The sequence below is a fragment of the Caulobacter zeae genome (genome assembly GCF_002858925.1).
In the GTDB taxonomy this organism is placed as follows: Bacteria; Pseudomonadota; Alphaproteobacteria; order Caulobacterales; family Caulobacteraceae; genus Caulobacter; species Caulobacter zeae.
Window position 1 is genome coordinate 1 of record NZ_PJRS01000038.1, and the last position, 115,343, is coordinate 115,343.

Here is a 115,343-nt window from a genome sequence, read left to right on the forward strand (position 1 = left end):
GGGCCTTTCCGCCCAGCGCGGAACCATCGCCCCCGGCATGGCCGCCGACCTCGTCCTGCTGGACGACCAGCGCAACGTCATCCGGACCTGGATCGACGGGCAGGGCTAGGTAGGCGCGGGACGCGGCGCCCGCGCGTCGCTATTGGCGCTGTTGATCAGGAAGATCGCCAGCACGGTCGCGGCCTGGGCCAGGTCGGCCGGCGACAGCCGCTCCAGCGTGTCGAGGCTCGTGTGGTGCGCCCGACTGTCATAGTCGAGCGGATCCTGCAGGAACGAGATCCCCGGCAGGCCGATCTCGGTGAAGGTCGACTGGTCGGCGGGCCAGTGCGGCCCGTCATAGACCGCCAGCACGCCCAGATCCTTCAGCGGCGCGATCCAGGCGCGGTAGAGCTCGGCCAGCGCAGGGTCGCCGCCGGTGAACACGCCCCGGATGCGGCCCGAACCGCCATCCAGGTTGAAGGCGACGCTGAAGTCCTCGTACTCCGCCCCCTTGCGCAGCGGCTCCACCTTGGTCCGCCGCCCCTCGACCGCCAGGGCCATCTGCTCGGGCGCGGTGGAGCGCGGGATCCAGCCCAGGCGCTGTTTCGCATAGGCTTCGGAGCCGTAGAGCCCCTGCTCCTCGCCGCCGTAGAGCACGACGCGGATGGTGCGGCGAGGCTTAGCCCCGACCGCGCGCAGGATGCGGATCGCCTCCAGGGTCGCGGCCACGCCCGCGCCGTTGTCGGCGGCGCCCGCGCCCGCCGCCCAGCTGTCGAGATGCGCGCCCGCCAGCACCACCTGGGCCTTCAGGGCCGGATCCTGCCCCGGCAGCTCGGCCACGACGTTGTAGCCGGGCTCGGCGGGATCGCCCTCCTCGGTGGCGATCTCCAGTTCCAGGCGCGGCGCCGCGCCGGCCTGCACCAGACGCCAGCAGCGGGCATAGGACGCGCCATCGACATAGAGCGCGGGAAAGGACGGTCGCTCGGCCGCCAGCCACGGACGGCCGCCAAGTTCGGAGCCGTCGACGACCATGGCGCCCGGCTCGGCGCCGCCGCCGTCGATCAGCACCGCCCGCACGCCCTGCGCCGCCAGGAAGGCGTTGCGGCGAGCCTTGAAAAGCCCTTCCCGCCCCTGACGCGCCCGTCGCTCGGCGACGGTGCGATAGTAGGCGCGGACGGCCTGCGCAGCTTCGCCCTTCACGACCTGCTCGTCGCTGTAGCGGACGACGGCCGGCGCTTCGGCGGCGACGCTCCTCGGCGGCCCCAGCAGCACGATCCGGCCGGCGAGCCTTCCCTTCGCGCGTTCGAGGTCTTCGTCGCTGTCCAGACGCACGGCGACCGCCTGACCGGCGACCGCGCCCCTGGTCGCCACCGACCAGGGGCTGGCCACGGCGGCGAACTGGACGACGTCGGGCGCGGTCATGCGCGCCCAGGCCAGGGTCTGGCGCCAGGAGAGACCGAACGGGCCGATCGGCTCGAGCCGGGGGTCGTTAAGTCCCAGCGCCCGCATCCGCGCCAGCGCCCAGTCATAGGCCCGGCGCATGTTGGGCGACCCCATCAGCCGGGCGCCGACCTCGTCGGCCAGGCTCGTGGCGAAGGTCATGGCCTGGCCGCGCCCGAGGCCCTCGTCGCGGATCGCCTGGTAGAGGGCGAGATCCGGAACCGGGACCTCGCGCGCCAGGGCTTTCGGCCCCAACGCCAGCGCGCCCAGACCAGCCAGGGCCTGCCGTCGCGCCAGCCTCACCTCAGCGCTCCGCCGGCAGGCGGATCACGCCGACGTCGCCCTCGATCTCGATACGGGTGCCGAACTGGACCGAAGCCGCCTGTATCCGCTTGAGGATCCTCTGGGCGTCCTCGTGCGACGGCGATTTGGGCGTGCCTTGCAGGCGCTCGTCCTCGAGGTTCTGGATGAAGGGGTGGATGCGGATCACGGCGACACAGCCGTTGCGATACTCGCTGACCGCCACGGCGCCGTCGTACCATTCGGCCGGCAGGGTGAAGCCCCGGAACTGGCGGTTCTTGTCGCCGACCTGGAACATCAGGCTGCCCATGCCGTAGAAGATCGGCCGCCCCTTGTAGATCTCGACGCCCAGCAGGGCGTGCGGGCCGTGGCGCACCACCGCGTCGGCGCCGGCGTCGATCAGCTCATGGAACAGCGGCGCCATGTAGTCGGCCGGCCGGATGTCCTCCGGATCGGACGAGGCCGTCTCATGAGCGTGGATCGAGAACAGCACCAGGTCGGCCTTGCCCCGCGCCTCCCTGACGCTGGCCAGGGCGGCGGCCCGGTCGCCAGCGTCAAGGTCGTAGCTGAGGCCCGGACGCTCGTCGACGCGGAAGGTCGTGCGGCCGATGGTCAGTTCGTCGCCGCTCTTGGCGGCGGTGAACACCTCGGGGTTCTTGGTCGCGTCGGGCGTCGCTGAGCGGGCGGCGATCTCGCGCAGGGTCCGCATCTGCTCGGGCGTGACGCGCTGCAACTCGCGCGAGCGCAGCGGGGCCAGGCCCGGACGGGCGCGGAAGCCGCGGGCCGGATTGGCGTCGGCGGCCAGGGAGATATCGGTGTAGCTGCCGGCGAACGACACCAGCGCCACCGTGCCGCGCGGGGTCTTGGCGTAGGCGGGCTTGCGGGCCGCGCTCAGGCTGTCGCCCGTGCCGGCATGGACGACGCCGGCCGCGTCGAGCGCGTTCTGGGTCAGAGCCATGCCCTCCACACCGAAGTCCGTGGCGTGGTTGTTGGCCATCGACATGAGCTTGAAACCCATGGCCTTCAGGTCGAAGGCCACCGCCGCGTCGTTGACCGGCGTGCCGCCGCCGTTCTGCGCCGCCGGCCAGCCGGGGAACTTGTCGAAGTCGAAGATCGCGCCTTCCTGGTTGCCGAAGGCTGCATCGGCGCCGGCCAGAAGCTTCTGGATCCGCAGCGTGCCGGGATCGCCAAGACCGGTGATCGGATGCTCGGGCCCGATCAGGTCGCCGGTCACCGCCAGCGAGAAACCGTCCTTGACGGTGGCCGGCGCCTGGGCGGAGGCCGAGCCGGCGACAGAAGCGGCCAGCAGCGCGGTCATCAGTAGGCGCATTTCATCCCCTCGGTCCCGGGCTTGCGGGCCCATTGATAGACCTCCGCCTGATCGCCGCGCGGCAGGTAGGTCAGCGGGAAGGTCTTGCCGTCGCGCGTGACCTTCAAGGTCAGGGTCGCAGCCGGATCGCCCTGCACGCCGTCCAGGGCCACCGCATAGGTGACGACGTCGCCGTCCCGGAGCCCGGCCTTGGCCGCTTCCGAGCCAGGGATCAGCCCCCGGATCGTCTTGGTCGTACCCACCAGCGACTTAGGCTCGAAGCCCAGTTCGAACCGGCGCACCTTGGCCGTGGTGCGGGTGAAGCAGGGGCCGAAGTCGTCGTCCTGCGGCAGCATCAGCCCCCCGGCCAGCATGGTCTCGTGCAGCTTGCGGCCGCCCTCGCCCAGCTCGCCCGTCACCAGCGCGATCCAGGCGGCGTCATCGGCCTTCTCGCCGGCGGCGAAGCGACGGTTCATCTCCAGCACCAGGTCGTCGACCGAGCGCTTGCCGCCGCTGGCGCGACGGATCTTGCCGTCCAGCACCGCGAAATAGAGCCCGCCCCGATCATACGGCAGCACGCGGATGCGGCTGTCCTCCCAGAAGCGCGGCATGATCTCGTGATCGGGCGTGCCGTTCAGCGGATTGGCGTAGTAGCGCCGGGCGGTGTCGTTGAGGTCTTCCAGGAACTCATCGGCCGACAGCAGGCCGGCCCGGAACGGCAGCAGGCCCTGGTAATGGACGGCGATCCCCTCGCCGTACCATTGGCCGGCGTCGGAGTCGGTCCAGGTATGGACCATCTCGTGCGACAACGTGCCCTTGAGGCTGTCGCCCTTGGTGTCGGCGCCGTAGGTGGTCAGGAACGAGCGGGTCAGGGCCGTGCCGCCGCCTGCGTTGATCGGGTTGTAGCGCAGGAAGACGCGGTACGGCGGGACGGCCTTGTCGTGGAAGAAGCCGCTCATCCAGCCGTGCAGTCGGTTGGTCCAGGCCATCAGCGGCGCCGGATCGAACGGCGGCGTCCCCATCCAGGCGGCCGAGAAGCCGGTCTCGGACACGGCCGCCGGCTCGCGCTTCATCGGCCCGGCCATGAACACGGTCGAGGCCAGTTGGCCGGCGGGACCGTCCGGCAGGGCGACGTCGCCCTCGCCGAAGCTGGAGGTCGCAGTCGAGCCCTTGGGCAGAGCGCTGAGGTCCCAGCTGAGGCGGATGCGGCGCGCGACCTGGTCTTCCGGCAGCAGGATGAAAGTGTTGCCCACGCCCGAGACGCCGCCGCCTTCGGTGCGCAGGGCGTAGGGCGGACCCGAGCCGCGCGTGGGCGGGGTGTTATCGACGGGCGCGATGTAGCGGACCACGACGGGACCGCGCGTGGCGCGGCCGGCCAGCCAGTGTCGCGACCAGACCATGCCCTTGGCGGGATCGTCCCTGACCGTAAGGGAGACGTCACCGTCGGCGTCGGTCGCCGAAAGGCCGCTCAGGGTGTCGGCGACCGTCGCCGTATTGGCGATCACCAGCGGCAGGGTCAGCAGCGGCGCCCCTGCCTGGACCGAGAGATCGGAGAGCCTCAGCTCCACCGCCAGGCTGCCGGCGCCCTTGGCCTCGTCCATGCGGCTGGGCGTCAGCCGCACGTCGAGCGACGGCGCGGGCTGGGCCAGGCTCGCGCCGGCGGGCGCCAGGATGAGGGCGGCGGCCAGCCCGGCCAGCAGACGGGTTCTCAGGGTCATTTCACCTGCTCGTAGAGATAAGCCGCCGCCGCCAGATCCTGCACGGCGTGACCGATCGACTTGTACACGGTAATGTCCGACGGCGACCGCCGCCCCGCTGCCGGATCGGTGAAGACCTCGCCGATCTCGGCCTGGATGCAGTCCTCGGAGACGAGGCCGGCGGCGATGGCGCGCAGGAACTCCCCTGCCCCGTTTCGCGCCGAATCGCGGCTCTCGACGAAGTAGCGCCCGACCGACACCACGGCGGCTTCGGCCTCGGCGGCCGAGGCGACGCTGGCGCCGACCAGGTTCACGTGGGTCCCCGGCGTCAGCCATTCGGCCATCAGCACCGGCTCGACCGCGCCGGTGACGGTGCAGAGGATCTGGGCGTCGGCGACGGCCTCGCGAGCGTCCTCGACGGCGACCACGGACAGGCCCGTGACCTCCGACATCTGTTCGCAGAAGACCCGGGCGCGGTCGAGCGAGCGCCCCCACACCCGAACTTCCCGCAACCTCCGCACCCGGGCCAGGGCCTCGATATGGGCGCTGGCCTGGTGGCCATGGCCCATCAAAGTCAGGCGCTCGGCGTCAGGAACAGCCAGGGCGTCGGTCGCCGCCGCCGTGCCCGCCGCGGTGCGGATCTGGGTGATGGCGCCGGCGTCTGCGACGCAGACGGCCTGGCCGCTGTCCGCATCGAACAGCACCACCACGCCCTGGTGGGCGCTGCGCCCCGGACGGTCGGGCTCGGCGAACACGCTGATCAGCTTGGCGCCGAAATAGCCGCCGTTGAGCAGCGCGCCCGGCATCTGGCCGAACAGCCGCCCCGCCCCGATCGGAATGATCGAGCGGGGCAGTTGCCGGGTCTGGCCCGCCGACAGGGCCACCATCGCCTCGCGCACCGCCGTCCGACAGCCATCGAGATCGAGGCCCTGCAGGACGGCGGCTTCGTCGAAGAACCGCATGCCTAGAAGCTGCGGCTCAGCGAGACGCCCGCGGTGCGCGGCTGCAGGAAGATGGCTTGCGGCGCGCTGGTTCCGCCACGGGTGGTGGCCTCCACGACGCCACGCTCGTCGCCCAGGTTCTTGATGTAGGCGGTGAAGCGCCAGTCGGCGTTGTAGATCCCCCCGCGCACATCGAACGTGGTGTATGACGGCAGCTTGATGCGCGAGCCATAGGCGGTGTTGCCCGTCGTCGTCGGCAGGATGTTGGCGAAGTCGCCGTAGCGCTCGCCGACATAGGCCACGCTGGCGCCGACGGTGGCCGAGAAGCCGTGGCCGATCGACCAGTCATAGTCGCTCGACAGGCTGGCCGAGACCTTGGCCGAGCCCGGCAGGCGGTCGCCCTTATCGCCATAGATCGGCGAGGCGCCGGCCGGCGCCCTCAGGTTGTCCGACAGCTTGGCGTCCAGCAGGGTCAGGGCCCCGTCGAACGACAGGCCGCCGATCGGCGCCCAACGGCCCGACAGTTCCAGGCCCTGGCTGCGGGCGGTCGAGCCGTTGGTGTAGTAGGTGAACTGCGAGGCCACGTCGGTGGTCAGAAGCTGGATGTCGTCCCAGTCGACCCGGAACAGCGCCGCCTCGTAGGTGAAGCGCGCCGCCCGGATGACGCCCTTCAGGCCGGCTTCGTAGCTGACCACGCTGTCGGACTGGAACGACAGCGGAATGCCTGCAATGCCAGCGCCGTTGGGGCCGCCCGGGCGATAGCCGGTGGCGATGCGCAGATAGGCCATGGTGTCGGGCGAGATCTTGTAGCGCGGCGTCAGCAGCCAGGTGACCGCGTCGTCCGACGACTTGGCCTGCGGCTCCGACGAGGTCGGGCCGAAGAAGCGGACGGCCTGCGGGGCGATGGTCGTGGTCGAGGCGCTGCTCTGGTCGTTCGACGAGTATCGCACGCCGGCCTGCACGTCGAAGGCCGGGGTGAAGTGGTAGGTGATGTCGGCGAACGCCGCCTTCTCCTCGAACTTGGCCGGCCCCACCGAGGCGTAGGCGGTCGTGTCCGATCCCGTCGTCGGGCGGACGACCAGCGTCTGGTCCACGGAGATCTTCTCGTGGGTGTAGAAGCCGCCGACCAGCCATTCGAGCGGACCGTCCGACTTCGAGGCCAGGCGGATCTCCTGGCTGAATTTCTTGGTCTGGTCGGCGTTGATCAGCGAGACGCTGGACCCCGTCGGCGCCGAGAACGCCGAAAGCAGGAAGCCGAAGGTGTTGGTCTGGTCGAGGTCCGAGGCCGACTTGATGCGGTTGTACGCGCTGACCGAGGTCAGGTCGGCGAAGCCTACATCGTAGGTGGCGCGGCCTTGGTAGAGGGTCACGTCTACGTCGCGCTTGGTCGGCGCGATGTTCAGCGTCATGTCGCCGAAATAGGGCGTGAAGTCGACGCCGCCGGTGAAGGCGCCCGTGCCGCACGACGGGCAGATCCGGATCTGTGGGCTGCCGATGAACTTGGCTTCCTGGCGCAGCACCGACAGGTCGATGGTCAGGGCGTCGATCGGCTTGAACAGCAGCGCGGCGCGGCCGCCCTCGACGCGGTTGTCATTGATGTCCTCGCCCGCGGCCTTGGCGTTGATGTTGTCGAGATACGGCGGATCGTGGCGGGTGAAGCCGCTGACCCGCAGGGCCAGCTTCTCGCTGACGATCGGCAGGTTGACCGAACCGCGCACCGACCAGCCCTCGCCACCGCCGGAAACGGTGTTGGCACCGGCCTCGATGCGGCCGCTGAACCGTTCGGTGTCGGGGCTGACCGTCACGTATTTCACCAGGCCGCCCAGGCTGGAGGCGCCGTACAGCGTGCCCTGCGGACCGCGCAGGATCTCGACGCGTTGCAGGTCGGACGGATCGATGTCGATCAGCGGCGACTGGGCCGAGGCCGCGCCCGAGGTCAGCGGCACGTCGTCGAGGGCGAAGGCCACGGTGGCCGCCGTGCCGCCGCCGGTGGTGACGCCGCGGATGGCCACGCCGTTGGCGCGCTGCTCAGTGCCGCCGCCGCTCAGCGAGACGCCCGGCACGCGGTTGTAGAAGTCGCGGACCTGCACGAGGTTCTGCCGAGACAGACTATCGCCGGTGACCGCCGCCACCGAGACCGGCACGTCCAGCAGGCGCTCGGACTTCTTCTGCGCCGTCACCACGATCTCTCCGATCGTCGTGTCGTCGGCCGCGTCCTGGGCGTGGGCCAGGGTACCGGCCAGCAGGCACGCCCCGCCCGAACCCGCCAGCAAGAAAGCCTTCAAACCGTTGCGCATCGCAGTCCCCAATTCGCCGGGCGCGGCGTCCCCCGCCGACCCAAGACCCATGTTCGCCAACAGCTTTGCAACAGAACGAAGACACCTTCAACATTTTGTTGAAAACATCGACTACGTGTTGAGGCGTGCGAATTTTCGCATGCATTCCAGGCCATTGCTGATCAAACGGCAGGCGCCGGATCACGTATCGAAGCCGAACGGCGATCGTGTTGCGCACAGGACAAGGCCGGAATATCAACGCTCTGTTGAATGACGTCGCCTAGTTCCCGGTTCACCGGCCCGCATGAAAGACCAGACCGCCGTGCAAGACGAAAAGGCCCTGCTGGGCGTGCTCCAGGGCGTGGCCAAGGCGCTGGAATGCGCCGTGAACCAACACACCGAGGTGGTGGTCCATAACCTGCGCGAGCCGGAATCCTCGATCATCGAGATCGTCAACGGCCACGTCAGCGGCCGCAGCGTGGGTTCGGCGATCATCTCCGGGCCCGCCGAGGACAAGGCGTTCGACACCCTGGTCGCCAGCAAGGCCGCTGCCCACCCCAACGAGGTGCGCGTGGTCTCCAACTATACGTCCCGGACAGGTGATGGGCGCGCCCTGCGCTCGTCGTCGGTGGTGCTGTTCGACGAAGAGGGCGTTCCCGCCGCCGCCCTTTGCCTGAACGTCGACATGGGCGCGATCGAGCGCATCCAGCGCGAGGTGCAGGCCGCCCTTATTCCCAGCGTCCTGCCGCCCCTGCCCGCCCCCCGATCGGAAGGCAATATCGAGGACCTGATCGAGGAGATCATCGTCTCGGCGCTCGAAGCCGCCGGCGCGCCGGTCGACCGCATGTCGAAAACCGAGAAGAAGGCGGCCGTCGCGATCATGCACGAGCGCGGCCTGTTCGTGATCCGCGGCTCGGTCGAACGCGTCGCCGCGCGCCTGGGGGTCACCAAGTTCACGATCTACAACTATCTCGACGAGATCGGCGCCAAGCGCTCCTGAACGGGGCCGCCGCCGACGCTCCGACCGGCCGACTGTGAAGTATTCATAAAATTCCGGCGCGCCCGCCGATTGGCCGCGTCCCTTGAGCTTGGGAGCGTCTCTGCTCCGGTTCAGGGCCTGCGGTCGATGAAAACGCTATCGTTCAAAACCAAGCTTCTCGCGTCCTCGATGGCGCTCTCGCTGCTCGGCGCGGGCCAGGCCTTCGCGGAGGACGCGCCGGCCTCCGCCCCTGACTCCGCCGAAGTCGCCGCCGTGACGGTGGTCGCCACCCGCAACGACGCCATGCGCACCCAGATGGCCAGCGACAACGCCGTCAGCGTGATGTCGGCCGACGACCTTGAGCACACCGCCGTCCACAACGTCGCCGAAGCCCTGGCCCTGCTGCCCGGCATCAGCGTGCAGAACACCGGCAACTCGTTCTTCGGCGGCGTCGACGGCGCCTCACGCGGCGAAGGCATGTTCGTCGGCGTGCGCGGCATGAACTCGGAGTTCACCCTGGCTCTGATCAACGGCGTCAACGTCGCCCAGGGCATGCCATACTCGCGCCAGGTGCAGCTGTCGCTGCTGCCGCCGTCGGGCCTGAAGACCATCGTGGTCAACAAGAACTCGACCGCCGACATGGACGGCGACGCCATCGGCGGCACCATCGACTTCATCACCCCCTCGGCCTTCAGCTTCCGCGACGGCTACGCCTCGCTGTCGATCGCCGGCCGCGTCGAGAGCCGCGCGCGCACCTATGACGAGGACGGCCTGGGCGGCGGCGCCAGCGGCGAGATCGCCCGTCGCTTCGGCCGGAACGACCAGTTCGGGGTCTATGTCAGCGCCTTCTACGACAAGCGCACCTTCGCCAACTCGATGGTCGCGGCCCTGATGAACGCCCAGAACGACGGCGGCTGGGCCTATCTGCATTCGGCCACGGACTCAGGCGAGGGCGTCAATCCGGCCGGCATGGACAAGGAGGCCAACCTGGCCCTGACCGGCCTGAACGTCGGCGTCTCCACCGGCCACACCCGGCGCTACGGCGGCAACTTCTCGCTGGACTGGCGTCCGGACGACAGCCTGGACCTCTATCTGCGCGGCTCGTACGCCTTCGCCGAAACCGAGCAGAACTCGACCCTGAACCAGTTCGTCCAGAACCGCGCCCGGGTCTTCAACGCCGCGACCGGCCTCTACGACCTGAACCTGACCAACTCGTCGGTTCGCATGTGGTACACGACCAACCCCGAGGACGCGGACCTCAGCACCGTGACCCTGGGCGGCGTCAAGCGCCACGGCGCCTGGACCCTGTCGCCGTCGGTGTTCTACTCGGAAGGCGGCAACGACCGCCCCGACCACATCGAGGCCTCGGTCCGCAACAACCAGTCCGACCGCTTCAACACCGGCTTCCTGACGCCCTACAGCGGCCTGTTCATCGGCTACAACAAGGACGGCTATCCGATGCCGCTCCTGACCCAGGCCCAGCGCGACCTGATCAACAACTCGGGGACCGCGCTGCTGGCGCGCCGGGCGGGCCAGCTGACCGAGCAGTTCTCGAACCAGCAGAAGTTCGGCGGCCGCTTCGACGCGCAGCGCGACTTCGACGGCGGCGCTCTGTCCTACATCAAGACCGGCGTGAAGTACGTGCAGAGCCACCGCCGGGTCACCAGCCACGACTGGACCAACGACCACTTCGCCAACCTGCTGGGCAAGCCGGGCGTGACGTGGAACGAGCTTGGCCTGATCTCCGGCTACTTCGACTCCGTCTATCCGGGCCTCTACGACATCCGCGCGCCGAAGGTGAACCACGACCGCCTGGTCTCGCTGTTCCGCCAGTACTTCGACGCCACCGCAGCTGCGGCCGACCTCTGCTACCTGAACTGCAACACGCTGAAGGGCGACGAGAACGTCGCTGCCGCCTATGTCACCGGCAAGTGGGACATGGGCGCGCTCGAGGTCATCCCGGGCCTGCGCTACGAGCACACCAACATCGAGAACACCTACTGGAACAACGACCCCCAGGCGCGCCGCTTCGAGACCAACTCGACCAAGTACAACGAGTGGCTGCCCAGCCTGTTCGCCAACTACCGCCCGACCGACGACGCGGTCTACCGCGCCTCGATCACCCGCGCCTACATGCGACCGGCCCTAGTGCAGTTGGGCGGGTCGGAGACGACCACGCGCGGCGACAACTCGATTACCGTCACCCGCGGCAACCCGGGCCTGAAGACGCTGAAGTCCTGGAACTTCGACGCCTCGGGCGAGTGGCGCAACAGCGCCGGCGGATACGCCATGGTCGGCGTCTACTACAAGCGCCTGTCGGACTACATGTACGACAACGGCTCCACCACCGTGAACGGCGGCCAGTCGTCGGGCGGCACGCAGTACAACGGCGAGACCTTCGACCGCGTGACCATCGTCTCGCCGACCAACGGCGGCGAGGGCTACGTCAAGGGCGTCGAGATCCAGCTCTACCAGAAGTTCGACATGCTGCCGGGCTGGCTGTCGGGCTTCGGCGCCGGCGCCAACTACACCCGCCAGTGGACGCAGGTCGACATCGGCGGCGGCGAGAAAAAGCGCATGCAGAACGCGCCGGAAGAACTGGCCAACCTGAAGGTCAACTACGTGCTCGGGAACCTGACGGTCGACCTGAACTGGAACTACGCGGGCGAGACGGTCATGGCCTACAACCGCGTGGCCGGCCTCGACTACTGGACCCGTCCGACCCGCCGCACCGACCTGCACGCCGGCTATGACTTCGGCAACGGCGTGGTGCTCGACCTGTCGGTCTCCAACCTGTTCAAGAACTACAGCTACTGGGCCCATGTCGGCCAGAACAGCCTGGCCATCTCCGACGTGGTCAATTCCGGCCGCACCACCCTGCTGACGCTGAAGTACGACTTCTAAGCCTCGGCCTGGGCCCGGTTCGCCATCCCCTCGCGAACCGGGCCTAGAACACGCTGCGCAGGCTGACGACGACCCGCCGCCCGGAATCCACCACGTCCGAAAGCGCGGTGGTGTCGCGCCCCACGTGGGCCCAGTAGCTGTAGGCGCCCGTCAGGTTGGTCGCGATCAGATCCAGCCGCGTGCGCTCGTCGACCCGCCAGCGGAACCGTGCGTCCAGGCGCGTCACGGGCCGAACCCACTGGTTATCCCAGTCGCCCTGCGCGCCGAGGATGTCGTAGGCCGACAGATAGGCGCCCGTATAGTTCAGGCTCAGATAGAGCGAGGCCCGGCCCCGACTGTAGGCCAGTTCGGCGTTGCCCAGCCATTCAGGCGCGCTCAGCATCGGCTGGGCGCGACCCAGGCTCGGGCCGAGATCGACGCGGGTCCACTGGCGGCTGGCGTTCATGTCGAGGCTGGCCCGGCCGCCCAGCCCCAGCGGATCGCCCAGGGGCTGATACCACTCGACCTCCAGGCCTCGCGTGCGACCGCGCCCGCCGTTGCGCGGCATGACCACCCGGACAGCGCCGTCCTCGGGAACCGCCCCCAGGTCCAGGCTGGAGCCGCTTTCGAACAGGTAGTGGTCGATGCGCTTGGCGTAGGCCGAGACGCCCAGCACCCCGCCGCCCGACAGCCAGCGCTGGTGCGACAGGTCGAGGTTCCAGGCGTCGGCGCTCTTCAGGTCGGGATTGCCCCGCGTCACCGTCGTCACGCCATCGACGGTCGCGGTGCGCTGACCGCCCGCCAGCTGCATGAAGGCCGGGCGGCTGTAGGCTCGCCAGGCCGAGGCCCTCCAGATGCTGCGATCGTCGGGCCGATAGGACAGGTTCACGCTGGGCAGCAGCTTGTCGTAGCGGCTGCGGCTGCGCCCCCAGTCCCCCGCCGTCTCGCCACCGCTCGCATCCGGCGTCACCCAGAACCGGTTGCGGATCAGGGCATGCTCGTGACGCAGGCCGAACTGGGCCTCCCAGGCGCCCGACGCGTAGGTCGCCATGGCGTAGAGCGCGCCCACCGTCTCGCTGCCCGACTGGCTGTTGCAGTTGAGGTTGTTGACGTAGAGCGCCCCGCAGCTGTCGAAGCTTTCGGCCGTGCGCTTGGCCTGGAAATAGGCCGCAAGCCGATCGTGATCGATCCGCGGGATCGACCAGTCGTAGAGCCCGGGAAAGACCTGTGCGTAGGTCCCGTTGGCGATGCCCAGCGCCTCCCAGGTCAGCCCCGCCTGCCGGTAGATGTCGGCGAAGAAGGCGTTGGTCCAGTTGCGGTCGGTGAGGCTTCGATCGCTGCGGCTGATCTTGGCCCCCGCGCGGAAGCTGCGCCACGCACCGGCCGACGGCGTGAAGGTCAGGCCAAGGCCGGCACCATACCGCGTCTGGTCGCTGAACTGCTCGGTCCGCTGGCCGGCGCGCCGGGCCAGCAGAACGCGCCCGGCGCCGTTTAGGTCGTCGAGAACGCTCCGTGGCCACTGCGGAACCGGCAGGCCGTCACGATAGGTCACCGTCACCCCGCCGAAGGCGCGCGGCAGCTGGCCGGTGTTGTAGCCGTCGTTCTGGTTGATCCAGGCCGAGGCCTCCAGGTGATCCGGCCGCGCGCTCTCGCCGTGGCTGGCGAAAAGGTAGGGCGACAGCCGCCAGCGACCGGAGACGAGGTCGGCGGCCAGACTCGCCGTCGACAGGGACACGCTGTCGGGATTGGTCTCGTACCAGACGCGCGTCGACAGGTCCTGAACCGACAACCGGAAGACCCCGGTCCCGTCGTCGAGCCAGGCCTGGGCGCCGCTGACCACCTGGCTGAAGGTCGAGTTCTGCTCGGTATCGGCGCGCGCATGGGTGGCGTTCAGCCGCACGTCCAGGCCCGGACGCATGCTCCAGTCCATCGCCAGCACGTAGTTCTGCAGGCGGCTGCCGCCGCTGGACACCCCGACATTGAGGCTGGTCTGCACCAGGTTGTCCTGCGGCCGGCTGGGATCGACCGGACCGCCCGCCGCCGAGCCGGAAACGCCGTAAGCCCAGCCCCGGTCATTCTGCGCCGCCATCACCCCGGCCAGTTCGGAGTTCAGGAAACCGCGATCCTCGTAGGCGGCGGCGACATAGAGCCCTACCTGCCCTTCGGCGCCGAAACGGCGGCTGTGTTCCACCTGCACCTGCCCGCCCAGGCCCCTGGCGCCGTAGTCTCGGGCCCGCGTCTCGACCCGTCCGCCCAGGGTGGCGACCGTCTGCGGCGAGCGCGAGCGGTCGCCCGGTCCGGGGGTCTGGAAGTCGAGCGCCGCGCCGATGAAGTCGCCGTCCAGGTCCGCCCGCCCGGTCTTGTGCGCCACCACCGCCTGGAAGGCGTCCGGCGGCAGCAGGTTCAGTTGCACGCCGCGCGAGTACGGCAGGCCCTGGGCCACGGAGACGCCGTTGATCATGGTGAGATTGTATTCGGCGTTGAGGCCGCGGTAGCCCGCGTAGAGCCCCTCGCCTCGCGAAGCCGAGTCGATGCCGCCGATAAAGGACCGGCCGGTGTTGATGACCGTCATGCCCGGCAGGTCGCCGAGGGCTTCGGACAGGTTCTGGGCCGCGCCGCGCTCCATGTCGTCCCGGGTGAGGCGACGCAGCGGAGCAGCCTCGGCCAGATCCGTCGCCAGGCGACGGGCCACGACGTCGCCGGCCGAACGCGCGCTCAGCACCAGCAGCGGCTCGAGCTCAGTGGCCGAGACCTGAGGCGCCAGCGCCAGGGCCGCGCGGGGCGGCGGCGCCTGGGCGGCGACGACGAAGGTGCGGGCGTCGATGCGGCGCGCCTCGAAGCCTGCGTCGGCCAGGACCATGTCGAACGCGCGCCAGACCTCTACGCGTCCGGCGACGGGGCGACTACGCCGTCCCTCCATGTCCCTGGCCGAAAACAGGACCTGCACCCTGCCCTGGCGCGCCAGCTCGCGCAGGGCCGACGACAGCGGCTGGGCGGGCACGTTGAAGGCAGGGGTGCGATCGCCAGCCCAGGCCCCGGTCGGCGCGATCGCGACGAACAGAGCCGCGCCTCCCATGGACCGAAGAAAAGCGTGACGACCGTCACCGCCCATGTGGGACGATCCGTGAATGAACCCCGCGACTGGGCGGCTTCTATGGGCGCCCTGCGATGAATTGATGACATCCGCGCATCGCATTTGGCGGCATGTCGACAGCGCCGCGTCTCTTGAAGTAGAGGCGTGACCGAGTGCGAATGTTTGACGGCGTCGATCCACCGATGAGAGCCCCCGAACCAGCCGCACCGACCAACGCGATCATGGTCGACCTGGTGCAGCGGTTCGACGCGCGGCTGCGCAGGTACCTGGGCCGCTTTCTGGCGCCCACCGACGTCGAGGACGCATTGCAGGACATCTACCTGCGTCTGACGCGGCTGGCGGCGGGCGTTCCGCCGCCTGACTTCAACGCCACCTACGTGTTCAAGACCGCCGACAGCGTCGCGCGCGACCTGCGCCGGCGACGGCTGGGCCGGGGCGGCGACCGGCATGTCGAACTGCCCGAGGACCTGGCGCACGAAGGCCCCTCGCCGTTCGACGAGGTGCGCTGGCAGCAGAACGCCGACCTGCTGCGCCGCGCCATCGCCGCCCTGCCCCGCGATCAGCGCCTGGTGCTGATGATGCACCGCGTCGAGGGGCTGACCCTGGTTGAAATCGCCGCCCGCACGCGCACGCCGCTGCGGACGACCCAGCGCCTGATGGCCGACGCGCTCGCCCGCTGCCGGCACAGGCTGAAGGATTGTGGATGGTTCGAGCTGTAATCCCGTTTCGCCGCCCGCCGCGCGACGACGAGGCCGACGCCTTCGTCGCCGATCGCCTGCGCGATGAGCAGGGCCAGCCCATTTCACCACGCGCCGGACAAGATGAGGTCGGCGAGGTCTGGGATGCGCTGGGCCAGCTCGACGCTGCCGACTTCGATCTGGACGACCGCAGGAGCAGCAGCGGCCTGCTGAGCCGCCGCGGCCTGATCGCCGGCGGCGCGATCGCCGCAGGCTTCGCCATTGGCGGCGTCCTGCTCTGGAACCAGCGCCCGGTCGCCTACCAGACCGCCGTCGGCGAACGGCGGACGGTCGCCCTGCCCGACGGTTCGCGGGTCACGCTCAACACCGCCACGCGCCTGGTTGCGCGGTTCGGCGGCGACCGGCGGGAAGTCGTCCTGGAGGCGGGGGAAGCCCTGTTCGCCGTGGCTCACCGGGACGGCGCCCCGTTCGACGTACTGAGCCAGGGCGGACGCATCCGCGTCACCGGCACCCGCTTTAACGTCTATCGCCAGGCCGGTTTCACCCAGGTCGATCTGCTTGAGGGCGGCGTGACGGCCGGGTCGGCCGAAGACGGTTCCAAGACTGCGGTCCGGCTAGCCCCCGGCCAGGCTGTTCGCCTGTCGCCGTCGGGACGGCCGGGTCCGATCTTCGTCGCCCAGGCCGCACGGATCGACGACTGGAACAACGGCCGTATCAGCTTCGTCGGCGCCTCGCTGACCGAGGCCGTCGCCGAGATGAACCGCTACAGCCGCACGCCCATGCGCATCGCAACGCCATCGCTGGGTCGCCTTCAGGTCGACGGCGTGTTCGAGGCCGGCGACACGGCCGCCTTCGCAAGGGCGGTCGGTCGCCTGCACAAGGTGTCCGTCAGGACTGACGGACGGAGCTGGACGCTGTCCTAGTTGGCCGTGTCCGGCTTCCAGTCCCAGGCGTCCATCATGATCTGGAACAGGTGGGTGTTGGGGAAATAGCCGCGCACGCGCTCAGCGCCCGCGCCGGTCGCCAGGGCCACGACCTCTTCGCCGGTGTGGCTGCGGTTGACCATGACGTTCTTGAGACGGACGATCTCCTCGTCCTTCCCGGCCGCCTTCCAGGCGTCGTAGCCTTCCAGCACCGGCTCGCCCCGGCGGCCGCCGTCCACCTGCAGGCCGAACGAGTGGTCGGCGGTGAACAGCAGCAGGGTGTCCTTCAGGTCGACCCGGCCCTCGATCTCGGCGATCAGCTTATCCAGGTCGACGATGTTCTGCAGGCCCTTGCGGGGATCGTCGGTGTGGGCGTCCCACTCGATCACCAGCAGGTAGCCCTTGGGCGAGGCTTGCAGCAGGTCGAGCGCGCGCAGGGCGGCCGCGCGGACGTCGATCTGGTCGGCGACGACCACGGGCCGGGTGTTGGCGGCGGCCGCATCCTCCAGCCGTGCATAGATCGGCCGATCGTGCGCCTTGGCCAGTTGGTCGAAGCCGGTCCCGCGCGCGGCGAGTTGCTCGCCGATCTTGCGGCGGCCGGCGCCGAACATGACGTCGACCCCGTCGCCGAAGCGCGGCGAGAAGGCCTGCGGGAAGATCTCGCCCCACTTCTCGCGGTCGTTCGAGTGGGCGTAGGTCGCCCCCGGCGTGGCGTCGGTGATCGGCTCGGAGGTCACGACGCCGGTCCGCAGGCCCCGCTCCTCGGCGTATTCCAGCAAGGTCTTGGTCGGCGCGCCGTCGACCTTGCCGCGCACCGCAGCGGGCGACTGGCTGATCACGCCGTTGCGGGTCTTCACCCCGGTCATGATCGAGGACATGCCGTTGGCCGAGTCCGAAACGAACTGGTCGACCGGCGAGGTCTCGCTGAGGCCCAGGTTCGGCCACTTCTGGATATGCAGCTTCAGGGGCTCGCCATAGCCGAGCAGGCTGGCGGCGTTGACCGACGGCACGCCGCCAGCGTCGGCGAGGAAGACGATGACGTTCCTGGCCTTGCGCGGCGCCTCAACTTTCGGCGCGGCGGACGGCGGCGGCGCGCCTTGCGCCAGGGCCGTGGACGACATCACCAGCGACAGCGAAGCGGCGGCGAAAAGGTGTTTAAGCATCTGCATCCTCAAGCGAACTTCGCTCCGACGGATGCGCCTTCTAGCGGCTGCGCCGCGAGATTCGTGTGAAATGACTGTTACAGCGATCCGAGCACCGCCCGCGCCGGACGCCAAGGTCAACGCCGTCCGGGGCGTCGCCTATACCGCTTTGCTTCGGGACGTTCGGACCGCGACCTTACCCATCACGACGCTTCGGCTTTGCTGACCGGTGTTATCTTGCACGGTTTTGCATCATAGTAATGTTTAGGTTGAGGGCGATCTCGCGCTCGCAGGCCGGAGGGTTGGGGGCTTGAAAGTTTTGTTCCGTATGCGGCGCGCCCTCGTCGGCGCGGGCGCAGCCATGTGCGTAGGCGCGCCTCTGCTGGCCGCCGCTCCCGCGTTCGCCCAGGTCGCCCTGCCCTCACGCCAGGAGCTCGACCCGGCTAACGCCGCCCCCATCGCCGCCGCCCCGCGCGGCGATCTGTTCAAGGGTGTCGAGGCCGGCCCCTGCGCCTTCCGAGACAGCCCCATCAAGGTCACGCTGAGGAGCGTGGACTTCCAGGGCGGAACCTCCGGCGCCCTGGCCGTGCCGGACCAGGCCCTGGCCTCGACCTATGCCGAGTTCCTGGACCGTGAAGCGCCGCTCAGCGCAGTCTGCGACATCCGCGACCGGGTCGCGGCGCTGTATCTGCGGCGCGGCGTGCTGGCCAATGTCGTCATTCCCGAGCAGCGCATCGCCGACGGCCGCCTGACCCTGAGGGTCATCGAGGCCCGGATCGGCGCGGTGAACTATCACGGCGACGCGGGCCCGGCGCAGAAGCAGGTCGTGCGGTTCCTCAACCAGCTGCGCGGCATGGCGCCGTTCGACCTCGACGTCGCCCAGCGCTACCTGCTGCTGGCCTCCGACGTGCCGGGCGTGCGCATCCAGTCCGCGCTGAAGCCCTCGGCGGCCGGCGACGGCGCCCTGGACCTCGAGATCGCCATCGCCCGCGACGCCGTCGACGGCTCGGTGGTCGCCCAGAACTACGGATCCAAGACCGTCGGCCGCGACCTGACCCTGGCGCGCCTGGACCTCAACGGCTTCACGCCCCTGGGCGAACGCACCTCGATCCTCGGCTACGGCACGCTGTCCAGCGACGAGCAGCGGGTGATCCAGGTGGCCGAGCGCTTCTATATCGGCGCCGACGGCCTGACCGCGGACCTGTCGGGCGCCTGGGGCTGGACCAAGCCGGGCGACGTTCTCAAGCCGCTGGACCTCGAAGGCGACTCCTTCGCCGGCAGCGTGCGCCTGACCTATCCGCTGACCCGCCATCGCAACCGCAACCTCAACATCGGCGTCGGCCTCGACTGGATCGACCAGAAGGTCGAGTTCGGCGGCGGCCTGGCCATCCTGACCGAGGATCACCTGCGGGTGTTCTTCCTGCGGCTGGACGGCCACTACGCTCCCGCCAGCCTGGCGGCCCATTCGGTGGCCATGACCGGCGTGTTCGAAGTGCGCCAGGGCAGCAACGGCCTGGGCGCCAGCCGCTATGGCGACCTTTCGGCCTCGCGCTTCCTGGGCAAGCCCAAGGCCACCGTGATGCGGACCGAGGGCGAGATCGGCGGCCGCCTGGCCGGGCCGGTGATCGGCAAGCTGAACGTCGTCTGGCAGCACACCGACGACCCGCTGCTGTCGTACGAGGAGTACGGGATCGGCAACCTGACGATCGGACGCGGCTACGATCCGTCGTCGGCGTCGGGCGATCGCGCCCTGTCGGCTTCGCTGGAGTTCAGCACCGTTCCCCTGCCCTTCAACGGCGGTCGAGCGGCTTGGCGCCCCTATGCCTTCTACGACCTGGCCGAACTGACCAACCTGGGCGTCGGCGCGGGCAAGCTGGACCTGACATCGGCTGGCGTCGGCGTGCGCGCCCAATTGACCTCACGGGTGGCGCTCGACCTGACCTGGGCCAAGCCCTTCGACAGCCCGTTCGGCTTCGGCAACGCACCGTCCTCGCGCGTGCTGGTCTCGCTGTCCGCCGCCCTCTTCTAGCCTGCTGAAGTCTCCGGAGCGTTCTCCATGACCCAGTCCCCGATCCTTTCCCGCAACGCCTCGCGCTCGCAGCGCCGGAAGAAACTGCTGGCGGCCTCGGCCCTGTGCGGCGTCGCCGCCATGCTTGCCGAGCCAGGTCTGGCCGGGACCCTTCCGGGGATCCCAGGGGCCGGCAACATCACCGTCTCCTCCGGCGGCTCGCAACCGCTGATAACCTTTCCCGACGCCATCACCCTTCAGATTCAGTTGAACGCGTCCCGGACGGTGATCAACTGGTCCAGCCTGCACGTCAGCAGCGGCGACACGATGGACTTCCTGTTCAACGCCGCCAGCGACATCGTGCTGAACAAGACCACCAGCCAGATCGCCATCGACAACGGCGCGGTGATCACCGGCAAGGTCGGCGCGGCCACCGGCGGCAACATCTGGTTCTATTCGCCGCAGGGCGTGATCGTCTCGCCGGGCGCGACAATGAGCGCCGGCGGGTTCGTATTCGCCGGCGGCACGGGCCTGATCGACGCTAACTTCGTCAACGCCGCCGATCCGACCGCGGTACTGCGCGCCGCGTCGAACGCCATGATCCGAATGAGCACGGTGAGCTCGGCGACCAGCGCCTCGATCGACGCGGCCGGCAACGTGCTGCTCAGCGCGACCAGCGGCGCCCTAAGCGCCCAGACGGTGTACGGCGCGACGGCCCTGGTGAGCACGACCAGCGGCTCGATCACCGCCTCCGAAATCACCGCCACAAGCGGTGCGGCCACGGTAACGGCCGGCGGCCCAGGCGCGACCGTGACCCAGATCACCGGCGCCACCGGCGTCACGGTCTCGTCGAGCGTCAACAGCTCGGTCGGCGCGGCCACCACCACGGCCTCGGGCGACATCCTGATCACCAGCAACGGGTCGGCGTCGCTGACCCTCGGCAATTCGGCGCGCGATCTTACGCTGAGCGCGCCGCAGGTGTTCATGAGCACCGTTGACGCCGTGCGCAGCGTCTACGTCACCGGCACGACCCAGGCCTATGTGACCAACCGGATCTTCGCCGGCGACGACGTCGAGATCACCGCCGACGGCAATGTCACGGCCGGCGGGGCCAACATCAAGACGAGCGGCACGGGCGCCGACGACAGCCATATCCTGATCCGCTCGACCAACGGCTCGGCTTCGGGCGGCACGCTGCTGACGCAAGGCACTGGCGCCAAGGCCGGCGACATCACGGTCAGCGGCGCCACCTCGGCGACACTGACCACCGGCGTATCCAGCCGCAACCTGACGATGAGCGGCACGAGCATCAGCGTGAACAACGCGACCGCCGCGCGCGACATCACCCTCACGGCCTCCAACGGCTCGGCCACGATCACCACCTCGGCCACGGCCGGCGACGACGTGGAAGTCGTCGCCACCGGCGGCGACCTCCTGGCCAGCGGCGCGACCCTGAAGTCGACCGGCGTGGGCGCCGCCGACGACGGCCATGTCACGGCTCGCTCCACGACCGGCGCGGTCAATGTCGGCTCGGCCATCACCGAAGGCAGCGGCGTGGCGGCGGGCGACGTCTGGATCTCGGGGAGCACCGGCTCGACACTGGGGTCGGCTTCCTCGACCAGGCACCTGATATGGACCGGCGGCGACAGCCTGGCCCTGACCGGAAACTACAGCGCCGCTGGGCAAGTCACCCTGGTGTCGAGCGGCGGCGCGCTGAGCCAGACGGCCGGCGTGGTCACCGCCGACTCTCTCTCCGCGTCGGGCGCCACGGGCGTGGACCTGAGCGGCGCGAACCAGATCGACCGGGCGATCAGCGTGCAGGCCACGGCCAACGACGTGGTGCTGAACAATGCCAAGGCGCTGGTGATCACCGGCAATGTCGGCGGGCGCGACGTCACCGTCACCACGACGGCCGGAGACCTGACGGCGAACTCGGCGACCCAGATCGTCGCGACGCGCAACCTGGCCCTGACCGGCGCGACGGGCGTCTCCGCCAACACCGGGATCGGCGGCCTGTTCTCGGGCGCGACCAGCCTCACGGTGACCGCCACCACGGGCGAGGCCTCGGTGGCCGCGGCCTCGTCCAACGGAACGATCCTGGTGCAGGCTCTGGATGGCTCGGCGGCCCTGCGCAAGGCCACGATCATGGGCACGGGCTCCCTGTCGGTCGTCGCCACGGGCGCGGCCACGCTCGGCGCCGACAGCCTGGCGGGGATAGGATCGGGCAACACCGTCAGCCGCACGGGCGGCGTCGGCGTCACGGACGTCACCTCCACCGGCGGCGACGCCCGTGTCTTCCTGAACAGCCTGAACACCGGCCTGACCTCGGTCACCGCCGACAACGCCGCCGGCACGGCCTCGATCGGCGTCGACGGCGGCTTCGACGTCGGCACGGTCAGCGGCTACAGCGTCTGGCTCGATGCGTCGAACGGCACGGCCAACGCCAACAACGTCACGGTGAACGGGGGCGACTACACCGCCAAGGCCCGGGACTGGGGCGGCGCGGCGCTGAACCCCGGCGGCACGATCCGCAATCTGTCGATCACCGACACCGACGGCGGCCTGGTGCTGACCAACGCCCTGGCCGCAACGGGCGACCTGACGCTGGAATCCTTCGACGTACTGACCAGCGCCTACGACCTGACCGCCGACGGCGACGTCAAGATCACGGCGGCAGGCGACATCGACCTGCTGTCAGCCACGGCCGGCGACGACATCACCGTCAACTCCACCGGCGGCCAGGCCATATTGCGCAAGGCCGACCTGACCGGCGCCGGCGCGGGCCGCGACCTCAGCGTCGCGGCCGCCAACAACGCCGTGCTGGGCGATCCCGACTACACCGCGATCACCGCCAGCAACGTGTTCGCTCGCTCTGGCGGAGGCACCGGCACGGCCGAGGTCAAGTCGGCTGGCGGCTCGGCCATGGTCCACCTCGACAGCAGCGCGGCGCTCGACACCGTCAGGGGCGCAGACGTCGACATCACGATCGCCAGCGGTCCGGGAACCTTCGGCACGATCACGGCCACGGCCGGCGACGTCTATGCCGAGGTACTGGACGGTGCAATGACCGTTGGAACCGTCACGGCCAACAATGGTGACGTCAGCCTGTACGACGCCGGCGGCGGTCTGACGATCACCGGTTCCGTACATGGCGCGGGCCTGGTTCACATCGAGACCGACGGCCCTCTGGACGGCAGCCTGGCCAGCCTGATCTCCAGCGACGGCAACCTGGAACTCATCGGCGGCGGCGTCAATCTTGGCCACGTCACGGCCGGCGGGACGATCGAGGTGTCGGCCATCGACACCGACGTCACGGTGCAACAGGCCGAGGCCGGCCAAACCGTCGTGCTGGCTTCGCTCTATGGGAATGCGACCCTGCGCGGCGCCTCCGCGCCGGACGGCGTGGTCGTGCTCGCCGCCAGCACCGCAACCTTCGGCGCCGACGACAAGGCGTCGATCACCGCCGCCAACTATGTCGACACCAACGCCGCCAGCGGCGGCCTGGGCGGGCTGCAGGTGATATCCTTCAATGGCGACGCCGTGGTGAACATCAACTCGGCCACCAACGGCGTGGCCCTGGTCGGCGCGTCGATCGGCGGCGACGCGACCGTCGTGCAGAAGACCGGCGACCTGAAGATCGACGAGATCGCCGGCTACAACATCACCGTCGAAGCCATGGATGGTTCCCTGGAGACCGGCTCCACGGTCACCAGCGGCGGCGACTACACGATCACCGCCCAGGATTTCCTCGGCGACGCCCTGACCCCCACCCTGTTCAACGGCGCCATCCGCGACGTCACGATCACCGACACGCTAGGCGACCTCGACCTGGGGGCCGCGGCCATCCACGCCGATCGCAAGCTGACCATAACCGCCCAGGACGGCGCGGTGCTCGGCCTGGCCCAGCTCAGCGCCGGTGCGGGCCTGGGCGACGGCGACATCAGCGTGACGGGCCAGGCCATCACCCTCGACACGGTCAGCAGCGACGGCTCGGTATCGCTGGACGGCGGGATCGGCCAGGTGAACCTGGCCACCAGCGTCACGGTCGGCGGCGACTATGTCCTCACCGGCGGCGGCTTCTCGGCGGCAGCCCTCTCGCCGCTGGGCGCCAAGACCGGCGCCTGGACCATCGACGACAAGGTCGGCGCCTTCGATTTCACCGGCACGCCCCTCGCCTATGGCGGCGACATCACCGTCACGGCCGTGGGCGGCGTCACCGGCGGCGACATCACCAGCGCCAGCGGCGACATTCGCGTCACGGCCGCAAGCGGCCAACTGGGCGCGCTGACCGCCTCCTCCGGCCAGGTCAGGGCCAACGCCAGCGCGGGCGGCATGACCCTCGCCTCGGCCGAAGCCGCCGATCTGATCGAGGTCACGGCCACGACCGGCGCCGCCAGGCTTGGATCGGCGATCCTGACAGGAACCGGGGCCAACAGCCTGCTGGTGCGCTCCACGAACGGCGACGTGACCCTCGGCGCATCGACGCCCGGCGCCGTCACCACGGCCAATGTCGTCACCTCGGCGGGCGCAAGCACCGTCGTCGAAGCCTCGAGCACGACCGGCGACGTCGACGTCAATCTGGACCGCGCCAACACCGCCCTCACGATCCTGTCCGCGCAGGACAATGTCAGGGTGGCCGTGACCAACGGCGCGCTGACGATCGGCCAGCTGACGGCGGGCGGCGCGTCGATGGTCACGGGCGGCGGCGACACGCGGCTGGTCTCGGCCGATGTCAACGGCGACCTCCTGGTCAGCTCGACCGCCGGGGCCTTGCGGTTCGGCGACACCACGCCCGGGCGGGTGATCGAGGTCAGCGGCGCGCTGTCCCTGAACGCCGCCGCCGACGTCACCCAGCAAGCCGTGCTGCGAAGCAATTCGCTGGACGTCGTCTCGGGAACCGGCGTCGTGCTACTCGGCGTCAACGAAGTGGCCCATCTGGACACCATCAGCGTCGCCGCAGGCGGCTTCGCCTTCAACGCCACGAACGCCTTCGACCTGCGCGGCCCCGTCACCGCCGCAGGCCAGACGGTCGACCTCCGCTCAGTTGGAGCCATCACCCAGACCGCCGCCGGCGTCATCACCGCTCAAAGGTTGACGGGCTCGTCGGTCGGCGGGGCCGATTTCGGCGCGGCCAACCAGCTGGTCCAGCTCGGCGACTTCAGCAACGCCGGCGGCCTGTTCAGGCTGATCGACAACCGGTCCCTCACCATCGACGGGACCGTCCACAGCACCGGCGGCGTATCCCTGGCCTCGCACGGCGGCATGACGTTCTCGGCCAATGGCAAGGTCGTGGCCGACGGCGCGGGCGATGCGGTGATCCTGGCTTCCGACGGCGTGTTCGCCAACGGCCGCGGCGCCGACGCGGTGACCGCGACCAACGCCGCCGGACGCTGGCTGATCTACACCCAGGCGTTCGGCACCCCGACGGGTTCGACGGCCGGCAACAGCTTCAACGGCCTGGCCGGCAAGTCCTTCTACGGCTCGGCCTACGACTTCGGGGCCGAGACCTTCGCCGCGACGCCCAACGCCGGCAATCGCTTCGTCTACGCCTACCAGCCGATCCTGGCGGTGACCCCCGTCAGCCAGGTCGTGACCTACAACGGGGCGATCCCATCGGTCTCGGCCACGATCACCGGCCTGGTGAACGGCGATACCGCCGCCGACGCCTGGTCAGGTACGCCCGCGGTCTCGGGCGCGACCAGCAAGAACGCCGGGACCTATGTCCTGACCGCGAGCGGCAGCCTGACCTCGGACCTGAACTACGGCTTCAGCTACGGCGTCGGCTCGCTGCGCATAGACCCCAAGACCATCGGCGGCCTTCTGACCGCCGACGACAAGACCTATGATCGCAGCACGACCGCCACCGGCGCCATCGCCCTGAGCGGCGTGGTGATCGGCGACGACGTCTCCGCGGGCGGCGCCTACGCTTTCGCCGACTGGAACGCCGGCGTGGGCAAGACCGTCACGGCCTCGGGCGTCGTTCTGTCGGGCGCCGACGCCGGCAACTACGTGCTGTCGCCGCTGGCCGCCGCCCAGGCGGACATCTTCACGAAGGTTCTTAGCGGTGCCCTGGTCGCCGACGACAAGACCTATGACGGCACGACCGTCGCCACCGGTTCGGTCGGCCTGACCGGCGTGGTCGCGGGCGACACCGTCTCGGCCGGCGGGACCTACGCCTTCGGCGACCGGAACGCCGCCGACGGCAAGACGGTGACCGCTTCGGGCGTGACCCTGGCCGGCGCCGACGCCGGCAACTACAGCCTCGCCGGCGTTTCATCCGACGTCGCCGACATCCTGAAGAAGACCCTGACCGGCGCCCTGGTCGCCGACGACAAGACCTATGACGGCACGACCGTCGCTACCGGTTCGGTCGGCCTGACCGGCGTGGTCGCGGGCGACACCGTCTCGGCCGGCGGGACCTACGCCTTCGGCGACCGGAACGCCGCCGACGGCAAGACGGTGACCGCTTCGGGCGTGACCCTGGCCGGCGCCGACGCCGGCAACTACAGCCTCGCCGGCGTTTCATCCGACGTCGCCGATATCCTGAAGAAGGCCCTGACCGGGGCTCTCACCGCCAACGACAAGACCTATGACGGCACGACCGTCGCCACGGGTTCCGTCGGCCTGACCGGCGTGATCGCAGGCGACACCGTCTCGGCCGGCGGGACCTACGCCTTCGGCGACCGGAACGCTGGCCTCGGCAAGATCGTGACGGCGTCAGGCGCGACCCTGGCCGGCGCCGACGCCGGCAACTACCAGCTCGCCTCGGTCAGCAGCGATCTAGCCGACATCCTGCGTCGGCAAGTGACAGTGTCGGCCGACAACCTGTCCAAGCCCTTCGGCCAGGGCGACCCAGCCCTCACCTATCGCATCACCTCGGGCTCGCTGGTCGCCGGCGACGCCTTCAGCGGCCTGCTCCTGAGGGGGGGCGGCGAAACGCCAGGCGACTATGTCGTGTCGCGTGGAAGCCTCAGCCTGTCGTCGAACTACGACCTGACCTTCACGGGCGCGATCTTCACGATCGCGCGGTTCCCCGGCATCGAGCAGGAGGGCTCCATCGTGCTCAAGCATGTGACCCAGTCCCCCGACTTCACCCTCGAATGGGATCCGGAACTCAACCTCCAGACCGAGGGGCCCGCCTGCCAGGGCGAAGGCTGCCCGCGTCAGACGACCCCGGTCGACGGCGGCAACATCGTCGCGGCCCTGCCGTAAGAACGCGACAAGGCGGGCGCCGCAGTACGGCGCCCGCCTTGCCTCGAACCATCCAGCCGCTGCGACCTATCGGTCGGCCGTATCGAGCGTCTTCACCCGCGTAACGCCCTTGGCGTCCTTGGTCAGGCGGAAGGCGTCCAGTTGGCGGCCCGTCGCGGTGAAGGCGCGATAGGTCACCGCCTCGGACGAGACGTCCAGGGTCTGGAAGGTCTGGGTGCGCGAGGCCGAGCGGGTCGCCCAACTGAGCGGAGCGACTGGATACATCTTGGGTCCCGCCACCGAGACGACATAGGTCGAGCCCTTGTCGGAAGGATGGCCCGGCCCGGCGTTGGTCATCGCCCCGGCGCCGATGGCGCCGCGCGCATAGCCGTGGTCGTGGGCCTGAAGAACCAGGTCGACGCCGTACTTGTCGATCAGCGGCTTGAGCGCATCCCGCACCCGCTGGTTGTCGCGATCGGGATCGATCGAGAACAACGGGAAGTGCAAGAAGAGCGCCGTCCAGTGGTTGGGATTGTTCGCCAGCAGGCCGTCCAGCCAGCGCACCATCTCGGCGCGCATGGCCTCGTCGCCGTGGAACAGCGGCGCATCGACCGAGATCAGGCGCAGGCCCTGGTAGTCAACGGTCCAGGCCGTCTCCTTCAGTTTCTCGACGCCCGCCGGGCCGGTTTCAGGCAGGGTATACTGGCGACGCCACTGCGGGTTCAGCACCGGGCCGCGACCGTACTCGTGGTTCCCCGGCGTCGGCATCTGCGGAGTCTGGGCGTAGAGGAAGCCGCCGGCCGCGAACCATTCGCCCCACTCGTTGTCGCTGTCGTGCCGGTTGATCAGGTCGCCGGCGTGGATGACGAAGGCTGCGTCGCCGGCCTTGCGGAACGCCGTCCTCATCGTGCGCGAGGCCTCGCTGAGGATGTTGTTCTGCATGTCCCCCATGTAGAGGAACGTGAACGGCTTGGCCGTCGTGGCGGCGGTGCGGAATTGCAGCCATTCGGACCACCGCTCGCCATCGCCGACGCGATAGGCATAGACCGTCTCGGGCTCCAGCCCCTTGAGCACCACCGAATGATAGGCCGCCTTGAAGGCTGGATCCTCGCGCACGGCGATGGTGGCGTCGTCGGTGAGGGCCTCGACGCGCATGGCTTTCTGGATGAAGTCCGGGCCGTCCTCGGCCTGGGCGTACTCGACATGGCCGGCCAGGCCCGGCGCGGTGCGCCAGGTCACCGCAATCTCGTGCGCGGGATCGGCGGTGAGGTTCAGGACGATCCGCTCGGGTTGAACCGTCGCCGGAACCGCCGGCAGGTCCGAAGACTGCGCCGGCGCGGGCTCGGGACGCAGCGGGCGCTCGACCTTCTGGGCCAGCGCGTGACCACCCAGGGCCGCGAGCGCGGCCCCGAGCATCAGGGTTTGGATGGCTTTCATACTCGCCCCGATCAGAAGACGTAGTTCAGGCCGAACGAGATCGACCGCCCGTTCTTGATGTAGGCCCGGCTGGAGCTGGTGCTGTCGCCGGCCGTGAACCAGTAGGTGTGGTTGTCGAAGAGGTTCTGGACCTGCATCGAGGCCGTCGCGCCCCTCCACAGCTTGCGCCGTACGTTCAGGTCCACGAACTCGTAGTCCTGTTCGTACGGGTTGTTGCCGAAGTCCTGGATGCCCTCGAGGAACTCCGACTGGTAGCTGTAGGCGGCATAGGCTTCCCAGCCCTTGTACTCCCAGAAGAGCTGCACGTTGGCGACGCGCTCCGGCGTCTCCATCAGCGGCAGGGTGTAGCGGGCGGGGTGCCAGGAGATGCCGGTCTCGGCCTCCGACTTCTGCAGGGTCAGGTTCACGCTGGCGCCGAGCTTCGACAACGGGCCGGGCAGCCAGTGGAACACCTGCTGGGCGCTCAGCTCCATGCCGTAGACCTTGGCCCACTTGCCGTTGTTGGGCATCGAGACGGTCACGCCGTCGGGGCCGATATTGGTCCCGGCCGTCCCGTCGCGGATGTTCGACGACGAGGAGCGGTACAGGAAGTTCTTGATGTCCTTGTAGAACAGACCCAGCGAATAGGCGCCGGTGTCGCCGTTGTAGCGCTCGATCGACAGGTCGTAGTTGACCGCCTTCATCGGCTTCAGGTCCGGATTGCCCTGCTCGATCGCCACCAGCACCCAGTCGCTGGTCGGATTGACCTTGCCGTCGCCGTCAGGATCGCTGTCGTAGCCATACTCGCGGGCCGACGACATCCGGGCGATGTCGGGACGCGCGAAGCTGGTCCAGATCGCCCCGCGCAGCTTGGTGCGGTCGTCCAGGCTGTAGTTCAGGTGGATCGACGGCAGAACATTGGTGAAGTCGCTCTTGTCGGTCGAATAGTGGCCGCCCTGGACCTCGTCGAGGATGTAGGCGTCGATGGTGTTGTTGGTGCTCTCGACACGGACCCCGCCGATGACCTGGGCCTTGCCGACCCGCGCGGTGGCCATCAGGTAGCCGGCGAAGATGTCCTCCTTGAAGGTGAAGCTGTCCTCGCCGCTGAGCTCGGCGCTGCCCGGGTCGGTGGCGAAGCCTTCGAAGAAGGTGCTGTTCCCCGCCATGGCGCGCTGCAACTCGGCCAGCATGGCCTTGTTGTCGATGACCGTGCCCAGGCGGTAGAGGCCCGAATACTCGCCGTCGAACAGGCTGGTGACTTCCTTGCCGTAGAAGCGCGAGAAGTCCGCCAGCGTACCGTCGGCGTCCAGGTCCATGAACTCGCCGCTATAGGTGGACCGCTTGGAGCTGTAGACCTTGCCGCCGGTCTTGACCACTTCCAGCCAGTCAGAAGCCGGTCGCCATTCGAGATTGACCTGGCCCTGCCACAGCCGCTCCTGCGCACCGCCGATCTCGCCCGACAGGCCGGCGAAGTCGTACTGGCTGTTGTCGTGGATCGCCGCCATGCCGGCGTCGTTCAGCACCCACCTGGGAAAGCGGCTGTCGCCGAAATTGGTGACCTTGACGCCCTTGTTGCCCAGCCAGCCGTACTTGTCGCTGCGGAACTCCATCTCGTAGCTGTCGTCGATATTGTCTTCCGACTTGGCGTAGGACAGGTCGTAGTCGGCCTTGAAGTCGCCCCAACGGCTGACGCCGCCGAAGTTCAGCGACATCAGCGAACCGGTCTCGCGCGAGCCTTCCCAGAAGCGGCGCAGGCGGAAGCCTTGCGGATCCCAGGTCCCGGACGCGCCGTCGAGCGTGTAGTACGACTTGGTGGAGCGGTCCGCGTCGGTAATCCGGCCATCGCCGTCGCGGTCGACGATCTGGGCGGTCGTGTAGCTGTAGATCCGGCCCTTCTTGGCGTCCGTGCCGATGATCGAGGCCTCCGGCGCGGCCAGGCCCGTCATGGACTTGTCGACCTGGGTCAGGCGGGTCGAGTTCTTGCCGGTGTCATTGCGGAAGTTCAGCCGGTTGCTGAACTCGTCCTTGGTGTATTCGTTGAACTGGCCGCGCAGGTGAAAGTCATGCTTGTCGCCGCGATAGTCGAGGCTGGTGTTCACACCTCGCCGCTCGACCTTGGTCTCGCCCAACGCCAGGTCCATGCCGCGCATGACGAAGGTCTCGGGATCCCAGCCGAGGGTCTCGCTGTCGGCGTACCAGACCGAAGGCTGGTTATCGCCATCCACGCCGTTCTGCTCAAACTGCGACTTGCGGCGCGACCAACTGCCGGTGACGAACACGCCCCAGTTGTCGTTGAACTGACGCCCGAACGAACCGGCGACTTCGCCCGACTTCTTGTTGTCGAACTTGTCGAGCATCCCCGCCGAAGCCGACAGCACGCCATAGGTCTTGCCGTGGTCGAACGCCGTCGGCGTGCGGATGTCGATCGAGCCGCCCAAGGCGTCGCCGTCGCGGTCTGGCGTCAGGCTCTTGATGACGGTGATCGAGTCGATGCCTTCCGGCGGCAGAAAGCTGAGGCGGACGCCGCGATAGAAGTTGTCGTCGCGCGACCCCGTGCCGCCCATGCGCACGCCGTTCATGGTGTAGTTGTTCAGTTCGGTCGACAGGCCGCGGATGGTGATGCGATCGCCCTCGCCCGTCGTGTGGTTGCGCACCGCGTTCACGCCCGGCAGGCGCGACAGCGACTCGGCCACGTTGTTGGCCGGCAGGTCGCCCATGTCGTCGGCGCTGATGACGTCCGAGATGAAGTCGGCCTTGCGCTTGGCGTCCAGCGATCGGCGCAGGCCGGCCGCGTAGCCGACGACGACGCCGTCAACCTCGATGGCTTCGGGGGCCTCGACCTCGGCCTGCGCCGTCTGGCGCTCCAGGGTCAACACGCCGCGCACCTCGCGGGCCTCGATGCCCGAGCCGGCGATCATCTTGCGCAGCGCCTCGCGCGGGGTCATCGCGCCGGAGACGGCGTTGGACGTCCGCCCGCGGGTCAGGCCCGGGTCGAAGACGATCGACAGGCCGGTGTCGCGCGACAGAGTCCGCAGTGCCTGACCCAGGTCCTGGGCCGGAATGGCGATGGTGACCCGCGCCTCGGCATTGCGGGTCCCTTGCAAGGCGTGGGCGGGCGCGGCGACGGACGCCAGCACGGCGACGGCCGCCGCCGTCAGCAGCCCGTTTTTATGGATACGCATTCGAACAATCCCCTCCGATCGACTGATCGTCACGGGGTTAGACGGCGACCGCCAAGGTCCTGACAGCTGTCATAAAAACTTGTTCCAGGCGGCGCTAACCGCCTGAAATCACGTATTGATCCGCCTTCTGACGAGTAAGCTTGAAACCGTGGAGGCGGGCGATCGCGGCCAGGGCGTTCTCGGGGTCGTCATAGGCGAAGCGGCCGCTGACCAGCACGCGCCCCACCGATGGATCGGCCAGCCTGACCTCCACCCCGGTCGCGCGTTCCAGGTCCTGGACCACGCTGGCCAGGGTCGCCTCGTTGAACTCCAGCCAGCCCTTGGCCCAGGGCGGCACGTCGGTTTCCAATTCGGGCCGGGCGATCGCCATGCGCTGGACGACGCCGTCCAAGACCCGGGCCTGCTCGCCCGCGTGAACGTGCACCGCAGTCCCCTTCCCCGCGACCCTCACGATGCCTTCGAAGACCTCGACCTCGACCGCCGTCCCGGCGGCCGTCTGTCGCTGATCGACATTGAAGCGGGTGCCGACGGCCGTGACCCGCACGCCGTCGACCTCAACCGAGAACGGCCGGCTCTTGTCGGGAGCCACCTCGAAGAAGCCCTCCCCCTTCAGCCGCAGGCGACGCTCGTGTTCGCGCAACTCGACCCGCACCTGGCTCTGGCCGTTCAGCCGGACCTGCGAACCGTCGGCCAGCGCGATCGGCCTTGGCACGCCCCGGCTTCCCTCGATCAGTTCGCCACGGGGGACGAGGCCGCCTCCGAGCACCACGACCGCCCCGGCGACAGCGGCGAAACCCGCCCCGACGATCGGGGCCAACGCCAGCCGCGCCCGTCGCGCGGGCTTGCCGCGAGCCATGCGCTGCGTGGCCCAGATCACGGCGGCGTCGTCGAGCAAGGCCTCGTGGCGGCGCAGCAGGTCCTGGCGGTCGGGACGCCCCTCCAGCCACTGTTCCAGCGCCGCCTGTTGCTGATCCGACCAGGCCGCGTCACGCCGCGCGTCGGCCCATAGCGCGGCCTCGCGATCGTCCCTGGGGTTCACATTCCTAGTCGACATGGCGGCCCTCCGCCGTCCGACGCAGCGTCTGGGCCGCGCGGCTGTAGTGTTTCTGAACCGCCTCGATCGACAGCTTCAGATCCCGGGCGATCACCTCGTAGGACTCCTCGCCGGCGCGTCGCCGGACGAAGACCTCGCGCCGCAAGGGCGGCATCGCCTCCAGCGCCCTCTGGCACAGCCTCGACCGCTCGCTCATGTCCAGCGCCTCCAGCGGCGTGGCCTCGCCATGGATGGAAAATTCCGCCGCTTCCAGGTCGTCGATCTGGACGTTGGCCGCCCGCCGGGCGCGATCGACCAGGATGTTGCGCGCCGCGCGCATGGCGTAGAACAGGGGATCGGCGATCAGCGTGTCGCGCGCCCGCGCCAGGACGCGCAGGATCGCCTCCTGGGCCACGTCCTCGGCGTCGACCGCCGTGGCCAGGCGGCGGCGAACATAGGCCAGCAGGATCCGGTTCTGCGTCGCCAGCGTCCGCCCCACCTCCTGCTCGTTACCGATCACCCGCCACGCCTCCTCGACGGAGCGTGGCTATAGGAGCGCCTTGTGACGGATCCGATGAGGTTTGATGTCGGTTTGATGGCGACGCTGGCGGCCCGCCAGTTCGTGGGATGATGAAGGCTGCTCTAGCAAGAGCGCACAAGGTCCGGCTGAAGACTTCGCCAGTCGAGACATGACGAGTTTTTAATTTCGAAAGCCGAGACACCAATCCAACTTCTGGTAGAAATGACGAATGGAAACACTCCGTCGTCATCCCGCGTTGACGCTTGCCGGCCTGATCTGGCTCGCCTACGCGACGCTGGAGACCTGGATAGCCTCGGGCGCGGCCTTGATGGCCTGCCTCTGGGCTTTTCACGGGCTGGTCCTGATGCTGGCGATGAAGGCCCTGCTCGATCGGGCCCCACGAGACCTGGGATGGCGACGGGTCGCCCTGTTCATGGCGGCGCCGGCGCTGTTCGCCGTATTGCAGACCGCGCTCGACATGCTGGCGACCCAACTGGTCGGGCCGCAGTTGCTCGGCGGCGTCCAGGGGCCGCCGGGCGTCGTGGTCTCCCCCGTGGGCGTCGCCTTCGATTTCACCTTCAAGCTGAACCTGCGGGTCTATCTGTGGATCTTCGGCTTCTACGCCGCGGCCTTGGCCCTGATGGGCTCTGCGGCGGAGGCTTGCGCGGCCCGGCTGAAGGCCGATCAGGCCGAGATCGAAGCCCTGCGCCTGCAGGTCAATCCGCATCTGCTGTTCAACAGCCTGAACTCGATCTCCGCCCTGATCCTTCAGGGCGACCACAGGCGGGCCGAGGTCATGACCCTTGGCCTGGCGCGGTTCTACCGCGGCAATCTCGCGGCCGACGAGACCGGTCTGGTGCCTCTGGAGGAAGAGATCGAGGCGCTGGAGGCCTATGTCGACCTCGCAAAGCTCCGGCTCGAGCGCCTGGACCTCGAAATCGACTGCCCCGACGTCTTGGCCGATGCGAAAGTGCCCGTGCTGATCCTTCAGCCGCTGATCGAAAACGCCATCAAGTACGGCGTGACCGGGGCCGCCGAACCGGCCCCCATCCGCCTTCGGGTCAGGTCGCAAGGCGACACCCTGCGGATCGCGGTGGAAAACCGGCTGTCAGAATATCCGGACATGAACGGCGCCGGCATCGGGCTGGGCAACGTGCGCAGTCGCCTGAGAAGCTACTTTCAGGACCGCGCCGCAATGATCGCCGAGGCGGGTCCCGACCAGTGGCGCGTCACCCTGGTGCTGCCTCTTCTGCCGAAAGCGGTCGAGCTGAAGGCGACCAGCCCCTTGACGGCTCGGGGCCCCCTGGCCAGCGCCGCCGCTCGCTAGGCGACGACACGACAGGCGTCGCGTGCTGGTTGCTCAGGCGCGACCTTCGTCCCCCTCCCCGCCTGGCCTGCCCGAAACTCCACCCAGCCCCCGGAAAATCGTCGCCACGGCGCGGGCATAGGTGACGCCGACCCGGACGGCGGTGCCGTCCTTGAGGATGACGACGGAACCTGTACGCCCCTGCCTGTTGATCTGGGCGACCGCGGTCTGGCGCACGAACGCCGACCGGCTCACCCGCACCATGGCCCCCTCGCCCAGCTGTCCAGCCAGGCTGTCCATGGTCGCGCGCACGATATGCGAGCGGGTCGGCGTGTGCAGGAGAACATAGTCCCGCGAGGCTTCGATCCAGTCGATCGTCGAAATCGGTACCCGGACCAGGCCGTCACGGTGCGGCGCCCAGATACAGCCGGAAGCTTCTGTCGCGGCCTCGCCGTCGACGGCCAGTTGCGGCGCCTGCCCGTCTCCGCTCCGCCGGCGCCGCGCGCGATCCAGCGCGGTGGCCAACCGATCGATCTCGACGGGCTTGAGCAGGTAGTCGACCGCATCGACCTCGAACGCCTGCAGCGCGAAATGATCGAAGGCGGTGACGAAGATCACCTCGACCTCCGGATCCCGGCTGAGGGCTCGCGCCAGCGACATGCCGCTCTGCTTGGGCATGCGGATATCGAGCAGCGCCAGGTCGGGCCTCAGCGCCTCGATCAGATCGGCCGCCTCCTCGCCATCGCGCGCCTCTCCAACGACCTCTACGCCCGGAAGATCGGCCAGCAGCGTACGCAAGCGCACGAGAGCCAGGGGTTCGTCATCGGCAAGCAGGATTTTCATGGTCAGGCCGCCGCTTCCAAGTCGCCGCGACGCAGGGGAATGTGCAGACGCGCGCTGAAGCCCTCGTCCAGACGGCGGGCCTCGAGGCGAGCGCTCGCGCCGTAGATCACCTCGATACGCCGCGCGACGTTCTGCAATCCGATCCCCGGCCCGACGACGGCGCCGACCGGCGCCCCGCCCTTGGCGCCGCCATCGATGATGCTCACCACCAGGGCCCCGTCCTGTTCGCGCGCCACGATCCGCAGGCTGCTGCGCCCCAAGGACGGGGTCAGGGCGTATTTGACGGCGTTCTCGACCAGCGGCTGCAGGATGAGGCTGGGCACCAGCGCTCCCTCCAGACTGTTGGGGCAATCGATCTCGACATCCAGCGCGTACGGGAACCGGACGCCCTCGACGTCGAGATAGGCCTCGATGAGCGTCAGTTCGTGGCTGAGCGCGATCAACTCGTCCTGGATCGGCGCGAGCGAGGCGCGGAGAAAGCGGCAAAGTCCCGCGATCATCAGCTCGGCCTTCCGCCCGTCGCCCGAGACGACCAGGGAAGAGATGTTGTTGAGCGTGTTGAACAGGAAATGCGGATTGAGCTGGAAGCGAAGCATCTGCAGCTGGGCGTCCCGCGCCAGTTCGCGCGCCTCTGCCAGCTGCCGCGCATAGTCGGCGGAACGCGTGGCGTGCAGGGTGGCCTTCTCGTGCATTGAGAACAGCTCCAGCGCGGCGGCGTAGAAGCCGAACAGCCAGACATAGATCAGGCAGTTCAGGGCGAAGGCCTCCAGCCTGAACGTCGAGGCCTGCCCCCCGAACAGCGCGGGCGCCAGATTGCCGAGCCGCGTGTCGATCAGGCTCTGCAACATCGCAACGGCCGCCGCCACGACGGCGAGGATCGCCCATCGCACGGACATCGACCTGGACCTCTCCAGGCGCTTGACCACCGCCCAGACGACCAGCGACCCCAGCATCCCGGTCACGGTGATCAGCCCCAACCAGACCGGCAGCCAAACGGGCAAGGCGCCGCCATAGGCCACCAGCAGCGAAGCGGTGAAGGTCAGCAGGCAGAAGATCCACATGCCCAGGGTCAGGCGCAGCGTGGTGATCCTGGTCGCCTGGAGTGTTTCGGCGGCGGTCCTTTCCGGCATCACCGACGCCCTCCGGCTGGCTCGACGCCGACGGGCCGCGCGGTTCGGCTCGCATCGCCGCCCGTCGCTCGCCTGGAGAAAGTCTCGCGGGCGCGGCTTGCGCTGCAAGGCGTGAAGATCATCGCCAATGGCACGGCTCGCTGTCCTCGGCGCAACCGCGCGCCGATCATCAGAGGTTGGAGATTCAAATAGCACTCCGCCGCCACGACGGCGGAAACCGGCTGACGCATTGGTCGCAAATTCGACGCAGGCGACGCCCACCCCATTGCTCCTTGCGGAATTAGGCCTCCGGCGGCGGATCCGGATCCCGTCGCTCTCGAAAAGCCGGGCGGCCAAGCCCTTGTCAACCAAGGATTGCACGACGACCTGGCGTTCGGGCCGTCGCCGCCTGGTCTCGATGGCCGGGCCGGAGCTTGGGCCTCAGCCCCGGGTTTCGGCGTTTTTCGGACGTTCCAGCCTTGCGACGAACTTCGCCAATGGCGCGACCAACGGCGGCGCGCACCGCTAGCAGCGCCTTATCACCGACGGCAGAATTGCTCTCCTAAGGCGAGCGACTGCCAGGACCGGAAGATCCGCAGCCGGCTCGCGATCACATTCTTTGTCGGCATGCGGCCTGGCCGTGTCCTTCCCGAGCTGGAACGCGATTGATGCTGAGTGCCCGCCTGGAAAGCCTGCCGCTGGTCGTCTGCGGCCCGATCCTTCGCCGCACCGACGACCAGTCGGTGACCGTCTGGGTCGCGCTCAGGAAGGCGCGCACGGTCCGGCTCGAGGTCTATGCGGAAACACAGGGCGGCGGCTGGACCGACACGGTCCTGCACGGCGATGCGACCACCGCCAGGGTCGGCGACAACCTGCACATCCTGGCGATCACCGCCAAGAGCGGCTCTCTCTCCTGGGGCAAGAGATACGCCTACAACCTGTTCTTCGCGGAAATCGCGGGCGCGGCTCCAGACGACGCCGGCGTCGGCGAACTGTTCGCACCGGCCTACGGCGGACGGACCGGCGTCGTCGCCGCCTCGACCCAGGAGGCCAAGGCCCTGCTCACCTATGGGCCTGATGGCCCGAGCCTGCCCAGCTTCGTCCTGCCTCCGGGCCCGTCCGGCGCAGGCGGCGCCTCGCCCATCAACGGCCTGCGGATCGTTCACGGCTCGTGCCGCAAGGCCCACGGTCAGGGCGAGGACGCCCTGCCGATCCTGGACGACATGATACGGGCCTCGCTGGCGTCCGGGGCCACCGCACCGCGTCCTCACATGCTGCTGCTCACGGGCGACCAGATCTATGCCGACGACGTCGCCGACGCCCTGCTGGCGCTGGTGATCGACGCCGGCAAGACGCTGGTGGGATGGCCGGTCGAGGCCGAGAACAAGACGCTTCCCGGGCCGGGGTTCAGGTCGGACTTCGCCAAGGCCATCGGGCTCAGCGGCATGGAAGGTCCGGGCGGGGAAAGCGCCACGACGGCGAAAAGCCACCTGATGCGGTTCAGCGAGTTCGCGGCGATGTATCTCTTCGCCTGGTCCGACGTGCTTTGGCCCGCGCCGAACCAGGTTCCCACGCTGGAACAGGTCTTCGTCAACCTCTCCGCCAAGCAGCGGGAAAAACGGGCCGAGCTCTTCGAGAAGGAGCGCCTGAGGCTTCAGGGCTATCGCGCCACCCTGCCGAAGGTGCGCCGGGCGCTGGCCAACACCCCCACCTACATGATCTTCGACGACCACGAGGTGACCGACGACTGGAACCTGACCAGCGGATGGGAGCGCAAGGTCTACCAGCGGGACAATGTCGGCGGACGACGGCACGTGCTGAACGGCCTGCTCGCCTACGCCCTGTTCCAGGCTTGGGGAAACACCCCCGAGCAATTCGAGACGAAGAGTCCCGATACGCCGGGCGGGAAACTGCTGAAAGCCTTGTCGCTCTGGCGCGGTCACCCCGGCGAGACGCACGAGGCGATGATCAGCGCCTGCCTGAACATACCCGTCTATGACGGGCGCCGGCGTGCGGCCAGCCCGGCCTATGAAGACATCCTGCACTGGCACTACGACATCCAGACGCCGGGCTTTCAGTGCCTGGTCCTCGACACCCGCACCATGCGTGGGTTCCCAGGGGGGCCAGACGATCCCCCGGACCAACTCGACGACCTGGGCTTCGAGCGGCAGATCCGCGGAGCGCGCCGCCCGTCTCCGCCCGCCGACATGACGATGGTCGTGGCGACCACCAACGTCGTCAGCGAGCCCGTGACGGAAGCCGTGGTGGAAATCAGCGGCATGCGCCCGCCAGTGGCGTTCGATCGAGGCGACGCCTGGACCGGCCAGACCCCCGCCTTCGAACGGCTGCTGGTCGAACTGGCCTATCGGACGGCGCCCGCGTCCGAGACCCACCGCAGGGCCCATTTCGCGATCGCCACCGGCGACATCCACTACGGCTTCGCCGTCCGGGGTCAGTACTGGTCGTCAAAGGGCGGCTATCGCCCCGCCGATGCTCCATGGCCCGATGGCGGCAAGCTGGAGGTGGTCTTCGCGGAGTTCACCTCCAGCCCTTTCCACAATCAGGACTTCAAGACCGGCGCGCTGCACAACTACGCCTTCGGCTCGGTGGCTGACGTGCAGTTCCTCGGGGGCCTGATGAACGCCTCCTGGATCGGATGGCGCAAACCGCCGAAACGCTCCGATCTGGACATCAAGCCGGATCCGCAACCCTCGACCCTGGACTGGCTGGCTAATCCCGCATTGACCAAGCTGGCCGTCGAAGTGCGCAAGTATCGCACGCGGCGGCGCGAGGAACTCCTTGCGAGCACGCCCGCGTTGCTGCGGCTCAACGGCTTTCCCGCGGGATCCCTGGTCAGCAAGGCCCCGGACTGGGCCTACCGGCTCGACTTCATCATGGACGAGACGCCCTCGCCGATGGCCGCCTCGATCCCGCCGGCCACGGGGTCCGACAAGGCGCGCGCGCGCCAGATGGACGCGCTGACCGGGGCCTACGGCGCATACGCCGACGAGGCCGCCGGCCGCATCCTCGTGGGGCGCAACAACATCGGCGAAATCCGCTTCGAGTGGCCGGCCGGCGACAACAAGGCGCTCGTCCAGAAGCTCTGGTGGCGGCTGGTCGACGGCGCAGTTGCCCAACCCCTGACCGAGTATCGCGTGCCGTTCGGCTTCCAGGAGCCCGCCTTCCCGAAACCTACCTATCCCGGTGAGCAGTGATGGAAACCAACTTTCAGAAACTGCTCCTCGAGGAGATCTCGCGCCTGTTCGAGCCGCTGGTCACGGCCGCCCGCAACGTCGGCTACCGGCGGGCCCTGTTCGGCGAAGTGGGCTGGAACCTGGCCGCCCTGCCCGGCGTCGAGGAGGGCCTGGCGCAAAAGCTGGAGGTGCTGGTCGAGGCGCACGCCACGATCTCCACGCTCATCAACGACCCGCCCGAAAGCCTACCGGAACTGAAGGCGGCCTTCGAGGCGCTTAAACCCCTGATCGCCGCGGCAAAGTCCCTGAAGACCGCGTTCGACGAGGTCGTGGCGGTCGCGCCCTATCTGGACGACCTTCTCGAGGAGCTGCTGCATCAGTTGCTGCTGATCTACCTGCAGCGGTGGCGTCCCCTCCTGTATCAGGCCGCGGACCTGCTGACGCTCATCGAGGTCTCGCCCACCTTCGAGCCGCCGCAGCAGGTCAAGAACGGCGAAGGCCAGGTGATCATCGCCCAGCACCAGCCCAGGCGGGTGCGCTTCGACAGGTTGGGCCCGCTGTTCAGCGATCCCGCCAAGGTGCTTGGCCACCACTATCTGCCCAACGGGCTGGCGACCAAGGAGGACGTCGCCACGGCCTCCGGCCTGATCTTCCCGATGCTGGCGCGCGTCCTCGAGGAAATCGGGATGCGGGCCGTCTACGGCGTCGCGCCGGGGGCGGAGGTGGATCTGGGCGAGGCCGACCCCGACCTGATCCGACGCCTGTTCTTCGTCTCCACACGCGCCCCGGTCGGCCCGTCGGTCGGCCTGGGGGCTTCCCTCCTCATGCTCTCGAAAGAGGAAGGCGGTCCCGGGTTGGCCGTGTCTCCACGCGGAACGGCGAGCTTCAACACCAAGCTCTCGGGCTGGGACCTGGAGCTGGCGACCGAAGGAACGCCGGGGACTTTCGTCGTCGGCCCGCAGGGCGTGGCGATGGCCAACGACGGCGCCGGCCTGAAGGTCGCGGCCAGGCTTCGGAAGACCCGGTACGACGACGAAGAAGCGCCCCTGCTGATCGGCAGCGTCAAGGGCACGCGGCTCGAGGCGAACCACGTCAGCGTGGGCGCCGGCTTCGCTGTCGGCTCTGGCGAGGCTCCCGATATCTCGATCAGCGCGGAGGCCGGCGAAGCGGCCCTGGTGCTGTGCGCCGGCGATGGCGACGGCTTCCTGCAGAAGGTGCTGCCCGAAGAGATCCGCGTGCCGTTCGCCCTAGGCGTGGAATGGTCGCGCGCCGGCGGGCTGCGGCTGAAGGGCGGCGCGGGACTGGAGACCAATCTCGCGATCAGGAAGTCGTTCGGCGGCGTGCTGGACATCGACACCCTGCACTTCGGCGCGCGCGCCGACGAGACCGGCCTTACGGCCCAGGCTTCGGTCAGCGCCAAGGCGCACATCGGTCCGATCACCGCCGTGGTGGAGCAGATCGGCGTCGAGGCGCGCCTGACCCCGGCTCCCACCGGCGAAGTCGGCGCGCTGGGCCCGCTCGACCTGGACATCAGCTTCAAGCCGCCCGCGGGGGTGGGGCTGGACATCAAGGCCGGGCCGGTCACCGGCGGCGGCTACCTGTTCTTCGACCCGGCCAAGGCGCAGTACGCCGGCGCGCTGCAACTGGAGCTGGGCGGCAAGATCGCGCTGGGCGCGGTGGGCCTGCTGACCACCCGGATGCCAGACGGCGACAAGGGCTTTTCGCTGTTCGTGCTGATCTCGGCCGAGTTCCCGCCGATGCAGCTCGGCTACGGCTTCACGCTCAACGGCGTGGGCGGGCTGATCGGCGTTAACCGCACCGCCGACACCGAGGTCCTGCGCGCCGGCATCCGCACCGGCGGGCTCGGCTCGGTGCTGTTCCCCAAGGACCCGGCCAAGAACGCGCCGCAGATCATCTCCAACCTGAACGCGGCCTTCCCCGCCGCGGCCGACCGGGTGCTGGTCGGGCCCATGGCCAAGCTGGGCTGGGGTACGCCCCGGATCCTGACCCTCGACCTGGGGCTCGTGCTGGAAATGCCGGCGCCGGTGCGCCTGCTGCTGCTGGGCCGCCTGCGCGCGATCCTTCCCAGCGAGGACAAGCCCCTGGTGCGCCTGCAGATGGACGCGCTGGGCGTGCTGGACCTGGAGCGTCGGGAAGTCTCCCTGGATGCGACGCTCTACGACTCCAAGCTGCTGGAGTTCGCCCTGACCGGCGACATGGCGCTGCGCGCCAGCTGGGGCGCCAATCCGAACTTCCTGCTGGCCGTCGGCGGCTTCAACCCGCGCTACCGGCCGCCGGCCGCCTTCCCCAAGCTCAACCGCGTGGCCCTGAGCCTGGACCAGGGCTCGAACCTCAAGCTGCGGCTCGAGACCTACCTGGCGCTGACCTCCAACACCGTGCAGTTCGGCGCCCGCGCCGACCTCAACGTCTCGGCCGCCGGGTTCACCGTCGACGCCTATCTCTATTTCGACGCGCTCTTCCAGTTCGAGCCCTTCGCCTTCGTGGTCGACCTGGGGGCGATGGCGGCCCTGAAGTACAAAGGCCGCAACCTGGTCGGCGTGAAGTTCGACATGAACCTCAGCGGGCCTTCGCCGTGGCATGTCCGCGGCAAGGCCAAGATCGAGGTCCTGTTCTTCGACGTCACGGTCGACTTCGATCACACCTTCGGCCGCCGCCAGGCGCCGGCGACGCCGGCGGTCACCTATGTCCGCCCCCTTCTGCTGGAGGCCCTGCGCGATCCGCGCAGTTGGAGCGGACTGACAGTCGGTCACCCGCTGGTCCGTCTGCGCGACCCAGGCACGGCGCAGGACGAACTGCTGCTGCATCCCCTGGCCGCCCTCAGCGTCAGCCAGCGGGTCGCGCCGCTGGACCAGGACATCACCCGCTTCGGCGCCAACGCGCCCGGCGACGGCGGTCGCTACACCCTGGAAATGGTCGCCCCCGACGGGGGATCGCTCGACGGCCGCGTCGAGGTCACGCCGGTGCGGGACGCCTTCGCTCCCGCGCAGTTCCGGGCCATGAGCGACGCCGAGAAACTGGGCGCGCCGGCCTTCGAGCAGATGCAGTCGGGCCTGAGCCTCGCCGCGCACGCGGTGGAGGCGCCGTATGACCCCGCCCTGGACCTCGACATCAGTTTCGAAACCGCCGTCTACCGCGCCCCGCAAGGCGAAGCGGCCGAGCGGATCGCCGCCGCCCCGCTGTCCGCACGGCTGATGGAAGCCGCCGCCGACGCCGGCGCGGCCGCCAAGGCCCGCGGACGCCTGTCCAGCGCGCTCACGGCCGCCGCCTAACAGAGCATCCGGAAAAACGATGTCCGACACCGCCCAAGCCAAATACGCCTTCTTGCCGTACGTCCGGCGAGGCCTCGCAGCCGCTCTGGCCGGCGACGCCGAGGGCGGCCGCCTGCAAATGCCGGTCCGACTGAAGCTCCAGGGCGGCGGCGGCGAGGAAACGGTCGACCTGCCGCTGCGCTTGTACGGCCCGGGCGATGTGATCGGCCTGGATCCCGCGGAGGTGATCCGCACCGAACCGCGCCACCTGACCCCCGACTTCGACCCCCAATACTTTCCCGCGGTCGAGTTCGATACGCCCGACCTGCCGTGGATGTTCAGCCCCGAGGCGGCGAGCGATGGCGTGCTGCGCCCCTGGCTTTGCCTGGTGGTGGTCCGCGACCGCGCGCCCAACCTGCTGTCCGCCGGGCCCGAGCGCCCGGTGGCTAGCCTGGAATGCGAACTTCGCGAACTGCCCGACCTCGCCGAGACCTACGCCTGGGCGCACGCCCAGGTGCTGCGCGAGGCGCCGGCCGGCGAGGACGAAGCTACCGCGCGTCAGGCCGTGCAGGAGGTCATCACCAGCGCCCCCGGGCGAAACCTGTCGCGGCTGCTGTGCCCCCGGCGGCTTGTTCCCAACACGGCCTACATCGCCTGCGTGGTCCCCGCCTTCGAGGCCGGACGCCTGGCCGGTCTTGGCCTGCCCGTCACCCCGAAGAGCCTCGCCGACCTCACGCCGGCCTGGCCCGCGCCGGCAGGCGCGGGGCGCCAGCTGGTGACCTTGCCGGTCTACCACCACTGGCGCTTCAGCACCGGAGCCGGCGCCGAGAGCTTCGAGACGCTCGTGCGGCGCCTGCAACGGCGCACCGACCTGCCGGGCGTCGGCGCGCTCAGCCTCGACGTCAGCGCGCCCGGCTGGGGATTGCCGGCCACACCCGGAGTCCAGCTGACGCTGGAGGGCGCCCTGGTTCCGCCCAGGACCGCCCCGCCCGAGCCCTGGTCACCGGCGCACCGCGACACCTTCCAGGCCGCCCTGCGCCAGCTGCTGAACGCCCCGGCGACAAGCGACGACGCCCTGGTGACGCCGCCGATCTACGGCCAGCAGCATGCCGGTCGCGGCGTCGTGCCCGCTCCCAGCCAGGTCCCGAACTGGCTGGGCGACCTGAACCTTGACCCTCGCCACCGCGTCGCGGCCGGGCTCGGAGGGCTTACCGTCCGCGCCCGGCAGGACGAACTGATGGCCGCCGCCTGGGAGCAGGTGGAAGAGATCGAACGCGACAACCAGGCGCGCAGGCAGGCCCAGCTCGCGGTCGAGATCGGGTCGAACCTTCACGCGCGGCTGACCGCGCTGGATCCCGGCGCCCTGCTTCAGGTCACGGCGCCCGCCCACGACCGCGTAGCAACTCCGGCGGACGGAAAGGCCAAGGCCCGGTCGGCGCAGGCGGGGGACAGCGTCGGCGAACAGGTGCGCCGCAGCGCCCTGCCCTCCAGCGCCCTGTCCGCCGGGTTCCGCCGGATGACGCGCGGCAACGGCCCGATCGCCCGCCGCGCGGCGGCCCAAGTCGAACCGCTGAGCCCGCTGGAACGGCTGATCGCCGAGCCGACCGCCGCCGCGCCGGAACGTTCGGCGGACATCGGTCTGCTGTCGCTGGAGGCCCTGGCCAACTCTCTCCGTGGCGACCTCCCGGCGCCTGGAGACGAAGCTTCCAGGCCGCCTATCGAAGTGCTGATCCTGAACGCGATGGCCGACGTCCCGGCGGCCGTGGTCGCCAAGAGCGGCCGGCTGGATCCGGGCGGCGGAACGTCGCTTGGCCAGGCGGCGGCGGCCCAACAGGCCAAGCTGGCCGAGCTCAGCGGCGCGGGCGAGACCAGGACAGCCGTGCAACTGCCGCTCGACCACGTCGCCGCCGAACTGAAGGCGAGGCTCGACCCGGCCCTGCGCATTCCCGAGGCGGTGGGCGCGCGCGTGCGCAGCACCCCCGTCGCCAAGCTGGCCCGGGGAGCGGAGGCGACCGTCCACGCCGACACGCTGAGCCCCGTCATGGCCGCGCCGGACTTCCCCGCGCCGATGTACCGCGCACTGCAGGAAATGCACGACATGCTGTTGCCGGGGCTGGAGAACACCCCGCCCAACACCCTGGCGCTGCTGAAGACCAATCCCCGCTTCATCGAGGCGTTCATGGTCGGGCTGAACCATGAGTTCGCCCGGGAACTGCTGTGGCGCGAGTATCCGACCGACCAGCGCGGAACCTACTTCCGGCAGTTCTGGGACGTCCGCGCCGCCGAGTTCGCGGGGCCCGATCTTTCCCCCATCCACGGCTGGCAGGACACCAGCGCCCTCGGCGGCCATCTGGGCGTGGGCGACGCCGAGGACGACCTCGTGCTGCTGATCCGTGGCGACCTGCTGCGCCGCTATCCGGACGCCTCGATATATGCGGTCAAGGCCCTGCCCGACGGCGCCTTCCCCACGGAGCAACCCGCCCAGGTGAAGCTGCCGCGCTTTACGGGCGCGCGCGAGCCAGAGATCGCCTTCGTCGGCTTCGATCTGACCGAAGCCCAGGCCAGGACGGAGGAAGGCGGCTGGTACTTCGTGCTGCAGGAGCAGCCCGCAGCGCCGCGCTTCGGGCTGGATCCCGCCGCCGCGCCCCAGACCGTTTCGGATCTGAAGGCCTGGCGCGACGTCTCCTGGGGCCACGTGGCCTCGACCCCGGAGGCGCTGGCCGCCCTCACCCACGCGCCGGTCGCCGGGCCGCTGGCCGGAAAGTCGATCGGGCCGGAACGAGCCCCGGTCACCTGGGGCAGGAACGCCGGCCACATGGCTCGCATCACCCTGCAGCGCACCTACCGCATCGCCATCCACGCCGAGGCGATGTTCGCCTTGCCCAACGATTGAAGAAGCACACCGTGGACCTGAACGCAGAGATCCTTCGGCTCACCGCCGAACTGGCCGCCGCCAAGCGCGCGGTCGAAGAGGCCGTGACCCGGTCAGCGGGCGCCGGCAAGTCCCTGGCGGCGGCCCAGGCCGAGCAGGCGCGCCTGCGCCAGCGGGTCGCCGAGTTGGAAGCCGTCGCCGCCCAGGCCGTCCAGGCTCGTGGCCTGGCCGACGCCGCCGATCGGCGCGCCGCCGTTGCGGTCCAGGAACTAGACGCCGCCCGGCCGATCCGCGACCAGGCCGCGGCCCGCTACAACACCCTGGCCGCCCGCGCCGCCGCCCTGAACCAGCAGGCAGCCCAGATCCCGGCGGTGCAGGCCGAGGTCTCCACGCATCAGGCGGAGACCTCGCGCCTCAACACCGAACTTGTGCGGGTCAAGAGCGCCAAGCCCAAGCCCCCGGTCCGAAAGCCCGGTTTGGATACCGGAATAGACTATGCGGAACTGATGGAGGCCTGGCAGGCGCAGGTGAACGCGACCACCCAGGCCCGTGACGCCGCCGCCGCGCGGCTGGCGGCGGCGCAGGCGCGGCTCGCCCAGCTGGCGCCGATCCCCGCCCAGGCCGCCCAGGCGCAAGCCGAGGCCAACGCCGCGAGCCAGGCGCTCGCCCAGGCCGACGGACGGGTCGCCGCGAGCGCCCAGCTTGTCACCACCACGCGGGGCGAGGCCCAGGCCGCCCGCGCCCGATCCAACGACCTTGACCGCGCGGCGGCGCCGCTGCCGGAAGCGCGCGCCCAGTCCCAGGCGGCGGACGCCGCCGCCGCGCAACGCGGCGCCGAGGCGCAAGCCGCCACGGCGGCGGTGACGGCGGCCGAGACGCAGGTGGTGAAGACCCAGGCGGAACTCGACCAGCGCCTCGCCGAGCAGCGGGCGTCGTTGCCGCAGGCCATCTTCGGATCGCTGCCGACGGACGCCCCGATCGCGCTTCTGCCCGTGCGCCTGGAAACGCGCTTCGTCACCGCAGGTCCCGGGCGTGAACTGCTGGTGCGGGTCTACCCCGACACCATCCATGTCGACACCCACGAGCCGGAGCTTACGGCCGAAGAACAGCTGTGGGGCAGGCACTTCTGGGAACACGCCTGGCGGGCCGGCGACGACGACGCCAGGCTGGAAGCGGCCAAAACCCAGCTGGCGCAGCGCTTCGGCGAGCCCCGCGCCGCCTGGATCGCGCAGGCGCTTACCCCCGGCAACCCCGCCGATGCGCCGGCCGCCGCCCTGGCCGATGATGCGCCCCTGCCCAAGGCGCCAGTGTTTCCCGCGACGGCCTCGCGCGAGGCGTCATGGACCCGCGCGCCGCATGCGACCGCCCTGCCGGACCGCTGGCTGGCGGTGGGCTATCGCGACGGCAAGCGGGTGATCGTCGCCCAGTCCAAACCGGTAAAGCCGCCGGGCGGCGCGGATGGCGCGCCGCTGGCCGTAGCGGCGGCCCCTGACAAGGCCCAGTCCGATCCGGGGTCGGAAAGCGGGGTCGCGGGGCTGCTCGACGAAGGCAGCCGCTGGCTCGTCGACATCGATGCGGCGCTCGACTGCGGAATGGCCATCCGGGCGCCCTGGCCCCGGAACGAACCCGAGCGTCTCGACCGCCTGCTGGTGTTCGGCGTGCGCACCTCCGGCGATGCGACGACCTCGGCGCGGCAGTTGCAGGCCCTGCTGGACGCCCACCATTTCACCGACGGCCTGGCCCTTCTGGAACAGGGGGCCGCCAGCAACGCCACCGACGCCCCGGCCTCGGGCGGCGGCCGCAACGACGCCGTTCGCCTCGGCGTTGGACCGACCTCGCCACCGGCGGACGGAAGCGACGGCGCGGCGGCTGCGGGCCTGCTGGGCCTCGGCCGAGAGGTCTTCGCCGGCGTAGCGGGCGCCGATGGCCTGGAACAGGCCGACGCCCAGGCGATGAACACGGCGTTGTGGCCGGCGACCTGGGGCTACTATCTCGAACAGGGCATGGCGCAGCCGCTCTCCGATGCGGTCCGGGGCAAGGCGCGACGGCACTTCATCGACCATGTCCGGGCGCGCGGCCCGGCGTCCGCCCTGCGCATCGGCCGCCAGCCCTACGGCCTGCTGCCGGCGACCTCGCTCGACCTCTGGACCACTCGGCCGAACGAGCCCGGGCCCGACCTCGCCCCGCTGCTGCGGACGGCGAGGTCGATCTGGCGGGCCGTGCTCGCCCGCGCGCCGCACGTCGGCGCCGCCGGCGACAAGAACGACGTCCTGCTGCAGATCCTGGGCATGGAGGCGCGCTCCAGCCGCTTTGACCTGCGCAGCCTGATCGGCGGGCAATACGGCCGGCGCCTGCTGGAGCTCCTGGGGCAAACGCCACAGATCGCGCAGCTCGACGCCCAGGCCGGCCGGGTGCGCGGCCTGTTGCAGGCCAGCGGCCTGACGGGCCAGGCGCGGCTGGCCGACGTCACCTCGGGCACGCTGGCCCGCGACGTGTTCAGCGCCAGCCGCGGCTCCCGCAATCTGGCCGACACCGGCGCCGCCGTGCATTGGCTGCTGTCGCTGAGCGCCGAGCAGCTTCGTCAGGCGGTGTTTCCGCCGTCGCAGGAGCCTGGCGAGCAACCGCCAAGCCAGCTGTCGGACCTGTTGCTCCTGGCGCTGCGCCACGCCGCGCTGACCGAGTACGACATCGCCGCCGCCCGGCTTCTGGCCGCCAGCGGCCAGACCCCCGCCGATGCACGCCTCGAAGCCGAGATCGTGGAGGCGGACAGCCCCCGGCCCTGGAGCCGGCTCGCCACGATCACCGACGTCGACGCCTTGCCCGAGCTTGGCGAATTCCGCCGGAGCCTCAGGCACATGGCCGGGCGCCCCGCCGCCGCGCTCGAAGGCGCGCTGACCGAGACCTTGGACCTGGCCTCGCACCGGCTGGACGCCTGGATCACCTCCTTGGCCAGCAGCCGGCTCACCGAGATGCGCAAGGCCAAGCCAATGGGCGTGCACCTGGGCGGCTACGGCTGGCTCGAGAACCTGACCGCCCAGGACGCCGCCGCCCCTCGTCGGGAAGGCGGCTATGTGCAGGCGCCGTCCCTGGCCCATGCGGCGACCGCCGCCGTCCTGCGCAGCGGCTACCTGGCCCACGCGGACAAGGCCGAGAACAGCTTCGCCGTGGACCTGTCGTCGGCGCGGGTGCGATCGGCGCTGTGGCTGCTGGACGGGGTTCGGCAGGGGCAGCCGATGGCGGCGCTGCTGGGCTATCGCTTCGAACGCGGCCTGCACGAAAACCACCCGGGCCTGGAACTCGACAAGTACATCCGGCTGTTCCGCGAACTCGAGGACTTCCAGGGCGACGCCTCCCAGGCGCCCGAAGCCGCAGCGGTCCGCGCCACCGAAAAGGCGTTGGCCGACGCCCGCGTGGCGCTGGACGCCGCGAAAGTCACGCTGGCGAACGCCGAGGCCGCCGTGCTGGCCAACAAAAACCTGATCGACGCCGGCGCCCAGGCCAACGCACAGAAGAGCGATCCCAAATCCGCCCTGTCGCAGACGACCGCCAGCGCCGGGCTGGCGGCCAGCGCGCGTGACCAGGTCCGCAACCGGCTGGCGGCGATCGCGACCGACATCGAGACCATGCAGGCGACGATCAGCGACCTCCTGGAGGCCGAACGGCATGAGCGCCCGTACGGAAAGCCGCCGATCGACAACAGCGCCGAGATCGATGCGTTGCAGCAGGAGATCTGGGCGCTGGAAGCCGAGCGCGGACGGATAGCGCCGACGCTGCCGGGGCTTGTCGAGCAGGCGAAGACCTGGGCGACGGCCCTGGCGAACCTGACAGATCAGATCAACAAGGCGATCACGGCGGGGAACACGGCCCAGGGCCTCAAGGCCGGGCTGGAGGGCCAACGCACCGCCGCCGCGAACGCCATCCCGACGGCTCAGGCGCTGGTCGACACGTCGAGCAAGGCCTGCCTGGCCGCCTATGACGCGCTCTGGGCCAAGGCCCACGAAACCCTGCCTGCCGGCAAGGTGATCGACGGACTGGCGCTGCTCCAGCGCTGGAAGACGGGCAAGGCCGAAGGTCGCTGGGATCCGCAGACCATCCCGTTCGGCGCGGAGGTGTCGGGCGTCCGGCTGCCCGGCCCAAACGGCGCGGACGCGGCCGCCTGGCGCGCCATCGCCGCCGAACTGGACGGCTTGGCCGACCTGATGGACGCCGCCAGCGACCTGATCCTGGCCGAGAGCGTGCACCAGGTGGTCCAGGGCAATCCGGTGCGTTCCGGCGCGGCCCTCGAGGCGGTGGGACGCGGCGAGCTGCCGCCGCCGGACTTCGACGTGATCCGAACGCCTAGAACCGGTGTGGCGACCACGCACCGGCTGCTGGTCCTGCTGGCCGGCGCGCCCCTCGAACGGAACGGCTGGGACGTCGCCGCCACGCAAGCGCGCGCCGTGGCCGAACCTCAACTGGACGCCTGGACGGGCCACCTGCTGGGCAGCCCGAACCGGGCGTTCTGCCGCGGGGAGTATTTCGATCCCGCCACCGGCGCCGCGCTAAAGCCGCCCGTGACACTGTCGCTGGGCGCGCTGAAACTGGCCCCGCTGGACTATGTCCATATGAGCGACGCGAGCGGCGGAGGCGTGCTCTCGGAGCTGGAGCAGCGGCTGGTCGATCACCTGCTGGCGGTCGCGCGGCCCGCGGACGTTCCCGCCACGGCCGGCGTGCGCCTGGACTTCGAACGCGATCCGACGTGGAGCGCGGATCGGCTGGGCGCGGCCGAGTTCCTGGAGGCCGTCCGCTCGGTGCGCGACCTGCTGGTCAATGCGCGCCCCTTGGCCAGCGCCGACCTGACCCAGGCCGAGGCCCCCTCTTCCGCTGTGGTCGACCTCTCCGACCTGCGCCGGCGCGCCGACAGCGCAGCGGCCCTGCTGAAGGCCGCCGCGACCGGCATCCCCGCCGCGCCGCCTGAAGGGGCGAATACCGACGAGACCCTGGCCTACTTGCGATCTCTGGACCTGGAGGCGATGCGCGGAACGCTGCTGGCGCTTGCCGCCTTCGGGATCCCCGGCGCCGCGCCCGCCGCGCCTTTCGACGGCCTGGCCGAAGGGCGGGCGGCCTTGCTGGAACAGTCGAGGACCGTGGGAGCAGAAGCTGGCAAGCGGCTGGCGCGGCTGGAGGCGCTGGACGCCGCCGCCGATCCGAACGCGGCGGCCCATCACCTGGCCCGGCTGGCGATCCTGTTCGGCGACGACTTCAAGATCCTGCCCCGCTGGTCGGCGCCCAACGCCGCCGAGCTGGAACAGACCTTCGCCGCCAGCCACCAGCTCCAGGCGCGCGGGACGGCCGGCGCAGATCCCCTGCCCGCAGTGACCTGGGTGCAGCGCGCGGCGCGGGTGCGCGACGGCGCCCGCCGGCTCGACGAGGCCCTCACCTGCGCCGAAGCGCTGCGCGGGGATGTCGCCCTGCACTTCGAGGTCGGACAACTGCCCCATGTTCCGAACGACCGCTGGACGGCGCTGCCGCTGCTCGCCGGAGCCGCGCCCGCGCCGGGCCGACTGTCCCTGGTCGCTCACCTGGCGGGGCGGGTTTCGCCCCAGGCCGCCCCGAGCGGCCTGTTCGTGGACGCCAAGGGCCAGCCGGTTCCGGTCTGCGGGCTGATGATCGACGAGTGGGTCGAGGCCATTCCCAACGCCAAGGAAACCACTGGCTTGGCCTTCCAATACGACCAGCCGGGCGCCCGCGCGCCGCAGGCCGTCCTGCTGGCGACGCCGCCGAACGCCGAGGCCGCCTGGCGGCCGGAAACCCTCGAGGCGATCCTGTTGGAGACCCTGGAGCTGGCTAAGCTGCGGGTGCTCGACCTGGCGGCGCTGCAGACCGCCGACACCACCAAGGTCGGCCTGGCCGGCCATTTCCTGCCGGCGCTGACCTTCGCGATCAATGCCGAAGGCGACGCCATTTCCACGGACTTCGCCCAGGCGGCGACGGTTCCGGCCTGACCCAAGCGACCGAGACGAGCCCCATGCCCTCCATCACCACCTGGACCCGCATCGAACCGGTCGGCCGCGACCCCAACATGACCAGCGGCCTGAACGCCGCCGTGCATGATCCGCTGTGGCTGCTGGCGCGCCAGTGGCAGTTCGGCGAATTCCTGGGGACCGACGCCGGTTCGCCCGCCCTGGCCCGTTTCGAGGCGGACTGCGGCCGGCTGGACCGGTTCCTGCCCAGCTACGATCCCGATCGCGTTCCGACCACCTTCTCCAAGTTCGGCCTGACCGACTTCGACCTGGAATACTGGACCGGCGCGGCCTGGGGGCCGATCCCCGGCGGACAGGTTCGAGGCAACAACAAGGTTCATGTCCGAGCCCGGTTCTCGCCGATCCGCACCGATCGCGTGCGGGTGGTCGTGCGAGGCGCGCTGGAGCAGTTCAGCCGCGTCGTCGAACTGGAGGCGATGCAGGCGATCGCCCAGCCCTCCGACCGCGACGTCACCTGGGTGGGCGACACGGCGCCGGCGGGCGCTGTTCCGCGCGGCGACGGCTGGACCTGGACCATGGACCCCGCCGCGCCGGCCGGCGGCGGCAAGGTCCACAGCACCCCCAACGCCGACGGCGTCAAGCAGCACTACTTCGAGGATTGCTCCGATCACCTGCCGATCCACGAGGGCGAGAGCCTGTTCGTGCACGTGTGGCTCGATCCGAAGAACCCGCCCAAGCAGATCATGCTGCAAGGGTTCGACGGGACCTGGGACCATCGCGCCTACTGGGGGGAGAACCTCATCGGCTGGGGCGTCGAGGGCCAGGTCAGCCGCCGGCGGATGGGCGACCTGCCCAAGCCCGGAACCTGGACCCGCCTGGAGGTCCCCGCCAAGCTGATCGGGCTGGAAGGTCGCACCCTCCGGGGCATGGCCTTCACCCAGTTCGGCGGTCTTTCGACCTGGGGTTCGGCGGGCAAGACCCGTGCGTTCCCGCCGGGCCCAGGCCTGTTCGCGGAGTATTTCCCGAGCGTCGACCTCACGGGGACGCCAGTGAGACGGATCGATCCCACCGTGGACTTCGCCTGGGGAACGGCCAGCCCGCATCCGTCCATACCCGCCGACAAGTTCTCGGCCCGGTGGACGGGCGAGATCACGCCCCGGTTCTCCGAACCGTGCACCTTCCATGTCACCGGCGACGACGGGGTGCGCCTCTGGATCGACGACAAGATGATCGTCAACGCCTGGATGGACCAGGCGGCGACGGAATACAGCGGTACCGTCACCCTGCAGGCCGGGCGCAAGTACGCCATACGGCTGGAATACTACGACACCGTCAGCGTCGCGGCCTGCCGGCTGATGTGGTCGAGCCCGCGCCAACCCAAGCAGGTCGTTCCGCAAAGCCAACTCTATCCGCCATCGTCCTATGCGGCGGCCTCCAGTAACGTCGCGTTGGCCGCCAACGGCGGACGCGTGTTCGCCTCATCGACCCACAGCGCGGCCTATCCTGTCACCGGCGCCAACAACGGCGACCGGACCGGCGCGGCCTGGGCCCAGGGCGGGGGCTGGAACGACGCCACGGCGGGCAGCTTTCCCGACTGGTTGCAGGTCAGCTTCAGCGGCGAGAAGCTGATCGAGGAGATCGGCGTCGTCACCCTGCAGAACGGCGCCCCCATCGAGCCGGTCCCCTATTGGCTGGGCGCGGAGCAGCCGCTGGACGGGGTTCGCACGCCGCTCGAGGCGCTGGTCGAACGCGAGAGGGCTCAAGCCGAAGACGACCTCCGGGCAGCCGCGGAAAGCGGCCTTCATTTCCTGCGGATTCTCTCCAGCCGCGGCCTCGGGAAATACGGCCTCGCCGTGAAGACGGCCTATCCCCTGGAGGAAGGCGCCGCCGGCCCCCGCAGGGACGCCGCCGGTCGCCGTTTCGCGCGCCTGATGGCGGGCCGGGCCCCGGACGGACGCAAGCTGCGCGCCGCGCTGAAGCTGTCGGCCCCCGCCCTTCCCTCCGCGCTGGCGGTGAGCGCCGACGACGACGCCGCCGTGCGCGCAGCGGTTCAGACCTGGCTGGCCTGGCAAGGCGGCCTGGCCGAAACCGAAGCCGGCGCCGCGCCCGCATGGCGGCCAGAGCGGATGGAGTACGCCTTCGCCGTCTCGGCGGCCACGCCCGCCGGCCGAGTGGACCTGGCTGCCCGCGACTATCCCGGCGGCGCCCTGGACTGGCATGCGTTCGACGCCCGGCTGCAACCCGGCGCGGGCGGCGGCGCGACCGTGGTCGCCGAGGCTGTGCCCGCGCCGGTGAGCTATCGCGGCATGCCCGCTCCACGCTACTGGCAGTTCGAGGACGGCCAAGTAGACTGGGGCCAGGTCAAGGCCGGCGAGACCGACCTGGCCATGCTCGCCCTGCTGGAATTCGCCCTGGTCGGCAGCGACGACTGGTTCGTCATGCCCGTCGACCTGGATGCAGGCGCGGTCTGCGCTCCCAAGGCGCTGAAGGTCGTCGACACCTTCGGCGTGACCACCCAGATCCGCCACCATACGGCGTTGGACGGCCCGACGGCCGGCTGGAACCTGTTCGGCCTAACGCCCCAGCAGGCGACCGGGGCGGCGGCGCCCCTGTTCTTCCTGGCGCCGACACTCCTGTCGCCGATGGAGAGCGCGCCCGTCGAGGAAGTGCTGTTCCTGCGCGACGAGATGGCCAACATGGCCTGGGCGGTGGAGCGCGTCGTCCAAAGCGACATCGGTCGACGCGTGGACCGCTACGAAGCCTATCGGCAGAGCCGTCCGCAAGGCGCCGCGCCCGCCCGGCTGGACGCCGGCGCCGCTTCGGCGCTGGTCTACAAGGTGGGGTCCGAACCGCCGGACTACTGGATCCCGATGACCCCCGCGCAGGTGGCGCCCAGGTCGTACCGCCTCCGCCGCGGCGCCCTGCCGGGCGTCGACGGAAAGGCGACGCCGCCGCTTGGCCTCATGCTCGAGCCGAACCGCCGGCTGGACATCCACGAGGAGGAGATTCCCCGCGCCGGGGCTCGCGTCACACGCAGCTGGCAATTCGCCCGCGGTCTCGACGGGGCTCCCTACCTGTGGATGGGCAGGCGAAAGCAGCCAGGGCGCGGCGAAGGCTCCAGCGGCCTGCGCTTCGACATCGCCGACCGCGCCAAGGCCTGAAGCCCGGTGGTCTCCACCAGGCTCGACAATCGTCTCACCGAGGCAGGCCGGGCGGCGACCCGCCCGGATCCGATCACCTGATCTTGCGCGCCGAGCAGCAACGCCATCGGGTCAATCGCCGGCATCCAGATGGCGGGCGTACCGCTGACGGACCCATTGCTCGTCGTCGCTGTCGGCGAGCTTGCGCAGGGCGTAGGCGCGCGTCGTGTCGAGCAGTCGGTAGGCGATGGCGCCGCCGGCCGGTTCGGCCGTGACCAGGGACTTGTCGACAAGGCTGGCCAGGGTCTCGATCGGGCTGTTCAGTTCACAGCCGGTTTCGGCGATACGGCACGCTGATCTCAGCGTAAAGGCGGCGGGAAACACCGACAGTCGTCGAAGGACCGCGCGTTCTTCCTCGGACAGCAGATTATAGCTCCAGTCGATCGCCGCCGTCATGGTCTGGTGGCGATCCGGCCAGGAGCGCAGCCCGCCAAGCTGCCGAAACCGCCCGTCGAGCAACCCCCGAAGCTCTCGAACCCCGAAGACGCTGGCGCTGTTGGCCGCCAGCTCGATCGCCAGGGCCAGACCGTCCAGGCGCTGGCAGATCTCGACCACGATCGGCGCGTCATCGTCCTCGACCTGGAAGGCCCGGTTCCGGGCGGCGGCGCGCTCGACGAAGAGTTGCGTGGCGGGAAACGCCAGAAGAGCCCTGGCCTGGAGGTTCGGCGCAATAGGCGGTGCGTCGAGCGGCGGCAGGCGATAGACTCGCTCCCCATTGATCCGCAGGGGCTCGCGGCTGGTGGCCAGGATCCGCATCCCAGGGGCCTCCGCAAGAAGCTGCTGCGCGCAGGACGCGACCGCCTCGATCAGGTGTTCGCAGTTGTCGAGAACCAGAAGCAGCCTGCGATCACGCAAGTAGTCCATCAGTTCTGCGCAGGCGTTCGGTCCGTGGCGCGGAAGGCCGACTGCCTTGGCGATCGCGCTAGGCACCTGCGCCGGATCATCGATGCTCGCCAGGTCGACGAACCATGCGCCGTCGGCGACCTGCCCCGCAAAACCTTCGGCGACCGCAACAGCCACGGTCGTCTTGCCCATACCGCCGGCGCCGACGATCGACAGCAGGCGATCGACCTCCAACCCCTTCTGGATTTGGGCGATGTCCCCAGTGCGTCCGACAATACCGACGATCGCGGCCGGCAGGTTGCTCTGCCCGCCGGTGAAACGGCTTTCCACGGCGACGCGCGCCGACCGGCCCGCCCGGACCGGCGCGACGAAGCGATAGCCGCGGCCGATCACCGTGGCGATGTATTGCAGGCTCCCCGCCTTCTCGCCGAGCGCGCGGCGCAGCGCGGCGATATTGACCTTCAGATTGGCCTCCTCGACCGCCAGGCCAGGCCACCCCCGCTCAAGCAGTTCACTCTTGGATAGGACGACACCGGGCTGTTCCACCAACGCCGTGAGGAGGTCGAACGCTCGGCCGCCGAGCGCTACCGGGATCTCGTCCTCGACGAGCATCTGTCGCTCGGGATTGAGTACGAAGGGACCGAAGGCGAACGACCTCGACTGGTCAAACTGGGTCGTCATCAGAAGGCCTCCGCTCCAGGTTCAAGATGCCGCCGGGACTTCCGACAGCGTCGAGCTACGTCCGGCCTGCACGAAAGGTGATCAGGGCCGGCGCGCTGGCAGTCGGAGACGCAGGGCGCCCGAAAACCCGTAAGAAGTGGGCGCTTTTTACCTCTCTTTACCAGGGCGACCCTGCCAAACGCGGTAGCTTACAGATGTGGGGACCTGACGGGCCGTCCGCAGAGCTATCAGCTCTGATATGGCAAGGCCTTGATATCTCGGAAGTACTTTGTCGCCTTCAGGAGCCTTTGTGGCTCGGCGACGCTGACCTTCGTCCGTGAACGGCGCCGGGGTGCGGTCGCCGGGATCCCCGAAAAGGTGGCGTTCTGGGGACGATGAATTGGGGCGACATGGACTCTCGATCTTGGCCTTCGCGACAGCGCTGGGCCTGGCGTCAACTGCGGACGCCCGGGGCCTGCTCGGCGGCGCAAGGATCGTCATCAAGGAAGGTCGCCTGGCCGACGCCCTGAGAGATCTTTCGGTTCGCACCGGTTCGGACCTGCTGTTTGCGCCAGACGTCGTGGGCGAACTTAGAAACAAGCGCATCGCCGGCGACCTTCAGGTCGAGCCGATCCTCTCGCGCCTGCTGGAAGGAACCGGCCTCAGCTATCGCCGGGTGGGAGACGGAACCTACATCGTCTATCGACCCGAGCGGGAACAGCCGACAGCGCTGCCCGAGGTCCTGGTCATCGGCAGGAAGGCCCAGAACGCCGACATCCGCCGAACGCAAAACGACATACAGGGCTATCGCGTGGCCACCTCGGCGGACATCCGCAGCTCGCACGTCGACAATCTCGACCAGTTTCTCCGGTCCCGGCAATCCAACAACGCCGAGCGTTTCGGCCCGGCCAGCGATCCCCGGGAGGGATACGCCAGCAACCGATCGGAGCTGAATTTCCATGGGTTGGGTCCAAACCAGACCCTGGTTCTGGTCGACGGGACCCGCATGCCCAGCACGCTTTCCCAATTCTTCGCCCTGGAACTCAATCAGCCTGACGTGAACGGCCTGCCCTTGCTGGCGATCGACCGCATCGAGACCCTGACGGGGACGGCCGGCGGGATCTACGGCCCAGGCGCCACCGGCGGCGTCGTCAATGTCATCCTCAAGCGCGACTATCGCGGCGCCGAGATCAGCACAGCCTATGGCCTCACGGATCGAGGCGACGGGCGCAGGCGACGGGTCGACGGCAGGATCGGATTTACCCCGGACGACGGCGCCACCGACATCATGATCAACGTCTCGCGCGCCGAGAGCGACGGACTGCGTTTCGGCGATCGCGACTTCGTCCAACGCGCCCGGCTGGCGGACATCGCGCAGAACCCCGCCGGCCTGCGTTACACCTTCGCCGATGGCGTCATCATCAGCAGCCTCTACGGCGAGAACCTGAAACTCAGCCCCGCCCTCGGCGGCGCCTCGCTCGGCTCGACGTTCACCTATCTGCCGCTTGGCGTCGGCGTGGGCGTGGGCGACGGATCCATCATGCGGGCGAATGCGGGCAAGGTTCCGGACGCTCTGTCGCCTGACGGCAACGGCGTGCTTCGCAGCCTCACCAGCTCCACGACCGCAACTTCGCTGCTGTTCAACGCGCGCCATCGTTTCGGCCAGCATGTCGAAGCAGTCGTCGACTTCATCGGCTGGGAAAACGAAGGCCGCTCGGTCTCCGGGTTCAACATCACCGGGTGGCAGACCGGATGGCCCGCGGTGATGAGGCGGCAGCCCGGACGGCCGGTGACGGATGCGTTCCCGTTCGCCCAGCCCGTCGAGCTCGTCTTCCCGTTCCCCGGCATGGAAGCGCATGCGCGCAATCGCATGCGCACGCTGCGGGCCTCCGCCAAGGTCATCTTCGATCTGCCCGCCTCGTGGCGGGGAGAAGCCAATTACAGCGTCGGCGAAACCCGCAACCGCTTCAGGGAGGAGGGTTTTGCCTTCGATCAGAATTTTCCCCTGTCGATGTTCCTGATGCAGCCGGGCGCCAACGGAGAACCTACGCCCGAGCCCCTTGGCTCCTGGGCCGATTTCGTCGCCACGATCCAGGCCTACAAGATCCCCCACACGGTGCTCTTCGAGCGGAAACTGCGGCTGGGCGACTTCGCGGTCAGGCTTGGCGGCCCGCTGCTACGGCGCGCGGCGGGCGACGTCGCGTTGTCGCTTTCCGCTGAACGACGCGTCGAGAAGGCCAGCCTCACCCCTTGGGACGAAAACGGCTCCTTCGATCACGACGACATCCCTTTACGGAGAGCTGCGCGCGCCGGTCCTGTCGCGCGCGTCGACACGCCCCCTCCTGCGCGGGCTGGAGCTGCAAGTGGCCGCTCGCTACGACGCCAACCAGGCCGACATTCCGTCGACGGCCTTCCTGGGGCCGCGCAGCCAATACGACAAGGCCGGCACGGTCTACACCGCCGGCCTGCGCGTCTTCCCCCTGGACGCCCTGCTCCTGCGGGCCAGCATCGCCACCGGCGTGTCGCCTCCAAACCCGGAACAGATGTCGGAGGGCCGCACCACCCTGCCGGCCTATCAACTGACAGACCCTGCTCGTGGCGGACAACTGGTCGCACTGAACAATACGGTTGTTCTTCTTCAACGCGGATCGACGGCCCTCCGCCCGGAACGGGCGCAAACCATCGCGCTCGGCGTCGTCTACAACCCTGACGAAGGACCCGGGCCGCGCGTTTCGCTGGACTATACCCGGACGCGGAAACGAGGGGAGATCAGCAACGTCGGAGCCGCCTTCGTGGTGGCCAACGAGGCGCTGTATCCCGGCCGCATCGTGCGCGCCGCCTTGACGCCCGGCGATATCGCCGCCGGCTATTCGGCCGGCGCGATCACCCAGATCGACGCGACCTACATGAACATCGGGCGGACCAACGTCGACGCGCTCGACCTGCATCTGGACGAGGTTTTCCGGCTGAGGCGGGATGACACCCTTCGCCTCTTCGCCGCCGTGACCTGGACGCCGCGCCTGACCCGTCAGGTCGCGCCAGACAGGCCCGTGGTGGACTACGTCGCCACCAACGACGGACCGCTGGAATGGCGCGGAGCCGGCGGCGCGGTGTGGGAAAGTGGCGATCTCTCGCTGCGGTTGGACGCCCAGTATTACGGCTCATACGTCGCGGTCGAAGCGTCCTCGCTGAGCACGAGAAGCGTCGCCAACCTGTCGTCGCGTCGTGTCCCTGCGCAGGTCTACCTGGATGCGGAGGCGGCCTTGCGGCTGCGCCTGGCCAGATGGCGGCCCGATGTGCGGGACGTCGAGATCAGGTTCGGGATCCAGAATGTTCTCGACCATGATCCGCCGGTCGCCCCGTCGGACTTCGGCTACAGCCTCTATGGCGACCCGCGCGGTCGCCGGTTCGAACTCAGCGCCACAGCCCGCTTCTGAGGCGAGATTATTTTACGGGTTTTCGCAGGGCTTGCGTCACGGGTGGGATCAAGGGACGCCACCCATGTTCGCCACACCCGACGGAGCCCTGGTTTTTGAAGATGATCGGGCTAGCGACACGCCAATGTCGGACGGGCATCCACAATCAAACTCGATCCATTTGGTCGCGCGGCAGTTTCGCGACGCCAGGGGCAAGCTCCTGGGCTGGATCCGGCGGCGCGTCCCCGACCCGAGCGAAGCCGAGGACCTCCTGCAGGACACTTTCCTGCGCGTCACCCAGCGCGAGGCGCCCGAGGGGGTCGTGCATTTCGAAGGCTACCTCTATCGCACAGCCGAGAGCGTCCTGGCCGATCGCTACAGGCGGCGCAGCGTTCGGCGCGCAGATGCGCATATCGCCCTCGAACCCGAACTCCACCGCGCCGAAGACGCCGACGCCCTGCGCGCCTTGCTTGCCAGGGAGCGGCTTCGCGCCGTCTCGGCAAGCCTGATGACGCTCCCCGAACGAACCCGCGCGGTGTTCGTCCTGCGCCGCCTGGAGGGCCTGCGCTACGGCGAGATCGCCCTGCGCCTGAAGGTTTCGCTGAGCACCGTCGAGAAGGAGATGGCCCGCGCCCTCGACCACCTGATGCTGGAGGAGGACAAGGCATGAGCGCTGATCTCCCCTCCCCCCAAGCCCTGGAAGAGCTTGGGCCGAAAGCGGCCGCGGCGCTGTGGCTGGAGCGCCTGCAACGCGACGTTTCGCCCGAAGACGACGCTGCGTTCGCCCGATGGCTGGCCCTGAGCGACGCCAATCGCCTGGCCTGGGATCGGGCGCGCGACCTCTGGGACGTGTTCGAGGACCCGCAGACCGGCGAACTGCTCTCTCACCTGCGCAAGGACGCCCTGTCCCTTCGCGCTCGACGCACGCCCTCGCCCGCCCCTCGGTATCTCGCCGCAGCTTCGATCGCCGCGGTCGTCGTCGGCGGCGTGCTATTTGCAAGCCAGGGCCGCCAGCCCATGACGTCGCCACAAACGCGGGTGGCCGGTGTCGACGCACGCGATCTCGCTCGGTTCGGCCAGAATGACTACGAAACCGGAGCCGGTCAGCGGCTGGACGTGAAACTCGAAGACGGCACGCGCCTGGCGCTTTCGCCAAACAGCGCCGTGGATATCGGCTATGCCGACGGCCAGCGGCTCGTCCGCATGACGCGCGGCGAGGTGCTGTTCGACGTCAGGCATGACGAGGCCCATCCCTTCAGGGTGGCGGCGGGCGAGCGGGTGGTGTCGGACCTGGGCACGCGCTTCAACATTCAGGTCCAGACTGGCGAGACGCGTGTCCGCCTCGACGAAGGCTCCCTCGGCGTCACGGTCGGCGACGACCCTCGCGTCGTGACCGGCGCCTCGAGGATTCTCGTGCCCGGCCAAGAATTGATCGCTCGCAGAGGACAGGCCGACGAGGTGGTCCAGGCAGGGACGGCGCCGGCCGAGGCGGAGCACAAGGTGATCCAGTTCGACAACGTTTCCCTGGCGCAGGCCGTGGCGCAGATGAACCTGCACGTCGACAGGAAGCTCGTCGTGCTCGACCCGAAGGTGGCGGCCCTGCGCGTCAGCGGCGCGTTCCGAACCGATGATCCGGCCCGGTTCGCCACGACCCTGACCACGCTCTATCCCGTAAGGCTGGTTCCCTTGCCGGACGGCCGGATCGAGATCGCGCCCCGCGGCAAGGCCAGGCGGTAGACGCAATCTTCCGCCGCGGCTTCGTTGCGCCTTTTTGCAAGAAGGCGGGCGGTAAAACCGCAACCATGCCCGGCATCATCTTGTCGCGCCCCTTTTGGAGACCTTCATGTCCCGACCTCCGCTCCCGCCGTTCTCTCGCGAAAGCGCCATCGAGAAGGTCCGCCTGGCCGAGGACGGCTGGAACAGCCGCGACCCGGCCAAGGTCGCCCTGGCCTATACGACCGACACCCGCTGGCGAAACCGCGCCGAGTTCCTGAACGGTCGCGACCAGGCCCAGGCCTTCCTCGAGAGAAAGTGGGCCAAGGAACTGGACTACCGCCTGATCAAGGAATTGTGGGCGTTCGAGGGCGCCCGCATCGCCGTCCGCTACGCCTATGAGTATCGCGACGACAGCGGCAACTGGTTTCGCGCCTATGGCAACGAGAACTGGGAGTTCGACACCGACGGCCTGATGCGCAACCGTCACGCCAGCATCAACGAGCACCCGATCGCCGAGACCGACCGCAAGTTCCGCTGGGCGCTCGGCCGCCGGCCGGACGACCATCCCGGCCTGAGCGACCTAGGCTTCTAGTCCACGCTCTGCGCCAGCCCGTGCGATGAAGGACCCGTCATGAGCCGATACAGCTTCCTGGACCTCGCCAGCTCGGCGAGCGTGAAATCGGCCCAGGCCGAGATGGGCGTCGACCATCTGTGGACGCCCGGGCAGGTCGATAGGCAGATGGAGGCGTTCACGGAGAACGAGGAAGCCTTCATCGCTGAGCGCGACAGCTTCTACATGGCCAGCGTGTCGGAAACCGGCTGGCCCTATGTGCAGCACCGGGGCGGACCGCCCGGCTTCCTGAAGGTCATCGACGAGACCACCCTGGCGTTCGCCGATTTCCGCGGCAATCGCCAGTACATCAGCGTCGGCAACCTCGACGCCAATGACCGCGTGGCCCTGATCCTGGTCGACTATCCAAGGCGCGCCAGACTGAAGATCCTGGCCCACGCCGAACGCCTGGCGATCGACGCCGAACCAGGCCTGCTGGAGCGTGTGTCCGATCCCGGCTATCGGGCCAGGCCCGAGCGGATCTTCCGCCTGAAGCTGGCGGCCTTCGACTGGAACTGCCCCCAGCACATCGTCCCGCGCTTCACCGAAGCCGAGGTCTCACGCGCGGTCCAGCCGCTTCGCGAGAAGCTCGAAGCGCTGGAGGCCGAGAACCGCGCCCTTCGCGAGCGCCTGGATCAGGCGCGGGGCTAAGGCGCGGCCAAGGTCGCGTTCAGGTCGGAAGCCGCCCCATGAAGTCGAGGATGTAGTCGGCGATCACGCCCGCATGCGTCTCGAGGGCGAAATGCCCCGTATCGAGGAAATGCACCTCCGCCTGGGGCAGGTCGCGCCTGAAGGCCTCCGCGCCGGCGGGCAGGAAGAAGGGATCGTTGGCGCCCCAGACAGCCAGGAGCGGCGGCCGGCGTTCGCGGAAGTACTGGTGAATGCGCGGATAGAGCGCGACGTTGCCGGCGTAGTCGGCGATCAGCCCCAGCTGGATATCCGCATTGCCCGGTCGCGACATCAGGGCGTAGTCCAGCCAATAGCCTTCCGGGGCCACCAGGAGCTCGTCGGGCGCGCCGTGGGTGTACTGCCAGCGCGTCGTCTCCAGGGTGAACATCGCCCGCATGGCCTCGCGATTAGCCGGCGACGGATCGGCCCAGTACGCCTTGGTCTGCGCCCACCCGTCGCTGAGCCCCTCCTCGTAGGCATTGCCGTTCTGCGAGATGATCGCCGTGATCGCACCCGGCCGGGCCAGCGCCAGGCGAAGTCCCACCGGAGCGCCATAGTCGAAGATGTAGATGGCGTAGCGGGCGATCCCGATCGCGTCGGTGAAGGCCTCCATGGCCTTGGCCAGGCTGGCGAAGCTGTAGTCGAACCCCTCCGGCGCGGTCGTGAAGCCAAAGCCCGGAAGATCCGGAGCGACCACGTGGCAGCGGTCCGCCAGACGCGGGACCAGGTGGCGAAACTGGTGGGACGAGGTCGGAAAGCCGTGAAGCAGCAGGACCGTCGGATGCTCCCGGCTTCCGGCCTCGCGATAGAAGATCGAGACGTCGCCGACCTCTGCGCGTCGCAAGGCGATCTCGGGCTGAACAGGTCTTGGCATCGAGGACCCTTCGCTATGAGCTAGGTGGAGAGCGAGCGGCTTCCTGGCGGCGGGCGCGCCGCCAGGGGCGATCCTTGAGAGGTCAGGCGCCGGCCCTGGCCACCGCCTGGGCCTTGTGGAAGCTTTCCATCACCGCGGCGTAGTTGGGGGCCGCCAGGCCATAGAGCTTGGCCAGCTCGGCGGCTTCAGGGCGCGCCCAGGTGCGATGCAGTTCGCTGAGCAGTGCGTTGGTCGAGGTCGGCTTGACCCCGCCCTGGACGAACCGGGCCAAGCTGGTGCGCGAGGCCATCTCGCTGGGATCGCCCGAGGCGTCGACGACGGCGTAGACCTCGTAGCCGGCGGCCACCGCGTCCAGGGCCGGGAACATCACGCAGACGCTGGTCCAGACGCCGGCCATGATCAGGGTCCTGCGGCCCGTGGCCTCGACCTGCTCGACGAAGTCGCCGTTGTCCCAGGCGTTCACCTCGCCCTTGCGCGGCACATAGACCGCGTGCGGCGCCAGCTCGTGGATCTCGGGCATCAGCGGGCCGTTCGAACCGGACGGCTCGGACGCGGTCGTGATCACCGGAATGTTCAGCAGCGTCGCGAGGCGAGCGACCATCTCGACGTTTCGCCGAAGGTCCGACACGGCGATGTCCTTGACGGTCTGAAACAGGCCCGACTGGTGATCCAGCAGCAGGATCGCCGCATCGGCGGGATCCAGAAGAGCCGCGCCGCCGCCTGTGGGCAGAACGCTCGTTTTTTGGTTCAGCGACGTGGTCATGGGAGTTCCTCGAGTGGTCCGCGCCGGGATCGGCATCCTCAAGGACGCCCCGCGCAGATCGACCATTCTCCGACAAGCCCGATCAGGCCAGTAAAGCCCCGTAAAATTCGGTATCGGCCAAATCAGCTCTAACTCCCACCTCATACTCACCACCGCATCTCGAATATAATTTCGATCTCAACTCCCCAAAATGAACCCCTACAATCCAATCTTGACCGACCTTTACCACGCCTAACCCCGCGATCGCCTCCAAGGGACTATTCCTGTCGACCAACGCCCACCCAGGGCCTGGTCGCCCCATGGAGAACACGATGAAGCCCGCCGTAGTTGGAATGATCGCGGCCATGGCCGCCGCTGCGCCGGCCGGCACGGCCTTCGCCACCGAAAAGCCGGTGTCCATCGTCCTTGTCCATGGGGCCTTCGTCGACGCCTCGGGCTGGCGGCCGGTCTATGACCTGCTGTCGAAGAAGGGCTACGAGGTCCTGATCGTCCAGAACCCGACCATCACGCTGGACGGAGACGCCACGGCGACCCGGCAGGCCATCGCCCAGGCCAGGCATCCCGTCATCCTGGTGGGCCACTCCTACGGCGGCGCGGTGATCACCGAAGCCGGCGCCGACCCCAAGGTCAGGAGCCTGGTCTATCTGGCGGCCTTCGCGCCCGACGCCGGCGAGTCGGTCCTGCAACTGGCCAGCACGCCGGTCCCCGGCGCGCCTCCCGCGCCGCTCCTGCCGCCCAAGGACGGCTTCATCCAGGTCGATCCTGCCAAGTTCGCCTCGGCCTTCGCCGCCGACGTCGACCCCAAGGTCACCCACTTCATGGCCGCCTCGCAGGTGCCGTGGGGCCTGGGCGCGGTCGGCGCCAAGATCACCGCGCCGGCGTGGAAGGCCAAGCCCAGCTACTACCTGCTGGCGACGCAGGATCTGATGATCCCGCCGGCGGCCCAGCGCGCGATGGCGGTGCGGGCCAAGGCCACGCTGGTCGAGACCCCGAGCAGCCACGCCGTGATGCTCTCCAAGCCAGCCTACGTCGCCGACTTCATCGCGATGGCGGCCGACGCCAGCAAGTAGCCGGCCCGCCTTACGATCTCGCCGCGCGCAGCCCGCGGGGCGAGACCACTCCTCCCCAGAAACGTCCTGAAAATCCAAGGAGACTTCGATGACTCGCCTGTTCACGTCCCTGGCGCTCGCCGCCGTAACGCTGTCGACCGCCACCCTGGCCGCCGCGCCGCACGCCCTGGCCGCCCCGGCGCCGAAGGCGGCCGCCACCCGTCCCGCGCCCCCGGTCATCCACTACAGGACCGCCACCGTCGACGGCGTGAAGGTGTTCTACCGCGAGGCCGGGCCCGCCGACGGCCCGGTGGTGCTGCTGCTGCACGGCTTCCCGACCTCGTCGCACATGTTCCGCGACCTGATCCCGCTGCTGGCCGACAAGTACCGCGTCATCGCGCCGGACTATCCGGGCTATGGCCAGAGCGACGCGCCGGACCACACCCAGTTCGCCTACACCTTCGCCAACCAGGCAGACATCGTCGACAAGCTGGTCGGCCAGCTGGGCCTCAAGCGCTACACCATGTACGTCATGGATTACGGCGCGCCGATCGGCTACCGCCTCGCGCTCAAGCACCCCGAGCGGGTCAGCGGCCTGATCGTCCAGAACGGCAACGCCTACGACGAAGGCCTGCAATCGCCCTTCTGGGATCCCATCAAGGTCTACTGGAAGGACCGCTCGCAGAAGAACCGTGACGCCCTGAACGGCCTGGTCACTTTGGACATCACCAAGTTCCAGTACACCGACGGCATGGGCGACGTCTCCCGCATCAGCCCCGACAACTGGGTGCACGACCAGGCGCTGCTCGATCGCCCGGGCAACCGCGACATCCAGTTGGACATGCTCGGCGACTACGGCTCGAACGTGCCGTTCTATCCCGACTTCCAGAAGTTCTTCCGCGACAACCAGCCGCCGACGCTGATCGTCTGGGGCAAGAACGACAAGATCTTCCCCGAGGAGGGCGCCCATCCCTACCTGCGCGACCTGCCCAAGGCGGAGATCCACATCCTCGACTCGGGCCACTTCGCCCTGGAAGATCGCCTCACCGAGATGGCGCCGCTGATCCACGACTTCCTCGACCGCAACCTCAAGAAATAGGCCCGCCTCGATAGCCGGAGATATCCGCGACGCTCAGCGCGTCGCGGATATCGTACGCAGGCGCTGGGCGAACACGTCCTCGATCCACGCCTCGTCCCGGGGCGTAAGCTCGATGAACAGGACCCGGCGCGACGTCCCCGCCAACTCCTTGTCGGGATCACCGGGCATCTCGATGACCATCGACCGCAGGGTGCGGGCCATCAGCGCCAGAGCCTCTTCGAAACTCCCGTGCGTCGGGCCGGCGGCGGCAAGCCCGACCTCACCGGCCGGTATCGCAGGCGAGACCGCGCCCGCGGTCAGCGCCTCGCCGACCTCCACGGGCGAAATGAAGCGATAGCCTCGTCCGTTGACGGTGGCGATGTACCGGGCGGCGTCGACGTCATCATCCAGCGCCCGGCGCAGGGCGGCGATGTGGACCTTCAGGTTGCCCTCGACGACGGTGGTGCTGGGCCAGGCCTCTTCCAGCAGCTCACGCTTGGTCAGGAGTTCACCAGGGCGTTGGACGAAGGCGGTCAGCAAATCCAGGGCCCGGCAGCCGACGCGAACGACCTTGCCGCCCTTCAGGAGAAGCTGGCGCCCAGGAACGAAGAGGTACTCTCCGAACGCGAAGGTAGGCGCGGGCGTCATGAGCCGCCTCCGCAGGGACGGCAGCGGTTGTCAGCGACATGGCGCCGGCGGGTGGAACTCGAACGGTTCGACACGCCACCCTCCTTTGATCTGGATTGCCAAAGGTACCGCTCCCTGCCGTAGGGCTTCAATTCGCCCATGGTCGCGCCGTTCTCGCCACACGGCGCGCCGGACTAGACTTTCGTCTAGTCGCGCTTCTCCCCGCTGCACGCCGAGCCTGGCGGCTCCAGCGCCCCGACCATCATCCTGGCGCCGGTCGACATAACGCCCGGATGCGCTGTAGACGCCGACGGGCCGGACAGGCCGCGCTTCGGGTGGATCGCGCTAGCCCATCGTCGAACCCGGCTCGACCTTGGTCGAGGTGGAAGCAGCGCTTTGATCACGATAGGCTGCGGCTGCGTCGGAGAGACAAGACAAAGGGCTCCTTGTGGCACCTCCGCACGTCATGCCGCTGGCGGCCGAAAGTCGGATCCTGGAACAGCTCGAACGCGATCTTGAGCGCCTGGCACGCCTGCCCGAGGCGTGGATCGGCCTGGACCCCACGTCCATCGCCGAAAGCGTGCTGGAGACCTTGCTCGAAATGCTCGGGCTGGACTTCGTGGGCCTGCGCTTCAACGACACCACGCATGTGTTTCTTCGCGTCGCTTCGGACTTTGCGCGGACCTGCGCGCCCGACGACGTTCGCGCCGCGCTGGAAACCTGGTCGGACCACGGCGAAACCGAGACACGGCTATCCTTGGGCGGCCAGTCCGTGTCGGTGGCCGCGTGCGCGCTTGGCGTCAGCGCCGGCATCGGCGTGATCCTGGCCGGCGCGCGCCGCCAGGGCTTTCCCAACGGTCCGGAGCGGTCGAAGCTGAAGATCGCCGCCGCGCAGACCAGCCTGGCCTGCCGCGAGATGCGCGAACTGAGTGATCGCCAGCCGCCGGAGGACCAGCGCGCCAATCCACCGTCCGCCCAAGCATTGGCGGAAAGCGAATGGCGCCTGCACCTGACCATCAACACCATCCCGGCCATGGCCTGGTCGACGACGCCGGACGGCCTGATCGACTTCTGCAACCAGAACTTCGTCGACTTTGTCGGCTGGACCGCCGAGGAGATCAGCGGCCAGGGCTTCTGGCCGATCTTCCATCCGGACGACACCGCCCATCTGCTGGCGTCCTGGCAGGAGATCATGGCCACCAAGCGCCCGCGCGATGTCGAAGGCCGCATCCGCCGGGCCGATGGCGAATACCGCTGGTTCGTGCTGCGACAGAACCCGCTGTTCGACGCGGACGGCAATGTCATCAAGTGGTACGGCGCCGGTGCCGACATCGAGGATCGCAAGCGCGCCGAGACGGCGCTTGAGGAAGCTCAGGCCGCCCTGCTGGCCAGCGAGCAGAACCTCGACCTGATCGTCAACTCCCTGCCGGTCCTGGTCTGGTCGGCGCGCCCCGACGGCAGCGCCGACTTCATCAACCAGAGCTGGCGCGACTATGCCGGCGAGCCGGCGGACAAGATCCTGGAATGGGGGTTCCTGGATCTCTACCACCCCGACGACGTCCCGAGCATGATGGAGACTTGGACCCGGGACATCACCTACAACGACCAGACCGCGCTCAAGGGGCGTATTCGCGGCGCCGACGGGCTGTACCGCTGGTTCTATTTCGCGGGCCGCAAGATCACCGACGCCAACGGGGCGGTCCGCTGGTTCGGATGCAATGTCGACATCGAGGATCTCCAGCGCGCCGAGAACGCACTGCGGGAAAGCGAAGCCGCGCTCAGGGAAAGCGAGCGGGCGCTGAGCCTCACGATCAGCACCATCCCCGCGATGGTCTGGTCGACAAAGCCCGACGGCATGCTGGATTCGTGGAATCAACCGTTCCTGGATTTTGCGGGCGTCGCCTTTGAAGAGATCGAAGGCGATGGCTTCTATCGGCTTTTTCACCCCGAAGACGTGGAGCGCCTGCGCTCGACCTGGAACGAGGTCGTCGGTTCAGTACGGCCCCAGGAGACCGAAGGCCGCATGAGGGGCCGCAACGGCGAATACAGATGGTTCGCCCTTCGCCAGAACCCATTGCTGGACAACGATGGCAACGTTCTCAAATGGTACGGCATCGTCGTCGATATCGAGGACAGGAAGCGAGCAGAGGAAGCCCTGCGAGCCAGCGAGGCCGCTCTGCGCGATAACGAGCGACGGCTCGAGCACATCATCAACGCCGTCCCCGGCCTAGTCTGGTCGGCCGCCCCGGACGGTGAGATCACGTTCCTGAGCCAGCAGTACCTCGACTACATAGGTCTCGACGCCGAGCACGCCTTGGCGGGCGCGTGGCGCGACGCCATCCACCCGCAGGACGCCGAGGACCTCTTCGCGGCCTGGGCGAATGCTTTCGCCCAAGGCCGCGCCAACGAGCACGAGGCGCGTCTTCGCCGGGCGGACGGCAGCTACCGCTGGATGCTGTTTCGCGCGAGCCCCTCGTTCGACAGCGCCGGACATCTGGCCGAGTGGTTCGGGGTCAATATCGACATCGAGGACCGCAAGGTCGCGCAGGACACGGTTCGCGCCAGCGAGGCGGCGCTGCGCGACAGCGAGCGTGAACTCCAACAGATCATCTCCTCGATCCCGGGCCTGACCTGGTCGTCCGACGCGAGAGGCGCCACGCGGTTCTGGAGCCAGCAGTACCTGGACTACGCCGGCGCCCAGCTCGAGGACGTCCTGGGCTTCAAGTTCGCCAACTACATCCACCCCGACGACCGCGACCACATCCTAGAAATGTGGACGCAGATCATCGCCGCCGGCACGCCCGGCGAAGCCGAACTGCGCCTGCGCCGCGCCGACGGGGAGTATCGCTGGTTCCTGATCCGAGCCTGCCCGTTCTTCGACGAACACGGCAACCTGACCCGGTGGTTCGGCGTCAATGTCGATATCGAGAACCGCAAGCGCGCCGAGGAAGATCTGCGCCAGAGCCAGAGCGATCTGGCCCACGTCACACGGATGACCACGATCGGCGAGCTGGCGGTGTCGATCGCCCATGAAGTCAATCAGCCGCTCATGGGCGTGGTCACCAACGCCAGCGCATGCCTGCGCTGGCTCGACGGCGCCCAGACCGACATCGCCATGGCGCGCCAGGCGGCCGAGCGCATCGTCCGCGACGGGCACCGGGCCGGCGACATCATCACCAGCCTGCGCAGCCTGGCCCGCAAGTCCGCGCCGCGAATGGACCGCGTCAGCCTGGACGATGTCGTCCAGCCGGTCCTCGATCTGCTGCGCGGCGAGTTCAAGCGTCACGACGTGATCGCCAAGGCCGAGCTGGATGACGGCGCCACCGCCATACTCGGCGACACGACGCAGTTGCAGCAGGTGAACCTCAACCTGATCATGAACGGCGTGGAAGCCATGGCCGGATCGGCGGCGAGCCCCAGGTTGCTGACCGTGCGCGCCCAAACACGCGAGGGCAAGGCGCTGGTGACCGTAGCGGATACGGGACCGGGCCTGGCTTCCGACGACCCCGACCGCCTGTTCGAGGCCTTCTTCAGCACCAAGCCGGAAGGCATCGGGATGGGCCTTTCCATCTGCCGTTCGATCCTCGAGGCCCATGGGGGCAGGATCTGGGCGGCGACCAACGGGACGCGCGGCGGCGCCTTCAGCTTCACCCTGCCCTTGGCGGAAGGACACGGCGTTCATGTTTCCAAACGCTAAGGACAACGACGCGCTCGTCGTGGTCATCGACGACGACGAGAGCGTCCGCGAGGCGCTGCGGGCGCTCTTCCAGTCCGTGGGCCTGATGACGGAGATCTATGGCTCGGTGCAGGCGTTCCTGGACGCCGGCCGACTGGAACGCGCCGGCTGCATCGTGCTTGATATTCGACTTCCAGGTCGCAGCGGCCTCGAATTCCAGGAGGCCCTGGCGCGAAGCGGGACGGCCCAGTCTGTCGTGCTGATCAGCGCCCATGTAGACGTCCAGATGGCCGTGCGCGCGATGAAGGCCGGCGCGATCGACGTGCTGACCAAGCCGGTGCGCGAGCAGGACCTGCTGGAGGCGGTGAACCGCGCCCTGGCCAAGGACCAGCAGCGTCGGGGCGAAGCCAGGCTCGACCAGGCGCTGGCCGCGCGCTACGCCACCCTCTCCGAGCGCGAACGGCAGGTCTTCGTGCTGGTCGCCGCCGGCCTGCTCAACAAGCAGATCGCCGAGCGGGCCGCGATCACCGAAGCCACGGTCAAACTGCACCGCAGCCAGGTGATGAAGAAGATGGAGGCCGAGTCCCTGCCCGACCTCGTGCGCATGGCCGACCGACTAGCCAAGGTCGAGGCGAGCCCGCAGCTCTGAGCATCGAGCCGGCGACGGGCAGCCCCGCCGCCGGCCGCGCGTTTCTAGGCCTCGTTCAGAAAGCCGCGCAGCAGGGCGTTATACTGAGCGGGCTTCTCGTTCATCGTCAGGTGCGAGCACCCGCTCATCACGGCCAGGCGCGCCTTGCCGGCGACGCCGTCGCGAAGGGTCTCGTGGCAGTCGAGGGTGACCTCGTCGAACTCGCCGGTGGTGATCAGGGTCTTCTGGGTGATCGCCTTGAGGTCCTTGCGGCGATCCCAGTCCTTCATCTTGCCGACGATGGTGAACTCGTTGGGGCCGTTGAGCACGCGGTAGGCGGGCGACTTCGAAAGCGCATCCAGGGTCGCCAGGACCTCTGGGCTTGGCGGAACCCGCAGCACGAAGGCGTCGTAGAACTTCTGGACGAGCTCGGCGTATTCGGGCGTGCCCGTCTTGCCGGCCTTTTCCAGGGCGTGGATCTTGTCGCCCCAGCCGTCAGGCATGGTGGCGAAGAGGCGCTCGAACCCGGCCACGACCTGCGGAATGCTGGCCATGGCGCCGCTCAGGATCAGGCGGTCGACGCCCCTGCCCCGCCCTTGGCACAGATACTCCACGGCCAGCAGCGCCCCCCACGAGTGTCCCAGCAACACCACCTGATCCAGGCCCAGGGCGGCGCGAACCGCGTCCACTTCGTCGACCGACCGCTGGATCGAGTAGGCGCCGTCCTCGTCCGGCGCGTCCGACCGTCCGCATCCGAGCTGATCATAGAAGATGACCGGGCGCTCGTCGGCCAGCGCCTTCAGAGGCAGAAGATAGCTGTGCGATGAGCCGGGCCCGCCATGCAGGGTGAGCAGCGGCGCCTTGCTCCCGACGCCGAACTTTCGCCAATAGACCTTACCGCCCGGGACGCTCGCAAAGCCTTCGGCCTGGGGAACCTCCGCCAGCGCGTGGCTCGCCGTGACGGCAAGGCTGGCGCCCAGGAGCCCCGCCGAAGCCTTCAAGGTCTCGCGACGGGTGAAGCCCGTGTTCGTCATGTTCGATGTTCCCTTCATCAAACCGCCCAGCAGCCGCAGCCCATCACGCCCCAGAAGGAGCGCGCATCGGCCGTCGGGGCCTCGGCGCCCAGGGCGGCGGCGTGGTCGTGACCGTGGACGTTGCAGGCGCTGGCGCAGCCGCAGGCGCAGGCGCTGGCCAGGGCGCGGGCCTGCGCTCGGGAACGGTCCTGGTAGCCGCCGAAGGTCCGCACCGGCGACCAGTCGGGCATAGGCGGCGGGAGGGCCGGCGCCAGCTTGCCGAAGCCGCCTTCGCCATGGACCACCTTTCCCCCCAGCAGGGTGAGCACCGACGACAGGTGCGGGATCTGGTCCTCGGACACGGTCATGTAGTCGTCGCTGAGCACCGCCAGATCGGCCAGCTGGCCGACCGCGATCTGGCCCTTCTTGCCCTCCTCGTTCGAGAACCAGGTGTTGGCGGTGGTCCACAGCCGCAGGGCCTCCTCGCGGTCCAGGCGGTTGGCCGGCGGATAGAGGCGCGTGCCACCCACCGTCTTGCCGGTCACCAGCCAGTTCAGCGACACCCACGGATTGTAGCTGGCCACGCGGGTCGCATCCGTGCCGGCGCCCACCGGAACCCCGGCCTTCAGCATCTTGCCGATCGGAGGCGTCGCCTCGGCGGCCTTGGCCCCGTACCGCTCCATGAAGTACTCGCCCTGATAGGCCATGCGATGCTGCACGGCGATGCCGCCGCCTAGGGCCGCGATGCGGTCGATGTTGCGCTCGCTGATCGTCTCGGCGTGGTCGAAGAACCAGTGCAGCCCGTCGAACGGCATGTCCTTATTGACCTTCTCGTAGACGTCCAGCGCGCGGCTGATCGTCTCGTCATAGGTGGCGTGCAGTCGCCAGGGCCAGCGGTTCTCGACCAGATGGCGGATCACCGGTTCCAGGTCGGCCTCCATGTTGGCCGGCATCTCGGGCCGGGCGACGCGGAAGTCCTCGAAGTCGGCGGCGCTGTAGACCAGCATCTCGCCCGCGCCGTTGTGGCGGTACTTGTCGTCGCCCTGGCCGGGCCTGACCTGCTTGGACCAGGCCTGGAAGTCGGCCAGCTCGGCCTTCGGCTTCTGGGTGAAGAGGTTGTAGCTGATCCGCAGGGTCAGCTGGTCGTCGATGTGCAGCTTCTCGATGATCGCGTAGTCGTCGGGATAGTTCTGGAAACCACCGCCTGCGTCGATCACGCTGGTCACGCCCAGCCGGTTCATCTCGCGCATGAAATGGCGGGTGGAGTTCAGCTGATATTCAGGCGGAAGCTTGGGTCCCTTGGCCAGGGTGGCGTAGAGGATCGTCGCGTTCGGCTGGGCCAGCAGCAGGCCGGTGGGATTGCCGGCCGCGTCACGCTGGATCTCTCCGCCGGGCGGGTCGGGCGTGTCCTTGGTATAGCCCACCGCGCGCAGGGCCGCCGCGTTCAGCAGCGCGCGGTCATAGAGGTGCAGGATGAACACCGGCGTCTCCGGCGCGGCGGCGTTCAGCTCCTCCAGGGTCGGCAGGCGCTTCTCGACGAACTGGTGCTCGGTGAACCCGCCGACCACGCGCACCCACTGCGGCGGCGGCGTGTTGGCGGCCTGCTTCTTCAGCATGGCCATGGCGTCGGCCAGGGTCGGCACGCCGTCCCAGCGCAACTCCATATTGTAGTTCAGCCCGCCGCGGATGATGTGCATGTGGCTGTCGATCAGGCCCGGAATGACGCGACGACCGCCCAGGTCGATCACCTGGGCGTCGGCCTGGGCGGCGGCCCGCACCTCTCCCTCCTCGCCGACGGCGAGGAACCGTCCGTCGCGGATCAACACGGCCGCGGCTCCGGGATTGCCGCGATCGAGGGTCGTGATCTTGGCGTTGACGAGAATGAGGTCGGGCATGGAGCCCCTTTCGGCGAAAGCGGAACTGGAAAGGAGAGCGGCGCCGAGCGCCAAGGTCCGGCGGCGGCTCAGGCTCATGCCTGAACCGGGGGCTTCCCCGCCTCCCCCGGCTTGGCCGCCTGTGGGCCAAGGACGTGGACGGCGCAGTCGGACTGGATGAAGGCCACGACCGGAGCGCCGGCGATGAGCCGCTTGACGATCGGCACGGCCTGTTCGCCGAGCAGAATGCCCATCAGGCCGATCAGCGCGATGGCCGGCGGCGCGGGCGAACGCACGCCCAGCAGCGCATAGATCACGCCCACCAGCAGCCCGGCGCCAAGGGAGAGAAGGTAGGGCTTCATCGAGACGCTCCATCTGGATCCCCGACCGGGGCGACGCAGGGAGTTGAGCCCCCGGGGATCTGGGCCGAGTTTGGCGTTTCAGGGCGTGATGGCTTGAACGGATTGGTTGTTGGCGCGAGCGCAGCGGCATACGAGCCGGCAATCAGCAAAAATCTGGATCTGTTCGGCAGAATGGTTAGGCCATGACCAGGCGCGAAGCTCGGAAAATCCTAGGCTTCACTAACCTTTACTGCGCTTTACTCCAGCCGCGCCGCCCCCGCGCCTAAAGTCACTGGCGAACAACCTTGGCCCATGGAGACGGCGTATGGCGCAGATTGAAATCACCGGAGAGCCGAGCACGGACCTTGTCCGCCATGCGCCCGCCCTCGTCGAACATCCGACGGTTCCGATCGAGCCGTCCCGATGGGAAGGATTGCTGCCCTGGCAGGCAAGGCGCGTGCGCGACTATGTCGATGGCGACCTGGGTGGCCGGCTGTCGATCAGGACGGCGGCGGAACGCGCCAAGCTCAGCCCGAGCTACTTCTCGCGCCGCTTTCGCCAGTCCTTCGGCGTGACCTTCTCGCGGTTCGTGGCCCTTCGCCGGATCGAGCACGCCCAGTCGATGATGATCCGGAGCACCACGAGCCTTTGCCAGATCGCCTTGGCCTGCGGCTTTACCGACCAGGCGCATTTTACCCGCACGTTCGGCGGCATGACCGGCTCGACGCCTTCGCAATGGCGGCGCACCGCGATGGTCCGAGGCCACCAGGCTGAAGCGGTGGGGTCGTGCTAGGAAACCTTGCCCCGAGAACAGCGGGCTAGATCAGCTCTCACCCCATCCGGGCGCTGATCAGGAAGCGGCTGCGGCTCTCGGCGGCCTTGCGCTCCAGTTCCAGGCGCTCCTGCTGCTCGGTGGCGTCAAGCATGGCCTCCAGCAGGCGCGAGAAGTGCAGGCGCATGGCCTGGCGGGCGGCCTTGGCGTCGCGGCGGCGCAGGGCCTCGACCACGGCGACGTGCTCGTTCTGACGGGCGTCGCCATCGTGATGGCAGATGGATTCGTGGGTGCGGCGCACTTCCGGATCTTCCATGCGGAACTTCCAGAGGGTCTTGATGGTGTGGATGATGACGCGGTTGCCCGAGGCCGAGGCGATGGTCATGTGGAACTCGCGGTCCACGGCCGTGGAGCGGGCGTCGTCGTCACCGGCCGCGACCATCTCGACCAGCAGCGCGTCAAGCTTGGCCAGATCGGCGTCGGAGATGATCGGGGCGGCCAGGGCCGCGGCTTCGGACTCGAACAGCGAGCGGGCCTCGGTCAGTTCGAAGGCGCTGACGGTCGGCAGGGCGTCGCCGGCCACGCTGTCGGGCGCGACCGGACCGCAGACATAGACGCCGGAGCCGGCCCGGATGCGCAGGATCCCGCGCGCCTGCAAGGCGATCTCGGCCTCGCGCACGGTCACCCGGCTCACGCCCAACTGCTCGGACATCTCGCGCTCGCCGGGCAGCCTGGAGCCCGGCGGATATTCCCCCGCCCGGACCATGCCGGCGATCTTGTCGGCGATTTCCTCGAACAGCCGGCGGTCGGCCATGGCGCCCCTCTAAGACGTTGTTGCGTCGCCAGATTTGCCCCAACCGGATTAAGATTGGAATAGCAAATTGGTCTGCGCCATGGCCGCTACCCGCGCCTACAGCCTTGCGCGTATGGAGATGAAGAACTGCTGGCCGAAATACTGGTAGTTGCGGGTGCTGCCCGGGACCGGCATCGAGTCGATCTTGACCTCGTTGAACAGGTTGAGGCCCTGCAGGCGGATATCGACCTTCTTGTTCAGCTTGTACTGGACGTTGAAATCGAAGGCATCGCTCCCCGAGATGTAGCGCAGTTGAGCGTTGCCGCCGACGAAGTCCTGGTAGTAGCGCGAGCGGTAGCGATAGATGCCCTGCACGCTGAGCGGGCCGTGCTCATAATAGAGCTGGGCCGACAGCACGTGCTTGGAATAGCCGTTCAGGCCCGCGGGCGGGATCATGCCGCCGGTGACCGCGCCGGTCTCGGCGTCGATGACGTCGCCCAGCCGGATGTCGTGGTTCTTGAAGTTGGTGATGGCGTAGTTGTAGCTCAGCTTTCCGCCGAACCCGTCCAGCGGCTTGGGCAGCCAGCTGAACTTGTTGGAGAGGGTGAACTCCGCGCCGTAGACGTGGCTCTTGTCGTCGCTGTTCTGGGTCTGGGTGACAGGGACGCTGACGCTCTGGCCGTCGATGACGAAGTCCTCGTTGATGGTCACCGGGATGAAGCCGCCGGTGAACTGCTTGTAGTAGAGGGTCGTGGCCAGGATGGTGTCGCGGTTGGCGTAATATTCCAGAGCCACGTCGGCGTTCCACGACATGATCGGCTTCAGGCGCGGGCTGCCGCTGGCGACGATCTCGCCGATGGCGTCCTGGATCGAGGTGAAGTCGGTCCCGTCCTGCAGGGTGATGGTGCGGCCCGCCGCCAGGCTGCTGGGAGCCGGGCGCGACATGGCGCGATAGAGGGCGATGCGGCCAACCGTCTTGGGCGTCAGGTCGAAATTGGCGTTGACGCTGGGCAGCACGCGGAAGCTGGAGGCCTTGATCCGGGTGTCGTCGAAGGCGCCGGTTTCGACGAGACGGATCGAGCCGTCGCTGTTGTTGACGACGTCCAGTTCGGCCCGCAGCCCCTTGGAGACGACGCTGGTGTCAACCACCCGGACGCCGAAGTTGCCGCGCACCGGCATGCCGGCTGCCTCGCCCTTGTAGGAGGCCATGACGTAGCCCGACCACACGGTTTCGGTGACGTCGGCATTGGCCACCGAGCGGGTGTCGCCGCTGCCGCCAGGATCTTCCGAGCCCAGGTAATTGCGGAACTGGCAGAGGGTGTCGAAGGTCGCCCAGCTGCGCACCGAGTGGTTGGGCGCGTCGCCCAGATAGTCCGACTGCGGGAAGTTGGTGCGGCAGGCCAGATTGACGGCCCGGTCGACCGCCAGGCTGGCCTGGTCGATGGTCACCAGGTCGTCATAGGTGGTGTAGCGGCGGCGCGAATAGCGGGCCCCGGCGTCGATGCGGCTGATGAAGCCGTCCAGATCGTAGCGGGCGTCGAAGCGGGTCGCGAAGATGCGGTCCTTCTTCTCCTCCTCCTCGCGGGTCAGGCGGGCGTCGTCGCTGTAGAGCGACCAGTCGTCGAGGTTGAAGCGCGGATCGACGGTGAGGATCGGCGCGAAGCCGCTGCGGGCGTCGTAGGTGAAGGGGACACGCTGGTTGTTGATCGCCGTGCGGTTCCCGTAGATGTCCAACGGGTCGGTGCGCAGGCGGGTCGAGCGCGTCAGGTCCGTGCGCGTCGTCTGGCTGTAGGAGATGTCGGCGTTCAGGGTCAGGCGATCGGTGGCCCGGAACTCGAAGTCGCCGCCGCCGCCGATATACTCTTCCTCACGCTGGAACAGGGTCGAGACCGACTGCAGGGTGCTGTTCCCGGTCGCGTAGAGCAGCCGGTGCTGATCGTCGTACTGCACGTTGCGCAGGGCGTAGCGGGTCTCGGCGAAGCCCAGGTCGTGACGGTCTTCCTCGTAGTTCCGCTTTGAGTATTCCACGTCCAGGTTCACGTCCCAGCGGTCGTTCGGCTGCCACTGGACGGCGCCGAAGATGGCGTCGCGCTTTTCCTTGGCGGTCAGCTGGCGGAAGGTGATCGAGTTGGGCGCCAGGTAGAACGGCGTGCCGGCGGCGGCCTGGGCTCGGGTCACCTCGGTGCAGTTGCCGGTGGCGTTGATGTTGGCGTTGCAGGCCAGCCAGGTGTTTGAGGCGACATAGCTTTCGGCCGGGTCGTCGACCTGGTTGCGCTGGACGCCCAGCGACACCCCGACCTCGCCCAGCTTGCCCAGCTCGTACTGGTCGACATAGCTGGCCGTGCCGCGCCAGCCCCACGGATCCGAGCCGGTGATCCGCTTCTGGTAGGGATTGTAGTTGCCCTTCAGCTCCACCTGAGCCAGCCGCTTGCCGTAGTCGAGCGGCTTCTTGGTCTCCATCTCGATGGTGCCGGCCACGCCGCCCTCGATCAGGTCGGCCTGCTGTGACTTGTAGATCTTGATGCCGTTGAACAGCTCGGACGGGAACTGGCCGAAGTTGACGGCGCGGTCGCCGCTGCCGTTCGAGGCCTCGCGGCCGTTGAAGGTGGTGGCCGACAGGAACGAGCCCAGGCCCCGCAGCGACACCTCGGTCGGGCCATAGTTGCCACGGTCGGCGGTGGCGCCGGTGATGGTCATGATCGCTTCGCCGATCGACTGGCCCGGCAGGTCGCCGATTTCGTTGGCCGACAGGGCGTCGACGATGGCCGTGGTGTCGCGCTTGACGGCGATCGAGTTCTGCATGGTCTGGCGGATGGCGCTGACCACCACCTCGTCGACGGCGTTGTCGGTGATCGGCTGGTCGGCTGGGGCTTGAGCAGCCTCCTGGGCCGAAGCGGCGGCGGCCATGGCGACGATCGAGGCGGCCGCGCCGCAGCTCAGGATCGTCCGCAGCCGGACGCGGATGGTGTTCGTCGGGCGCATATCGGCTCCCTCCCCCTGGTTCTTTTCTTATACCGGGACCCTGCGACCTGGCCGGCGTCGCGTCAAGGCGGATTCTTATACCAATTACGAGATTTCTCAGGCCAATTTACTTGCGATATTGTCGGACCAGATTTTAGACCAATTTAGACCGGTTGCGCGGAGGCGGCCACGGCCAGGGCCGTGACGTGCGGCCGCCTCCACGCGCATCCCCCTTTGGGCTCGGGGAAGGAGAAGGCGCTCTTCCAAAAAAGACCCCCGTCATTCCCGCCATCGTGGCGGGAAACCCCGGCTCCGCTCGCAGACGCGGCGCCGACAATGGGGTTTTCGCCGTCGGCAGGCGGGAATGACGGGAGGTGGGGAAGAACTCGACGTCAGGGCACCAGCTGACTCCGCAGCCCCGGCACTGCCGCTGCCAGGTCGTCGGCGACCAGCTTGGAGAACACCCGCGCGCCGGTATCGCCGACGTGGGTGTAGTCGAACTTGCGCACCTGCTGGCCGCGCGGGCCGGTCTCGGTGGTGGGCGCGTCGGGCTGGCGGGCCTCCTCCGCGGCGCGGGGCGGTAGGGTCGTGCCGGCCTTGGCGGCCTCGACCTCGCTGTCGATCGGCTCGGCCTGGGCCAGCTTCATGGAGTCGACGGGACCCAGCTTCTGGACGATGCGGGCGCTGGACTTGTTGAGATCCACCAGCGGCGTCTTGGTTTGTTCGGCGACCTTGCGCACCTCGTCGGACCAGACGTCGAGAGTGTTCTTCAGCTGGCCCTTGGCGAACTCGCGGCGGGTCAACGGGGTCAGCAGCACCGGCTGGGCGCCGGCGGCCCGCACGTCCTCGACGAAGCGCTTGAGGTTGGCCGGAAACTCGGTGGAGAGATCAGTCCAGCGCTCGCCCTTGGACGACTGGTCGTTGTGGGCGAACTGGATCAGCACATAGGTCGCCGCGTAGCCGGGCGCCTTGGCCTCGCCGAGCGCGATGTCCCACGAGCCCTCGGCGCGGTAGCTGCGGGTCGAGCGCCCTCCCCGACCAAGGTTGAGGCAGGCCACCGACGACTTGACGTGATAGTCGCAGAAGGCCGAGCCCCAGCCGCTGCCTACGGCCGTGGTGGAGTCGCCCACCAGGATCACCTTGTAGGGTTTGATCGGCGGGGCGTCGGTGCGCGGCTCGCGCTCCCTCACCGGACCGGGCGGCTGGGCCAGGGCGGCCGGCGCGGCGGCCAGCAGGGCCAGGGTCGCGAGCATCGCGGTCGTGTTCTTGTTCATCGGATCCTCCCTCTTGTTCTTGACCGCGCTGACGGCGGCCTGGACGGGATCGGGATACCGCCCTCGTCCTTCGACAAGCTCAGGATGAGGACGACTGTCGACGTCGCCTCACCCAAAAATCCTCATCCTGAGCCTGTCGAAGGACGAGGATTTTCCTTCCGCGGAAGGCGCTTGGGCGGAGCCCTACGAGAAGGCCAGCCCACCGTTGATGTCGAGGTTCACGCCGGCCAGGAACGAGGCGTCGTCCGAGGCCAGGAAAGCGACCGCGGCGGCCACTTCCTGCGGCGCGCCTTCGCGGCGCAGCGGGGTGTTTCCGGCCACGGCCGCGCGGCCTTCCGGCTTGGAGAAGATGTCGTGGAAGCTGGTGCCGATCAGGCCGGGGCACAGGGCGTTGACGCGAATGCCGCGCGGACCCAGCTCCTTGGCCCAGCCTCGGGTCAGGGTCATCAGCGCGCCCTTGGAGGCGGCATAGACGCTGGCGCCGGGGCCGCCGCCGTCGCGACCGGCCTGGGAGGCGATGTTGACGATGGCCGCGCCGTCCGGGATGTGCGGCAGCGCCGCCTTGGTCACCAGGAAGGCCGACTTCAGGTTCAGCGTCATGACCTGGTCGAAGAAGGCCTCGTCCATGTCGGCCAGGGCCTTGCGGGCCACCATACCGCCGGCGAGGTTCACGAGGATGTCGATCTTGCCAGTGATCGCTGCGGCGGCGGCCACCAGGCCTGCGACCTCGGCAGCGTCGGTGACGTCGGCGCGGTGCAGCACGGCCTTGCCGCCGGCCGCCTCGATCTCGGCGGCCGTCGCCTGGGCGGACTTCTCGTCGCCGCGATAGTTGACCACGACGATGGCGCCCTCGGCCGCCAGGCGCAGCGAAACCTCGCGGCCGATGTCTCGGCCGCCGCCGGTGACCAGCGCGACCTTGTCCTTGAACCTCATGGGGTCCCCTCTTTTACTGAATGTCGGAAGCCGGCGCAGAGACGGGGCTTTCACGCCCGCCCAGCAGCCAGAGAGAGATGACGCCCAGCGGCACGATGACCGCCGCCAGGACGAAGATCGGGGCGTAGCCGTGCTGGGTCATCACCGGCACCAGCCAGGTGGTGACCAGGGTGCCGGCCACGGCCGCCGTGCCGCCCACGCCGGCGATCGTGCCGACGGCGCCGCCGCCGTAGTAGTCGCTGGGCAGGGTCTGGATGTTGTTGATGGCCACCTGGAAGCCGAACAGGATCACGGCGATCAGCAGCACGGCCGAGAGGGGCGTGGCGGCCTTGGCCGTCAGCAACAGGGCCGGCAGCATGATCGCCCCGCCCAGTGTGACGGCGAAACGGCGGGCCGACAGGGTCTTCCAGCCGCGCCGGATAAGCGCCCCCGAAAGCCAGCCGCCGCCCAGGCTGCCCAGCATGGCGCCGACGAACGGCACCCAGGCGAACAGGCCGATCTGGCGCACGTCGAAGCCGAAGGTCTCCGAGAGGTAGATCGGCAGCCACGAGACGAACAGCCACCAGACCGGATCGAGGAAGAAGCGCGAAACGATGATCGCCCAGCTCTGCTTCTGCTTCAGAAGTTCACGCAGGTTCGGCGACCAGCCGGCCTTGCCCGAGGCGTCGCCGCGATCGGCGATGTGGGCGCGCTCGGCCTCGCTGAGCCACGGGTGGGCGCCGGGGTCGGCGCGGTAGACGAAGAGCCAGGGCAAGAGCCACAGGAAGCCCAACACGCCGACCACCAGGAAGGTCGCCCGCCAGCCCAGAAGCTCGAACAGCAGGGCCACCAGCGGCGCCGAGACGATCGCCCCGATCGCCGCGCCGGAATTGAAGATGCCCTGGGCCAGCGCCCGCTCGCGCGGCGGGAACCACAGGGCGTTGGCCTTGACCGCGCCCGGCCAGTTGCCGGCCTCGCTGATCCCCAGCGTCACGCGCAGCAGGGCCAGCAGGCCGAGCGAGCGCACCAGGCTGTGGGCGGCGATCGACACCGACCACACCAGGATCGACACGGCGAACCCCATCCGCGTACCGATGACGTCGAACACCTTGCCGAACAGCGACTGGCCGCAGGCGTAGGCGACCATGAAGATGGTCACCAGGAGGGCGTAGTCGGCTTTGTCGGCGCCGATGTCCTTGGACACCGCCGGCCACATGACGGCGAGAGCGTTGCGGTCGATGTAGTTGATGACCGTCGCCAGGCCGACCAGGCTGACGATCAGCCAGCGAAGCCCGCCCTTCATTTGGCTGCTCCGGCGCTGTCGAAGCGGGCGAAGTGGCCCTTCCAGGCGATGGCCTTACCGTCGACGGTCGCCTTGTGGGCCGCGCCGGCCTCGGCGCTGTCGGCGATGGCCAGGGTGATGGCGCGGCCGCCGGCCAGGACGATGGTGACGATGTCGGCGTCGGCGATGCGCTCGTGGCGCAGCGCCTCGATGCGGCTGGTGCTGCCCTCGGTGGTTTCGGCCGAGGGGTCATAGGCGCCGTGCGGCTCGAGCACGCCGACGAAGGTGGTGTTTCCGTCGCTCTTGACCCGCTGGATCAGGGCCGGCTCGCGGCGCAGGTTGAACTTGGGATCATTGGCGCCGCTTTCGGCTATGATCACCTGAGCGCCGGCCGGCGGCAGCATCCGCCAGGTGTAGAACCGCTCGCCGGCGATCCAGGTCAGGCGGGCGTTGGTCGCGTCAGGCGTTCCCGTAGCGTCGACCCACAGGTGCTGGTAGCCGTCGTCCTTGCCCAGCACCGGCCGCGTTGCGAGATTCTGCTGCAACGGGAAGCCGGCGTCGATGATGTGGCCGGAGAAGTGCAGCGGCAGGTCGTACTGGGCCGGCTTGTCGCCCTTGACCTTCAGGAGGTCGAGCACCAGCGGCGGGCCCTTGCCGGCGTCGATCTGCACGATCGAGCGGCGGAAGGTCACGCCCGGCCAGGCCCCGGCCATCTCGGCGGTGCTGATCTTGGCCGAGCCCTCGGCCGAGAAGAAGATCTGCGTCGGGGCCATGGTGTTGGCCACCTTGACCTTGCCGTCGAACTGGCTGGTCTCGTTCACCACCAGGGTGTTGTGGGCCACGGTCTGCTTGGCCCAGGTCTCGTTTTCCTTGAGGTAGCGGCCGCCGTCCTTGGCCTCGATGTTGAGGAAGCGGGCCGCGCCGTAGTCGGTGACGATCGAGCGGCCGGCGTCGTAGAGGATCCAGTTCAGCTTGTCGTAGTGGCCGTGGCCCATGCCCTGGGCGGTGTTCTTGACCGCCACCACCTCGTCATCGTCGCCCGGCCCCGCACGCATCACGGCGATAGCGCCCTGATCGCCGTCGGGCCCGTCGCGGAACAGCATCGAGGCGTAGGGGAACGGCTTTTCCTTGCCGGCCGCGAGATCCCGCGCCACGGCCAGGCCGTCGGGCGTAAGCGTGGTGCGGCCTTGCCACTGGGCGATCGACAGCAGCGCCGGGTCCTTGGTCGCCCCATAGGCGATGGCGATCGACTGGTAGAGCTCGTCGGTCTTGAGGCTCTTTTCCAAGAGGGCGTCGTTGAACGGGAAGAAGTAGCCGTCATAGGTCAGCTGCACGGCGGCCTTCACCGCCTTGGTCAGCACGCCGTCGCGGTACTGGAAGATCTTGCGCTGGGGCTCGTTCTCCTCGATTGCGTGGGCGAAGACGACGAACGGCTGCAGGGCGTAGCGCTGGTAATACGGCCCCTCGGCGTAATAGCCGTCGGGCGAGAACAGCTGGTCGATCTGCTTGAGGAAGCCGACCTTGCCCGAGCGGTCCGTGCCCTTGAGGGCCTTTTCCACCATCACCGGATCGCGCAGCACATAGCCGGTCATGCCGACGGCGGCGCAGGCCCAGGTGGCGTGGTTGTGGATGATGTCGAAGACCTGCGGCTGGTCGTCGGCGATGAACTTGGCCATCGGCCGGAAAACGCCGTCGTCGATGGTCTTGCGGTCGACCTCGCTCAGGGTGTCGCGGATCGCGTCGTAGCCCTGGATCGAATAGACCACCCAGACCGCGTCGTTCAGGCTCTGCCAGAACAGCTTGCCGGCGGCGTTGTTCTTGGCGGCCGGGTGCAGGCCGAGCGTCGGATAGAGCTTGGCGTATTCCAGCAGCATCCGGCGGGCGTAGTCGGCATAGGCCTTATCGCCGGTGGCGCGGTACAGCATGCCAGCGCCGTAGATGGCCATGTAGTTGCGCTTGTGCTGCTCGTGGGTGCGGCCGCCGCCGGGATCCTTGGGGACCGGCACGTCGATCCCGGCCTTCATGGCCGCATCGACCTCCTTGCGGACACGCTTCAGCTCCGCGGCGAACATCGGATAGCGCTCGCCCTCGCTGCGCATCGCCGCCATGTCCGCGCCGCCGACCAGAACAGGCCCCTGCCCGCTCGGCTGAGCCATGGCGCCGACCGGCAAGGCCACAGAAACCAACAGCGTCAGAACCAGGCCGCCCGTGCGTCGCCGAATGTTTCGCACCCGTTTCACTCCTTCGACACCACGGACTCTTGGGCGGTCCGCCGGTTCGAGAAAACGGCATACATCTGCCCAGACCTTTTGTCCTGACAATTCTGATGCGGATCATCGAAAAATTCATACCATATGCATATACCAATTTTCAGACCAGATGGCCGATACCGATCAGACCAGAGAACGAAAGCTCGAAACTCGCAAGACCCGCTTCGATGTCGCAGCCCTCCTCAGGCGCGCAGAGCGCCGCGCTTTGAAGCTCTTCGGCTGAACGAGAAACGGCCGCACCTGGCGGGAAGCCCGCCGGGTGCGGCCGTCAAAGGCCTAGGAATGGCGCCCTTGCGTCAGGAGCCGGACTGGGCGGCGCAGTTGGCTACGGCCCGGCCGTCCCGCCCCTGGCAGCCACCACCGCCCGAACCGGCCTTGTCGGAGGCGGCGCCGTCGCCAATGGCCTCCCCCGCCTCGGCGGAGAACGACACATCGACCAGCGACGTCATCAGGTCCCGCCCGCCCGACATCGCTCCTGGCACGGAGGCGTCGGAGGCGGCGTCGCCGTTGTCGACGACGCGCGACGGCGGGCTTGAAGCCGGCGCCGGCGTGACCGACAGCACCGCGTCGACGAAGGTCACCGCATAGTTCGGGCTCGACGCGAGGCTTCCGCGGGTGATCGCATAGTCGCCGACCAGCGAACCGGCGTCGGCCGTGGTGGCCAGCGCACCGGAAAGCGTGTCGCCGTTGACCAGGCCGCGCCCGCCGACCGTCCAGGTCAGCGCCGGATTGGCCGCGCCATAGACGCGGCCAAGCGCGTCCGCGGTCACGATGATGGCCCGCGGCGTGATGGTCAGCGCCGAGGCGTTGCCCGCCGCCTGCACGCTGGTCAGCACATAGTTGCCGCTGGCGCTCAGACCCGAACCGGTGACGGCGTAGGTCCCGACGCCGGAGGTCGCCGTCGCCGTGGTCGTCCAGGCGGCATTGCCCCACAGGGTGTCGGCTCCGACCAGGCCGTTGACCACATAGCCGCCCGAGAGACCGCCAGGGGTGTCGCCATAGACGCTGCCGACGCCGTTGGCCGTGTAGGTCACGGTCAGCGTCTTGGGCGTGATGGCCAGGCCGCCGTTGGCGTAGGTGATCACGTAGTTCGCCAGACCGCTGCCGGTCGCGTTCGACAAGGCGTCGGCGTAGGTCCCGGCGAAGACGCCGCCGGCAATGCCGGAGACCGAGGTCACCGTGTCGCCATTGACCAGGCCGCTGGTGGTGAAGCCGTTGATCTGGGCCGCACCGTTGTAGACCACCGAGCCGGTGTTCCCGGTCACGATCAGGGCGCGCGGCGTGATGGTCAGCGCCGAAGCGTTGCCCGCCGCCTGCACGCTGGCCAGCACGTAGTTGCTGCTGGCGCTCAGGCCCGAGCCGGTGACGGCGTAGGTCCCAACGCCCGAGGTCGCGGTCGCCGTGGTCGTCCAGCCGGCCGCGCCCGAGAGCGCATCGCCGCTGACCAGGCCGTCGACCACGTAGCCGCCCGAGAGGCCGCCGGGGGTGTCGCCATAGACGCTGCCGACGCCGTTGGCCGTGTAGGTCACGGTCAGCGCCTTGGGCGTGATGGCCAGACCGCCGTTGACATAGGTGATGGCGTAGTTCGAAAGGCCGCTGCCGACGGCGCCCGACAGGAGGTCGGCATAGGTCCCGACATTGGTCCCGCCGCCCAGGCCGGCCACCGAGGTGACGACGTCCGAACCCACCAGGCCGTTGGCCGTGAAGCCGTTGACCTGCACGCCGCCATTATAGATCACCGAGCCGTTGCCGCCGGTGATGACCAGCGCCTTGGGCGTGATGGCCAGGCCGCCGTTGACGTAGGTGATGGCGTAGTTCGAAAGGCCGCTGCCGGTCGCGCCCGACAGGCTGTCGGCATAGGTCCCGACATTGGTCCCGCCGGCCAGACCCGCCACCGAGGTCACGACGTCGGCGCCGACCAGGCCGTTGGCCGTAAAGCCGTTGGTCTGCACGCCGCCATTGTAGATCACCGAGCCGTTGCCGCCGGTGATGGTCAGCGCCTTGGGCGTGATCAGCAGGCCGCCGTTGACGTAGGTGATGGCGTAGTTCGAAAGGCCGCTGCCGACGGCGCCCGACAGAACGTCGGCATAGGCCCCGGCGTTGGTCCCGCCGGCCAGGCCCGTCACCGAGGTCACGGCATCGGAGCCGACGAGGCCGTTGGTGGTGAAGCCGTTGACCTGCAAGCTGCCGCTGTAGACGCCCGAGGCCGTCCCGCCGGTGATGACCAGCGCCTTGGGCGTGATGGCCAGACCGCCGTTGACGTAAGTGATGGCGTAGTTCGACAGGCCGCTGCCGACGGCGCCCGACAGGACGTCGGCATAGGTCCCGACATTGGTCCCGGCGCCCAGCCCCGCAACCGAGGTCACGGTGTCCGAACCGACAAGGCCGTTGGTGGTGAAGGCGTTGGTCTGCAGGCCGCCGGTGTAGATGTTCGAGGCCGCCCCGCCGGTGATGACCAGCGCCTTGGGCGTGATCGCCAGGCCGCCGTTGATGTAGGTGATGGCGTAGTTCGACAGGCCGCTGCCGACAGCGCCCGACAGGATGTCGGCATAGGTCCCGACATTGGTCCCGCCGGCCAGGCCCGCCACCGAGGTCACGACGTCCGAACCGACGAGGCCGTTGGCCGTGAAGCCGTTGGTCTGCGCGCCGCCATTATAGATCACCGAGCCGTTGCCGCCGGTGATGGTCAGCGCCTTGGGCGTGATGACCAGGCCGCCGTTGACGTAGGTGATGGCGTAGTTCGACAGACCCGTACCGGTCGCACCCGACAGGACGTCGGCATAGGTCCCGGCGTTGCTCCCGCCCCCCAGGCCCGTGACCGAGGTCACGGTGTCGCCGTTGATCAGGCCGCTGGTGGTGAAGCCGTTGACCTGGGCCGCGCCGCTGTAGACCAGCGATCCGGCGTTGCCGGTCACCGTCAGCGCTCGGGGCGTGATGGTCAGGGCGGTGGCGTTGCCGGCCGCCTGGCTGGCGACCAGCGTGTAGTTCGAGCCGACGCCGAGCCCCGAACCGGTGATGGCGTAGGTCCCCACGCCGGACGTGTTGGTCGCCGTGGTCGTCCAGCTGGCCGCGCCCGAAAGCGTATCGCCACCGATCAGGCCGTTGGCGAGGTAGCCGCCGCCCAGACCGGTCGGCGTCGCGCCATAGATGCTGCTGGCGCCATTGGCCGTATAGGTCACCGTCACCGCCTTGGGCGTGATGAGCAGGCCGCCGTTGACATAGGTGATGGCGTAGTTCGACAGGCCGGTACCGACAGCGCCCGACAGAACGTCGACATAGCTGCCGACATTGGTCCCGCTGGCCAAGCCGGTGACCGAGGTCACCGCGTCCGAGCCCACCAGGCCGCTGGTGGTGAAGCCGTTGGTCTGGGCCGAACCGCTGTAGATCGACGAGCCGACGCCGCCGCTGATGGTCAGGGCCTTGGGCGTGATGGCCAGACCGCCATTGACGTAGGTGATCGTGTAGTTCGACAGGCCGTTGCCGGTCGCGCCCGACAGGCTGTCGGCGTAGCTGCCGACGCTGGCCCCGCTTCCGAGGCCCGCGACCGAGGCCACCATGTCCGAACCGACCAGACCGTTGGCGGTGAAGCCGTTGGTCTGGGCAGCGCCGTTATAGGTCGCCGATCCGGTGTTGCCGGTGATGGTCAGAGCCTTGGGCAGGATGACCAACGCGCCGCCTTGGTAGGTAATGGCGTAGTTCGACAGGCCGGTTCCGACAGCCCCCGACAGGCTGTCGTAATAGGTCCCGACATTGGTCCCGCTGCCCTGGCCACTGACGCTGGTCACGGTGTCGCCGCCCACCAGGCCGTCGGTGGTAAAGCCGTTGGTCTGGGCCTCGCCGCTATAGCCCCGGTAGCTGGCATAGCCGGTGATGGTCAGGGCCTTGGGCGTGATGGCCAGGCTGCCGTTGACGTAGGTGATGTTGTAGTTCGACAGGCCGCTGCCGGTCGCGCCCGACAGGTTGTCGAGATAGGTCCCGACATTGGTCGCCGTGGCCACGCCGGAGACCGAGGTCACCGTATCGCGACCGACCAGGCCATTTACGACCACGGCGTGGGTCTTTTGCGAGCCGGTGTAGACGCTGCTCACGTTGGCGCCGGTGATGGTCAGCGCCCTGGGGTTAATCGTCAGGCTGCCGTTCACATAGGTGATGTTGTAGTTCGACAGGCCATTGCCGGTCGCGCCCGACAGGTTGTCGTAATAGGTCCCGACGTTCGTACCGATGGCGCCGCCGACGAGGCTGCTGATGTAGTCGCCACTGACCAGGCCGTTGACGACATAGCCGTTGCCGAAGGCCGAACCGGAATAGGTCAGCGTGCTGGTTCCGCCGCTGATGGTCAGGGCCTTGGGCGTGATGGTCAGCGTGCCCGTCCCGGTGACCATCAGGTCATAGCCCTGCTGGGTCGAATAAGCGCCGGTGACGTACGAGCCCACATCGCGACCGCGGCCGCCGCCCAGGATCAGGCTGGTGTCGACGCCGTTCGGCGCCGTGACCGGCGCGCTGACCAGCTGCCGGGCGCCGTTATAGACGGCGGTGGCGTCGCCGACGCTGACCGCCACGGTTCCCGGCTTCAGGAAGGCCTTCAGCATCGGGATGGTGAAGCCCTCGTACATCCGCCAGGTCAGGGCCTGACCGCCGGTCAGATCGATATCGCTGGTCGCGCCCGTGGCCAGCAGCGACCAGGCCGAGGCGTTGTAGATGTAGTCGGCCGCGTTCCATTGCGCCGCGTCGGAGGTGACCGAGGCCAGGCTGGTCACGATCGCGCCGGTGCTGGAACCCACGCCCAAGGCCTGACCGCTGGCGTAACGATCCCAGTACGACGCCTCGATCGTTCCGGCCGAGGCCACGGCGATCAAGCCGCCGCCCGTGCCGGCGGCGCCGGTCGCGCCGTACGCCGTGACGACCTGCACGCCGCTCAACATCGTGTAGCTGCCGCCGCCGCCGCCGCCGGCCGACACTCGGCCCGTGGCATAGCTTTGCGCGATGTCGGCGCTCGCCAGGCCGGCCAGCCCCCCGGCCCTGCCGCCGGCGCCGCCAGCGCCGCCGCGGCCGCCGGCGCTGGGGCCGTAAGGATTGCTGCCGCCGCTCCCGCCATTGGCTGACGCTGCGCCCGTCGCATAGCTTTGGGCGATCGCGCCGCTGGCGTCACCGACGAGCCCCCCCGCCAAGCCGCCGCTGCCGCCGTTGCCGCCACTGGACGACGGCCCGCCCGTGCCGCCGCCGCCGCCGTTGGCGGACGCCGCGCCGGTGGCGTAGCTCGCCGTGATCGTGTCGCTGCTCCGACCGACAAGCCCGCCCGCGGTCCCGCCGGAACCGCCCGCGCTGCCGGCTGATATACCCGCCGAGCCGCCGCCGCCGCCGTTCGCCGAGACCGCGCCCGTGGAATAGCTTCTCGTGATCGCGCCGTTGCTTTCCGCGACCAGGCCGCCGGCCATCCCGCCCGTGGCCCCGCCAACGCTGCCGCCGCCGCCGCCGTTGGCCGAGACCACCCCCGTGGCGTAGCTCGCCGTGATCGTGCTGCTGGAGAGCCCGGCGAGCCCCCCCGCCTTGCCGCCGGCCCCGGAGGTGCGGCCGCTGCCGCCGTTGGCCGAGACCACGCCCGTCGCATGGCTCCCCGTGATCACGCCGCTGCTTTCGGCGACAAGGCCGCCGGCCGTCCCGCCCGCGCCAGCAGTACCGCTCGTGATGTCGATGCCGGCGCCGCCGTTGGCCGCGACAGCGCCCGTGGCGTAGCTATCCGAGATCACGCCGTACGACTGGCCGGCGAGGCCGCCCGCCTTGCCGCCCGCGCCGCCCTGGTTGAAGCCGTCGCGACCGCCGGCCGAGACCGTAGCGGAGGAATGGCTTCCCGTGATCGTACCGTAGGACTTGCCGACCAGGCCGCCGGCCACCCCGCCCGCGCCGCCGGTGGAGGGGCCGAAGGTGGGGCCGCCGTTGGCGGACACCGAGCCCGTGGAATAGCTCTGGGTGATCGCGCCGTACGAAACGCCGACCAGGGCGCCCGCCGTTCCGCCGACGCCGGTGCTGCCGCCGCTGGCGTTCGCGTCGCCATTGGCCGAGACGCTGGCGTTGACCAGGCCGACATTGCCGATCGAGGCCGTGGCGCTGGCGCGACCGAACAGGCCCGCATAAGCGGCCTCAATGCGGTTGACGGTCAGGTTGCTGACCGTGTGGCCCAGGCCCAGGAAGCTGCCGGTGAAGCCCTGGCCGCCACCGGTCGCATTGGTGGCGCCGAGGGGATCGAAGCCCCGGCCGCTGTTCCAGCCGCTGGTGGCGCTGGCGTCGATATTGGCGCCGAGCGCGTAGAAGCCGCCGAGGCCGCCGTTGATCCCCTGCAGGTCCGTGCCCGTGGTCGAGCCGGCCGCGCCCAGGGCGGTGATGATGGTGTAGGCTTGGCCGTTGACGGCGAAGCTGTTGCCGCCGCCCGTGAAGTCGATCCGGCCGGTAAAGCCGCTGCTGGCCAGGCCGAAGTCGAGGCCGGCGCCGGTGATCGGCGTAGCCGCCAGCACCCCCTTGGTGTCGCCGTAGTTCAGGGCCAGACCCGCGCTGCCCGAGGCGGTCAGGACGGCGTTGACCTTGATGCTGTTGGCCGCGTTCAGCGTCAGGGTGTTGGCGCCCCAGCTGATCGCCGAATTGATGATGATGTCGCCCGCGCCTTCGCTGGCCACGCCCGGTCCGGACGGCGCGCCGCTGAGATAGGTCTCGAGCGTGACGTTGGTCGTGGCGAGGTTCGACTGGATGGTCGAGGCCGCGGCGGCGTCGATCGTCAGGTCGGTGGGGTCGACCAGCCAGGTCCCCGTCGCGCCGTTGGCCGCGCGGGTGTCGACGCGCAGGCCGGTGAAGTCGACATGGTTGCCCGAGGTCTCGATGAAGCCGCCATTGCCGGTGGCGCCCGTCGCGCGGGCCGACAGTTCGCCGTTGGCGCGGGTGTTGGCGCCCATCACCATGATCGAGCCCGCGTCGCCGGCGTCGGAATCGACGCTGATCTTGCCGCCCAGCACGATGTCGCCGTTGCGGCCGGTCACGCTGCCGCTGCTCAGGCCGTCCAGATTGACGGTGTTGCGCGTCGCGTCATAGCCCGACTGGGCCGAGACCAGCGCGCTGGAGCCGTCGGCCGCCAGGGCCGACTGCTCGGGCAGGGCCACCTGCAGGAAGCCGCCGCCATTGAGGTCGAGGGTGGCGTGGGTAACCGCGCCGATCACCACCTTGCCCGCCGGCGCCACGATCAGGCCGCTGCTGGAGACGCTGCCGCCCAGCAGGCCGACAACGCCGCCCGCCCCGACGGTGATCGAGCCCCGGTGGTCGATGGTCCCGCCCGTACCGGTGAAGCGGCCGGCGCCGGCCATGAACTCGTCGTTGGAGATGTCCAGCGTCGAGGCCACGAAGCCGCGCCCGGCGTTGACCACGCCGCTCTGGGTGATCTGGATGCCGTTGGGGTTGATCAGATAGACGCTGCCGTTGGCGGTGATCTGGCCGGCGATGGTCGAGCCGGTCGTGCCGGTCACCCGGTTGAGGGTCGCGCCGTCGGCGTTGGGCGTCACGAAGGTCAGGCTGTTACCCTGGCCGACGTTGAAGCTGGCCCAGTCGATCACGGCCTTCTGGCTGGTCTGGGTGATGGTCTGGGCGCCGCCCGACTGGCCGCCGATGGTGGCCGATCCAGCGACCACCGAGCCGCCGGTGGGCAGGGCGTCCCGCGCCGCCGCCTGGGTGGCCATCGCGGCCAGGGTCAGGGTCAGGCTGGTCGTGGCGATCAGGCGAAGCTTGTTGGCGATAAGCATGGTCAGGCTCCCCCTCAGAACGCGACGTTGACGCTGGCCGTGAGGCGCGTCTGGTTTTTGGCGAACAGGTTGCTGTTGGCGTGCGCCAGCTCGGCGCTCAGATTGACGCGCTCGGCCAGCGTCGTGCGGGCGCCGCCGCCCACCGACCAGCCGTCGGGCCGCGGCTTCTCGACCACGGTCGGTTTTTCCAGCCAGCCCCGGCCGGCCGCGGCGAACAGGTAGGGACGAACCGTGACCTTGCCGCCGATGGGCGCGAGGGCGGCCAGTTCGGCGCGACCGGTCAGGCCGCTGTCAACATTGATCGAGCCGGCGTCGAAGCCGGAGACGCCTTCACCGCCGTCCAGCGAGAACTGCATGGCGCTGGGCAGAGCGCCGCCGAAGCCGGTCTGGCCGCGCAGCACCAGCCGCGCGGAGAACGGACCGCCCAGGGACCGGTCGATGCTGGCGGTGGCCGAAAGCTTGGTGAAATCGGGCTTGGAGCCCTGACGCGACAGCGGCGTGCCCGAAATCCGCGCGTCGGCCGGGGAGCGCGCGCCAAAGCCCGAAATGCCCTGGTTGAAGTCGATGCGCGACGAGACCGTGGCAGCCGCGCCGATCGCCTTGCCGCCTTCAAGGCCCAGGGTAAAGCTGCGCAGGGCGTCCTTGCTCAGGTCGACGCCGAAGCCGCGGGCGGCCTGGCTTTCGTTGGTCCACTCGAACCCGCCCGACACCGACAGCATCTCGCGCCGGCCAAGGATCAGCGGATAGGACAGCTTGGCCACGATGCGGTCGAATTGGCCCTGCACCGGCAGCACGCCGCGCGGCGTGATCGGATTGGTGTCGGCGTGCAGGTACTCGAGTTGGGCCGTCGCCCCGTCGAAGCCCAGAGGCGCGATCAGGCCGACGCCGACGATGCGGCGATGGGGATGCCCGCCCGTCAGGGCCAGGTCGGTGGCCGAGGCGCCGAACGCATAAATCTGCTCGCCCGCGCCGAACACCGAGTTGGCCGTCAGCCGCGCCTCGAGGTTCCAGTCGTCATAGGCGCTCGACAGGGTGTTGTCGGCCCCAAGGCCGCCGGCGACGGCGTCATGCTCGACCTGCAGCACCAGCCGCGCCCCGCCGACGAGTTCGCCGGGAACCAGGGTCGTGCGCAGGTTGACGCCGGGAACGCGCGCGGCCAGCAGCACCTGGCGCTCGATCTGCGGCAGGCTCAGGCCCGGCCGGTTGATCAGCTTGACCAGCCGGTCGCGGATCGGCCCGCGCACCTTGGCCGGAACGCGGCTGTCGTCGATGCTCTCGATGAAGCCCTCGACCACGACGATGCGTAAGGTCGCGCCGTCCTTGAGCGACTGCGGCGGCAGGGTGGCGCGGGTCAGGATGCGGCCGTCCTGGGCGTACAGCGCCTCGATCTTGGCGGCGACCTCGTAGAGGGCGGCGACGGTGACGGTGCGGCCTTCGACGGCCCGGGTCAGCGCGGCGACCGCTTCGGCGCGGTCAGGCGCAACGCCTTCGACAACCACGCGCTCGACCCGTACCGACAGCGCCTCGGCCCCGGCCGGAGCCGCCGTCAGGCGCGTGGCCGGCAAGGCGATCTCGCCCTGGGCCTCCTGAACGGTCGGAGCGATGGATTGAGGAAGGGTCCGGCTTGGCGCGGTCTGCGCGAAACTTGCCGAGGACCAGATCAAAGCCGCAACGGAGCTCGTCGCGACGACCAGGGCGCGCGTCGCGCCCCGCGATACTGCAAAACTCATACGATACGCCCCACTAGTACACGGGAGGCGTGCTAGGTTTTCCACATTGAAAACCAGTTAACTGATTTCAAAATTTTGCAGCAACCGGGCACAAAGATTCATTTGTGCAAATGATCACACACAGATTTCGAGCCATTTACAGAAGTCGAACGCCTCTCAGATCATCAGGCGCCATCAACGAAACTTCCCAAATTGAGAAGCTGAACGATCGCCACACAAACCACCGGCGCAACCCTACCCGAGCGGCGCCCGGCGGGGCGGTCGTCACCTCTCCGCCGAAGATCAAGATCGCGGTCGAACGCTGATTTATTAGAAACACTCGCCGAGATGCTTTGCCGGCTCGACCGCTCTTTGAAGTCGCCCCCGGACTAAGGCGAAGAAGTCACACTTGCGATTAGGACCGTTGAACCAGATCGATCGAGATGGCCTGACATGCCAACGCCGCGGATCGTTCGCCTGGCCAGAATTCCGCGCAATCAACCTGACCCGGTACGAGTGGGCGCGATCACCCCATGCAACTAGACGAACCATGGAAATTGCAATGGGCGCACCTTAACGCGCGAGCGCACAGCCCCAGGGGACGCACCTCGTCGCACCTAAGCTTAAATTGCGCGCCGCTCTAAGCCGCACCAAACCTCTCTGGGGGGGGGGATCGCAGGCTCGACGGGACTGGCGTAGCACGTTGTAATCTGGCGTAGGCTGGCGCCCCTTGTCGGACGAAACTGATAACTACGAGTACGCTATTCTACTCCAGAGGACCCCCCGGAGCGATAAAGGCAGTAAACGCGGGCCTCGTCCGAAAAGGTGATCTGCCTGATACGATAATGTCATGTTCGACGCCCGTACAGCGCCTATGCGCTGATGCCTTGGACTGCACCTCAACGAGCTCAATGACTTCGCCGGCTCAAACCAGGTTCCAGAATGTATAGATCCGCGCTCAGGGGAGCCGAGCATGAGCCAAGATGACGTCACGCTCCGCCTGAGCCTGGGGCTTCGCTTGGCGTTGCTCAACAGCCAAGCTATCGACCTCGATGTCGTGACGCTTGAGCGGCTAGTCCTACGGAGACCAAGGAACTCGTCGAGTAACTCCGTCACGTTTGGCGTCAGTGCGTCTCTGCCGCCAAGACCCCGCCGCCGGTCAGTCTGACCGATAGCTGGTCGTTGAACGCCCCGGCAGCGACACTGGTTTTCGATCTTGAGCCCCTACAGCGGCTGGACGAAGCGGTGCGTGCACGGCGTGTTCAGGCGAGCTAGGTCATTCGCCCCGACGCCTGACCAGAGCACGATCGCCTCCCCCGTCGCCGTGCGCGCCCCGGCAAGGCCGCCCCTCCGACGATCTTAGAGCGGAAGCCGATCCCAAGCGCGCCGAGGACGGCGCCCTGAGCCCTTGCCATTGAGATTCTGAGGAGGCCTGGCGCGTTAAGGCGGTCCGAAGTGAAACCCCTACCGTGACCGCGAGCCAAGACTCGGCCAATGGTTGAGCTAGTCCACACCCACGAGACGAGGTCGCTTGGGCGTGTCCTCGCCGCACCAAGGTCGAACTGATGAGCTTCCTTCCAGAGTACGCTGTCCTGCTTGGCGCGCCCGTCATCGTGGCCGTTGTGCTCTACGTCCTTGTCGAGCGCAGCCGGCTTGCTTGGCTGAGCAAGCCCATCGTCATCGGTTCGGGCCTCGCGCGCTTGAGCGAAATTTCGTTCGAGCCAAAGGACATCATGCGGGCTGTCGCGATCGCGTTCCCGCTCTTCGTCTACAGTAACGTCTACAGTCTACCGGACAGGGGTCTCCTGTCGCTGGCGACGGTGGGCATCCTCTGTTGATTCATCGGTCCTAGGCTAAAGCGGGCAAAGGCCGATGAGAGCAGCCTGATCGCCGACCTCAAAGCCATACCGGGAAAGGCCCAAGAGGCCGGCCGGCACGCCGACGTGCTCGACCCCGCCCTCGCGGTCGGTGAAGATCTTCAGCTCGCGCTTGGGGCTGCCCGTCAGCTGGTCATAGGTGGCGTGGGCGTATTCGACGCCGATCTGGCGATCGCGCTCGCCGTGGGTGACCAGGAACGGCACGGCGATCTTTTCGACCACGCCGTCCAGAGTCATGCCCTTCGACTTCTCCAGGAAGTCGTCCATGTCCTTGGCGCCGAACACCCACTGGACGTGCGCCCAGTAGTGCGGCACGGGGTTCTCGCCCTCGCGGGCCAGGCGCTTCTGCTGGACCTGCGCCCAGTCGTGATTGGCGCCCCAGACCACGCCCAGGGCCAGGCGCGGCTCCATGGCCACGGCGCGCGGCGTGTAGTAGCCGCCCAGCGAGATGCCGGTCATGCCGATACGCTCGGGATCTACCTCTGGACGGGTCTCCAGATAGTCGACGACCTTGGAGGCCCACTTCTCGCTCTCGTGGGTGGCGGGCAGGCCGTGCAGGCGCAGGGCCTCGCCAGAGCCCGGCTGGTCGATGCACAGGGTCGAGACACCGCGCCGCAGCAGAGCCGTCGGCAGGCCGCTCCAATAGAGCAGCTCCTTGTTGCTATCGAGGCCGTTGACGTAGATCACCACCGGCGAAGGACCCTCCCCCGCCGCCTTGACGAAGACGCCGGCGATCACGCCGCCCTCGTAGGGGATCTCGACGCGCTCGGCGTTCTCGCGGCCCAGGGCCATGGCGCGATCAAAGGCGGCGCGGGCCTTGGCGTAGGTCTCCTGGCGGCCCGGATGGCCGTGGCCCTGCATGCGCTCGGCGGTCACGTAATAGAGGCTGGCGCGCTGCAGCTTGGTCCCGGCGCTGAAGTTGCGGCCCTGGGCCTCGTCCTCGGCCGCTAGGTCCGTCGGCCATGGCCACCCAGTGCTTGAGGAATTCGCCGGTGCCCGCGTCGTCGCCGCGATCGACCGCGTCGCGCATCGGCCGGCACATCTCGTCGATCTCGCCGATCTGAGCGCCGCTCTCGATGGCGATGTCGACCGACAGGTTCCAGACGTAGTTCTTGAAGTACTCGAACATGACAGGTCCTCAGAAAGCGGGCGCGCGCCACAGCAGGGCGTCGGGGATCGGGGCCGGCATGCCCTTGGGACCGCCCACGCCGTAACCCCACTGGTCCATGACCTCGAGCGAGGGCTTGTGGACGGTGGCCGTCCAGGCCTCGTCCACCTCGACCAGCTCGGAGGTGTATTCGACCACGAACTGCCCGGGCGTGATAAGTAGGAGAAGGTGTTGTCGCCGGCGGTGTGGCGGCCGGGGCCCCAGACGACGTCGTGCTCGGCGGTGCGCAGCTTGGCCACGCCGCGCATCATCGCATCCACGCTGGGCACGTCGTAGGCCACGTGGTTCAGGGCCGGCGGGCCGGGCACGAAGGCCAGGCGATGGTGCCAGCTGTTGCAGCGCAGGAAGCACATGAAGTCGCCGAGCCAGTCGGAGACCTGGAAGCTCAGCGCCTGCTCGTACCAGTCGACGGCGGCGGCCACCTTGGGGGTATGCAGCACGATGTGGCTGATCTTGGCCGGCACGGCTTCGTTGCGGGTCAGCGGTCGCGAGGGCCCCTGCTCCACATCGGCCGAGATCTCCAGGGCGTGACCGTCGAGATCGAAGACCCGGAAACCATAGCCGCCGCCCAGGCCCGTCAGTTCGGCCGGCGCGGAGATGACCTTGGCGCCGAACGCGACCAGATGGGCGTGCAGGGCGTCGACTTCGGCGCGGCTTTCGGCGGCCCAGCCCATCAGCTCGACCGAGCGGACCTCGGCCTGGCGCAGGCGCACCACGAACTTCTCCGGCGAGCCCGGCGCGGCGAGGTGGACGAGTCCCTCTTCACTGGCGACCTCGATCAGCCCCCAGGTGTCGACATAGAAGCGCCGTTCGTGCTCCAGGTCGGGGACGGCGTAGGCGATGAAGCGCACGTCGCTGACGCGGGCCATGGGCGGTTCTCCTTGAAAGACGGCGACGGCGCGATCCTCAGATCGGCTGCGCGGTGACCTCGAACATCTTGCGGGACTCGGTGGCGGTGTCGGCCGGCGGCCCCTTGCTCAGCTGGGCCTCGCAGATCGCCCGCGACCGCTCGACGATGTAGCGGCAGCGGTCCTTGCGGCGGGCCTCGAAGGCGGCGAAGGCGGCCTGGGGCGTCTCGGCGGCGGCCAGCTCCTCGGCCAGCACCAGCGAGTCCTCGATGGCCATGCCGGCGCCTTGGCCCAGGTGCGGGGTGGTGGCGTGGACGGCGTCGCCGATCAGCACGACCCGGCCCTTGCTCCAGTCGCCCTCGACGAACAGCCATTCCAGCGGCTTGTAGACCACCTCGGCGTCGTCGGTGATGTCGCCGGCCAGGGCCGCGATCCGGGGCGGGGCCTTCGCCAGGCGTTCGCGCATCGCCGCCGCCAGCCCCTCGCGCTCGAAGCGCTTGCCGGCCGGCTCGGGCGTGGTGACGTACATGTACATCCGCCGCTCCGACAGCGGCACCAACCCCACGCCGGTCGGGCCTTCATAGGCCTGCAGGCTGACGACATCGTCGGGGCGGTCGAAATTGTAGCGCCACACCGACTGGCCGGTGGGCTCGGGCGACGGCGCGTCGGGGAACAGCGCCTTGCGGGTGGTCGAATAGAGGCCGTCGGCGCCAATGACGAGGTCGTAGCGGCCGCTCGAACCGTCGGAGAAGGTCGCGTTCACGCCCTCCCCGTCGTCGTCGAGACTTTCCGCCGTCACGCCCAGGCGGATCGCCGCGCCGGCCGCCTTGGCCCGGTCGCCCAGCACCTTGTGCAGGGCCGGCCGGCCGATGCCGACATTGGCCGGATAGCCGTCGGCCAGCTTGGGGCTGGGGATCTTGGCGACCATGCGGCCGTCGGGAAGGTAGACCTCGACGTGGTCGTAGCCGAAGCCGGCGTCGAGATAGTCGTCGAGAATGCCCAACTCGGCCACGGCGTGCACGACGTTGGACTGCTGGATGATGCCGACGCCATAGACGGTCCAGTCGGGGTCTTTCTCGATGACCTCGACGTCAAAGCCGCGCTTTCCCAAGGCGATCGCCGAAGTCAGGCCGGCGATTCCGCCACCGATGATGAGCACCTTGCCTGGCTGCACCGCTACCCCCCACATCGCGCGCTCGACCTGTGTCGGCGGCGTTGCAGGCATCGTAGGGGCGCCCATTTCTATTCGAAAAATAGATTGTTTGGATCAATCAGTATCAGAAATGCAGATCGCAAGAAGGGCGGTCCGGCAGCCTGCGATTGGCGGGAGACCGCAGAGAACGGGGCCAGATCGACTGGCGGCCAAGCCATCATGCTTGGCGCGGATTTACCGCGTCGCGTCGGGGAGACAGGCAAGGTCTTGATCCTGGCCAAGGCCACGCGGTCGTTCGCTGGAGGGCGTGAAGGGTCAGCGGCGTCGCTTCCCGAGCCTTGAACTCAAGACACGACCAGATCCTCGCGACGGAATATCTGCTACACAGCAGCCGCGCCGCGTGCGGCTTCCCCCCCCATTTGGCCCGTTACGGACGATGAGTTTCCAGCCCAGCCTTTTTGATTTGGAGGACGCAGCCGCGTCGGCGCCGGCCGATCTCCTGCCCCAGGGACTGTCCTACCATCCCGACGTGCTCGACGCGGACGAGGAGCACAGGCTGGTGACGGCGATGGCCGCCCTCCCCTTCGCGCCATTCCAGTTTCACGGCTACGAGGGAGCGCGCCGCGTGGTCGCGTTTGGCTTTGACTACCATTTCACCCGGCAGGCGCTGGAGGCGGCGCCGCCCATCCCCGCGTTCTTGACGCCACTGCGCGACAAGGTCGCCGCCGCCGTTGGGCTTGCGCCCGAGCGGTTCGAACAGGCGATGATCACCGAATACGCGCCCGGTGCGGGCATCGGTTGGCACCGCGACCGGCCGCAGTTTGAGCTCATCGCCGGCGTCTCTCTGCTCGCTAGCTGCGCCCTGCGCTTTCGCCTCAAGGCCGGCCAGGTGTGGACACGCGCCGCCCTCAGGCCCGCGCCACGCTCGCTCTACATCCTATCGGGCCCGGCTCGGGAGATGTGGGAGCATTCCATCCCTGCGGTTTCGGCCCTGCGCTATTCGATAACTTTCCGGACCTTTCGCCGGCGCGCTTGAGCGCGGAAGCAGGAGGCCTCAAGCGCGGCTTGAAGCCTCCCGCCTGCGATCAATCCGTCAGGCGTCCCGGAAGCGGCGGATGAAATCGGCGAACGCCGAAAGCTGTCCAGCCACGAACGCCCGGGCGGCCTGATCCTCGAGCAGGGACGGCTCGCCGCCGACCTTGCTGGCCACGCCCGCAACCATCACCTCGGGCTTGTTGAGGACAATAGCGTCCAGGAACACCAGGATCTGGCGGAGGTGGTATTGAGCCCGGACACCGCCAAGCCCACCCGGCGAGGCCGTCTGGATGGCGACCGGCTTGCCCACGAAAGGCTGGGGCGACATGCGCGACAGCCAATCCAGGGCGTTCTTCAGCACGCCCGGGACCGAGTAGTTGTACTCGGGGGTGACGATGATGACACCGTCGGCGGCGGCGATCGCCTCGCCCATCGCCACGACCGCGGGCGCAAAGCCCGCGGCTTGGAGGTCGGCGTCGTAGTGGGGAAAGTCCCCGATCGAACCAAGGGCGGTGATCGTCACGCTTTCGGGCGCCAGGTCCGGCAGCGCCCGGGCCAGGGCCGCATTGAACGACCCCTGCCGCAGGCTGCCGAGAAGGACGACGAGGCGCAGCGGCTTGCCGGCGTCCTGCGCGTTCATCACTTGGCCTTCTCGAAGGCGGCGCTGATCCGCACCGAGGTCTCGTCGCCGATCATCGGAAGATAGGTCTTCACGCCGAACTCGGAACGCTTGAACGTGGCCGTGGCGTCGAAGCCGACGGTGTAGGCCTTGTCGAGCGGATTGACGCCCGAGCCATTGAATTTGGCCTGAAGGGTGACGGGCTTGGTCACGCCGTGCAGCGTCAGGTCGCCCGTGATCGTGGCCTTGTCGGGGGCGGTGCGCACGATCTTGGTCGAGACGAAGCGGATGGTGGGATAGGCCCCCGCGTCCAGCCAGTCAGCGCTCTTGAGCTCCTCGTCCAGCTTTTTGTTGGTGGTCGAGACCGAGGAAACCGGCAGGGTGATGTCGACCTTGCTGGCGGCGAGGGTCTTGGGATCCAGCGTCAGCGACCCGGCCGCGCCGGTGAAGTCGCCGAAGAATTGGGTGAAGCCGATGTGGGAGACGGCGAACTGCACGCGCGTGTGGCTCGGCTCGACGACATAGGCGCCCGGCGTCACCGCCGAGGGGTTGGTGTTGAGCCCGCCCGCGGCGATGGCGCCGGTCGCGAGGGTCAGGGCCAGGGCGGTCGAGGCAATGAGGATTTTCATGACGGGCTATTTCCGTGTGAGGGCCGGCGCGGCAAACCGGCCTTGCCAGGAGAGCGGCATGGTCGCGCCCAAGCCGGCGCAAGCCCAGTGGCCAAAAATGCAGAGCGGGTCTGCGAAAACGCGGCGGCCGGTCAAAGGTTCGGCGAGCCGAGCGCCTGACCGGCCGCCCCGCCCTAGCCTGCCTCGCCAAACAGCTTGCCAGCGCCCGCCCAGTCGCTGGGCTTGACGTCTTCGAACACGACGTAGATGTAGTTGGGGTCGGTGTTGGTGGTCTTGGCGATGGTTTCGGTGATGTCGGCGGCCACCTTGGCCTTCTGATCGTGGTCCTTGCCTTCGAACCAGGTCACGCGAACAACGGGCATAGCAAAAGCTCCTTTTGAAACGAGGGGTGGGTAGGCGCGCCCCCTACCAGGGTAGATCGGCGTTCTGGTAATCGACGAAGGTCAGCCCCGGACGCCCCGAACGCGAGGCTACGACGTCCGCCAGGCCCTTGGCGCTGGTGGAGATGTCGATGGGCGCGTCCTCGCCGCCCATGTCGGTGCGAACCCAGCCTGGCATCAGCGCCAGCAGGGTCCGATCCCCCGCCCTCAGGGCATAGGCCCGCATGAGACGATTGAGTGCGGCTTTGCTGGCGGCGTAGACTTCGTAGCCGGCGGGCGGGTCGAGGGTGAGGCTTCCCAAGGCCGAGCTCATCACCGCGATCACGCCATGCGACGTCACGATGGGCGAGAGGGTTTCGATGAGGCGCATCGGCCCAAGGACGTTGACGCCGAACACATGCGCAAATTCCGCGTCGGAAATCTCGCCGACCTTCTGGTTTGGCGCGTCGCTCACCCCGGCGTTGACATAGAGGACATCGATCTCGAGCCCTCCAAGCCGCGCCTTGAGGTCGGATATGGAGGCGCTGTCGGCGATGTCCAGCGCCTCGACGCGGAGCGCCGCGCCGGCCTTGCTGACGAGGTCGGCCAGTCCGGCGGACGCGCCCGCATGACGTTCGGTGGCGATCACCCGCCAGCCTCGCGACAGGTATTCGGCGACCAAGCCTAGTCCAAGGCCGCGCGAGGCGCCGGCCACCAGGATGGTGAGCTGGGAGGCTTCATTCATCAGGATGCTCCTAGAGACTGCGAAGCCCTTATAACTGTCGTCCATTTTTCCACTAAGATGGACATCGGACACTCTGAGGCGATATTTTGTCTCCAATTAGGAGGGCATGATGGCCGACCCCGACAGCCTTTCAGGCGTCACCGTCTTTGTGGCCGCCGCCCGCGCGGGAAGCTTCACCCAGGCGGCCGAGCGCTTGGCCATCACCAAGTCCGCGGTCGGCAAGGCCATCGCGAGATTGGAAGAACGGCTCGGTCTGAAGCTGTTTTTTCGCACCACGCGGCGCATACGCCTGACGCCGGACGGCGAGGCCTACTTCGCCGCCTGCTCGGGCGCCCTTGACGACATCGCCGCTGCGGAGGCGGCTTTGACGTCGGCGAACCGGGTGATCAGCGGGCGGCTGCGCGTCGACATGCCTGTGGCGTTCGGGCGGCAGGTGCTCCTTCCCATCCTGCTGGAGATCAGCCGGCCCCACCCGGGGCTCTCCCTGACCCTGAGCTTCACCGACGCCTTGACCGACCCCTTCCAGGAGGATGTCGAATTGCTCATCCGCTTTGGCCCGCTGCGCGACAGCAGCCACCTGGTGGCGAGACATCTGGTCGATCAGGCCCGGATCATTTGCGCCGCGCCGTCCTATCTTTACCAGCACGGCGTTCCGAAGGGCCTCAACGACCTTCGCGATCACAGGGGTGTCGTCGGCTCACGGCATGGACCGCCCCTGTCCTGGGTCGTCGCCGAGGACGGACAGGAACGCCGGATCTCTCCGCCGGCCACCCACCAGTTGAGCGATGGGGACGCCATGGTCCAGGCCGCCGTGGCGGGCTTTGGGCTATGCCAGGCCCCCGCCTCCCTGGTGCGTCGCCATCTGGAGGACGGATCTTTAGTGGCGGTGCTTGCGGACTATTCCACCGTCCCGGTCGCCGTGAACGCCCTATGGCCCAAGCAGGCCCACCTGAGCCCGCGCGTGCGCTATGTCGTGGACCAGCTCGTCAAATACGCCGCCGCCGGACGCTTGGATTAGAGCTCTATTGCCTTAAGGGGCCCGCGCGCCGGGCGTCGCGTCCGAAGCGGCCCGCGCCTGACGCAGGGCCGCTTCGGCGACCGATATGAAGACCTGCAGCGCCGGGTTCTGGTCGCCCCTGCGGCTGGCAAGAATCAAGGGCGTCGACAGCGGTTCGCTCAGGTCGCGAAAAGCGATCTCAGGATGACTGAAATGCCGTGCCGCCTCGGGGGCCAGGGTGAAGGCCTCGCCGGCCGCCACCAGGGTCATGGCGGTATGCAGATCGCGCACTTCGATCACCTCTCGGGGCGCCAGGCCCCGGTCGTGTAGCAGCGAGAGCAGACTGTCGCCAAAGCTTGGTCGGGCGTCATTGGGAAAGAGCACCATCGTGCCGTCCATGAGGTCCTCGAGCGCCAGCGCCGACTGGACGGCCAAGGGGTGGTCAAGGGGGACGGCCGCGACCAACGGCTCGTCGTCGAGCACCACGCGATGGATGAGCGGATCGTCGATCCGCACCCGTCCAAAGGCGACATCGACGAGGCCAGCCTTCAGGGCCTTGATCTGCTCGGGGCTCGTCAATTCCAGCAAGGACACATTGGCCAGAGGAAGCGCCGCGCGAAATCGCCGCAGGATCGTCGGCAAGGCCAGTGGCGCGGCCGAGGGCGAGGCGGCCACCCTCAAGATGGGCCGCTCAACCTGGGTGAATTCGCGCATTGAACGCTCCAGCTGCTCGACCCGGCGCAGGATCGGGCGGGCCGCATCGAGCAGAAATTTCCCCGCCTCGGTCAGGGCCAGGGGACGAGCATCCCGGTCCAGCAGTCGTACTTGCAGTTCCTCTTCCAACTCGTGGATGCGCCGGCTCAGCGGCGGCTGGGACATGTGGAGGATCTGCGCGGCCCGGGTGAACCCGCCCGCGTCCGCGACCGCCACGAAATAACGAAGACGCTTGAGATCCATGAGCGAGGCGGTCCTGGTGAGGCCTCGCAACCATACCAAAACGGCATGAAAGAAGCGATCAAAACAGTGTTTCCCAAGCGCGACCGCGAGGGTCTAAGCCGCCGCTCGTGAGGCGATCCTCGCCCGACGAGACCGGCCGCGAAAGGCGGCAAGGCTCTCCCAAGGAGAGCCGTGAAATGCAGCGGACCCAGGAAATCACAATGTCAAAGCACTATCCGATCAAGGCCGCCGTGGTGCGCGAACCGCGCGCGCCTCTGGTGCTCGAAGACGGCCACATCGAAGCGCCCCGGCCCGACGAGGTGCTGGTGCGGGTGGTGGCCAGCGGCGTGTGCCATACCGACATGGTCGTGCGCGACCAGCTGTTCAAAACACCCCTACCGATGGTGCTGGGCCACGAGGGCGCGGGCATCGTCGAGGCGGTCGGCGAGGCCGTCACCGAGGTCGTCCCGGGCGACCATGTGGTGATGACCTACATGTGGTGCGGCCATTGCCACACCTGCGAGAGCGGCCACCCGGCCCACTGCGAGAACATGGGGGCGCTGAACTTCGGCGGCGGTCGCCTGGACGGCTCGCACGCCACCACCGACGCGCAGGGCCAGCCCGTCCACGACCACTTCTTCGGCCAGTCGTCGTTCTCGACCCTGGCGCTGGCCAACGAGAAGAACATCGTCAAGGTCGACAAGGACGCGCCACTGGAGCTGCTGGGTCCGCTCGGCTGCGGCATTCAAACCGGCTCGGGCGCGGTTCTGCAGGCGCTGGGCGTCAAGCCGGGCTCCAGTTTCGCCGCGTTCGGCACGGGCGCGGTGGGGCTGGCGGCGATCATGGCCGCCAAGATCGCCGGCGCCACCAAGATCATCGCCGTGGACGTCACGCCCAGCCGCCTGGATCTCGCCAAGAAATTGGGCGCGACGCACGTCGTCAACAGCCGTGAGACCGACCCGGTGGCGGCGATCCGCGAGATCACAGGCGGCGGCGCGGACTACACCCTGGAATGTAGCGGCCGCGCCCCGGTCCTGCGCCAGGCCATCGACGCCCTGGCGGTCCTGGGCCAATGCGGGATCGTCGGCGCCACGCCCGAGGGGACGGAAACCCCCATAAACATCAACGACCTGATGATCCCCGGCCGGCGGATCGTCGGCATCGTCCAGGGCGACGTCGTCTCCAAGATCTTCATCCCGATGCTGATCGAGTTCCATCGCCAGGGGCGCTTTCCCTTCGACAAGCTCGTGCGGTTCTACCCCTTCGACCAGATCAACCAGGCCATCGCCGACTCCGAAGCCGGCGTGACCATCAAGCCGATCCTGCGGATGCCCGCCTGATCGCCCGCTGTCTCACCAAGGACCTCTGTCATGGAAACTGAACTGACGATCGACAATACCCGGCGTCCGAGCGCCTCGGGCAAGACCTTCGAGCGCCGCGGCCCGGTGAGCGGCGAGCTCGTCACCACCGCCGCGGCCGCCACGGTGGCGGACGCTCAGGATGCGGCCGATTCCGCCGCCGCGGCCTTCAAGACCTGGTCGCGCACCGGTCCGACGCAACGCCGAGCGATCCTGCTCAAGGCCGCCGACATCCTGGAGACCAAGCTCGAGGCGTTCAAGTCGGCCATGGCGCTAGAGATCGGCGCGGCCGAGGCCTGGGCCATGTTCAATGTGATGGGTTCGGCGGCCCTGTTTCGCGAGGCCGCCGGCCTGACCACCCAGATTCAGGGCGAGACCATCCCGACCGACAAGCCCGGGACCCTGTCGATGACGCTGCGCCAATCGGCCGGCGTTGTGTTGTCGATCGTACCGTGGAACGGGCCGGTGCTGCTGGCCGCCCGGGCGATCGCCTATCCGATCGCCTGCGGCAACAGCGTGGTGTTCAAGGCGTCCGAAAGCAGCCCCATGACCCACGCCCTGATCGCCGAGGCGCTTTACGAGGCGGGCTTGCCGGCTGGGGTGCTGAACTTCCTGACCAACGCTCCTGAAGACGCCGCCGACGTCATCGACGCCCTGATCGCCCATCCGGCCGTGCGCCGGATCAACTTCACCGGCTCGACGCGGGTCGGCCGGATCATCGCGCAGAAGGCCGCCACCCAGCTCAAGCCCTGCCTGCTGGAGCTGGGCGGCAAGGCGCCGTTCGTGGTGCTGGACGATGCGGACCTGGACGGGGCGGTCAACGCCGCCATTTTCGGCTCGTTCCTCTATCAAGGCCAGATTTGCATGTCGACCGAGCGCTTCGTGGTCGACAGCAAGGTGGCCGACGCCTTCGTGGGGAAATTCGCTCAGCGCGCCGCGGCCCTGCCGGTCGGCGATCCGGCCAATGGCGCAGCCTGCGTCATCGGCCCGGTGATTTCCAAGGCCTCGGGCGGCCGGATCAACGGCCTGATCGACGACGCCCTGGCCAAGGGCGCGGTCCTGGCCGCCGGCGGCAAGGCCGATGGCGCGATCATGCCCGCCACCATCGTCGACCATGTGACCCCCGGCATGGAGATCTATGACGAGGAGACCTTCGGCCCGATCACCACCATCGTGCGGGTCGACGGCGTCGAAGAGGCCGTGCGGGTGGCTAACGACACCCCTTATGGCCTGTCCTCGGCGGTGTTCGGGCGCGACGTCACCCGCGCCCTGGACGTGGCCTCGCGCATCGAGGCCGGCTGCGTGCACATCAATGGCGCGACGGTCCAGAACGAGCCGCAGGCTCCCTATGGCGGCATGAAGCAGTCCGGCTATGGCCGCTTCGACGGCCGCGCGGTGATCGACCAGTTCACCGAACTGAAGTGGGTCACCATCGAACAGGCCAGCCAGCCCTACCCGTTCTAGGCTGGCCTGGGCGGCGCGCATCCTCCCCATCCCCCCAAAGGGATGCGCGCCGTCCACTCCTCTTCACTTTTCGCCCAAGCCCCCAGGTCCGCGATCCGGGGGACGCACCCGTAGAAAGTCCCATGCGCCCTACCCGCCGCACCGCGCGCGCCGCGCTCGCCGCCCTGCTGGTCTCGACCCTGCCGCTCGTTGGTTGCGCGGGGATGGGCGGCGTCGCGCCCAGCCAGGCGCGCCTGACCGACCCATCCCGTCTGGCCGCATCCAGGACCCTGGAGGGGGTGACCTTGTCGCCCGCCGCCTGGCCGGCAAGCGACTGGTGGAAGCGCTATGGCGACCCTCAACTGGACGCCCTGGTCGCCGAGGTCCTGGCAGACAACCCCAGCCTCGGGGCGGCCCAGGCCCGCATTGACCAGGCCTTGGCGCTGAGCGGCGCGGCGCGGGCTGCGCAAAACCTGCAGGCCAATCTCAACGCAAAGGCCACGCAGCAACGGTTCAGCGGCCACAGCACCACGCCCCACCCGCTCGCCGGGTCCTGGGACTGGTTCAACGACGCGACCCTGGCGACCAGCTACGATCTGGACTTCTGGGGCAAGAACAAGAGCCTCATCGAGGCGTCGCTCGATCGCCTTCACGCCAGCCAGATCGACAGCCAGGCCGCGCGGCTGATGCTAGCCTATTCGACCACCCAGGTCTATTTCCGCCTGGCCCAGGCCCATGATCAGCTGGATCTGGCCGAGAGCGTGGTCAAGCAGCGCGAGGACACGCTCGAACTGGTCCGCCAGCGCGTGGCCGCAGGGCTGGATTCGACCGTCGACCTCAAGCAGGCCCAGGCCGCCCTGCCCCCGGCGCGCCAACAGGTCCTGACCCAGCGCGAGGCGGTCGACCTGGCGCGCTCTCAGCTGGCGGCGCTGACCGGAAAGGGCCCAGACCGCGGCCGCGCCGTGCAGCGCCCGAGCCTGTCGCTGAGCCAGACCCTCGCCCTGCCCGCCGACCTGCCTGCCGAACTCCTGGGCCGACGCCCCGACGTCGTGGCGCAGCGCTGGCGGGTTGAGGCCTCGGCCAAGGACATCAAGGCCGCCAAGGCGCAGTTCTACCCCAACATCAGCCTCAACGCCTATGTCGGCTCCCAGAGCCTGGGGCTGGATCACTGGGTCCAGGGCGGCAGCGCCATCGCCGGCATCGGGCCGGCCCTGACCCTGCCGATCTTCGACGGCGGTCGTTTGCGCGCCAATCTGGGCGCGCGCAACGCCGAGCACGACCTGGCCGTCGAGCAGTACAACCAGACCCTCGTCGAGGCGATGCGCGACGTCGTCGACCAGATCACCGCCCAGCAGTGGTTCGATCAGCAGAGGGCCGAGCAGGTCGATGCGGTCGAGACGGCCGAGGCGGCCTATGACCTGGCTGTACAACGCTACCGCAGCGGCCTGACCCCCTACCTGCAGGTGCTCATCGCCCAGAGCCAGGTCTTCGCCCAGCGTAAGCAGCTTATCGACCTGCAGGTTCGCGCCTTGCAGCTGGACGCCAACCTCGCCCGCGCCCTGGGCGGCGGCGTGCTCGACAGCTGATCTCCTCATTCCTCAAGCCTTGAAATCCATGACCCAGACACAGCCTCCCGCCGGCTCGCCCGCCGCACCTGGCTTTTTCGCCCGCCATCGCGCCAGCACCGCCCTGGGCCTCGTTCTGCTCTGCGCCGGTCTCTATTTCGGCGGCCGCGAGCTCTTGTGGGGCCGCGACCTGCAAGTCACCGAGGACGCCTATGTCGAGGGCAATGTCGTCCAGGTGACGCCGCAGACCACCGGCACGGTGGTGGCGATCGCCGCCGACAACACCGACCGGGTCATGGCCGGCCAGTCGCTGGTGCGCCTGAACGTCCTTGACGCGCAGCTGTCGCAGGATCGCGCCGAGGCGCAACTGGGCCGCGCCGTGCGACAGGTTCGCGGCCAGTTCGCCGCGGCCGCCCAGATGCAGGCGACGATCGACCAGCGCCGCGCCGACCTGTCGCGCGCCCAAGCCGACTACGAGCGACGCGCGCCGCTGGGCAAGACCGGCGCGATCTCGATGGAGGAGATCCGGCATGCCGAGGAAAGCCTGCGCGCGGCCCAGGCGGCCCTGGTCGCCGCCCAGCAACAATATGCCGGCAGCCAGGCGCTGATCGACGGCATGGCCATAGAGGCCCATCCGGACGTTGCGGTCGCAGCCGCCCAGGTGCGCGAAGCCTATATCGCCGTCCATCGCGCCCAGCTGAAGGCGCCGGTTTCAGGCATGGTCACTAAGCGCGCCGTGCAGGTCGGCCAGCGGGTTACGCCGGGCGCGGCCTTGATGTCGATCGTGCCCCTCGACCAACTTTGGGTGACCGCCAACCTCAAGGAATCCCAACTGGCCAATCTGCGCGTCGGCCAACCCGTGCAGCTGAGCGCCGATATCTATGGCGGCAAGCTGCGATACTCCGGACGGGTCGTCGGCCTGGACGCGGGCACCGGCAGCGCCTTTGCCCTCCTCCCAGCGCAGAACGCCACGGGTAACTGGATCAAGACCGTTCAGCGCGTTCCGGTCCGCATCGCGCTGGATCCCGGCCAGCTGCGCGACAACCCCTTGCGCATCGGCCTGTCGATGCGCGTGGAGATCGACACACGCGGCCATCGCGGCGTCAGCATCACCCAGGCGCGGTCCCGCCAGGCCCAGGCTTATGCGACCGCGATCTTCGACGATGAGGACGCCGGGGCCCAGGCGCAGGTGCGCCGGATCATCGCCCGCAACCTCACGCCTGCGTCGGCCCCACGCTCATGAGCCGCGCCGCGCCACACCCCGGCGCCCGGCGGCTGACGATCCTGCTGCTGACCGCTCTGGAGTTTCTGCAGTCGGGCATGGTGGCCTTCGCCGCCGGCCCGATCATGGGCGAGATCGGCGCCTCCCCGGAGGAGTTCAGCGTCGCGACGGCCGGCTACGCCGCCTTGGCGGTCCTGACCATCGCCAAGCAGCGCTGGCTGGTCGAGCGCCTGGGCTGGCGCCGCTACGTCCAGCTTTCGCTGACCATCTTCGCGATCGGCGCCATGGTCTGCGCGCTGAGCCGGGGCTTTGGAGAGTTTTTCCTGGGCCGTTGCGTAATGGGCCTGGGCGGGGCCGCGTTCATGACCTCCGGCCGGGTCATGGTGCAGCACTTCGCGCCGGGGCCCCAGCGGTTCGGGGGCATCAAGTTCTTCGCCTCGGGCCTGGGAGGCGGCATCGCCCTGGCCCCAGGTCTGGCGGCCCTGGCCGTGGCCGGGGACGCCTGGAACGCGATCTTCGTTATCCTGGCCAGCCTGGCGCTGGCGACCGCCATGGTGGCCAGCTTCGCCCTGCCCTCGGAGCCGGCCGCGCCCCACGAGCGTAGCCAGTCCCATCCCTTTCTGGCGCTTTCGTTCGGCGCGGGCAGCTTCTTGCTGCTCTTCGTCCTGCAGCGCGCCCAGTACGACTTCTACAGCAATCTTTCGCTCCTGCTGCTGGGGCTGGGCGCGGCGGCGCTGCTGCTCTGGCATCCGTTCTGGCTGATGCGCGGTCACGCCCGGCCGCTGCTGGCGCTCAAGCCTTTGGCCCAGAAGCGCTACGGCGTCGGGCTGGGGATCTATTTCGTCGCCTATGTCGCCCTGGGAGCCAACACCTACATGCTGCCCGTCTTCATGCAGAAGACGTTGGGCTTTGCTTGGCAGACGGTGGGCGGTTTCCAGACGCTGGGCTTGTCGGCCGCCCTGCTGACCTGGTTGGTCATGGCCAAGACGCTCCCCCGCTGGCCAAAGCCGAAGAAGTATTTCGTGGCCGGCTTTCTGGCCTTGGGCGCCTTTGGACTGCGGCTGTCGGGCCTGACGGGCGGGGCGGATCTTTGGCGCCAAGTCTTGCCGGCGCTGTTGCTCAACGGCGCCTTCATCATGTTGCTGATGGCCACCACGGCCAATCAGACCTTCCGCGACTTCCAGCAGCATGAGGCGACCATGACCAGCGCCCAGCAGCTGAAGAACATGGTCGGCCAGATCGGCACGTCGGTGGGCGTCGCGGTCGCCACAATTCTCCTTCAGTGGCGCACTACGGCCCATTACGCGGTCCTCAACAACCGGTTCACCGCGGGCGATCCCGCCTTCGCCCCGGCGGCGCAGAACCTCGCAAACGCGCTGGACGCCCACATGGCCCCCGGTCAGGCCAGCGCCGCGGCGCTGGGACAGCTGGCCCAGCAGCTGGCCCAGCAGGCCAGCCTGCTGGCCTGTCTCGACTACTTCGTGGTGATCGCCGTTGTTGGCCTGGTCGGCGCGGCGGTGATGGCGCTGCAGCGCGTGATGGAATAGCGTCCGCGCACCCGATCGCGCGCTGGCTCGGCGCGCCCGTCAATCAAGCCGTTTGGTAGGGAATGGACCGTTTGCAGGCCATGGCCGTGTTCGTCCGCACGGTGGAGTTGGGCTCGTTCAGCGCCGCGGCGGACGCATTGCTGATGTCGCCCCAGCTCGTGGGCAAGCACGTGCAAAGGCTCGAGCAGCATCTAGGGGTTCAGCTGCTGTTACGCACGACGCGGCGCCAGAGCCTGACCGACTTTGGCCGAACCTTCTACGATCGCGCCAAGATCATCCTGGCCGAGGTGGAAGCCGCCGAGGGACTGGCGGCAGAGACCCAGGCGGCCCCGACCGGACGCCTGCGGATCAACGCCCCCGTGAGCTTTGGCATGAACACCTTGGCGCCGGCCCTCCCCGACTACATGAAGGCCCATCCTCAGGTCGCGGTGGAGCTGACGCTCAGCAACCGCGCTGTCGATCTCGTCGACGAGGGCTACGACGCGGTGTTTCGGATCGGCGTTCTGTCCGATAGCCAGTTGATGGCCCGCGCCCTGGCCCCCTACGAGTTGGTGCTCTGCGCCGCGCCCGCCTATCTGGACGGACGAGCGCCGCTGACCTCGCCGCTCGATCTGCAGGAACACGAATGTCTCGGCTTTTCTCATACCGAGTTGCGGTCGCACTGGACCTTCGAGGGACCTGAAGGCCGCGTGGTCGTTCCCGTGTCGGGACGCCTTATGGTCGATCATGGCGAGCCGCTGCTGTGCGCCGCCCTGGCCGGGCTGGGCGTGCTGCTTCAGCCGGCGGAGGTCGTGCGTGCGCCGATCGCGCAGGGGCGGCTCGTGCGACTGCTCGAGGACTACAAGGCGCCCCCTCGCCCCCTGCACCTGCTCTATGCGCCGGACCGTCGCGTGACGCCCAAGCTTAGGAGCTTCATCACCTTCGCCGTCGAGCGGTTCGGCTGACCCACGCGCTGGCCGCCCGCGCGCTTACTCCGCCGACAGGAGGATCCGCCCCACCTGCCCGCCCGCCTCGAGCCGTCGGTGGGCGGTCTGGGCCTGGCGGAGCGGCAGGATCTCATAGGGCGGCGGCGACAACACGCCGGCCTGGAGCCCGGCGCAGAGCGCCGCCACCGCGCGTGCGAGCGCGACCCCGTCTAGCGTTTCGGTGGAATAGCCGGTCAAGACCACCGGCCTGATGAGGTCCCACGCATCGAAGGCGACGTCGCCGCCGCCGACCGCGCCGACGAGGCAGAGCGTCCCGCCATCGACCAAGGCCTGGACGCAAGGGGCGAAGCCCGCCCCCCCGACCGTGTCGAAAATCCCGTCATATTGCTTGACGCCCAGCATAGCCGGGCCGCCTCGGTCGACGACGATGGCGCGCCGGGCTCCCTGCGCGAGCACGCGGTCGACCTGGTTCTGGCGCGTGACCAGACCATGGACTTCTGCGCCGAGCACCTTGCCGATCGCGACCGCCGCCGAGCCGACGCCCCCCGCCGCTCCGGTCACCAGAAGACGCCTGCCCGTCAGCGGGCCCAGGCGGCCCAGACCTTCAAAGGCGGTGACCCCGGCCAGGCCCAACGCCGCCACGCTCGCCAGATCCAGATCCGGCGGCAAGGGGCATACGGCGCTGGCCGAAACCGAGACGAACTCGGCGTAGGCCCCCGGGTGTTCGGCGCGCACGCCGCCAAGCCCCTGCATCATGGTGATCACCGTCTGGCCGATCTCCAGATCCATGACGCCATCGGCAAGCTCGACGATGTCACCGACGAGCTCGACACCGGGCGTGTAGGGAAAAGGCTTGGCCGACCGGATCGGCCAGATCCCCGCCCGGATCTTCAGGTCGGTATGATTGACAGCCGCCAGGCGCGTGCGGATCCGGACCAGTCCCGGCGTTAAAGGCGCCAGTCCGCCTGCCCGCCAGGTGAGGACCTCAGGGCCGCCATACCGGTCCATGACGATGGCGTGGGCGACTTGCGGTTGGGCCATGACAATCTCAGCTTTCGCGCCTGTGCGGCTCGGCGGCCTGGGCAAGGTCCATCCGCCCGCTAGGGAGCCTTGCGGCCACATATCGCGCCACCGACTCGACCTGTCGCGGATCGATGCTGTGCCCGTGTTCGGGGATCTGCTCGAATTGGACTTCCGCGCCGATCGCTCGCAGGGCGCCGGCGGCGTGTTGAGCATCGCTCAGGGCGATGACGCGGTCTTGGGCGCCGTGGCTCATGAAGACGGAAGGCCGGGGCCCTGGATGCGTCAGCAACGGCCCCGCCGCCAGGCGTCCAGCGAGCGCGACGATCGCGGCGGGCGGCTGCTTGGCGGCCGCCGCCAGATGCAAGGCCAGGATCGCGCCCTGGCTGAAGCCGGCCACGACGGCGCGCTCGAGCGGCACGCCGACCAGCGCGCAGGCTTCGTCCAACAGGGTCTCGATCGCCGGCAGGGCCGCTTCGACCCGCGCCTTGCGATTGTCTTCGCTCACGCCCCTGACGCTGAACCATTGGCGCCCGCCAGGTCCCATGTCGAAAGGCGCAGTTCCGTCGGGCGCGAGAACGGCCGCGTTCGGCAGCCGCGCCGAAAGCAGACTGGCCAGCGGCCGCATCGCCTCGGCCGAGGCGCCCACGCCGTGCAGGAGCAGGACCAAAGCGTCGGCCTGCGTCGACGGCCCGAACCGGAGAACGGTCATTGAGAAACTCCAAAACTATAGACGTCCATCCGCAGCACCCCGTGCGTGGTGCTGGCGTGCAGCCGCTCGACGCGGGGATCCGCGCCCCCGGCCCCCAGCGCCACGTAGAGCGGCAACAGATGCTCCTCGGTGGGATGGTTGCGGGTGGCGAAAGGCGCCAGCCGGCGATAGTCGAGGAGATCGGAGGTTCGGTTCTGGCTGAGCGCCAGGTCGAACCAGTCGGCGAAGGCGCTGACCCACTCTGGCTCGGCATGACCGACGGCTTGGCGATAATGGCGAAACTGGGAAAGGTCGTGGGTGAACGACCCCGATCCCAGGATCAGCACGCCTTCCTCCCGCAGCGGCTGCAGGGTCCGTCCGAGCGCGAGGTGATAGGCGGGGCCAAAACCGCTCTGCACCGACAGCTGCACCACCGGAATGTCCGCGTCGGGAAACGCCAGGAGCAACGGCGTCCAGGCGCCGTGGTCCAGCCCTCGGCGCGTGTCCTGAGCGCAGGCCAACCCCTGGGCCGACAGGAGCGCGCCGACCCGCTGGGCAAGGGCTTGCGAGCCCGGCGCGGCGTATTGCAGCTCGTAGAGCGCACGCGGGAAGCCGCCGAAGTCGTGGATCGTCTCGTTGGCGTCCACGGCGTTCACGGTGGGCACGGCCGTCTCCCAGTGGGCGGAAATCACGAGGATCGCCTTGGGCCGTTGCGGCAGATGGCCGGCAAGGCCCTTCAGGAAGGTTTTTGCCGGCGCGTCGGTCATTGGCAGGGTCGGCGCCCCGTGACTGACAAAGAGCGAGGGAAGCATGGAAATCTCCAGGTCGGCAGGCGTCGTCGTCGCCTGCG

General features: G+C 68.7%; 68 protein-coding genes and 3 pseudogenes. 33 read left to right on the plus strand and 38 right to left on the minus strand.

The window, feature by feature from the left end; genetic code table 11:
- Nucleotides 1–105: 105 nt before the first annotated feature.
- Genes SGCZBJ_RS17620 through SGCZBJ_RS17640 form a run of 5 tightly spaced genes read right to left on the minus strand, consistent with a single transcriptional unit; the run spans nucleotide 106 to nucleotide 7,963 of the window.
- Nucleotides 106–1,722: a M20/M25/M40 family metallo-hydrolase gene (locus SGCZBJ_RS17620; protein ID WP_101719274.1), complete on the minus strand. Its 1,617-nt coding sequence runs from the start codon at nucleotides 1,720–1,722 to the stop codon at nucleotides 106–108.
- Between the two features lies 1 nt (nucleotide 1,723).
- A complete protein-coding gene (locus SGCZBJ_RS17625) occupies nucleotides 1,724–3,049 on the minus strand; it encodes a CapA family protein (protein WP_165799358.1) in 1,326 nt (441 codons plus the stop codon).
- Nucleotides 3,037–4,746, minus strand: a complete 1,710-nt coding sequence (locus SGCZBJ_RS17630) for a M61 metallopeptidase family protein (protein ID WP_101719276.1) — start codon at nucleotides 4,744–4,746, stop codon at nucleotides 3,037–3,039. The genes SGCZBJ_RS17625 and SGCZBJ_RS17630 overlap by 13 nt, the downstream gene beginning before the upstream one ends.
- Nucleotides 4,743–5,687, minus strand: a complete 945-nt coding sequence (locus tag SGCZBJ_RS17635) for an ornithine cyclodeaminase family protein (protein WP_101719277.1) — start codon at nucleotides 5,685–5,687, stop codon at nucleotides 4,743–4,745. Before SGCZBJ_RS17635 ends, SGCZBJ_RS17630 begins: the two co-directional genes overlap by 4 nt.
- A 2-nt stretch (nucleotides 5,688–5,689) precedes the next feature.
- Entirely contained in the window at nucleotides 5,690–7,963 is a 2,274-nt protein-coding gene (locus tag SGCZBJ_RS17640) for a TonB-dependent receptor (protein WP_165799359.1), read from the minus strand.
- Nucleotides 7,964–8,264: 301 nt separating this feature from the next.
- On the opposite strand from SGCZBJ_RS17640, the gene SGCZBJ_RS17645 reads away from it, so the two are divergent.
- Both SGCZBJ_RS17645 and SGCZBJ_RS17650 read left to right on the plus strand, forming a co-directional pair.
- Nucleotides 8,265–8,942: a helix-turn-helix transcriptional regulator gene (locus SGCZBJ_RS17645; RefSeq protein WP_165799360.1), complete on the plus strand. Its 678-nt coding sequence runs from the start codon at nucleotides 8,265–8,267 to the stop codon at nucleotides 8,940–8,942.
- A gap of 168 nt (nucleotides 8,943–9,110) precedes the next feature.
- Nucleotides 9,111–11,825, plus strand: a complete 2,715-nt coding sequence (locus SGCZBJ_RS17650) for a TonB-dependent receptor (RefSeq protein WP_240621552.1) — start codon at nucleotides 9,111–9,113, stop codon at nucleotides 11,823–11,825.
- Nucleotides 11,826–11,868: 43 nt separating this feature from the next.
- Here the strand turns inward: SGCZBJ_RS17650 and SGCZBJ_RS17655 are convergent, their stop codons facing one another.
- Nucleotides 11,869–14,880, minus strand: a complete 3,012-nt coding sequence (locus SGCZBJ_RS17655) for a TonB-dependent receptor (RefSeq protein WP_101719281.1) — start codon at nucleotides 14,878–14,880, stop codon at nucleotides 11,869–11,871.
- A 200-nt stretch (nucleotides 14,881–15,080) separates the two neighbouring features.
- Here SGCZBJ_RS17655 and SGCZBJ_RS17660 point away from each other — a divergent pair, with 200 nt between their 5' ends.
- Both SGCZBJ_RS17660 and SGCZBJ_RS17665 read left to right on the plus strand, forming a co-directional pair.
- Nucleotides 15,081–15,617 carry an RNA polymerase sigma factor gene (locus SGCZBJ_RS17660; protein ID WP_240621553.1) on the plus strand — a complete coding sequence of 179 codons (537 nt, stop codon included), beginning with the start codon at nucleotides 15,081–15,083 and terminating at the stop codon, nucleotides 15,615–15,617.
- Nucleotides 15,602–16,519 carry a FecR family protein gene (locus tag SGCZBJ_RS17665; protein WP_101719283.1) on the plus strand — a complete coding sequence of 306 codons (918 nt, stop codon included), beginning with the start codon at nucleotides 15,602–15,604 and terminating at the stop codon, nucleotides 16,517–16,519. The genes SGCZBJ_RS17660 and SGCZBJ_RS17665 overlap by 16 nt, the downstream gene beginning before the upstream one ends.
- Here SGCZBJ_RS17665 and SGCZBJ_RS17670 read toward each other — a convergent pair.
- The gene (locus tag SGCZBJ_RS17670) at nucleotides 16,516–17,682 is read right to left on the minus strand and encodes an alkaline phosphatase (protein WP_240621554.1); all 1,167 of its coding nucleotides are present in this window, start codon (nucleotides 17,680–17,682) and stop codon (nucleotides 16,516–16,518) included. The two genes, SGCZBJ_RS17665 and SGCZBJ_RS17670, sit on opposite strands and share 4 nt — an antisense overlap.
- Nucleotides 17,683–17,989: 307 nt before the next feature.
- On the opposite strand from SGCZBJ_RS17670, the gene SGCZBJ_RS17675 reads away from it, so the two are divergent.
- Both SGCZBJ_RS17675 and SGCZBJ_RS17680 read left to right on the plus strand, forming a co-directional pair.
- Nucleotides 17,990–19,690, plus strand: a complete 1,701-nt coding sequence (locus SGCZBJ_RS17675) for a ShlB/FhaC/HecB family hemolysin secretion/activation protein (protein ID WP_240621555.1) — start codon at nucleotides 17,990–17,992, stop codon at nucleotides 19,688–19,690.
- Between the two features lie 27 nt (nucleotides 19,691–19,717).
- The gene (locus SGCZBJ_RS17680) at nucleotides 19,718–26,881 is read left to right on the plus strand and encodes a YDG domain-containing protein (RefSeq protein ID WP_101719286.1); all 7,164 of its coding nucleotides are present in this window, start codon (nucleotides 19,718–19,720) and stop codon (nucleotides 26,879–26,881) included.
- A 66-nt stretch (nucleotides 26,882–26,947) separates the two neighbouring features.
- On the opposite strand, the gene SGCZBJ_RS17685 is transcribed toward SGCZBJ_RS17680, so the two are convergent.
- The 4 genes from SGCZBJ_RS17685 to SGCZBJ_RS17700 form a co-directional block, all read right to left on the minus strand.
- Nucleotides 26,948–28,297: a purple acid phosphatase family protein gene (locus tag SGCZBJ_RS17685; protein WP_240621556.1), complete on the minus strand. Its 1,350-nt coding sequence runs from the start codon at nucleotides 28,295–28,297 to the stop codon at nucleotides 26,948–26,950.
- 11 nt (nucleotides 28,298–28,308) lie between these two features.
- A complete protein-coding gene (locus SGCZBJ_RS17690; RefSeq protein ID WP_101719287.1) occupies nucleotides 28,309–31,458 on the minus strand; it encodes a TonB-dependent receptor in 3,150 nt (1,049 codons plus the stop codon).
- Between the two features lie 94 nt (nucleotides 31,459–31,552).
- Complete coding sequence (locus SGCZBJ_RS17695) at nucleotides 31,553–32,512, minus strand: FecR family protein (RefSeq protein ID WP_101719288.1); 960 nt, start codon at nucleotides 32,510–32,512, stop codon at nucleotides 31,553–31,555.
- Nucleotides 32,502–33,011 carry an RNA polymerase sigma factor gene (locus SGCZBJ_RS17700; RefSeq protein ID WP_101719289.1) on the minus strand — a complete coding sequence of 170 codons (510 nt, stop codon included), beginning with the start codon at nucleotides 33,009–33,011 and terminating at the stop codon, nucleotides 32,502–32,504. Before SGCZBJ_RS17700 ends, SGCZBJ_RS17695 begins: the two co-directional genes overlap by 11 nt.
- 229 nt (nucleotides 33,012–33,240) lie before the next feature.
- On the opposite strand from SGCZBJ_RS17700, the gene SGCZBJ_RS17705 reads away from it, so the two are divergent.
- The gene (locus SGCZBJ_RS17705; RefSeq protein WP_133149284.1) at nucleotides 33,241–34,338 is read left to right on the plus strand and encodes a sensor histidine kinase; all 1,098 of its coding nucleotides are present in this window, start codon (nucleotides 33,241–33,243) and stop codon (nucleotides 34,336–34,338) included.
- A gap of 33 nt (nucleotides 34,339–34,371) precedes the next feature.
- On the opposite strand, the gene SGCZBJ_RS17710 is transcribed toward SGCZBJ_RS17705, so the two are convergent.
- Nucleotides 34,372–35,160, minus strand: coding sequence for a LytR/AlgR family response regulator transcription factor (locus tag SGCZBJ_RS17710; protein ID WP_101719291.1), 789 nt, complete (start codon nucleotides 35,158–35,160; stop codon nucleotides 34,372–34,374).
- 2 nt (nucleotides 35,161–35,162) lie between these two features.
- Nucleotides 35,163–36,551 carry a sensor histidine kinase gene (locus tag SGCZBJ_RS17715; RefSeq protein WP_133149285.1) on the minus strand — a complete coding sequence of 463 codons (1,389 nt, stop codon included), beginning with the start codon at nucleotides 36,549–36,551 and terminating at the stop codon, nucleotides 35,163–35,165.
- A 386-nt stretch (nucleotides 36,552–36,937) separates the two neighbouring features.
- Here SGCZBJ_RS17715 and SGCZBJ_RS17720 point away from each other — a divergent pair, with 386 nt between their 5' ends.
- The 5 genes from SGCZBJ_RS17720 to SGCZBJ_RS17740 are packed head-to-tail and all read left to right on the plus strand — an operon-like array spanning nucleotide 36,938 to nucleotide 54,728.
- Nucleotides 36,938–39,484, plus strand: a complete 2,547-nt coding sequence (locus SGCZBJ_RS17720; RefSeq protein ID WP_101719293.1) for an alkaline phosphatase D family protein — start codon at nucleotides 36,938–36,940, stop codon at nucleotides 39,482–39,484.
- Complete coding sequence (locus SGCZBJ_RS17725) at nucleotides 39,484–42,753, plus strand: DUF6603 domain-containing protein (RefSeq protein WP_101719294.1); 3,270 nt, start codon at nucleotides 39,484–39,486, stop codon at nucleotides 42,751–42,753. Before SGCZBJ_RS17720 ends, SGCZBJ_RS17725 begins: the two co-directional genes overlap by 1 nt.
- A gap of 19 nt (nucleotides 42,754–42,772) precedes the next feature.
- A complete protein-coding gene (locus SGCZBJ_RS17730) occupies nucleotides 42,773–45,625 on the plus strand; it encodes a hypothetical protein (protein WP_101719295.1) in 2,853 nt (950 codons plus the stop codon).
- Nucleotides 45,626–45,636: 11 nt separating this feature from the next.
- The gene (locus tag SGCZBJ_RS17735; RefSeq protein WP_133149286.1) at nucleotides 45,637–51,588 is read left to right on the plus strand and encodes a hypothetical protein; all 5,952 of its coding nucleotides are present in this window, start codon (nucleotides 45,637–45,639) and stop codon (nucleotides 51,586–51,588) included.
- Between the two features lie 23 nt (nucleotides 51,589–51,611).
- A complete protein-coding gene (locus SGCZBJ_RS17740; protein WP_101719297.1) occupies nucleotides 51,612–54,728 on the plus strand; it encodes a PA14 domain-containing protein in 3,117 nt (1,038 codons plus the stop codon).
- Nucleotides 54,729–54,839: 111 nt separating this feature from the next.
- Here SGCZBJ_RS17740 and SGCZBJ_RS17745 read toward each other — a convergent pair whose 3' ends face one another.
- The gene (locus SGCZBJ_RS17745; protein ID WP_101719298.1) at nucleotides 54,840–56,291 is read right to left on the minus strand and encodes an ATP-binding protein; all 1,452 of its coding nucleotides are present in this window, start codon (nucleotides 56,289–56,291) and stop codon (nucleotides 54,840–54,842) included.
- A gap of 790 nt (nucleotides 56,292–57,081) precedes the next feature.
- Between SGCZBJ_RS17745 and SGCZBJ_RS26195 the strand changes: the two are divergent.
- From SGCZBJ_RS26195 to SGCZBJ_RS17775, 6 genes and pseudogenes are all read left to right on the plus strand, one after another.
- Nucleotides 57,082–57,408: pseudogene (locus SGCZBJ_RS26195) on the plus strand (TonB-dependent receptor plug domain-containing protein); the annotation flags it as partial.
- Nucleotides 57,409–58,432: 1,024 nt separating this feature from the next.
- The gene (locus SGCZBJ_RS26200) at nucleotides 58,433–59,707 is read left to right on the plus strand and encodes a TonB-dependent receptor domain-containing protein (protein WP_240621557.1); all 1,275 of its coding nucleotides are present in this window, start codon (nucleotides 58,433–58,435) and stop codon (nucleotides 59,705–59,707) included.
- Nucleotides 59,708–59,771: 64 nt separating this feature from the next.
- Nucleotides 59,772–60,356: an RNA polymerase sigma factor gene (locus SGCZBJ_RS17760; protein ID WP_165799362.1), complete on the plus strand. Its 585-nt coding sequence runs from the start codon at nucleotides 59,772–59,774 to the stop codon at nucleotides 60,354–60,356.
- Nucleotides 60,353–61,423 (plus strand): FecR family protein, encoded by a 1,071-nt coding sequence (locus SGCZBJ_RS17765; RefSeq protein ID WP_101719301.1) that lies wholly within the window; start codon nucleotides 60,353–60,355, stop codon nucleotides 61,421–61,423. Before SGCZBJ_RS17760 ends, SGCZBJ_RS17765 begins: the two co-directional genes overlap by 4 nt.
- 106 nt (nucleotides 61,424–61,529) lie before the next feature.
- Entirely contained in the window at nucleotides 61,530–61,994 is a 465-nt protein-coding gene (locus SGCZBJ_RS17770) for a nuclear transport factor 2 family protein (RefSeq protein WP_101719302.1), read from the plus strand.
- A 39-nt stretch (nucleotides 61,995–62,033) separates the two neighbouring features.
- On the plus strand, nucleotides 62,034–62,663 hold the full coding sequence (locus tag SGCZBJ_RS17775) for a pyridoxamine 5'-phosphate oxidase family protein (protein ID WP_101719303.1): 630 nt from the start codon (nucleotides 62,034–62,036) through the stop codon (nucleotides 62,661–62,663).
- Nucleotides 62,664–62,682: 19 nt separating this feature from the next.
- Here SGCZBJ_RS17775 and SGCZBJ_RS17780 read toward each other — a convergent pair whose 3' ends face one another.
- Entirely contained in the window at nucleotides 62,683–63,555 is an 873-nt protein-coding gene (locus SGCZBJ_RS17780) for an alpha/beta fold hydrolase (RefSeq protein ID WP_101719304.1), read from the minus strand.
- A gap of 82 nt (nucleotides 63,556–63,637) precedes the next feature.
- Nucleotides 63,638–64,318 (minus strand): isochorismatase family protein, encoded by a 681-nt coding sequence (locus SGCZBJ_RS17785; protein WP_101719305.1) that lies wholly within the window; start codon nucleotides 64,316–64,318, stop codon nucleotides 63,638–63,640.
- A 311-nt stretch (nucleotides 64,319–64,629) separates the two neighbouring features.
- Between SGCZBJ_RS17785 and SGCZBJ_RS17790 the strand changes: the two genes are divergently transcribed.
- Together SGCZBJ_RS17790 and SGCZBJ_RS17795 are read left to right on the plus strand one after the other, a co-directional pair.
- On the plus strand, nucleotides 64,630–65,388 hold the full coding sequence (locus SGCZBJ_RS17790) for an alpha/beta fold hydrolase (RefSeq protein ID WP_101719306.1): 759 nt from the start codon (nucleotides 64,630–64,632) through the stop codon (nucleotides 65,386–65,388).
- Nucleotides 65,389–65,476: 88 nt separating this feature from the next.
- Nucleotides 65,477–66,466, plus strand: a complete 990-nt coding sequence (locus SGCZBJ_RS17795) for an alpha/beta fold hydrolase (RefSeq protein WP_101719307.1) — start codon at nucleotides 65,477–65,479, stop codon at nucleotides 66,464–66,466.
- A 33-nt stretch (nucleotides 66,467–66,499) separates the two neighbouring features.
- Here SGCZBJ_RS17795 and SGCZBJ_RS17800 read toward each other — a convergent pair whose 3' ends face one another.
- Nucleotides 66,500–67,093 carry a winged helix-turn-helix domain-containing protein gene (locus SGCZBJ_RS17800; protein ID WP_101719308.1) on the minus strand — a complete coding sequence of 198 codons (594 nt, stop codon included), beginning with the start codon at nucleotides 67,091–67,093 and terminating at the stop codon, nucleotides 66,500–66,502.
- A gap of 427 nt (nucleotides 67,094–67,520) precedes the next feature.
- Here SGCZBJ_RS17800 and SGCZBJ_RS17805 point away from each other — a divergent pair, with 427 nt between their 5' ends.
- Together SGCZBJ_RS17805 and SGCZBJ_RS17810 are read left to right on the plus strand one after the other, a co-directional pair.
- Nucleotides 67,521–70,769 carry a PAS domain-containing sensor histidine kinase gene (locus SGCZBJ_RS17805; RefSeq protein ID WP_205685414.1) on the plus strand — a complete coding sequence of 1,083 codons (3,249 nt, stop codon included), beginning with the start codon at nucleotides 67,521–67,523 and terminating at the stop codon, nucleotides 70,767–70,769.
- Nucleotides 70,753–71,397, plus strand: coding sequence for a response regulator transcription factor (locus SGCZBJ_RS17810; protein WP_101719309.1), 645 nt, complete (start codon nucleotides 70,753–70,755; stop codon nucleotides 71,395–71,397). Before SGCZBJ_RS17805 ends, SGCZBJ_RS17810 begins: the two co-directional genes overlap by 17 nt.
- 44 nt (nucleotides 71,398–71,441) lie before the next feature.
- Here SGCZBJ_RS17810 and SGCZBJ_RS17815 read toward each other — a convergent pair whose 3' ends face one another.
- The 3 genes from SGCZBJ_RS17815 to SGCZBJ_RS17825 all read right to left on the minus strand — a co-directional run bounded on the left by SGCZBJ_RS17815 (nucleotide 71,442) and on the right by SGCZBJ_RS17825 (nucleotide 74,625).
- Nucleotides 71,442–72,410: a proline iminopeptidase-family hydrolase gene (locus tag SGCZBJ_RS17815; protein ID WP_101719310.1), complete on the minus strand. Its 969-nt coding sequence runs from the start codon at nucleotides 72,408–72,410 to the stop codon at nucleotides 71,442–71,444.
- 17 nt (nucleotides 72,411–72,427) lie between these two features.
- Nucleotides 72,428–74,284, minus strand: a complete 1,857-nt coding sequence (locus tag SGCZBJ_RS17820; RefSeq protein WP_205685415.1) for an amidohydrolase — start codon at nucleotides 74,282–74,284, stop codon at nucleotides 72,428–72,430.
- Between the two features lie 74 nt (nucleotides 74,285–74,358).
- A complete protein-coding gene (locus SGCZBJ_RS17825) occupies nucleotides 74,359–74,625 on the minus strand; it encodes a XapX domain-containing protein (protein WP_101719312.1) in 267 nt (88 codons plus the stop codon).
- A gap of 304 nt (nucleotides 74,626–74,929) precedes the next feature.
- On the opposite strand from SGCZBJ_RS17825, the gene SGCZBJ_RS17830 reads away from it, so the two are divergent.
- A complete protein-coding gene (locus SGCZBJ_RS17830; RefSeq protein WP_101719313.1) occupies nucleotides 74,930–75,397 on the plus strand; it encodes a helix-turn-helix domain-containing protein in 468 nt (155 codons plus the stop codon).
- A gap of 37 nt (nucleotides 75,398–75,434) precedes the next feature.
- Here the strand turns inward: SGCZBJ_RS17830 and SGCZBJ_RS17835 are convergent, their stop codons facing one another.
- The 3 genes from SGCZBJ_RS17835 to SGCZBJ_RS17845 all read right to left on the minus strand — a co-directional run bounded on the left by SGCZBJ_RS17835 (nucleotide 75,435) and on the right by SGCZBJ_RS17845 (nucleotide 80,404).
- Nucleotides 75,435–76,190 carry a FadR/GntR family transcriptional regulator gene (locus SGCZBJ_RS17835; RefSeq protein ID WP_101719314.1) on the minus strand — a complete coding sequence of 252 codons (756 nt, stop codon included), beginning with the start codon at nucleotides 76,188–76,190 and terminating at the stop codon, nucleotides 75,435–75,437.
- Nucleotides 76,191–76,286: 96 nt separating this feature from the next.
- Nucleotides 76,287–79,151 (minus strand): TonB-dependent receptor, encoded by a 2,865-nt coding sequence (locus SGCZBJ_RS17840; protein ID WP_205685416.1) that lies wholly within the window; start codon nucleotides 79,149–79,151, stop codon nucleotides 76,287–76,289.
- A 371-nt stretch (nucleotides 79,152–79,522) separates the two neighbouring features.
- A complete protein-coding gene (locus SGCZBJ_RS17845) occupies nucleotides 79,523–80,404 on the minus strand; it encodes a rhamnogalacturonan acetylesterase (RefSeq protein ID WP_240621562.1) in 882 nt (293 codons plus the stop codon).
- Nucleotides 80,405–80,461: 57 nt separating this feature from the next.
- On the opposite strand from SGCZBJ_RS17845, the pseudogene SGCZBJ_RS26565 reads away from it, so the two are divergent.
- Nucleotides 80,462–80,567 (plus strand): annotated as a pseudogene (locus SGCZBJ_RS26565) (hypothetical protein); the annotation flags it as partial.
- A gap of 20 nt (nucleotides 80,568–80,587) precedes the next feature.
- Here SGCZBJ_RS26565 and SGCZBJ_RS17850 read toward each other — a convergent pair.
- From SGCZBJ_RS17850 to SGCZBJ_RS17870, 5 genes and pseudogenes are all read right to left on the minus strand, one after another.
- Nucleotides 80,588–81,337: an SDR family NAD(P)-dependent oxidoreductase gene (locus SGCZBJ_RS17850; RefSeq protein WP_101719315.1), complete on the minus strand. Its 750-nt coding sequence runs from the start codon at nucleotides 81,335–81,337 to the stop codon at nucleotides 80,588–80,590.
- Nucleotides 81,338–81,350: 13 nt separating this feature from the next.
- Nucleotides 81,351–82,619 (minus strand): MFS transporter, encoded by a 1,269-nt coding sequence (locus tag SGCZBJ_RS17855; protein WP_101719316.1) that lies wholly within the window; start codon nucleotides 82,617–82,619, stop codon nucleotides 81,351–81,353.
- 293 nt (nucleotides 82,620–82,912) lie between these two features.
- A pseudogene (locus tag SGCZBJ_RS17860) lies at nucleotides 82,913–84,754 on the minus strand (alginate lyase family protein); the annotation flags it as partial.
- A 410-nt stretch (nucleotides 84,755–85,164) separates the two neighbouring features.
- Nucleotides 85,165–92,646: a beta strand repeat-containing protein gene (locus SGCZBJ_RS17865; RefSeq protein WP_101719317.1), complete on the minus strand. Its 7,482-nt coding sequence runs from the start codon at nucleotides 92,644–92,646 to the stop codon at nucleotides 85,165–85,167.
- Nucleotides 92,647–92,660: 14 nt separating this feature from the next.
- On the minus strand, nucleotides 92,661–94,211 hold the full coding sequence (locus SGCZBJ_RS17870; protein ID WP_165799363.1) for a ShlB/FhaC/HecB family hemolysin secretion/activation protein: 1,551 nt from the start codon (nucleotides 94,209–94,211) through the stop codon (nucleotides 92,661–92,663).
- A 1,709-nt stretch (nucleotides 94,212–95,920) separates the two neighbouring features.
- Between SGCZBJ_RS17870 and SGCZBJ_RS17875 the strand changes: the two genes are divergently transcribed.
- Nucleotides 95,921–96,193, plus strand: coding sequence for a hypothetical protein (locus SGCZBJ_RS17875; RefSeq protein WP_101719319.1), 273 nt, complete (start codon nucleotides 95,921–95,923; stop codon nucleotides 96,191–96,193).
- Nucleotides 96,194–96,208: 15 nt separating this feature from the next.
- Here the strand turns inward: SGCZBJ_RS17875 and SGCZBJ_RS26210 are convergent, their stop codons facing one another.
- Complete coding sequence (locus tag SGCZBJ_RS26210) at nucleotides 96,209–98,269, minus strand: VOC family protein (protein WP_240621558.1); 2,061 nt, start codon at nucleotides 98,267–98,269, stop codon at nucleotides 96,209–96,211.
- A gap of 37 nt (nucleotides 98,270–98,306) precedes the next feature.
- A complete protein-coding gene (locus SGCZBJ_RS17890) occupies nucleotides 98,307–99,488 on the minus strand; it encodes an FAD-dependent oxidoreductase (protein ID WP_338065462.1) in 1,182 nt (393 codons plus the stop codon).
- Between the two features lie 349 nt (nucleotides 99,489–99,837).
- On the opposite strand from SGCZBJ_RS17890, the gene SGCZBJ_RS17895 reads away from it, so the two are divergent.
- Nucleotides 99,838–100,437, plus strand: coding sequence for an alpha-ketoglutarate-dependent dioxygenase AlkB (locus SGCZBJ_RS17895; RefSeq protein WP_101719321.1), 600 nt, complete (start codon nucleotides 99,838–99,840; stop codon nucleotides 100,435–100,437).
- A gap of 57 nt (nucleotides 100,438–100,494) precedes the next feature.
- Here the strand turns inward: SGCZBJ_RS17895 and SGCZBJ_RS17900 are convergent, their stop codons facing one another.
- The 4 genes from SGCZBJ_RS17900 to SGCZBJ_RS17915 form a co-directional block, all read right to left on the minus strand.
- The gene (locus SGCZBJ_RS17900) at nucleotides 100,495–101,076 is read right to left on the minus strand and encodes an NADPH-dependent FMN reductase (protein WP_101719322.1); all 582 of its coding nucleotides are present in this window, start codon (nucleotides 101,074–101,076) and stop codon (nucleotides 100,495–100,497) included.
- Nucleotides 101,076–101,684, minus strand: a complete 609-nt coding sequence (locus SGCZBJ_RS17905) for a YceI family protein (protein ID WP_101719323.1) — start codon at nucleotides 101,682–101,684, stop codon at nucleotides 101,076–101,078. Before SGCZBJ_RS17905 ends, SGCZBJ_RS17900 begins: the two co-directional genes overlap by 1 nt.
- Before the next feature lie 173 nt (nucleotides 101,685–101,857).
- Nucleotides 101,858–102,046, minus strand: coding sequence for a tautomerase family protein (locus SGCZBJ_RS17910; protein WP_101719324.1), 189 nt, complete (start codon nucleotides 102,044–102,046; stop codon nucleotides 101,858–101,860).
- A gap of 43 nt (nucleotides 102,047–102,089) precedes the next feature.
- Nucleotides 102,090–102,833 (minus strand): SDR family NAD(P)-dependent oxidoreductase, encoded by a 744-nt coding sequence (locus SGCZBJ_RS17915; RefSeq protein ID WP_205685417.1) that lies wholly within the window; start codon nucleotides 102,831–102,833, stop codon nucleotides 102,090–102,092.
- Nucleotides 102,834–102,897: 64 nt separating this feature from the next.
- Between SGCZBJ_RS17915 and SGCZBJ_RS17920 the strand changes: the two genes are divergently transcribed.
- Nucleotides 102,898–103,806, plus strand: coding sequence for a LysR family transcriptional regulator (locus tag SGCZBJ_RS17920; protein WP_101719361.1), 909 nt, complete (start codon nucleotides 102,898–102,900; stop codon nucleotides 103,804–103,806).
- A gap of 12 nt (nucleotides 103,807–103,818) precedes the next feature.
- Here the strand turns inward: SGCZBJ_RS17920 and SGCZBJ_RS17925 are convergent, their stop codons facing one another.
- Nucleotides 103,819–104,742 (minus strand): LysR family transcriptional regulator, encoded by a 924-nt coding sequence (locus SGCZBJ_RS17925; RefSeq protein WP_101719326.1) that lies wholly within the window; start codon nucleotides 104,740–104,742, stop codon nucleotides 103,819–103,821.
- A 200-nt stretch (nucleotides 104,743–104,942) separates the two neighbouring features.
- Between SGCZBJ_RS17925 and SGCZBJ_RS17930 the strand changes: the two genes are divergently transcribed.
- The 6 genes from SGCZBJ_RS17930 (at nucleotide 104,943) to SGCZBJ_RS17955 (ending at nucleotide 112,800) form a co-directional block, all read left to right on the plus strand.
- The gene (locus SGCZBJ_RS17930) at nucleotides 104,943–106,061 is read left to right on the plus strand and encodes an NAD(P)-dependent alcohol dehydrogenase (RefSeq protein ID WP_205685418.1); all 1,119 of its coding nucleotides are present in this window, start codon (nucleotides 104,943–104,945) and stop codon (nucleotides 106,059–106,061) included.
- 30 nt (nucleotides 106,062–106,091) lie between these two features.
- A complete protein-coding gene (locus SGCZBJ_RS17935; protein ID WP_101719328.1) occupies nucleotides 106,092–107,543 on the plus strand; it encodes an aldehyde dehydrogenase in 1,452 nt (483 codons plus the stop codon).
- Nucleotides 107,544–107,665: 122 nt separating this feature from the next.
- A complete protein-coding gene (locus SGCZBJ_RS17940; RefSeq protein ID WP_101719329.1) occupies nucleotides 107,666–109,108 on the plus strand; it encodes an efflux transporter outer membrane subunit in 1,443 nt (480 codons plus the stop codon).
- Between the two features lie 28 nt (nucleotides 109,109–109,136).
- Complete coding sequence (locus SGCZBJ_RS17945) at nucleotides 109,137–110,330, plus strand: HlyD/EmrA/EmrK family protein (RefSeq protein ID WP_101719330.1); 1,194 nt, start codon at nucleotides 109,137–109,139, stop codon at nucleotides 110,328–110,330.
- Nucleotides 110,327–111,856 carry an MFS transporter gene (locus tag SGCZBJ_RS17950; RefSeq protein ID WP_101719331.1) on the plus strand — a complete coding sequence of 510 codons (1,530 nt, stop codon included), beginning with the start codon at nucleotides 110,327–110,329 and terminating at the stop codon, nucleotides 111,854–111,856. The genes SGCZBJ_RS17945 and SGCZBJ_RS17950 overlap by 4 nt, the downstream gene beginning before the upstream one ends.
- Nucleotides 111,857–111,918: 62 nt before the next feature.
- Complete coding sequence (locus tag SGCZBJ_RS17955; protein WP_101719332.1) at nucleotides 111,919–112,800, plus strand: LysR family transcriptional regulator; 882 nt, start codon at nucleotides 111,919–111,921, stop codon at nucleotides 112,798–112,800.
- Between the two features lie 24 nt (nucleotides 112,801–112,824).
- On the opposite strand, the gene SGCZBJ_RS17960 is transcribed toward SGCZBJ_RS17955, so the two are convergent.
- The 3 genes from SGCZBJ_RS17960 to SGCZBJ_RS17970 are packed head-to-tail and all read right to left on the minus strand — an operon-like array spanning nucleotide 112,825 to nucleotide 115,305.
- Nucleotides 112,825–113,823, minus strand: coding sequence for a quinone oxidoreductase family protein (locus tag SGCZBJ_RS17960; protein ID WP_158278109.1), 999 nt, complete (start codon nucleotides 113,821–113,823; stop codon nucleotides 112,825–112,827).
- A gap of 7 nt (nucleotides 113,824–113,830) precedes the next feature.
- A complete protein-coding gene (locus SGCZBJ_RS17965; RefSeq protein WP_101719334.1) occupies nucleotides 113,831–114,514 on the minus strand; it encodes an alpha/beta hydrolase in 684 nt (227 codons plus the stop codon).
- Nucleotides 114,511–115,305 carry a DODA-type extradiol aromatic ring-opening family dioxygenase gene (locus SGCZBJ_RS17970; RefSeq protein ID WP_101719335.1) on the minus strand — a complete coding sequence of 265 codons (795 nt, stop codon included), beginning with the start codon at nucleotides 115,303–115,305 and terminating at the stop codon, nucleotides 114,511–114,513. Before SGCZBJ_RS17970 ends, SGCZBJ_RS17965 begins: the two co-directional genes overlap by 4 nt.
- Nucleotides 115,306–115,343: the final 38 nt, after the last annotated feature.

Excerpts from the sequence above, each read along its gene's own strand:
- SGCZBJ_RS17945 (WP_101719330.1), top strand. The coding sequence starts at position 109,137 with ATGACCCAGACACAGCCTCCCGCCGGCTCGCCCGCCGCACCTGGCTTT.
- SGCZBJ_RS17830 (WP_101719313.1), top strand. The coding sequence starts at position 74,930 with ATGGCGCAGATTGAAATCACCGGAGAGCCGAGCACGGACCTTGTCCGC.
- SGCZBJ_RS17930 (WP_205685418.1), top strand. The coding sequence starts at position 104,943 with ATGTCAAAGCACTATCCGATCAAGGCCGCCGTGGTGCGCGAACCGCGC.
- SGCZBJ_RS17935 (WP_101719328.1), top strand. The coding sequence starts at position 106,092 with ATGGAAACTGAACTGACGATCGACAATACCCGGCGTCCGAGCGCCTCG.
- SGCZBJ_RS17640 (WP_165799359.1), bottom strand. The coding sequence starts at position 7,963 with ATGCGCAACGGTTTGAAGGCTTTCTTGCTGGCGGGTTCGGGCGGGGCG.
- SGCZBJ_RS17650 (WP_240621552.1), top strand. The coding sequence starts at position 9,111 with ATGGCGCTCTCGCTGCTCGGCGCGGGCCAGGCCTTCGCGGAGGACGCG.
- SGCZBJ_RS17900 (WP_101719322.1), bottom strand. The coding sequence starts at position 101,076 with ATGAACGCGCAGGACGCCGGCAAGCCGCTGCGCCTCGTCGTCCTTCTC.
- SGCZBJ_RS17625 (WP_165799358.1), bottom strand. The coding sequence starts at position 3,049 with ATGCGCCTACTGATGACCGCGCTGCTGGCCGCTTCTGTCGCCGGCTCG.
- SGCZBJ_RS17635 (WP_101719277.1), bottom strand. The coding sequence starts at position 5,687 with ATGCGGTTCTTCGACGAAGCCGCCGTCCTGCAGGGCCTCGATCTCGAT.
- SGCZBJ_RS17670 (WP_240621554.1), bottom strand. The coding sequence starts at position 17,682 with ATGCTTAAACACCTTTTCGCCGCCGCTTCGCTGTCGCTGGTGATGTCG.
- SGCZBJ_RS17725 (WP_101719294.1), top strand. The coding sequence starts at position 39,484 with ATGGAAACCAACTTTCAGAAACTGCTCCTCGAGGAGATCTCGCGCCTG.
- SGCZBJ_RS17950 (WP_101719331.1), top strand. The coding sequence starts at position 110,327 with ATGAGCCGCGCCGCGCCACACCCCGGCGCCCGGCGGCTGACGATCCTG.
- SGCZBJ_RS17925 (WP_101719326.1), bottom strand. The coding sequence starts at position 104,742 with ATGGATCTCAAGCGTCTTCGTTATTTCGTGGCGGTCGCGGACGCGGGC.
- SGCZBJ_RS17780 (WP_101719304.1), bottom strand. The coding sequence starts at position 63,555 with ATGCCAAGACCTGTTCAGCCCGAGATCGCCTTGCGACGCGCAGAGGTC.
- SGCZBJ_RS17730 (WP_101719295.1), top strand. The coding sequence starts at position 42,773 with ATGTCCGACACCGCCCAAGCCAAATACGCCTTCTTGCCGTACGTCCGG.
- SGCZBJ_RS17740 (WP_101719297.1), top strand. The coding sequence starts at position 51,612 with ATGCCCTCCATCACCACCTGGACCCGCATCGAACCGGTCGGCCGCGAC.
- SGCZBJ_RS17690 (WP_101719287.1), bottom strand. The coding sequence starts at position 31,458 with ATGCGTATCCATAAAAACGGGCTGCTGACGGCGGCGGCCGTCGCCGTG.
- SGCZBJ_RS26210 (WP_240621558.1), bottom strand. The coding sequence starts at position 98,269 with ATGGCCCGCGTCAGCGACGTGCGCTTCATCGCCTACGCCGTCCCCGAC.
- SGCZBJ_RS17915 (WP_205685417.1), bottom strand. The coding sequence starts at position 102,833 with ATGGACGACAGTTATAAGGGCTTCGCAGTCTCTAGGAGCATCCTGATG.
- SGCZBJ_RS17745 (WP_101719298.1), bottom strand. The coding sequence starts at position 56,291 with ATGACGACCCAGTTTGACCAGTCGAGGTCGTTCGCCTTCGGTCCCTTC.
- SGCZBJ_RS17840 (WP_205685416.1), bottom strand. The coding sequence starts at position 79,151 with ATGCGCCCGACGAACACCATCCGCGTCCGGCTGCGGACGATCCTGAGC.
- SGCZBJ_RS17705 (WP_133149284.1), top strand. The coding sequence starts at position 33,241 with ATGGAAACACTCCGTCGTCATCCCGCGTTGACGCTTGCCGGCCTGATC.
- SGCZBJ_RS17685 (WP_240621556.1), bottom strand. The coding sequence starts at position 28,297 with ATGAAAGCCATCCAAACCCTGATGCTCGGGGCCGCGCTCGCGGCCCTG.
- SGCZBJ_RS17790 (WP_101719306.1), top strand. The coding sequence starts at position 64,630 with ATGAAGCCCGCCGTAGTTGGAATGATCGCGGCCATGGCCGCCGCTGCG.
- SGCZBJ_RS17655 (WP_101719281.1), bottom strand. The coding sequence starts at position 14,880 with ATGGGAGGCGCGGCTCTGTTCGTCGCGATCGCGCCGACCGGGGCCTGG.
- SGCZBJ_RS17940 (WP_101719329.1), top strand. The coding sequence starts at position 107,666 with ATGCGCCCTACCCGCCGCACCGCGCGCGCCGCGCTCGCCGCCCTGCTG.
- SGCZBJ_RS17665 (WP_101719283.1), top strand. The coding sequence starts at position 15,602 with ATGGTTCGAGCTGTAATCCCGTTTCGCCGCCCGCCGCGCGACGACGAG.
- SGCZBJ_RS17760 (WP_165799362.1), top strand. The coding sequence starts at position 59,772 with ATGTTCGCCACACCCGACGGAGCCCTGGTTTTTGAAGATGATCGGGCT.
- SGCZBJ_RS17820 (WP_205685415.1), bottom strand. The coding sequence starts at position 74,284 with ATGCCCGACCTCATTCTCGTCAACGCCAAGATCACGACCCTCGATCGC.
- SGCZBJ_RS17835 (WP_101719314.1), bottom strand. The coding sequence starts at position 76,190 with ATGGCCGACCGCCGGCTGTTCGAGGAAATCGCCGACAAGATCGCCGGC.
- SGCZBJ_RS17810 (WP_101719309.1), top strand. The coding sequence starts at position 70,753 with ATGTTTCCAAACGCTAAGGACAACGACGCGCTCGTCGTGGTCATCGAC.
- SGCZBJ_RS17770 (WP_101719302.1), top strand. The coding sequence starts at position 61,530 with ATGTCCCGACCTCCGCTCCCGCCGTTCTCTCGCGAAAGCGCCATCGAG.
- SGCZBJ_RS17720 (WP_101719293.1), top strand. The coding sequence starts at position 36,938 with ATGCTGAGTGCCCGCCTGGAAAGCCTGCCGCTGGTCGTCTGCGGCCCG.
- SGCZBJ_RS17680 (WP_101719286.1), top strand. The coding sequence starts at position 19,718 with ATGACCCAGTCCCCGATCCTTTCCCGCAACGCCTCGCGCTCGCAGCGC.
- SGCZBJ_RS17825 (WP_101719312.1), bottom strand. The coding sequence starts at position 74,625 with ATGAAGCCCTACCTTCTCTCCCTTGGCGCCGGGCTGCTGGTGGGCGTG.
- SGCZBJ_RS17710 (WP_101719291.1), bottom strand. The coding sequence starts at position 35,160 with ATGAAAATCCTGCTTGCCGATGACGAACCCCTGGCTCTCGTGCGCTTG.
- SGCZBJ_RS17875 (WP_101719319.1), top strand. The coding sequence starts at position 95,921 with ATGAGCTTCCTTCCAGAGTACGCTGTCCTGCTTGGCGCGCCCGTCATC.
- SGCZBJ_RS17890 (WP_338065462.1), bottom strand. The coding sequence starts at position 99,488 with ATGGGCGCCCCTACGATGCCTGCAACGCCGCCGACACAGGTCGAGCGC.
- SGCZBJ_RS17800 (WP_101719308.1), bottom strand. The coding sequence starts at position 67,093 with ATGACGCCCGCGCCTACCTTCGCGTTCGGAGAGTACCTCTTCGTTCCT.
- SGCZBJ_RS17850 (WP_101719315.1), bottom strand. The coding sequence starts at position 81,337 with ATGAGGTTCAAGGACAAGGTCGCGCTGGTCACCGGCGGCGGCCGAGAC.
- SGCZBJ_RS17695 (WP_101719288.1), bottom strand. The coding sequence starts at position 32,512 with ATGTCGACTAGGAATGTGAACCCCAGGGACGATCGCGAGGCCGCGCTA.
- SGCZBJ_RS17965 (WP_101719334.1), bottom strand. The coding sequence starts at position 114,514 with ATGACCGTTCTCCGGTTCGGGCCGTCGACGCAGGCCGACGCTTTGGTC.
- SGCZBJ_RS17630 (WP_101719276.1), bottom strand. The coding sequence starts at position 4,746 with ATGACCCTGAGAACCCGTCTGCTGGCCGGGCTGGCCGCCGCCCTCATC.
- SGCZBJ_RS17960 (WP_158278109.1), bottom strand. The coding sequence starts at position 113,823 with ATGGCCCAACCGCAAGTCGCCCACGCCATCGTCATGGACCGGTATGGC.
- SGCZBJ_RS17855 (WP_101719316.1), bottom strand. The coding sequence starts at position 82,619 with ATGAAGGGCGGGCTTCGCTGGCTGATCGTCAGCCTGGTCGGCCTGGCG.
- SGCZBJ_RS17785 (WP_101719305.1), bottom strand. The coding sequence starts at position 64,318 with ATGACCACGTCGCTGAACCAAAAAACGAGCGTTCTGCCCACAGGCGGC.
- SGCZBJ_RS17675 (WP_240621555.1), top strand. The coding sequence starts at position 17,990 with ATGCGGCGCGCCCTCGTCGGCGCGGGCGCAGCCATGTGCGTAGGCGCG.
- SGCZBJ_RS17910 (WP_101719324.1), bottom strand. The coding sequence starts at position 102,046 with ATGCCCGTTGTTCGCGTGACCTGGTTCGAAGGCAAGGACCACGATCAG.
- SGCZBJ_RS17660 (WP_240621553.1), top strand. The coding sequence starts at position 15,081 with ATGAGAGCCCCCGAACCAGCCGCACCGACCAACGCGATCATGGTCGAC.
- SGCZBJ_RS17795 (WP_101719307.1), top strand. The coding sequence starts at position 65,477 with ATGACTCGCCTGTTCACGTCCCTGGCGCTCGCCGCCGTAACGCTGTCG.
- SGCZBJ_RS17895 (WP_101719321.1), top strand. The coding sequence starts at position 99,838 with ATGAGTTTCCAGCCCAGCCTTTTTGATTTGGAGGACGCAGCCGCGTCG.
- SGCZBJ_RS17775 (WP_101719303.1), top strand. The coding sequence starts at position 62,034 with ATGAGCCGATACAGCTTCCTGGACCTCGCCAGCTCGGCGAGCGTGAAA.
- SGCZBJ_RS17955 (WP_101719332.1), top strand. The coding sequence starts at position 111,919 with ATGGACCGTTTGCAGGCCATGGCCGTGTTCGTCCGCACGGTGGAGTTG.
- SGCZBJ_RS17845 (WP_240621562.1), bottom strand. The coding sequence starts at position 80,404 with ATGAACAAGAACACGACCGCGATGCTCGCGACCCTGGCCCTGCTGGCC.
- SGCZBJ_RS17815 (WP_101719310.1), bottom strand. The coding sequence starts at position 72,410 with ATGACGAACACGGGCTTCACCCGTCGCGAGACCTTGAAGGCTTCGGCG.
- SGCZBJ_RS17865 (WP_101719317.1), bottom strand. The coding sequence starts at position 92,646 with ATGCTTATCGCCAACAAGCTTCGCCTGATCGCCACGACCAGCCTGACC.
- SGCZBJ_RS17970 (WP_101719335.1), bottom strand. The coding sequence starts at position 115,305 with ATGCTTCCCTCGCTCTTTGTCAGTCACGGGGCGCCGACCCTGCCAATG.
- SGCZBJ_RS17905 (WP_101719323.1), bottom strand. The coding sequence starts at position 101,684 with ATGAAAATCCTCATTGCCTCGACCGCCCTGGCCCTGACCCTCGCGACC.
- SGCZBJ_RS17765 (WP_101719301.1), top strand. The coding sequence starts at position 60,353 with ATGAGCGCTGATCTCCCCTCCCCCCAAGCCCTGGAAGAGCTTGGGCCG.
- SGCZBJ_RS17920 (WP_101719361.1), top strand. The coding sequence starts at position 102,898 with ATGGCCGACCCCGACAGCCTTTCAGGCGTCACCGTCTTTGTGGCCGCC.